We start from the raw sequence: 113,332 nt of genomic DNA, 5'->3' as shown, positions 1-113,332 counted from the left end.
CCGCAGGCGGGGGAGGACCTCGACGCTCCGCAGGGGCGTTTCGGCCTCGACGCGGTGCTTGAGGAGCACGGCCTCCACGGCCTCGTCGCGGGCGAGGAGGAGCGCGTGCAGGTTCGACTGCGTCCCACCGGAGGTGAACACGCCGTCGGCGTCCGGGCCGAGGCCGACGCGCTGCGCGGTCCAGTCGATGAGCCGCTGCTCGATGAGGGTTCCGCCCGCGCTCTGGTCCCAGGTGTCCACGGAGGTGTTCACGGCCGCGAGGACGGTCTCGGCGGCGACGGCCGGGAGTGCCACGGGGCAGTTGAGGTGGGCGAGGTAGCGCGGGTGGTGGAACCAGACCGCGTCGTCGAGGTAGAGCCCGCCGATCTCGTCGAACGCGGCCTCGAAGGACTCCAGGGGCCGGTCGAGGTCGACGGCCGCGACGGCGGGCGCGAGGGCCGCCGGTGCGGCGCCGGTCCACGGCTGATCGACCGCGGCGAACCGCTCGGCCAGGCGGGCGGCGACGTCGGCGACGAGGCCGCGGTAGGCGGCCGCCGAGTCGCGGCCGAGGAGGGCCGGGGGTGCGGTGCGGTCGAGCGGCGCGGGGGCCGGACGGAGGTCGGCGCTTGTCAGCACGGAGTGTCACCTTTCTCGGAGGGACTGCGCGGATGGGGAACCCGGGGAGCGTGTAGGTTAGGCTAACCTAAGCCCGTGTCGGGCGAAAGACCTCATCCCGAATGGTGATGTTCTCCACGGTTCTCTGCGCGAACGACCGCTAATCGGCTTTTGCGTGAAATGACGGCAAACCCCATCTTGCTCCATTGTGGAGCGACGGGGTATGCTGCGGCCCAGCCGGTCCGCCGCTCCTGGGGCGGCTGGAAAAGAATGTCGCGGCGGCGCCCGGGGGGAGTCGCCGCCGCGTTCACATCATCTCGGACCGCTCGGTCGCTGTCTGTCGGCGATCCGACACCGGTCGGGGGACTACTTCGACTCGGTGATCCAGGCGTCCACGACGCCGGTCATCGTCTCCAGCGGGATCGAGCCGCTGCTGAGGATGCGGTCGTGGAAGTGCCGCAGGTCGAACGCGGCCCCCAGCTCCCGCTCGGCTTTGGAGCGCAGGCCCTGGATGTGCCTGCGGCCGATCATGTACGCGAGGGCCTGGCCGGGCCAGGCGATGTACCGGTCGACCTCGTTGGCGATGTTCACTTCGGACAGGGCGGTGTTGTCGCGCATGAACTGCACGGCCCGCTCCCGCGACCACCCGAACGCGTGCATCCCGGTGTCGACCACGAGCCGGCAGGCCCGCCACGCGTCGAACGAGACCATCCCGAGCCGCGCCAGATCGCCGCTGTAGAGCCCGATCTCGTCGCACAGCCGCTCGGTGTACAGGCCCCAGCCCTCGCCGAACGCCGTCACGTACCCGAACTGCCGGAACTGCGGCAGGTCCTTCAGGGTCTGGCCCAGCGCGAACTGGAGGTGGTGCCCGGGGACGCTCTCGTGGAACGCGAGCGCCTCGTACTCGTAGCGCGAGCGCGTCTGCGGCGCATAGGTGTTCACCCAGTGCGTGCCGGGTCGCGAGCCGTCGGAGGCCGGGACGGTGTAGTACGCGAGGGTCGAGCCCTTGGCTGCGTGCTCGGGGATCACCTCGACTGAGCACGGGGCGAAGTCGTACTCCAGGAACGCCGCGGGGAGCGCGTCCTCGGCCCGCCGCAGCGCCGCGGTCACGTCTGCCACGATCTGCTCGGCGGTCTCGTACCGCAGCGAGGTGTCGCTGCGCAGCCGCTCCACGACCTCGGCGACGTCCCCGGTGCCCAGCTCCCTGGCCCCGATCTCGGCGAACTCGGCCCGGTTCCGCTCGACCTCTTCGAGCCCGATCCGGTGCACCGCTTCGGGATCGAGGTCGGTGGTGGTGAACTGCCGCGACGCGGCCGCGTACCCCTCCAGGCCGCCCGGCACGTGGCACACGCCGACCTCGCCGTCGCCGCGGGCGACCGGCAGGAACTCCGCCTCAAGGGCGTCGCGCCACCGCGCGAGCGCGGGCCGGACCCGCTCGGCGACGAGCGCGCGGGCCTCGGCCTTCCACTCGTCGACGTCCACACCGGACGGCTCCGGCGCCGCGAGGACGTCCCGTTCTATATCGGTCGCAAGGTAATCGGCCACCTGCTCCATGACCCCGAGCACGCCGCCCCGGGTCTGGTGCCGCCCTTCGGCCCCGGCCTGCCGGTACCGGTCCAGCACCGCGTCGAAGTAGTCGCCGAGCTTCCTGAGCCTGACGAGGTAGTCGCGGCTGCGCTGCTCGGAGTCGAGGCTCTGGCGCGGCAGCGAGGACAGCATCGAGGTGACCGGCCCGCTGATGGTGTTGCTCAGCGCGACCTCGCCGAGCCGGGACTCGACGACCGCGGACTGGTCGCGCACGAGCCGCCCGAGCATCGAGTGCGTGATCCGGTCCTGCCCTTCGAGCCCGCCCGCGTCGATCGCGGCGAGGCCCTCGCGGACCTCCGCGTGGTGGGCGAGGCGCGCGGCGTCGCCGTCCCGGCCCGGGTCCGGCAGGAGGTGGTCGTAACCGGGAATCCCGTAGAAGCTCGCCGACATGGGGTTGTCGGCCAGGTGAAAGTCGAAGTACCGCTGCGCCAGCGCAGCGAGCTGCGGATCGCCCATGTGCACCCTTCCGAATCTGAGGTGCCCCGACCCTACTGCTCCCGCTAGCCGCCCGGCAAGCAAGCTTCCGCCGCGCGCTAACTTGGCGGCGGCCTCAAGTTGCGATACCGTTGTTGACTATGGCGTCAACTTACGAGAACGCGACAGCGACCGAGGAGCCCGAGGCTCCCGAGACCGAAGCGCCCGAGCCGCAGCGGCCCGTCGCGCTCAAGGCACCGCTCCTCCTGGTGACCTCCGACGAGGCCTACGGCGTGTGCGGCGCGGACGGGGTGTGCGAGTGATGGCCGGCGAGGTCTTCGGCCGCAGCGCCGACCCCGTGTCGATCGACGTCTGGTCCGACGTCATGTGCCCCTTCTGCTACATGGGCGACGCGCTCCTGGGCCAGGCCCTCGAACGCTTCCCGCACGAGACCGTCACCCGCTACCACGCGTTCCAGCTCATGCCGGAGCTGCCGAGCGACAAGCCGCAGAACGTGCTCGACATCCTGGAGCGGGAGAAGGGCTTCCCGCGCGCCCAGGCCGAGGCCATGAACGCCCAGGTCGCCGAGCGCGGCAAGAGCCTCGGCCTCGACTACCGGTTCGACACGGCCCTCGCGGTCAACACCCGCGACGCCCACCGGCTCTCCCACTTCGCCGCCGCGCACGGCAGCCAGACCGCCCTGGTCCACCGGCTGTTCAAGGCCTTCTTCACCGACGGCCTCAACGTCGCCGACCACGACGTGCTCGCCGACCTCGCCGCCGAGACCGGCCTCGACCGGGCTGCCGCGCTCTCCGCGCTCAAGAACGGCGACTACGACGACGCCGTCGACGCCGACATCCGCCAGGCCCGCGAACTGCGCGTCACCGGCGTCCCGTTCTTCGTCATCGACGGCAAGTACGGCGTCTCTGGCGCCCAGCCCGTCGAGGCGTTCCTCCAGGCCCTCGACACCGCCTGGTCCGACCGCTAAGGCCCGCCGGCTACGCGCCGCCGCGGCTCTGCATGACCCGCTCGACCTGCTCGGGCGTCAGGGCCGCGGTCGGCAGCGGCCGCGCCCCCTCCGACCTGAGCCCGTCGAGCGTGAACGCCAGGCTCCGCCGCCACGCGTCCGGCGCGTCCTTCGCCGTGAACCGCACCAGCATCGCGGTGGACCAGAACACGAACAGCAGATCCTCCGCCGCGAAGTCCGCCCGCAGCGACCCGTCGGCCTGCGCCCGCTCCGCGATCCGCCGCGCCTGCTCCTGCGAGCGGTGGCAGACCTCCGCCAGCCGCGCCGTCCCCGGGTGGTTCCGCGAGATCACGTCGTTCAACGCCAGGTTCTGCACCTGGAGCTCGCACACCCGCTCCACGTACTGCGCGAACCCTTCCCACGGGTCCGCGCACGCCAGCGCCCGCCCCGCGGCGGCGTCGAGCCGCTCCTCCGCGTACTGCGGGACCACAGCGTCGATGAGGCCCTCGCGGCTGCCGAACCGGTGGTAGATCGTCCCGGTGCTCACCCCGGCGCGCTGCGCGATGGCGTCGAGCGGCGCGTGCAGGCCGCGCTCCCCGAAGACCTCGGCGGCGGCGCACAGCAGCTTCTCGATGTTGCGGCGGGCGTCCGCCCGCACCGTCCGCGCCTCGCCCACGGCCGCCCCCTTCATCCCGACGATCCCATCTTGACAATGTCCTCAACTTTACCGCGTTGCGCGCGGCCCGCGCCCGTGCGAAGCTGGCCCGATGCCGACCCCCGACTACGTGTTCTTCTGGAACGAGAAGCCCGAGCCCGACGGCCCCGGCCGCGGCTGCCTGAGCCAGTGGTGGCCTTCGGCGTTCACCGACGACGGCCGCCGCTACGACACCGCCGAGCACTACATGATGGCGCACAAGGCATGGCTGTTCGGCGACACTGAGGCCGCCGACAGGATCCTCGCCTCCGGCCACCCGCGGAACGCACAGAAGCTCGGCCGCCAGGTCCGCGGCTACACCCAGGACGTGTGGGAGGCCGAGCGGTTCGCCATCGTCGTGCGCGGCAACGTGCTCAAGTTCGGCCAGAACCCCGAGCTCCTCGCCTATCTCCGCTCGACCGGCGACCGGGTCCTGGTGGAGGCGAGCCCGAAGGACCGCATCTGGGGCATCGGCCTCGCCGGGGACGACCCGCGCGCCGCCGACCCGGCGACGTGGCGCGGCCTCAACCTCCTCGGGCGGGCCCTCATGGAGGCCCGCGCGCAGCTCACCGCGTAGCGAAAAGGCCGGTCGCACCGCGACCGGCCTTTCCCGTTGCGTCCTAGCTCAATCCGTTGTCTTCGAGCCACTGCTTCGCGATGTCGGGCGTCGACATCTGGTCGACCGTGCTCTGCACGTTCAGCGCGATGAGGCCCTCCGGGGTGAGCGCGGCGCTCACCGCGTTGATCACCTCGGACACCTCGTCGGCGATGTCCTCGCTGACCAGCGGGACCACGTTCGACGCCAGGAACAGCGACTCCGGGTCCTCCAGGACCACGAGGTCGTCGGTCTGGATGCGCGGGTCCGCGGTGAACACGTTCGCGACGTTCACGGTCCCGGCCACGAGGTCCTCGACGGTGGTGTCGCCGGTCGCGGAGAACTCGACCTGCACGCCGTAGACGTCTTCGAGGCCGGTCGGCCCGTACGGGCGCTCGGCGAGCTCGGGCGGGCCGCCGAGGGTGAGCGTCTCGGAGACGTTCGCGAGGTCGGCGATCGAGGTGAGCGAGTTCGCGTCGGCGAACGCCTTCGTGACGGTGTAGGAGTCCTGGTCGCTCGCGGTCGACTGCTCCAGGACCGTGAGGCCGTCGGGGAGGGCCTCGCCGAGCGCGGCGTAGACGTCCTCGGGGGAGCGGGCCTCGGTCTCGGCGTCGAAGAACTGGAGGAGGTTCCCGGTGTACTCGGGGAACAGCGTGATGGCGCCGCTCTCCAGCTCGGGGATGTAGGCGTCGCGCTGGCCGATGCTGAAGCGGCGCTCGACCTCCTGGCCAGCGCCTTCGAGGGCCTGGGCGTAGATCTCGGCGATGATCTCGTTGGAGTAGTAGGCCTGCGATCCGATGACGATGGCGCCGTTCGCGGCCTCGCCGGTCGACTCGTTCTCGCCGAGCGGGTCGTCGGAGGAGCAGCCGGTCATCGCGATCGCGGTGCCGAGGACGGCCGCGGCGGCGAGTCCTCTGCGTGTGCCCCGCATTGTGAACATGGGTCTTCCTCTCACTGATGGGTCATTGCTCGGGTGGTGGTGTCGGGTCAGGATTCGGTGCGGCGCCGCGGCGCGTGGCCTTGCGCGGCGAGCACGCCGTGGGGGACCGCGGCCCGCTGTGCGAGGGCCAGGAGCGCGTCGAGGACGAGCGCGAGGACCGCGACCAGGACGGCGCCGCCGAGGACGACCTCGTACCGGCGCAGGCTCAGGCCCGTGATGATCGGCAGGCCCAGGCCGCCGAGGTTCACGTACGCCGCGATCGTCACGGTCGCGACCACTTGCAGCACCGCGGAGCGGAGCCCGCCGACGAGCAGCGGCAGCCCGAGCGGGACCTCCACGCGCCACAGGACCTGCGCCTCGGTCATGCCGACGGCGCGCGCGGCGTCGACGGTGCGCCGGTCGATGGCCTCGAACCCCGAGTACGCCCCGGCCAGGAGCGGCGGGATCGCGAGGATCACGAACGTCACGACGGCCGCTTCGGGCTTGTGGAGCACCCCGAAGAGGAGCACCAGCAGGACCAGCAGGCCGAACGACGGCACGGCGCGCGCGGCGCCCGCGAACGCGACGGCGACTTCGCGGCCCTTGCCGGTGTGGCCGATGGCCCAGCCGAGCGGGACGGCGATGACCGCGGCGATGCCGACGGCGATCGCGGTGAAGTACAGCTGCTGGAACAGCAGGTGCTGCAGCGCGTTCGGCCCGGTCCACTGCTCGGGGTCGGTGAGCCAGGCGAAGGCCTCGGAGAGCAGGTTCACGCGGCGGCCCCTGCGGAGGCGCGGCGCCGCGCGGGCGTCTTGCTTCGGGCCCAAGGCATCAGGGACCGCCCGGCGAGCATGAGCAGCAGGTCCACCAGGAGCGCGATGAGCGCGACGGCGACGATCCCGGCGAGCACTTCGGGGATGATGCGCCGCTGGAGGCCGTTGGTGAACAGGTAGCCGAGGTTCGTGACGCCCACGAGGATCCCGACCGTGGCGAGCGAAATGGTGCTGACCGCGGTGACCCGCAGGCCCGCGAGGATCACCGGCCCGGCGAGCGGCAGGTCCACGGCCCAAAACCGGCGCGCGTCGCCGTACCCGACGGCGGTGGCCGCGCGGCGCACCGCGGGGTCGACCGAGTCGAGGCCGTCGGTGACGGCCCGGACCATGATCGCGACGGCGTAGATCGTCAGGGCGATCACGAGGTTCGTCTCGCTCGTCGCCGGATAGCCCGCGACGACCGGCAGGATCATCAGCAGCGCGAGCGAGGGGATCGTGTACAGCAGGCCGGTCACGGTGATGACCCAGCCGCGCAGGAGCCGGTACCGCCACGCCACCCACCCCAGGGGCAGGGACAGGAGGAACCCGGCGACGATGGCGATGACGCTCTGCCGCAGGTGGTCGAGCGTCAGGGATCCGATCAGGTCGAGGTTGTCGGACACCCAGTCCATTCAGGCCCCGCCTTCGACGAGGACGCCTTGCGTGCGGCCCTCGGCGTCCACGAGCACCGGCCCGTGCGGGGTCTGCTTCACGCGCAGCGCCCGCTTGCCGCGCTCGGCGCCGATGAACGCCGCCACGAACTCGTCGGCGGGGTTCTCGGTGATCTCGCTGGGGCTGCCGACCTGGAGGCGCTCGGCGCCCTTCGCGAGGATCGCGACCTGGTCGCCCAGGAGGAACGCCTCGTCGATGTCGTGCGTCACGAACACCACGGTCTTGTCCAGCTCCCGCTGCAACCGGATCAGTTCGGTCTGGAGCTCGGCCCGCACGATCGGGTCGACCGCGCCGAACGGCTCGTCCATGAGCAGGATGTTCGGGTCGGCGGCGAGCCCGCGGGCGACACCCACGCGCTGCTGCTGCCCGCCCGAGAGCTGGCTGGGGTACCGGTCGGCCATCGACGCGTCGAGGCCCACGGTCGCCATCAGCTCCAGCGCCCTGGCCTTCGCGGCCCGCCTGGTGCTCCCGGTCAGCCGCGGCACGGTGGCGATGTTCTCGGCGACGGTGAAGTGCGGCATGAGGCCGCTGTTCTGCATCACGTACCCGATGGAGCGGCGCAGGTGCACGGCCTGCTTGGCGGCGACGTCCTCACCGTCGATCTCCACTGTGCCCGAGGTCGGCTCGACCATGCGGTTGATCATCCGCAGCAGCGTGGTCTTCCCGCAGCCCGAGGACCCCACGAACACGGTCGTCTTATGCGACGGGATCACCAGGTCGAACGAGTCGACGGCCACCGTCCCGTCCGGGAATCGCTTGGTGACGTTGCGGAACTCGATCATCGGGCTGCTCCTCGGGTCCGGGCGCTCACGCGACCCTACCCGATTTGCACCAGCCTTACTCCTCCTCGCTCTTACGTTTTCCGAAACAGAGTGTTCGACTCGGATACGGTGCGCCCACGCGCCGGTATGGTGGGGCGCAAAGCAGAGGAGAGGAGCCGGACATGGCGGAGCAAGTGGACGTGGTCGTCGTCGGCATGGGCCCCGGAGGCGAGTCCGCCGCGGCCGAACTCGCGCGCGCCGGACTCACCGTGGTCGGCGTGGAGCGCCGCCTCGTCGGCGGCGAATGCCCCTACTACGGCTGCATCCCCACCAAGATGATGGTCCGCGGCTCCGACGCGCTCGCCGAGGCCCGCCGCGTCTCCGGCCTCTCCGGCTCGGCCGACGTCACCCCCGACTTCGCGACCGTCGCCGCCCGCATCCGCGGCGAGGCCACCGACGACTGGAACGACCAGGTCGCCGCCGACCGCTTCACCGACGCCGGCGGCCGCCTCGTCCGCGGCTCCGCCGCCATCACCGGCCCCGGCGCCGTCCGCGTCGGCGACCAGGACTTCACCGTCGCCAAGGCCATCATCCTCAACACCGGCACCGAACCGGCCGTCCCGCCCATCCCCGGCCTCGCCGACACTCCCTACTGGACCAACCGCGACGCCGTCGCCACCACCGAGGCCCCCGACTCGCTGATCGTCCTCGGCGGCGGCGCCATCGGCCTCGAAATGGCCCAGGCGTTCTCCCGCTTCGGCACTCAGGTCACCGTCTTCGAAGCCGCCGACCGCCTCCTCGCCCTCGAAGAACCCGAGTCCGGCGACCTCGTCGCCAACGTCTTCCGCACCGAGGGCATCGCCCTCCACATGGGCGCCGCGGTCGAGCACGTCTCCCACGACGACGGCCGCTTCGCCGTCAAGGCGGGCACGGTGACCGTGGAAGCCGACCGGCTCCTGGTGGCGACGGGCAGGAAGCCGAACATCAAGGACCTGGGCCTGGAAACGGTGGGCGTCAACACGGATGGCCGCTCGCTGTCCCCGGACGACCACATGAAGGTCGCCGATGGCGTCTACGCGATCGGCGACATCGCGGGCAAGGGCGCCTTCACCCACATGTCGATGTACCAGGCCAAGATCGCCGTCGACCACATCCTCGGCAACGACAACCCGGGCGCCGAGTACCACGCCGTCCCGCGGGTGACCTTCACCGACCCGGAGGTGGGCGCGGTCGGCCTCACCGAACAACAGGCGCGGGACCAGGGCCTGACCATCGCAACGTCCGTTTCGGAGATCCCCTCCTCCTCAAGAGGCTGGATCCACAAGTCGGGCAACGAGGGCTTCATCAAACTCGTCGCCGACACCGACCGCGGCATCCTCGTCGGCGCCACCTCCGCCGGCCCCACCGGCGGCGAAGTCCTCTCGATGCTCACCCTCGCCGTCCACGAACACACCCCCATCCCCCGCCTCCGCCACATGATCTACGCCTACCCGACCTTCCACCGAGCAGTAGAAGACGCACTGAGCCGCCTGCCGTAGCGTCGCAAAAGGCCGGTCGATTTCCCGACCGGCCTTCTCAACCTCCGGAAACCTCCCGGTCCCGCCGCCCTTGCCGCCAGATCTCCATGAGCTGCATGCCCTGCAAGTTGATGATCACTCCCAGCGCGAACATCAACCCCGCCCCGGGGAGTGCCACCAGGAACCCGAACCCATAGGTCCCGAAGCTCGCAAAGAGCCCCAGCAGCAGCGTCAGCACCCCGATGGCGAACAACCACCCGGAAGCCTTCCCCGCCCGCTTGACCGCCTTCTCGACCTCATCATCAAAACCCTTCATCACCCCACCCTAAGGATTCCCCCGCCCCACCGGGGTCCCCGGAATTCGTGAGCTGGGAACGACGAAAGGCCGGTCATGAATGACCGGCCTTTCTCTATCTGCTCCCCTTCTCAGGGCCTATGCGGGTCTAAGATCCCAGGTTGACGTGATGCGGCTTCGTTGGGCGGACGCGGTGGCTGGCTAATCAAACTCGAACCCATGACAGTCCCATCTGGCTGATCTGTGATGACTCCCTGCCTCGGCGTATGGCTAGAAAAAACGAACCAGTGTCTACACTTGCACGGTTCTTTCAATCGAGTTTGTCCGAAGGTTGCTGAGCGGGCCTGCTGCTTCTAACATGTTGGTTCTCACTTCTGTACTGGAACCGGAGCCAGTACCGCACTCGTCTGCACTTCGCCTATTCCTCGCGGAGCGATCACACTTGCGCTTTCTTCGTGTGTTTGAAGAAGTTGAGGCTGCGACAAGGAGCCTAGTGCCTCGATCACATCGAGCACGGGGTAATCTCGTCGGTCCTGCATGTATCGAGCGACGGTTCTTGCTGCGGGTCGCGGCAATGCAACCTCTTTTGGAACCCTCGCATCAGCATCAAGGAACGCCTGGACAACTTCCCAAGCTAGATAGAACATTTCGACGAAATTTCCATCGTATGGGAGAGGGCAAATCACAAGATTCTTGCCAGAGTCCAGGCGAACAAGATCGCTCTTCCCCTGTGAGGCAGGGACGATTCCAACTCTGAGGCCGCGATCGGATTGCAGTCCGTTAGGGTTGATCTTTACGGTAGTTCCAACCCAGTAATCAGAGTCGTGAAACCCAAGAAACAGGTCGGCGCGCCACAGGCCGCTAATGCTATGAGGAAGTCTTTTCGCAACATCGGCGCGACGAAATGCGGTCGCGATCGAAGAGAGGTGTCGTTTGAGTTTCACGGGCCGTCCGCGTGCGCCTGAAAGCAATGAAGAATCGTCCGTGAGAAGACCTGCTGCGGTATCGATCAATTGCTGAGATCCCGCCTTCTCTGCACCGAATAGAATTGATCCAATCTGATCGCCAACCGGAACCTTACATATTTTAATTGCATCAAATACTCGTTCTGAAACTCCTGCATCTCCACGTCTTACGGCATCGTGAACGGCATATTCGAAGCAAATGCCAGTATCGCCATCGCCGGGTCGCCGCAGCCTGGGAAGCATCATGAGCTTTACTTGATCGCGGCCTCCGACTTCGGCTACCACCTCAGATTTGAGAGAGTAGAGGATTCCTGTCAGAATTGGGCGGACAATTGCCGTAATTGCCGAAACTTCGTCGGCCACAGGATTGAGTTGAACTTCGGTCCTGATTTTCATGTCGATAACCATAGTCTGATCGTATGAGATCTTCAACCGTCAAGTGGCAGGTTTCGGGTCTGCCTTGATTCGTGGCAAGTATTCGATATGGATCATTTGAGGATGAATTCGTCAGCCATCATGTGCTCGTAGGGAATGCAGAGATCGCTGGAAGCTACAGGTAGGGGCTTGGTCTGGCAGATGGCGCGAGCGTGGTGCTGCGAGGCTAAGGCTCCAGGTTCATTGAGCATGAGCCTGTATCTAGTGCCATGCACGGGCCGTGGGCACAACATCTAGTTGACAACCTTTCGAAGAGGTGCTTGACTGGGTGAGAACGAACCTAGGGGGGCCAGTGGTTCAAAATCCTTCGGCGTCGCAGGGCGAACCAGAGATGTTCCGTCTCCGCGTACATGAGCTCGCGCGAGAGCTCAACGTCAGTCCAGGGGAACTTCTACTCTTCTTCAAGGATGCAGGAGTGTTCATGAAGTCGACTTCGGCTGTCGTTGAAGATAACCTTGCGGACCTTGCTCGAGCGGGTATCAAACGCAGCGATGGCTCGAGACCTCGGCGCCCGCCATTGTCTTCCCGATCGGGGGTCAGGGCGCCGAGGTTGCTTCCGCCTGGTAGCAGATCTCGCCGGTCCCCGCTAGATGGCCTGGCGCTGGTACTTCGTAACCGATTTCCGGGTCGCATTATTTCGGATCGAGAGGCTCAGACCCTTGCAGTCCAGTGGGCCGACACCTGGATGGTTCAGGAGGAGCTGGAACGCTGGTGGCAGGTCGGGGTGGAACCCCATGAAGCCCACTTGGTGAAATCAGCGTCAGAAGCATCGTTTCGTCCAAGCGATCTAGCTCGGATCGTCAGAGGGCGTCAAGTTCTCTACTGGCTTCGGAAGGGGCACTCGCCAGCCGAGCTCGCGAGGGAACTGCCCAGCGACTAAAGAATCAGTATCCCTGCGCGTTTCCGCCAGTAACCAGTGCTTCTTGTCATATCTGGGACAAGGGCTGGTTACTCAATGTTCTTAATCTTTGGGGTGGTTTTGTCTTGGCCGCCAGAGGTTTGAGAGCTGAGGAGGCGGTGGCTGGATGTGCGCGAGACGGATCGTAGGGACGAACACCGGGGACTTCAATGAGTTGGTTGGGCGGCTTACGGAGCGGGACTTCGCGGTGGTTGATGCGTTGGCTCGACACCGGGTGATGACGGCGGCGATGGTTGAGGTGCTGTTCTTTCCGTCGCCGCATGCTGCGGCGATACGGTTGTTGACGCTTCATGAGATGGGGATCGTGGAGCGGTACCGGAGCCCTGGTAGCCGGGCTTATCGGTACATGCTGGGGTGGCGAGGGCAGTGTGTTCATGCTGGTCGGCATGGGGAGAAGCAGCCCTCGAAGCAGGCCGCGACATGGAAGGCGCAGCAGTACTTTCTCTCGGCTCAGCGGCCGCATGTTGAGGGGATCAACTCGTTCTTCTGCCGGATCCAGTACTCAGCTCGGCGGCATGGAGACGTCCGGTTGGTTGACTGGCGCTCGGAGTCGGATCGTTCGGACTTCCTCTACCGGCGCCCTGACGGTACCGGGCAGCTCGACTGGGATGACGGTTCGAGCTTGTACTTCTACCTGGAGCACGACCGAAGCACGGAGACGCTTGAACGTCTGGCGAGTACCGTCACGGGCTACCGCAAGCATTTCGCTCCGCACAGGCGGCCGACGGAGGTTCTTCTCGTCGAGGTCGTCAGTGAACGCCGCCTCGCGAATCTCCTGGTTCGGCTGGACTCGATGTGGGCGGAAGAGATGAAGGGAAATGCCGCTCCGTCGTCGTTCACGGTCGCGGTTTCGTTCGCTTCGGAGCCTGAGCGGACATTCACGCGTCACGTCGATCATCCCGACGCGATTACTGACCAACGCTGGCATGTGCCCGGGCAGCCGGGCCCGATGGCTTTGGTTGACCTACCGGGAGCCGTAACCAGGAACTGGGATATCGCTGAATCGGCACTTTGGCCCCCAGAGGTCGCCCCCTGAAGGTCGACCAAGCATCAGCCCCTCCGGATGCCCCAGCTGTAACCCTGGCCTGATTACTAGATGTTTTCGCAGGTGAAGGCTTCAGTAATCAGGCTCTTGAAAACCCGACATATATACATCCGCGTAGGCCGGTGGTGGTCTTCTGAGGGGACTCGTGGCCGAGGAGTGCGGGGCCGCCCCCACCTGGGCGGCCCCGCTTCTTGGGGTTGGGTTAAAGACGGTTCTCGGTGGCTGCGCGGGTAAGGATGGTTTGGGATTCGGTGCGCCAACGGCGCTTGCGGTCGTCGGGGGTGCCTTTCCAGCCGGGCCTGGTTACCAGGCCGCAGAGGCGGCCGTCGTCGTGGAGGAGGTCGGCTACCGGGGTGAGGCCGTTCTCGTTGTTGATGACGCTGAGGACGGCGTGCTCACGGGTGGCGGTGGGCTCGACGGCGAACCGGAAGCCGTCGAGGTCGAAGACGCCGAAGATGTTGGAGGGGAGAGGGGAGGGCTTAGGCGGGCGGTGATTGTCGGCGTGCCAGGCGGCTATGAGTGCCGCGATGTGATTGCGCTGCTGGGTCTTCCATGCCTGGGTTTGCTCACGCCACGGTGCTTCCCAGCGGAGGTCGCGGAGGACTCCGCCGGCGTGGAGTGTGTAGCCGATCTTGACTGGGTGGCCGTTGTGGTCCAGCCAGATTGAGGCGTAGCCGGTCTTGCTGCGCGCCTTGAGCATGAGCCGATTGCCGTTGGTGGTCTGCCATTCACCGAGAATTTCGAAGTCGGACTTGCGGTTCTGACCGTTGGCCGACAGCGCTCCGCTATTCATCGGGATACCCTCCTGAGGTGCAATTCCATCACCGGTAGGTCGTTGACAATGGCCGGTTGGGCTATGACACTGAACGCTACGGATCAAGGGGTATTTGAAACACTTACCGTCGGTACGGGTTCTTATTGCTTCTGGATTTGGCTGGGGGAGGGGAGTTGGGGCGGGAATCTGAAGGCTCCGGGCGCATCGCTGGAATGGTCTTGAAGCTGGCTCGTGAATCGGCGGGTTTGAGCCAGGAGCGGTTTGCCGAGGTGATGGATTGTGGGGTGGCGACTGTTCAGGGTTGGGAGTCCGGTCGTCGGCAGTTGTCCGCGGTGAGCCTCGTCCAGTTGAACCGCATCGGTCGGACGCTGCTTCGGCTCCGTGCGAGCGCTGAAGTGGTGGCCTTGCTGCCAGTCTCGATAGAGGCGGACCTGATCTTGGCTGGCGCGACGGACCCGTGGACGGCTGGCTTGGAGCAGCATCCGCTCAATGGCGGTGTCATCGATCTTCGCATCACTGAGCTTGTCACCTGGGCCTTGAGCGGGGCCGCTCCTCGGTTCATTGATCGGCTTCGGCCGAAAACGCGGCGCGGGCCGAGCCCAAGTCGGCCGGAAATCGGGGCGTCGGACCGGCAGCGGATACAAGCGAACTTGCTCGAACTGAGCGAGTACGAAACTGGAGCCGAGGCCGGAGTGCTGCTTCGTAGGCAAGCTTGCTTCCTTGCCGGCCTTTCCGGGCTCGATGCTCCAGCGAGGTTGTCGACCAGAGCGTCTCGGTATCTCGTTAGCAGTGACTCCTGGAGCCCGTCATGGGCTGACGCCAGGTCTTACGTGGTCTCCCGTGCGTATCGAGGCGACCCTGAGCCGCTGCGTGCCTTCATCGCCAGCGCACACCCGAGCGATGACTGCGAGAGTGCCGCTCTCAACTACACCGCTTACTGGGTCGGTGACCTGTCGGATCGGGAAGGCGATGACAGCTTCATGGTCCGGCGCGGTCAACGTTGGCGGGGAGCCCGCATGTACCCCCACCTGGTAGAGCGGTTGGTGGACGAGCACCCGCTCATCGATCTGAACATCCACAACCTCTGGCTGCTGCTTCGCTCTCAACGCGGACTTGTCATAGATGACCAGGCGACTACTGACTTGCTGCTAGGGCGTATTGAGGCGCTGGTAGACAGTGGCCGAGTTTCCCGGCAATCTCGGGTGGAACTACGCTCGATTGCCGAAGGGCTTTCCGATCTTCGGATTCGCTAGCGAAGGGGCAGGACATGACTGGACTCGCGGGTGCCGCTGGATATCTGTTCGAAGCGGGAATGCTGAAGCGTGCTCGGCGGTCAGGGTGGTGGATTGCCGGGGTTCGCGACCCTGAGAGCATCGCTGAGCATAGTTGGCGGGCTGCGGTCACCGGGATGGTCATCGCGAGTCTGGAGGGGGCCGATCCGGCTCGCACCGCGATGTTGTGCGTCCTCCATGACACCCCGGAGACACGGGTTGGCGACATTCCGAAGATCGGCCGCGACTACCTCACCGCGGCTGATGCGCAGGATGTTGTGGCTGATCAGACGGGAGAGTGCCCCGATCGCATGGCGGAGACGGTTCGCGATGCCATCGCAGAGTTTGAAGCGGGGGAGACGCCAGAAGCGATCTGTGCAAAGGATGCCGACAAGCTTGAGTGCCTGATTCAGGCTGTCGAGTACCGCCACCAGGGAGTTTCAACGGTGGGGCGCTGGATCGACAGCAGTCTTGCAGCCCTGAAGACCGACACGGCTCAGGGACTTGCACGCGAGATCCTTGAGCGGGAGCCCTTGGCCTGGGAGCTGACTCGACACCAGGCCGAGGACTGAGATAACCCAACAGCCTGAGCCCGTTTTGCGGGTGATCTAGCAGGTAGAATGATCTTAGAGCTGGATCGCATGATGCCGATGGGACATCCGTCATGCCCCAGTTCTTCTTGCTCTTCACCTTCCGAAATCTCGCCGACGGCGTTCCGCGCCGTCGGCTGGTGCGTGCTGCCCGAGGCTTGATCGGCAACCGGAGTCCCTCTACGTTGTCCCTGACCCGCCGTAGCCACCGGATTTGGTGGTGACTCGATTGCGTGCCAGAGACATTCGAGTTCGGATCGATGGACGGCTGCGTGCTGACATCGACGTGCGCCTGCTCGCGGAACTCCTGCTTGACTCGTGGGTTGAGCCCGAAGACCCACAGCCTGGTGGCTCGGCGGGTCCGATCGACAGCGAACTGCGAGAGGGCGACGAGCGATGACAGCGAACATGAACGGCAAGCGGGCCGTGCTCTACCTGCGGGTTTCTGACCGCGGGCAGGTTGAGAACGACTACGACCCCGAGGGGAACTCGATCCCGGCCCAGCGAGCCGCGTGCACACGGAAAGCTGCTGACCTGGGGTTGGAGATCGTTGATGAGTACGTCGAGCCGGGGAAGTCGGCTACCAACGTCGACAGGCGGCCGAAGTTCCAGGAGATGATGGCGCGGGTCCGCAACCGGCATGATGTCAGCGCGATCATCGTGTACTCGCGCTCGCGGATGCACCGGGACTCGACCGATGCGGCGATCACCCGGAAGGAGCTGCGGCGGCTGGGAGTCCAGCTCGTCTCGATCATGGATTACACCGAGGACACCTACGTGGGCGATCTGGTGGCCGCGATCCTCGACGGTGTCAACGAGTACCAGTCGCGGGCGTCAGGGGCCGACGTGGCTTACAAGATGGCTGCGAAGGCCGCCAACGGCGGCACGGTCGGACAGGCGCCGCTGGGATACCTGAACGTGGGGGAGAAGGTCGACGGTCGCGAGGTGCGGACCGTAGTTCTTGACGAGGAGCGCGCCCCGCTCATCAAGATGATGTTCGAGCTGTACGCGACTGGGACGCACTCGTACAGGGATTTGCAGCGGATCGTCACGGAGGCCGGGCTTCGGACCCGACCGACGAAGTCGCTTCCGGCGGGGCGAGAGATCACCATCTACTCGATCGGGAGGCTCCTCCGTGATCGCTACTACCTCGGCCGGATCGTCTTCAAGGGCAAGGAATACCAAGGGCGACATGAACCGATCATCGGCCAAGAGCTCTTCGACCGGGTGCAGGATGTGCTGGACAACCAGCGGGGCGCTGGCACTCGGGAGCGAATCTACGACCACCCGTTGAAGGGCCTGCTCTACTGCGGGCACTGCAAGACGCGGTTCTACCTCGATCGTGGGAAGAGCCGCCGCGGAGTCGTGTACTTCTACTTCCTGTGCAGCGGGAGAAGCCGGAAGATATGCCCGGTTCCTCGGATACCCGTCGCGAAGGCCGAGGCGGCTGTCAGAGCGCATTATGCGACTCTTGCGATACCGGACGCGGTGCGAACGGAGCTGCGAGCCGCACTCAGCGCGGCCTTGAAGGACCGGACACAGCACGGAGCGACTCTTCGGCGGCAGTTGCAGGGCGAGCGGACGCGGCTCGTGGAGCAGCAGGATCAACTCATCGAACTAGTGGGGAATCCTGACTGGCCGCAGGACCGGCTTGAAGTGAAGATGCGGGATCTGCGGGACCGGATCAGTGCGCTTGACGAGCAGTTGACCCGGGCTGAAGACGACGACGTCACCCATGCGGTCGAGGCTCTCGAATCGCTGATGACGCTGCTTGAGAACCCCCGTGCGCTCTTGGACCGGACCAGCGAGGACCGACAGCGGCTCCTGCACTCGTCACTGTTCAAGCGGCTGTACCTGGTTGCCGAGGAGGGCGATCGGGATCCGGTGATCGTCGGGGATGAGGTCCGCTCGCCGGTGAGTCCGCTGTTTCCCACGCGGCGGGTCTTCAGCACGAGATGGGAGTGCGACGGGGCCGGGAAAGAAAAGAACCCCGGGCCGGTTTTCCCGGCCGGGGGTTCGGATTCCTCTAGTGTGGCTCCCCAACTTGGACTCGAACCAAGAACCTGCCGATTAACAGTCGGCTGCTCTGCCAATTGAGCTATTGGGGAAGGGGTTCTGCCGTGGTGGCGAACCGGATACGAGAGTACAGGAGGGAAGGGGGCGGGTGCCACGGGGGTGGGTGTGGTGTGGGTCCTCGGGTGGGTGGAATCGGGGGTGCGTTTCGTGCTTGGGCGGGCGGGGCACCCCGGGATGCGGCAGAATGGCCGCTGTGTGCGGGGGACGCACGGATGACGAGGAGCGTCCGGCCCGAGGGCCGGCCGGGGAGGCAATTATGCGGAAGTGGTATCTCGTGGCCGGGTTCGCGGTCGGGTACATCCTGGGGGCGAAGGCGGGCCGCGAGCGGTACGACCAGATCGTCGACTACACGCGCCGGGTGACCGGCAATGACAAGGTCCAGCAGGTCGCCTCGTCGGTGCGCAACCAGGCGGGGAAGGCCGTGAACGCGGCGCAGGACAAGATCAAGGACACGAAGTTCGGCGAGATCATCGAGAACTTCACCACCAGCGCCGACGAGCCCCCGAAGGCCGAGCCCTGGGACTCCGCCGGGGTTACCACCCCTGCGCGGAGTGAACGGGCCCTTCGCGAGGACTCTCCGGGTTTTTGAGTGAGGGCAAGCAGAGAATGAAGGGCGGGATCCTGAGATCCCGCCCTTCTCTCTTATCCCTCAATCAGCAAGGCTTCGAGGGGGAGGTCCGCCACGTTCCTTCCGGCCTTCACCTTCCAGGTGCCCGGGACGGTCTCCCATGCGTGGGTCTGCTCGTTCCAGAACTGCCGCGAGCGTGCTTCCAGGGGAATCGTCACTTCGATTTCTTCGCCGGGACCCGCTTCTACCGCCTGGAAGCCTGCCAGGCGGGTTCGCTCGATGCCGCCTTCCACCTCGGCGGATTCGTCCGGGGACAGGTAGACCTGGACCACCTCTCGGCCCGTCACCGCCCCCTTGTTCCTCACCTTGACCTTGACGGTGCTGCCCGCCGCTTCGATCGACTCGTACGCCCAGTCGGTGTAGGACAGGCCGTGGCCGAACCAGAACGCCGGCTCGACCGTCCCCCTGCGCTGCCAGGCCCGGTAGCCGATGAAGACGCCCTCTTCGTAGTGGAGCTTGCCCTCGTCGTCCGGGACGACCTGCGTCACGGGGGCGTCGGCGAGGGTCTTCGGCCAAGTGGTCGTGAGGCGGCCGCCCGGTTCGGCGCCGAGGAGGACCTCGGCGAGGGCGTTGCCGCCCTCCTGGCCGGGGAACCAGGTGAGGAGGATGCCGGCGACGTCGGCGGCCCAGGGCATCTCGACGGGGGAGCCGGTGTTGACGACGACGACCGTGTTCGGGTTGGCGGCGGCGACGGCGGCGACGAGTTCGTCCTGGCGGCCGGGGAGGCGCAAGTCGGCGCGGTCGAAGCCCTCGGATTCGGTGAGGGCGGTGGTGGAGACGACGACCACGGCGATCTCGGCGCCGCGGGCGGCGGCGACGGCCTCGTCGATGAGGGTCTGCTCGTCGGGCCGCGGCTCGGTGTGCATGAGCCCGAACAGGACCGAGGGCGGGAACCCGGGCGGGAAGTCGAACGGCGTGAACTCGTGGCGCAGCTCGACCTCCTGGCCTTCGTCGAGGTGGATGCGGAGGCGCTCGACGCCGGGGCCGAAGAACGCCTCGAACGGGTCGTCGCTGACGAACTCCTGGTCCTGGTCGAACACGGTCTCGCCGTCGATGACGAGCTTGTGGTGCCCGAAGCCGCGGGTGCCGAAGACGTGCTCGCCGGTCTTGGTGGCGACGTAGCGGCCCTCGACGAGCGCGTGGTCGAACTCGTCGGCGGTGAGGCCGCCGGGGACGTACCCCATCCACTTGACGTCGCCGTTGGCGAGCGGCTCGGCGGGCAGCTGCGTCCCGTCCTTCGCGACGGGCCGCGCGGTGAGCGTGAAGCCGCGGTTCGCGGCCTCGATCTGCTCGAACAGGTCGACGCCCTGAGCGTAGACGACCCGGTCGCCGAGCTTGGCGCGCAGGCCGTCGAGCGGGGAGACCACGTGCGGCGGGAACACCGTCGCGGAGCCGCCGCCGAGGACGCGGGCCTCGGCCGCGGCGGGGCCGATGAGCGCGAGGCTGTGGACGACGTCGGCGTGGAGCGGCAGGATGCGCGTCTCGTCGCCCGCGGGGACGTCGTTCTTGGCGAGGACGAAGGAGCGCCGGGCGATCTCGCGGAGCAGCGCGTCCGGGTCCTCGATCGCCTCCAGACGCCCGGTGACCGCGGCCTCGACGCCGTCGAGTGCGCCGACGCGGGCGGCGAGCTTGAGGATGCGGCGGACGTTCGCGTCCACGGCCGCCTCGGTGGTCCGGCCCTCGCGGACCGCATCGACCAGCGCCTTCCCGAACACGGTGAGCGGCCCGGGCATCGCGAGGTCGAGCCCTGCTTCGACGCCCTCGACGGTGTGCCGCGCGGCGCCCCAGTCGGAGACGTTGAAGCCGTCGAACCCGAACTCCTCGCGGAGGACGTCCATGAGCTCCTTGTGCGCGGTCATGGTGGTGCCGTTGACGGTGTTGTACGCGGTCATGACGCCCCACGGGTTGACCGCGGCGGCGACCATCTCGAACGGCCGCAGGTACAGCTCGCGCAGGGCCCGCTCGCCGATGACGTTGTCGACGGTGAACCGGTCGGTCTCGGCGTCGTTGGCGACGTAGTGCTTCATGGTGGTGCCGACACCGCGCTCCTGCACACCGGCGACGTACGCCTCGGCGATGCGCCCGGTCAGGTACGGGTCCTCGCTGAACGCCTCGAAGTGGCGCCCGCCCAGCGGCGAGCGGTGCAGGTTGATCGTCGGCGCCAGGAGCACGTCGACGTCCTTGCGGCGGGCCTCGGCGGCGAGGAGGTTTCCGGTGCGGCGCACCAGCTCCGGGTCCCAGGACGCGGCCTGCGCGGTGGGGCTGGGCAGCGCCAGGGACGGGTCGGCGGCGGTCCAGAAGCGGCCGCGCACGCCGATGGGGCCGTCGGAGACGGTCATCGACCGCAGGCCCGCGTCGGGGGCGGCGAGGGTCCGCCACATGTCGATGCCGGCCAGCAGGTCGGCCTTGGTCTCCAGGTCCAGTTTCGCGAGCGCCGCCTCGACGGCCTCCTCGTAGTCGGGCCGGTCGGCGGGGACGGTCCAGTCGCTCATGGCGTGCCTTTCTTCGGTCTGCGCTGCGGTGCGCCGCCCCGAGTCTGCCACCGCTACCGAGCGACCGGTAGTGCCTGTGGCCGAATCGTGATTATCTATGCTGGAGTGCCATCGAGACCGAGCCCAGATCGAGGCCAGCCATGCCGAACCCGCCGCGACCGCACGGCGTCCGCCACGGTGCCCGCGGGCAGGCCCGCCGCGAGGAGATCGTGCGCGCCGCCATGGAGGTCATCGCCGAGCGCGGCTACCGCGGGGCCAGCCTCGCCGCCGTCGCCGAGAAGGTGGGCCTGACCCAGCAGGGCCTCCTCCACTACTTCCCATCCAAAGAGGACTTGCTGATCGCGGTGCTCACCATGCGCGACGAATGGGACCGCGGCGACCGCGTCTCCTCCGACGGCAACCCGATGACCGTGGCCCAGACCGTCGGCGTGGTCGAGGCCAACGCGCACCGGTCGGCGATCATCCGCACGTTCTCCGCCCTGCTCGGCGAGTCCGTCACCGAGGACCACCCGGCCGAGCCCTACTTCCGCGAGCGCTACCGCCGCGTGCGCGGCGAGATGGCCGCCACGCTGCGCGCCCAGTGGGGTGACCGGCTCCCCTCCGGGCTCACCCCAGAGGAGGTGGCGCCGCTGGTCGTGGCGATCATGGACGGTCTCCAGTTCCAGTGGCTCCACGATCCCGAAGGCGTCGACATGCCCGCATCCTTCCGCGCGTTCCTGCGCCTCATCGACCCCGAGGCCCTCGCGTGACGCTGCCCGCGCTCGACGCGCTCGCCTGCCCCAACTGCGGCCAGGCCCTCGACCAGGCCGACCGGCGCCTGTCCTGCCCCTCCGGCCACTCCTTCGACCTCGCCAAGCAGGGCTACGCGCCGCTGCTCGCCCCCGGCTCCAACGCCACCACCGGCGACACCGCCGACCAGGTCGCCGCCCGCGAGGAGTTCCTCTCCGCGGGCTTCTACGACCCGCTCCTGACAGCCGTCGCCGAAGCCTCGCTCACCGACGCCCCCGGCGTGGTCATCGAGCCGGGCTGCGGCACCGGCCACTACCTCGCCGCCGCGCTCGCGGCCGCCCCCGGACGCGAAGGCATCGGCCTCGACACCTCCAAGTACGCGCTGCGGCGCTGCGCCAAACGGCAACTGCCCCAAGCGGAAACGGACGAACCGCGGCGAGCCGCCGGAACTCAGGCGCGACTCGCCGCGGTGCTCGCCGACGCGTGGAATCGACTTCCGGTACGCGACGGCGCCGCCGCCGCGGTGCTGAACGTCTTCGCCCCCCGCAACGCCGACGAGCTCGCACGCGTCCTCCACCCAAGAGGCGCTCTAGTGGTCCTGACCCCCCGGCTGGACCACCTCCGCGAACTCGTCGACGCCTTGGACTTGCTGAGCGTCGACCCCGCCAAACCGCAGCGGACCGCCGACCAGCTCGGCTCGGTGTTCGAGGCCGAGCGGACCGACGAGATCTCCTATTCGATTGGCCTCGGACACGAGGACGTGCGCCGGCTCGTCGGGATGGGCCCCAGCGCCCGCCACCACGGCCCCGCCGAGCTCGACGCGGCCGTCGCCGCGCTCCCCGAGCGGATCGACGTCACCGTCGCGGCGACCGTCGCCCGCTGGCGCCGCAAGGGCTGAGAGCGGCCTGCGAGCCGACCCCTCCCGGTGCCGCGGACGAGGTCGGCCCCCGATGCCCTCCCCGTTGCACGGCAAACGCTTCGCACGGAAGTCTTGTCCTCGTTTGCCATGACCGATACGGTACGAGGCATCACCCCTGAAGCACCTGGAGATGAGTTCAGTGTTCGATGAGAAGCGGGCGGCCCGGCACGGCCTCGCCTTCACGGCGGCGAGCGTCCTCGCGCTCGCCGGATGCTCGGCCGGCAACGCTGCGGCCGACGAGAGCGACCGCGAGATTCCCGACCAGGACGCGCAAATGAACGCCGGGATCGAAGTCCTTGAGACCTACGACCACGACCCCGGTTCCTTCACCCAGGGCCTCGAACTCGCCGAGCACCCCGAATACGGGACCGTGCTCTACGAGTCCGCGGGCCTATACGGCGAGTCCGACATCCGCATCACCGACCCCGCCACCGGCGAAGTGCTCGTCTCCCAGGACCTCCCCGCCGAGGACTTCGCCGAGGGCCTCACCCTCACCGACGACGCGATCTGGCAGATCACCTGGCAGGAGCACCACGCCTACAAACGCGACCCCGTCACCCTCGACGTCATCGAAACGGTCGAGTACGAAGGCGAAGGCTGGGGCATCTGCTACGACGGCGAGCGGCTCGTCATGAGCGACGGCTCCGACACCCTCACCTTCCGCGACCCAGTCACCTTCGAGGAGACCGGCACCCTCGCGGTCGCGGATGATGGCGGGACCCCCGTCTTCTCCATCAACGAGCTCGAATGCAGCAACGGCACCGTGTGGGCGAACATCTGGCAGACCGACCAGATCATCGGGATCGACCCCGAGTCGGGAAACCTCCAGGCCGAGGTCGACGCGTCAGGTCTGCTGTCCCCAGAGGAGTCCGCCGGAGCCGATGTCCTCAACGGCATCGCGAAAGCCGAGGGCGACGGCGAGTTCTACCTGACCGGGAAGCACTGGCCGAAGATGTTCCTCGTCCGATTCGTCTCGTAGCCACTGTGCGCAGTCGGTGACCGTGCGGCGATTGCGCCGCTGGTCGCGGTGGGCCATGATGGCCTCATGGCCATCACCCCCCTTGACCGATTGCTGGAGTACAAGATGCACCTCTTGGCCGACTCCCGGCAGCCCCGCGTCTTCGCCGCCTGGTGGCAGGACCTCACCACCGCCGCGTTCTCCGCGTGGTTCATCGGCGGGCTGATCCTCGACGTCAACGCCCACGCCCGCGGCTGGGCCGAGTCCTTCTTCACCTGGTGGCACCTGGCGTTCTACACCGGCTTCTTCGCCACCGCCGCATGGATCGCCTGGATGTTCGTGCGCGCCCACCGCGCCGACGGGCGCACCGGCATGGCCGCCGTCCCCCACGGCTACGGCCCCGCGATCATCGGCGTCCCGCTGTTCCTGGTCTCCGGAATCGCCGACATGATCTGGCACCAGCTGCTCGGCGTCGAAGCCGACCTCGACATCTTCTTCAGCCCCTCCCACCTCGGCCTCGCCGCCGCCGGGTGCCTCATCGCCCTGGCGCCGTGGCTGTCCGCGTGGCGGCGAGAGGTCCTCTCGGTCGAGCCCGAGCCGATCCCGATCGAAGCGCGCCTCGCCGCGCCCGCGCTGTCCCTCGGCTTCGCCATCGCGACGCTCGTGCTGTTCCTCAACTACCTGGTCCCGTTCACCGACACGCCGTTCGCCACGGGCGTCGCCCTCGAAGGCCGCTTCGGTTACGACTCGGGCCCCGTGGCGGGCATGGTGTTCACGACGGTGCTCGTACTCGCGCTGGCGGTCTTCACGACCGGCCGGTTCCGGCTGCCGCTCGGGTTCTTCACCGTGGCGTTCGCGTACCCGTGCATCATGGCCGGGGCCTTCACCGGCTTCGACAACGGCGCCTACGTGTGGGTGCTGCTCCTGTCGGGCGCGTGGCTCGACTTCCTCATCTGGCTCATCCGGCCCGAGCTGCGGCGCCGCCGCGACCTCATGGTCCTCGCGGGCGGCTGGGCGGTCCCGGTGTGGGCGGCGTTCATGATCGCGACCGGCGCGCACGCCGGGAACTGGCCGGTCGCCGAGATCGGCATCGGCGCGCCCGTGGTCGCCGCCGCAGTCGGGTGCCTGTTCATGCTGGTGGTCCAGCCCGAGCATCGCGACGCGGTCCGCCCGAGCCCGGCTGAGCCGTCGCCGTTCGACGACGTGATCGCCCGCGCGAAGGCCATGACCGCCAACCGCGGCACCGAGCAGCAGTAGGGGGTCGGCCGCCGCCCGCGGGCGGCGGCCGACCTCGACTACTTCAGGGCCGCAAGGCTTTCGGCCATGAGCGCGTCGGAGATGAGGGCCGTGCTCGTGCCTTTCGTGCGGCACGCGTACGCGCCCGAGATCCGGCCCGCGTCGAGGGCCTCGGCGAGCCCGTAGCCCTTGCCGCGCGCCCACAGCAGGCCCGACACGAACGCGTCGCCCGCGCCGTTGGAGTCCACCGGCGCCCACTCGGCCCACTCCGGCGAGACCGCGCCGAGCTCGGCCACGGGGTCGATGGCCCGGTACCGCTCCAGGGACCCGCCGCGTTCGAGGACGTAGCCGCCGTGCTCGCCGTCGGTCGCGATGACGACCGTCGCACGGCCGTTGTCGATGATCCAGCGCATGGCCTTCTCCGGGTCGCCGCCGAGGCGGGCCGCGGAGAGGGTCACCAGGTCGGCGCGGCGCGCGAAGTCCTTCTGGTGCTCGGCCTCGCCGTCCCAGCCGTGCAGGTCGGTGGAGACGGTGACGCCCTCGGGGATGGCCGCCAGCACGTCGCGGGTGTGGTTGGGGATCGACACGTGGACGTGCTTCGCCTCGGCCACATGGGGTCCGAAGAAGGACTCGGGCATCCGCAGGTCGGGGTCGTGGCGGTAGTCGTAGAAGGAGTAGCGGCGGCCCCCGGCGTCGACGAGGTTCACCGAGCGGGAGGTCCCGTTGGGGGAGATGAGGTAGCGGAAGTCCAGCCCGTGCGCGTCGTAGTGGCGGCGGATGAGCGCGCCCTGCTCGTCGTCGCCGATGTAGTCGATGAACCGGGTCGCGAGCCCGAGGTGGAGGCACCCGAGCGCGACGCCGTTCCCGGTGTGCGCCACGTAGTCGAGGATCGGCTCCACGTGCGTGGAGTCGCCGTCGCCGATCGCGATCTCCGGGACGCGCACGATGGTGTCGACGCCGACGCCGCCGACGACCAGGATGTCCAGCATGTGATTGCTTCCTTTGAAAGAATTTGCAGGATTGTGTGGAATCTGTTGCGAGGGCAACCCTATGGGAACGACTGTGCCAGGGTCAACACCGATTCTCACGCAAGGGGGACGCATCATGGTCAAGCTGGCCGTCATCTACTACTCGCAGACCGGGAACGTCTACGAGATGGCGAAGACCGCCGCGAGAGAGGGCCGGGACGCCGGCGCCGAGGTGCGCCTGCGGAAGGTGCGCGAGCTGGCCCCGCCCGAGGCGGTCGCGTCGAACGAGGCGTGGGCCGAGCACGCCGAGGCCACCGCCGACGTCGAGGAGGCGACGCTCGACGACCTCGACTGGGCCGACGCGGTTCTGTGGGGCACGCCGACGCGGTACGGGCTGCCGACGGCGCAGATCAAGCAGTTCATCGACATCACGGGCCCGCTGTGGCAGGAGGGGAAGCTCGCCGACAAGGTGATGTCGACGTTCACGTCGACGCAGACGAGCCACGGCGGCCAGGAGTCGACGATCCTCGCGATGAACAACACGTTCTACCACTGGGGCGCGATCATCGTCTCGCCCGGCTACACCGACCCGCTCCAGTTCGACGTGGAGATCGGGAACCCATACGGCGCCAGCCACATCGGGCTCAAGGGCCCGGTGTCGGAGAAGGACCGCGCCGCGGTGGCGATCCAGACCAAGCGCGTGGTGTCGATCGCGCGGCGCCTGCACGGCTGAAGGCGCGGCGAAGGGCCCCGAGGCGATCCCTCGGGGCCCTTCGCCGTCGCTCAGCGGGGCCGGACGACGCCGCGGCGGATCGCGTAGGCGAGGGTCGCCGCGCCCAGGGCCGGGCCCCAGACGTAGAACGGGAACGACCAGATCAGCTCCAGCGCGTCCTGGCGGATCGCCAAGGCCGCGAAGGGGAGCGCCATGAACGTGAACATCGCGGCCATGACCGAGGCGGGCACGATCGCGACCATCGGCGGCACGGGCCGGCCTTTGAGGCCGGGCATCCAGAACGGCCAGCGGACGCCCCACCGGTAGGTCATGCCGAGGCACAGCACGCCGCCGCCGAGGGCCGCGAGGCCCAGGCACAGGCCCCAGACGCGGGTGGCCGGGTCGATCATGGAGCTGTCGAGCGGGCCGCCGATCCAGGCCCACGGCGTCAGCCACGACATGCGCACGAGCCCGTAGGGGAGCGAGCAGGCGAACGCGATCCACGCCGCGGTGCGGCCCCAGCGGGCGGCGCGCTCGGGGGCGAGCCACTCGGGCGCGGGCTGCCCGTCGCGTCTGCTGAGGAGCAGCGTGAGCGCCAGGGCGGCCCAGATGCCGCCGCCGACGGTCATCCACACCTGGACGAGCATGTAGGCGGCGATGTCGGCGAAGCGGCCGCCGAGCATCGACAGGAAGTCGCCGACGGCGGGGAAGTCGATCACCCCGGTGAGGCCCAGGGCCGTGAAGAGACCGACGACGGCGAGGCCTGCGATCGTCTTCGCGACGGGCCCGCGCGCGATGAGCACCGGGCTCGCGGCGATCAGCAGCGGGATGAACAGCGCGCACAGGTACCCGGCGAGGGACATCGGCGCGGTGGTGCTCATGACGACGCCGAAGACGACGGCGAACAGGGCCGGGAGGGCCCAGCGCGTCGAGCGGGCGGCGAGGAGGCCGAGGACCCCGGCGGCGATGAGCGCGGCGGGTCCGGCCCAGTCGGGGACGGCCTCGGGGAGGCGGACGGTGGGGTCGTACAGCTCGTGCGAGAACGGCCCGGTCGCGGGGTCGAGGAGCTGCCAGAGCCCGATGGGGATCACGGTGAGGGACCACAGGAACGCAGCGAGGGCGGCGCGTCCGGTGCGGTGCTTTTCCAAGCGCTGGGTGGCGGGTTGCGTTGTCATGCCTCCAGCCTCGCGGCGGGCGCGCCCCGGCCCCTCCCGCGCGCGGGCGAACCGCCTCCCCCTCGCGGGGGAACCGTCCCGAGGCCGCCCCGAAACGCGGGCTTTCCTTCCCCGCAAAGCGATTGCAATACCGGATCGGCAAGGTCACGGAGCCATCACGAACTGGAACGGGTTCGGGCACGGCGTGTGGCATCCACTCCCCGCCTGCCATAGGGTGTAACTCGGATCACGTCAACCTCCATGTCCACCTGCGGATCCATCTCGAACACTCAATAGGAGAAACCATGGCTCGCTTTCCCCGAGCACTGCTCGCTGTAGCCACCGCCGGCATCACAGCGTTCTCGCTGGCCGCCTGCGGCGAGGACGAGGACCCGTCGGCGTCCGGAGGTGAATGCACCGAGAGCGACGACGCACTGAAGATCGGCACGATCCTGCCGCAGACCGGTTCCCTCGCCTTCCTCGGCCCGCCCGAATTCGCGGGCGTCCACCTGGCCCAGCAGGAGATCAACGAGTACGGCGGCGTCCTCGGCAGCTGCGTCGACGTGCTCGACCAGGACTCGGGCGACACCTCGACCGACATCGCCAGCCAGTCCGCCGACGCCCTCATCGCGCAGGGCGTGCACGCGGTCATCGGCGCGGCCTCCTCGGGCGTCTCCTTCCAGTTCATCGACAAGCTGTACGAAGAGGGCATCGTCCAGGTGTCCCCGGCGAACACGTCCCCGGACTTCACCACGTACCCGCGCGGCGACTACTACTTCCGCACCGCGCCCTCGGACGTCCTCCAGGGCCGCGTCCTCGCCGACACGATCATCCAGGACGGCCACGAGAAGATCGCGATCCTCGCCCTCCAGGACGCCTACGGCACCGGCCTGGCCGACTCCGTCGAGCAGAACTTCACCGAGTTCGGCGGCGAGGTCGTCCTCAAGACGATCTACGACCCGACCGCGACCGAGTTCTCCGCCGAGGTCAGCGCCGTCGCCGACTCCGGCGCCGACGCGATCGTCCTGGTCACCTTCAACGAGATCGTCAACCTCGGCCCGGCCCTCGCCGAAGGCGGCCTGAGCGCCCAGGACATCCCCTGGTACCTCGTCGACGGCAACCTCGCCGACTACAGCGAGACCTTCCCGGCCGGCTTCATGGAGGGCGCCAAGGGCACCTTCCCGGGCGCCGACCCGGCCGAGATCCGCGACCGCCTCCTCGAAGTGGACCCGGAGCTGACCGACTTCACGTACGGCCCCGAGTCCTACGACGCCACCTCGCTGGTCGCCCTCGCGGCCATCGCCGGCGACAGCATCGACTCCGAGACCATCAAGGACAACCTGATCGACGTCTCCAGCGGCGGCACCAAGTGCACCGGCTTCACCGAGTGCGCCGAGCTGCTCGCCGAGGACAACACCGCCGACATCGACTACGAGGGCTACTCCGGCCCGATCGAGTTCTCGCCCGAGGGCGACGTCAACGCGGCGACGATCGGCGTCTACCAGTACCTGCCCGACAACACCTACGAGAACCTCACCTACACCTTCGGCGAGCTGAGCTAACCGAAGCGGCGCAAGCCAAAAGAAGCCCCCCGGGACCACAGGACCCGGGGGGCTTCGCCTTGCTCTCCGCTAGCTGGCCCGGCCGAGCGTGCCGAGGTACAGCTCCACGACCTTCGGGTCGTCGATCAGGCCGTCACCGGGACCGGTGTAGGCGCTGCGGCCCTGGTCCAGCACGTAGCCGCGGTCGCAGATCTGGAGGCACCGCCGCGCGTTCTGCTCGACCATGACCACCGTGACGCCGGTCTGGTTGATCTGCTTCGTGTTGAAGAAGACCTCGTCCTGCATCGCGGGGGACAGGCCCGCCGACGGCTCGTCGAGCAGCAGCACCGACGGCTCCATCATGAGCGCCCGGCCCATCGCCACCATCTGCCGCTCGCCGCCCGAGAGCGACCCGGCCCGCTGCGTGCGCCGGTCCCCGAGCACCGGGAACAGGTCCGTCACGAACTCGAACCGCTCCTTGAACGCCTTGGGCCGCAGGAACACCCCCATTTCGAGGTTCTCCTCGACCGTGAGCGCCGCGAACACGTTGTTCGTCTGCGGCACGAACCCCACCCCCAGCGGCACCAGCTGGTGCGCCTTGCGGTTGGTGATGTCCTGCCCGCGCAGCACGACCTTCCCTGACGTGATGCCCACCAGGCCGAACATGGCCTTCAGCAGCGTCGACTTCCCGGCCCCGTTCGGGCCGATGATGCCGACCAGCTCGCCCTCGTTCGCGTACAGGTCGGTCCCGTTCAGGATCGACACGCCCGGGAGGTACCCCGCGACGACCTCGTCGGCGCGCAGCAGCGCGTCCTGCGAGGCCGCCAGGTGCCCTTCGCGGCTGCACACCTCGGTGGACGACTCGGCGGCCTCGTCGATGGGGGCGCCCGTCGGGCCGATCCCCTCGGTCTCGTTGTCGCTCATCACGCCTCCTAATGCTGTGCCGCGTCGTGGTGGGCGCCCAGGTACGCGTCGATCACCCGCTGGTCGGCCGAGATCTGGTCCGGCGTCCCCTCGGTGATGAGCTGCCCGGCCGCCATGACGGCCACCCAGTCCGCGATCTCGTGGACCATGTCCATGTCGTGCTCGACGAACAGCACGGTCATGCCCTCTTCGCGCAGGTCCTTGATGTGCTCCAGCAGCGACTGCTTCAGCGCCGGGTTCACCCCGGCCATCGGCTCGTCGAGCATGATCATCTTCGGCTTGAGCATGAGCGCCCGGGCCATCTCAAGGAGCTTGCGCTGCCCGCCGGAGAGCTCCCCGGCGTAGTGGTCGCGCTTGTCCGCCAGCTTGAACCGCTCCAGCAGGTCCAGGGCCCGGGCGGCGTTCTGCGCCTCCTCCTTGAGCCACAGCCACCTGAACGGCGCCGCCCACAGGCGTTCCCCGCGCTGGCGGTCGGCGCCGATGAGCATGTTCTCCAGGACCGTCATGCGCGACAGGGCCTTCGTCAACTGGAACGTGCGGACCATGCCCGACCGGGCCACCTGGTACGACCGCATCCGGTCGGCCCGGCGCCCGTCGAACTCCCACGAGCCGCGGCTCGGCCGGTCGAACCCGGTGAGCAGGTTGAAGAACGTGGTCTTCCCCGCCCCGTTCGGGCCGATGAGCGCGGTGATCGCGCCCCGCTGGACCTCGATGTGCGCGACGTCCACGGCCACGAGGCCGCCGAACGCGCGCCGCACCCCGGTCGCGGTGAGGATCGCGTCCTGCTTCGGCGCGCCCGGCTCGGCGGGCACGCCCGCGAGGGCCGCCTTCGCCGCCGCGACGCCCGCCTTCACGTCATCGGACATCGAACATCAGCTCCTTCCGGTTGCCGATGAGCCCCTGCGGCCGGAAGATCAGCAGCAGGACCATTCCCAGACCCAGCAGGAAGAACACCAGCGGGCCCACCTGCGTCGAGTCGATCACGCTCGGCGGGATCACGTCGGCGGAGATCGCCTGGATGAGCCCCTGCGCGAGGATGTTGTACAGGAACCAGAACAGCGCCGCGCCGAGCACCGGCCCGAAGATCCGGGCCGCGCCGCCGAGGATGAGCACCACGTAGAAGTAGAACGTGAAGTCCGTGGTGAACGCGTCCGGCTGCACGTTCGCGCGGCTGAGCGCGAACACGAAGCCCGCGATCGCGCCGATGATGCCGCCGAGGACCAGCGCCTGCATTTTGTACGCGAATACGTTCTTGCCGAGGCTGCGCACGGCCTCCTCGTCCTCGCGGATGCCCTTGAGGACCCGGCCCCACGGGCTGTGGATGAGGAACGCCATGATCGCCAGGATGACCAGGACGAGCGTCCACCCCACGATCATGACCCAGGTGTCGCGGTAGGAGTACTGGAGCTCGAAGATCCCGAAGTCCACGGCCAGGCGGCCGTTGTCCATCGACACGAACAGGAACGACCAGGTCGTGTCGCGGTCCCACGGGATCATCTCGAAGAACGGCTCCGAGAAGCCGCGCATGCCGTCCGAGCCGCCGGTGGTGTCCGACCAGACCGTCGCGCGCGCGATGCGCCGCACGATCTCGGCCGCCGCGATCGTCACGATCGCCAGGTAGTCGGCTCTCAATCGGAGCGTCGGGATGCCGAGCAGCAGCGCCATCACGCACGCCGCGAGCAGCCCGATCACGATGCCCCACCAGAACGGCAGGCCCATCGCGACCACGCTGAGCGCCAGGCCGTACGCGCCCATCGCCGCGAACGCCGCCTGCCCGAAGTTGAGCAGACCGGTGTATCCGAACTGGAGGTTCAGGCCGATCGCGCCGAGCGCGTACACGAGCATCGTCGGACCGATGGCCTGCGTGAGCGCCTGGCTGAATACGAATTGCCAATCCATCGCGGGGCCCCCTAACCGATTCGCTCGCGGCGGCCCAGGATGCCCTGGGGACGGGTGAGCATGATGATGATGAGGACGGCCAGCGCGCCGACGTACTTGAGCTCGGGCGCCACCACGAGGGTCGACATCTGCACGAACACGCCGATGAGCATCGCGCCGACGAACGCGCCGAACGCGGTGCCGAGCCCGCCGAGGACCACGGCCGCGAACACGAGCAGCAGCAGGTGCTGGCCCATGTCGAACTTGACGCCGTCGCTGATCGACAGGAACACGCCCGACATGGCGGCGAGCGCGCCGCCGATCGTCCACACCAGGCGCACGACCTTGTTCACGTCGATGCCGGTGGACGCGGCGAGCGACGGGTTGTCCGCGACCGCGCGGGTCGCCTTGCCGAGCCTGGTGAACACCAGCGCCAGCCCGACGGCGACGCAGACCGCGAGCGCGATCAGGCCGGTGACGACCTCCTTGGGGGAGATGACGAGCCAGCCGAAGTCCCACGGAGGCTGGCCCACGTACTCGGTGTAGCGCTGGCGCTCGCCGCCGACGAAGAACAGCGTCGCGAAGCGGATGAGCAGGGCCACGCCGATCGAGATGATCATCATCGAGACCAGGCCGGTCCCCCTGCGCCGCAGCGGGGACCACAATCCCCAGTCCTGCGCCCAGCCGAACGCGGCGCCCAGGACGACCGCGGCGATTGCGGCGATCCACACGGGCAGGCCGAACGTGACGTTGAACAGCAGCGCCATGACGCCGCCGAAGGTGACCAGGTCGCCGTGGGCGAAGTTGGTGAGGCCCGTCGTGCCGAAGACCATCGAGAGGCCGACGGCCGCGAGGGCGATCATGAGGCCGAAGTGGAGGCCGGAGACCAGGAGGCTGATGGCGCGGGTCGCCCCGCCCTCGCCCTCGATCTCGCCGACCTCGTCGGCGGCGGCGTCGTCCGCGGCGGCGTCCTCGCTCTCGGAGGACTCCTCGCCGGGCTCGCCGCTCTCGTCGTCGGAGGAGGAGGGCGTCTCGCCGCCGCCGGGGCTCTCGCCCGGGGTGCAGCCGTCCACCTGGGTGTCGAGCGGGAACAGGGCGGTGCGGTCGCCGGTCACGTTGACTTCGAGCTGCGGTTTGCAGTTGCGTACGACGAGCCCTTCGGGCAGGGTGGACTCGTCCAGGGTGACGACGTAGTCGCCTTCCGCGTCGAGCGGTACGGCCCAGGTGCCGTCCGCCGCGGTGGTGACGGTGGCGATCTCCGCCCCCGACGCGTCGGACACGGTGATCGACACGCCCTCTACGGGCTGGTCCTGCTGGTCGTCGAGTGTGCCGTGGATGCCGTACGCGTCCTGTGCGGCGGCACTGCTGCTCACCCCCAGACACAGCGACAGGCCGGCCAGCGCAGCCGACAGCAGCAACAATGCTCGTCTCAATGGGCCCCCTCGGGAGGTTTCGGGCGTCGGAACCCGCCGGGTGCAATGTTCGAGAAACACCGAACGGCGGGAGTGAGTCGGATCTTAAAGAGACCTGTCTAACATCAGCACGTGTCGTTATAGAACCGTTGCAAATGTGGCGCGAATGTTACCGCCGCGTCGCCCGCGCCCCAGGGGCCGTGCCACACGGTCGTTTCGGTCTCGTTCGACACCAGTGAACACTTATTGCTCCCGTCGCCCGCACCCGCACCCCGCCCTCCGCAACCCTGGGGCCACCGCGCCGACACGGGGTGTGAGAGGATATTGCCCGCTCGGGGCAGTAGCTCAGCTGGTTAGAGCAGGGGACTCATAATCCCTGGGTCGCGGGTTCAAGTCCTGCCTGCCCTACGCAGAAGGCCCCGCTTCTGCGGGGCCTTTCGTCTTTCACTTTCCTTTGCGCACCCATGGAACTCGATTACCAGGGGACCGTTGTGTCCTTGTGGTATTCCAATCCTTCCTGGAAGAAGCCTCCGTTGGGGCCGTCGTCGTCGATGAGGGCGAGGTCGATGGCGACCTTTGCCGAGATGGCGGGGTCGCGCCAGCCCTGGTTGTCGTTGAGGTCCGTTTTGGTGTAGCCGGGGGTCATGGCGTTGACCTTGACGGGGCCGTCCTTGAACTCCTTGGCGTAGGAGATGGTGAGCATGTTGAGGGCGGACTTGGAGGCGGCGTAGGCGCCGCCCTGCATCGCGGAGAACTCGTTGTCGCCGGTCATGAAGTCGAAGGAGCCGACCTCGCTGGAGACGTTCACGATCCGCGGGGAGGCGGACTCGCGCAGCAGCGGGAGGAACGCGTTGGTCACCGCGACCACGCCGATCACGTTGGTCTCGAAGACCTTCCGGGTGGTCGCGACGGTCAGCTCGCTGGTGTCCCAGCCGCCGTCGGCGAGGGCGACCGCCGCGTTGTTCACGAGGATGTCGAGCCGCTCCACCTGCTTGACCGCGGCCGCGATCGAGTCCTCGTCCGTGACGTCGAGCTGGAGGAAGTCCGCCTCCACCCCTGCTTCGCGGAGCTTCGCGACGGCCTCCGCGCCCCGCTCCTCCGAGCGGGCACCCACCAGGACCTTGACGCCTTTCGCGCCAAGGCCCTTGGCGATCTCGTATCCGATTCCCTTGTTCGCGCCCGTGACGAGCGCCGTCTTCTGTTCCATGCCTTGAGCCTGCGCCGGTTTCCGGGACCTGCAAAGAGCACTGCTTATGGTGGTACATCCGGTACCTGGCTGCGGAGTGCGAACCGGGGGAGGATGGACGCATGGACCGCCAGCAGCTCGCCGACTTCCTCCGCACCCGCCGCGCCGCCATCAAGCCCGAAGGCGTGGGCCTGCCCGCGGGCACGCGGAGGCGCACCCCGGGCCTGCGGCGGCAGGAGGTGGCGCAGCTCGCGGGGATCTCCGTCGAGTACTACATCCGCCTGGAGCAGGCCCGCGGCCCGAAGCCCTCGCGGCAGGTCATCGGGGCGCTGGCCCGCGCGCTGGTGCTCGACCAGGACGAGCGGGCGCACCAGTTCCACCTCGTTGACGAGCTGCCCGAGTCGGAGTGCCGCACCGCCGTCAAGGAGGTCCCGACGGCGATCGCGAACCTCCTCGCCGGGCTGAACGACTATCCCGCGTACGTCATGGACGCCTGCTACGACATGCTCGCCTGGAACACCATGGCCGACCGGCTCATGGGCTACCTCTCGGCCCTCGCGCCCGAGCAGCGGAACGTGCTGCGCACCAACTTCTCCAGCGGCGACGTGGCCGCCCGGCTCGCCGACCCGTCGGTGCGCCGGTTCCTCGCCGACTCCGTCTCGGACCTGCGCGCCTCGCTCGCGCGCAACCCTGGGGACCGCAAGCTCAAGGGCCTCGTCGACGAGCTGCTGCGCGCCAGCCCCGAGTTCGGCGAGATGTGGGCCGACCACCGCGTGACCCCGCGCCGGGCCCAGACCAAGCGGGTCGTCCACCCCGTGGTCGGGCCGCTGGAGTTCGACTGCCAGGTCCTCGACGTGCCCGGCACCGGGATGCGGCTGGTCATGTATGTGCCGCAACCGGATTCGCCCACGGCCGCGGCGTTCCTGCGATTGGCGCAGCTCACTCCCGCAACCCCTGCTTCATCCGCGTAACCCGCCCGCGACGGACATCACGCCGGGTTTTCACCTCGGGGACTTTTACTCGTGCGGCGAGTGTTATTACGCTTGGACTCGGAGGCGCACCGCCTCCCCGTCTTGACAGCGACCGGTACGGCAAGGAAGCAGCCGGTGACAGCCTCAGCGTTCTCACCCTCCTTCTCATCCCACCGGAGCTGCACACCATGCGCATGCCTCTCTTCGCCATGTCGATCGGCGCGTTCGGCATCGGCACCGCCGAGTTCGCGATCATGGGCATCCTGCCCCAGGTCGCCGCCTCCCAGGACGTCTCGCTCGCCCAGGCCGGCCTCGCCGTCTCCGCGTACGCGGTCGGCGTCGTCCTCGGCGCGCCCCTGCTCACCGTCGCCACCACCCGCGTGCCCCGCAAGCCGCTGCTCATCGCCCTGATGCTGGCGTTCGCGGGCGCGAACGTCGCGACGGCGCTGGCCCCCGACTTCGCCTTCCTGCTCGGGTCCCGCTTCGTCGCGGGCCTGCCGCACGGCGCGTTCTTCGGGGCCGCCGCCGTGGTCGGCGCGAGCCTCGTGTCCTACGACCGCCGCGCCCGCGCGATCTCCGGCATCATGTCGGGCCTCACCGTCGCCACGATCGTCGGCGTCCCGGTGAGCGCCCTGGTCATCGGCCAGATCTCGTGGCGCTGGATCTTCGCGGCCGTCGCCGCGCTCGGCGTCGTCGCGGCCGCCGCGATCTGGGCGACGGTCCCGGACACCCGCGGGGTCATCGTGGCCACCAAGGCCTCCGACGAGATCCGCGCGATCCGCTCCAAGCGCGTCCTGCTCCCGCTCGTGACCGGCGCGGTCGGCTTCGGCGGCATGTTCGCCGCCTACACCTACCTGACGCCGATCCTCGAAGACGTCACCGGCATGAACGCCCTCGCCATCGCGATCACGCTCGCGGTCTTCGGCGTCGGCCTCACGCTCGGCAACGTCCTCGGCGGCCGGATCGCCGACGCCGCCCCGATCCAGGGCCTGTTCGGCGCGTTCGCGTCGATCGCGACCGTGCTCCTGGCGATGTACTTCTCCATGAGCAACCCGGTCCTCGCGATCGCGGGGGTCCTCCTCATGGCGACGTCCTCGTCGCTGGTCGGCCCGATCATGCAGCGGCTGCTCCTCGACGGCGCCCACTCGGCCCCGTCGCTGGCGTCCTCGCTGCACCACGCGGCCTTCAACCTCGCGAACGCGAACGGCGCCTGGCTCGGCGGCCTCGCGCTGTCGCTCGGCCTGAGCCTGACCGCCCCGATCCTCGTCGGCGTCGGCCTGGCCCTGGCGGGCCTGGTGCTGTCCTTCCCGCTGGCCCGCGCGCACGCCGAGGCGCAGGTCCCGGACATCGCGCCCGCGGAGCTGGTCACCGCCTCCTAACCGGCACGACGAAGGCCCCCGGCGCAGCGCCGGGGGCCTTTCGCGTCGCTCAAGGAATGAGCACGACCTTGCCCGTGGTGCCCCGGTTCTCAAGGGCCCGATGGGCTTCCGCGGCCTCGGCGAGCTTGAACGTGTGCACGGCCGGGCGCAGCCGCCCGGCCGCGAGCTCGGCGAGCGAGCGCTCTTCGAGGGCCCGGATGCCGCCCATGCGCTGGACGATCTTCGGCCCGAGTGCGCCGCTGACGGTGAGCCCGCGGCCCACGATGTCCTCCACGGTCGCCTCGGTGGCCTTGCCCGCGGACCAGCCGAACACGATCATGCGGGCGCCGAACCCGAGCCGCTCGAACACGGCCCGCCCGACCTCGCCGCCGACGGAGTCGAAGAACAGCGTCGCCTCGCGGCCCTCCAGGGCCCGGTCCAGCACGTCGGTCCAGTCCGCGGCCCGGTAGTCGATCGCCGCGTCGGCGCCGTTGGCGGCGACCTGCCGGACCTTGTCGGCCCCGCCCGCCAGGCCGATCACGTACGCCCCGGCGTTCTTGGCGGCCTGCACCAGGAGCGTGCCGAGCCCGCCTGCGGCGGCGGGGACGATGACGACGTCGTTCGCGTGGACGGGCCCGACCGCGAGGACGAGCAGCGCGGTCCGGCCGGTCCCGATCATCGCGACGGCCTCGCCGAAGTCCACGCCGTCGGGCAGCTCGTGCACCGACTCGACCTCGCGCACGGCCTTCTCCGCGTACCCCTGCGACGCGGGGCCGAGGTGCGCCACGACCCGCTTCCCGAGCCACGCTTCGTCCACGCCCTCGCCGACGACGTCGACGATCCCGGCGGCCTCGCGCCCGGGGATGAACGGCAGCTCCGGCAGCGGGAACGGCGTGCCCGACGCGCCGCTGCGGAAGCTCGTGTCGAGGACGTGGACGCCCGCGGCCCGGTTGTCGATGCGGACCTGGCCGGGGCCCGGCTCGGGGTCGGCGACCTCCTCGTACCGGAGCACCTCCGGGCCGCCGAACTCGTGGTGTCGGATCGCGTGCATGTCGTCGTTCCCTCCATGTCGATGGGTGTGCCGCAACAGTAGAGACGAGCCGACTGGCACCGCATCCGTCGACCGACTGGAGCCTCCTCACGCCTGGCGCGCGGGGTCGACGCCGAGCGCCTCGAACAGCTCCCGGGCCTCGACCGCGCACCGCGCGGCCTCGTACGACGCACCGGCGGCCTCGTAGGCGCGGGCGAGCGCCAGCAGGCTCCGGGCCTGGCGCAGCGGGTCGGGCATCGCCGCGAACACGTCGCACGCCTGCCGGCCCATCTTCACGGCCATGCGCAGGTTCCCGTCCGCGGTGTGCAGCTTGCACAGGACGCGGGCCTTGACCGCGAGCGTCTCGGAGGTCTGGAACCGGTCGAGCCGCGCGACCCGGTCGAGCGCGTCGCGGGCCTGGTCGAGGCGGCCGGAGTCGACGTGCATCTCCGCGAGCCAGTACGTGTACACCAGGACGTGCCGCCAGCCGTTGGACTGCTCGACCAGTTCGAGCCCGTGGAGCACGGCGGCCTCGGCGCGCGGGAAGTCGCCGTCGGCGCGGTGGACCGCCGACTGCCGGAAGTACAGCCGCGCCCGGTAGTACTTCGACGGGTGGTCCCGCAGCAGTTCGGCGATCTCGCGGCACAGGTCCTCCGCGGCCGAGACGCGGCCCTGGTCGATGTACAGCTCCGACAGCGACAGCAGCGGGTACACCGAGGTCGGGCCCTCGGGGGAGGCCGCGTCGAGGTCCCGGGCCCTGAGCAGGAGCGTCTCGGCTTCGGCGAAGATCCCCATGCGCCGCAGCACGGTCCCCAGCGACGCGAGGACCTCCACGTGGACGTACCGCTTCCCCGACCGCTCGGCCGCGCCGACGGCCTCGCGCAGGAGCGACACGGCCTCCCGGTACCGGCCCAGGTGGGTCAGGGTGGTCCCGAGGTCGTTGCGGGCCTTGCCGGTGCGGTCCCCGTGCGGGGTGCGGCTGAGGTATTCGAGGGTCTTCTGCGCGAACGCGAGCGACTGGTGCAGCTCCCCGGACGCGTACGCGACGGCGTCGGCGAGCGCGTACGCGCGCACCGCGTCCATCGGGTCGTCGGACTTGACGCCGCTCTCGACGCCCCGCTCGGCGACGTGCGCGAGCTCGGGCAGCTCGTACCGCGACTCGGTGAGCGTGCGCCGGTCGGGGCCCTCCTCGCTGTACCCGGCGTCGGCGAACGCGATGAGCCGCGCGAGCAGGCGCGAGACCTTCGCGTGCCCGTTCCATTCGAGGAACGTCGCCACGATGTTGCGGTACTCCTCGACCGGCAGCCGCGCCGACCCGCGGCAGTACCACTCCACGACCTGCTCCCGGAGCCCTTGCAGCGCAGCCGGGTCGAAGACGGTCTCGGCCTTGCGGCGGGCGTATTCGCGCACGAGGTCGTGGAAGCGGTAGCGGCCGGGCCGGTACTCGTCGATGCGGTGGGCGGTGACCAGGCGCGCGAGGAGCCGCTCGGCCGCGGGCGGGTCCCACGACACGAGCGACATCGCCAGGCCCTTCGAGAAGTCAGCGCCGGGCAGGAACGCGAGGTTGAGGTACAGCAGCTCCTCCTCGGGGTCCAGGGCCTGGAACGACAGGTCGAACGCGGCCGCCACGGTGGTCGTGGGGTCGCCTTCGACGGCGAGGTGCGCGAGCCGGTCCCTCCCGGCGAGGGCCGTCGCGGTCTCGGCGAGCGTCAGGTGCTGGGCCGCGAGGTTGGTGCCGACGATCCGCAGCGCCAGCGGCAGCCCGTCGCACAGCTCCGCGATCCGGTCGGCCGCTTCGGGTTCGGCCGCGACGCGCTCGGCCCCGATGAGGCCCTCCATGAGCCGCACCGCGTCGGCGGTGCCGAGGGTCCCGACGGTCACCTGCCGCACGTCCCGCAGCGCCGCGAGGTCGGGCAGCCGGGACCGGCTGGTGACGACCGCGACGCACCCGTCGGTGGCCGGGAGCAGCGGCAGCACCTGCTGCGAGTTCCGGGCGTTGTCGAGGATCACGAGGGTCCTCGTGTCGGCCAGCCGCGAGCGCAGCAGCGCCGACGCCTCGTCCACATCGGACGGAATGGATTCGGTGGGCACGCCGAGAGCCCGCAGGAACCCCGCGAGGACGTCCAGCGGCGTCAGCGGCGCCGTCCGGTCCCACCCGCGCAGGTTCACGTACAGCTGCCCGTCGGGGAACCGCTCGCGCACCCGGTGCGCCCAGTGCAGCGCGAGCGTCGTCTTGCCGGAGCCGCCGATCCCGGACAGGACCGCGACGCGCGGGCCGGGCCCGGTGAGCGCGTCGAGGGCCGCGAGCTGGCCCGACCGCCCGGTGAAGTGGACGGCGTCGGCGGGCAGCTGCGCGGGCGCCGGGAGCGACCGCGACGACGCGGTCTTCGGTGCGGCCCTGAGCGACGCGTCGTCGCGGAGGATCGCCGTGTACAGGTCCTTGAGCCGCTGGCCGGGGTCGATGCCGAGCTCGTCGGCGAGCTGGCGGCGGATCGAGTCGTATGTATCCAGCGCCTCGGCGGACCGGTCCTCCCGGTACAGCGCCGTCATGAGCAGCTCGGCCGCGTGCTGGCGGTACGGATGCCGCTCCAGGACCCGCCGCAGGTCCGCGACCACGGGCGCGCCGGTCGCGAGCCGCAGCTCCAGTTCCGCGCGGGCCTCCTCGGCGGCGGCGCGCTCCTCGTCCCACCGCAGCGCCCCCGCCTCGATGAGCCGCCCGGTCAGGCCCGCCAGGGCCGGGCCCCGCCACAGGTCCAGGGCCTCGCGCAGGGACTCAAGGGCCGCTTCGGGTTCGGACGCGGCGACCTGCTCGCGCGCGATCCGCGCGGCCCGCTGGAAGCGGAGCGAGTCGAGCTTCTCGGGGCCCACGCGCAGCCGGTAGCCGTCGCCGACGGTCTCCAGCTCGCTGGTCCCGGCCCGCAGCAGCAGGCCGCGCGCGGTGGCGACGGTGTTCTGGATCTGCCGCTTCGCCGTCGCGGGCGGGTCGTCGTCCCAGACCGCGTCCACCAGGCGGTGCAAGGGGATCACGCTGCCGGGCTCCAGCAGGAGCACGGCGAAGAGCCTGGGCAGGGTCCGGCCGGGCAGCGGCACGGGCAGGCCGTCCCATGCCAGTTGCAGCGGGCCGAGGATGCCGAAGTCCAAGGGCGCCACCTCCAGGGGGAGTCGAGGTGCGGGCCGGGCCGGAATTGGCGGTTCGCTCCAGTCTATGGGCATATCTTGATCATTTGGGAACGCTCGCAAGCCTTTCCGCTCAGTGAACGCGCGGTCGCGCACCGGCCCCGGCCTGCATCCGCATCCTGCTCGTGAAGCACTCGTGAACGTGTTGACCCCCTTGTATCGGATTCTCGACACATCGAGCAGCAGATCGAGGAGGAGCGATGTTCACAAGACAGCGTCCCGAAGCGCAGACCAGCCCCCGCGAGGCCCGCGCCAGGTTCCGGGACGGGCTGGTGGCCCACACCAGCGGCTGGTCCCAAGGGTACGTCCAGGCGAACCTGGTCAGCGTGCCGCGCAGGTACGCGATCAGTCTGCGCCGTTTCGCGGTGCGCAACCCGCGGGCCTGCCCCCTACTGGACGTGGTGGGCGCCGGGCGCTTCACCACGGACCTCGCCGAGGGCGCCGACCTGCGTCGGGACCTGCCCGCCTACCAGGTGTGGAGCCGCGGCCAGATGGTCGCCCGCCGCACCGACGTCGCGGACCTGTGGGACCGCGACCTGGTCACGTTCCTGCTGGGGTGCAGCTTCACGTTCGAGCCGCTCCTGGAGCGCGCCGGCATCCCGCTGCGCCACCTGGAGCAGGGAGTCAACGTCCCCATGTACCGCACCAACCGGAAGGCCCTGGGCGCCAGGCGCTTCCGCGGCCCCGTCGTGGTGTCGATGCGCCCGGTCCCGACCGACCTGGTCGCCCGCGCCGCCCAGATCACCATGGAGCTGCCGTTCGCCCACGGCGCGCCCGTCCACGTCGGCAGCCCCGCGATGCTCGGCGTCCGGGACCTCGACCGCCCCGACTTCGGCGACCCGGTGCGCCTCCACGACGGCGACGTCCCCGTGTTCTGGGCCTGCGGCGTGACGCTCCAGGAGGCCGTGGTGAAAGCCAAGCTGCCCTTCGCGATCACCCACGCGCCCGGGCACATGCTCATCACGGACCGCCGTGCCCGCACGGCGGACTCCGGCGAGATCAGGACCGTCCGATGAGCGGCGGCACGGTCACACCGCGCCCGCCGACGCCGAGGCCGCGGCCGGTTCCGGGAGGCGGAACATTCCCAGGAAGCGCTCTGCCATCGCCTGGTCGCCCTGGACGGTGACGCGCCCGGCGTGCAGCGACACGTCGAGGCTGCGCCCGCCCAGGGTCAGCCGCTTGAGCGTCTCCGCGTCGGTCCTGATGACCGCGTGCGGATGCTCGGGCCGGCCCGGCGCCAGGATCAGCTGCGCGTCGATGATCTCCGCGATGAACGGCCGGTCCCCGACCCACAGCTCGAACGCCGCGTCGAAGCCCTGCGCGGCCTGCGGCATGAACAGCGACCGCATCGACAGGATCAGCGCGTCGGCGCCCATCGGCGCGTCGAGCGGGATCGCCGCCGACCGGGCGCCCCACCGCAGCAGCAGCACGATCGGGCCCTCCAGCTCCCGGCCCCACTCGGTCAGCTCGTACACCTTCGACGCCGCGGGCGGCGGCAGCCGCCGCTTCCCGACGACCCCGGCGGCTTCGAGCTCCCGCAGCCGCTGCGACAGCACGTTCGCGCTGGCGCCGTGGAGCCCCGAGCGGAGGTCGGTGAAGCGCTTGGGGCCGAGCAGCAGCTCGCGGACGATGAGGAGCGACCAGCGCTCGCCGACGAGGTCGAGTGCGTGGGCCGCGGGGCAGCCTTCGCCGTAAGTGCGCACGGTGGCCTCCAGGAAAGGGACAGAAACCGCAGGTGAACGGCAACGCGGTAGTTCCCGTTCATCCTATGGTCCCGTTCCGCGAGCGACAAGTCCTGGGAAATGACCGGAACATCTCGGAACGGTAACGTGAGGTCGGTAAAAGGTACGTGACGTACCGCCCGTCGCGCTTGCGCGCCCTCGGATCATGCGGCACCATTCAGATCGTGCCTGAACTGACCGCCTCCTCGCTCATGGAGCACCACGAAGCCGCCAAGACGCTCGTCGCGCTCCTTGAGGGCAACGGCCGATTCATCGCCGGAGAGCCCCGCTACAAGCGCGACATCACCTCCGCGCGCCAGCACGCGCCGGGGCAGAAGCCCAGCGCCGTCGTCTTCACGTGCATCGACTCCCGCGTCACCGCCGAGTCCGTGTTCGACTGCGACTTCGGGCAGCTCCTGGTCGTGCGCACCGCCGGGCACGTCCCCGACCGGGCCGCCGTCGGCTCCCTGGAGTTCGCCGCCGCCGAGCTCGGCGTCTCCCTCGTCGTGGTCCTCGGCCACGAGCGGTGCGGCGCCATCAACGCGGCCCTCCACGCCGTCGCCGACGACACCCACGACCCGCGCACCGACTACCTCGTCGAGCAGCTGTGGCAGCCCGCGTCCCAGGCCCTCTCGGAGACCTCCGACGGCGAGGACGCGGCCCCGAAGGCCCTGCGCCTCCAGGTCCGCCGCACCGTCGCCGACCTCGGCCGCCGCGCCAACCTCGAAGGAGTCCTCGTCGTCGGCGCCGTCTACGACCTGGACACCGGCGAAGTGACGCTCATCGAGGAGAACTGACGGCCCCGGGCTGTCACAATCGGGGTATGAGCGACCAACCCTTGACCGGGGCCGAGATCGAACTCGCCCTCTCCGACCTGCCCGGCTGGAGCCACGAGCACGACCGGCTCCAGAGCACGTGGACCTTCGACGGCCACCTCCAGGCGCTCGCCGCCGCCACCGGCGTCGGCCTGCTCTCGGAGCGCCGCAACCACCACGCGGACCTGACGATCAACTACAACAAGCTCACCGTCTCGGTCACCACCCACTCGGCGGGCAGCAAGGTCTCCGCGAAGGACACCGAACTCGCGCAGGCCGTCAGCGCGCTCCTCGACTGAGTCAATCGCGCTCGATCGGCCTCCGGCCTTCTCGACTGACTTTCCCAGCCGATCGGCTGGCGTGCAAGGAGATCCGCAAGCGTCCCAATGTGTACGAACCGGCCCGGCGGGGAACCCCGCCGGACACCGGCCTCCTCGGTTGCACTCGGGAGCACGTCATGGACGCTTTCGCCACCCGCCCCACCAGGGCCCACCGGCGCATGGCCCTCTACCGCCTCGCGCAGGCCCGCCGCCGCGGCGCGATCGACGCCGACGAGTTCCGCCTCCGCCGCCAGCTCGCCCGCCGCGCCGAGACCCTCGCCGACCTCCAAGCGCTCCTGGAGGACTTCGCCACCGACTACGAGCAGGGCCGCGACCACTGGCGCTACGGGCGCTGGCGCCGGCCTGTGCGCGAAGGCCACGAACTGGAGATCCAGCGGTTCGTCGGCATCGCGCTCCTGGTGGCCGTGCTCATCGCCGCCGCCGTCCTCGTCTGGGGCGTCGTGGCGGTCGCCGGGCGCGTGAACTGAACCGGGCAGCGCTGCCGCATCGGCCTCGGCAGCGCCGCCCGGCGATCACTCGGGCGCGGTGAGCGCCCGGAGCTTCTGGGCGAGCCCTTCCAGGGCGTCGCCGATCCACGGCATCGACGCGGGCTCGTCGGAGACGAGGGCCGCGAGCCGCTCGGAGTCGTTCTCGCCGTACAGGCCAGGCACCGCCACGCGGATCGTCAGGCGCTCCGGGTCGTCGCCGAACGCGCTTCCCGGCAGGACCACGATCCCGAACCGCTCCAGCAGGACCTCCGCGAGGTCCGCACTCGTGGCGATACCCCAGTCGGCGGCCAGCGACGCGCGCAGCGGCTCGAAGTCCGGCCACACGTAGAACCCGCCCTGCGGCGGCATGACCTCGCACCCGGCGCCCGCGAAGACCTCCGCGACGGCGTTCGCGACCGACCCGTGGAGGCGCCGCGCCAGCGCGACCCGGTCGACCAGCTCCTGCGGGTCCGACCACGCGTACGCCGCGGCGTGCTGCATCGGCATCGGCGTCGAGGACCACAGCTCGGAGGCCGTGCCGCGCACCGACTCCCGCAGCCGCTCGCCGAGCGGCGAGTCCGGGAAGCGGGCGGCGCCGATCCTCCAGCCGCCGAGCGCGTAGTTCTTCGACAGCGACGTGGTCGTCACCGTGCGCTCGGGCGCCCACGCGGAGGGGGAGGGGAACGCGCCGGGCTCGAACACGAGGTCCCGGTAGATCTCGTCGGCGGCGATGATGAGGTCCAGCTCCCGCGCGGCCTCGCACAGGGCCTTGACCGACTGCTCGGAGGCGAGGCGCCCGGTCGGGTTGTCGGGCAGGGTGACCACGACGATGCGCGGGTCCCGCCCGGCGGCGCGGGCCGCGCGCACGGCCGCGTCCATGGCGTCGGCGTCCGGCACGCCCCCTTCGCCTTCGGGGACGGGCACGCGGATGGGGTCGCGGCCGAGCATCTCCGCCTGGGCCCCGTAGGAGACCCACGCGGGCTTGGGGAGGACCACGTCGCCCCCGGCGGCGTGGAGGAGCGCGAACAGGAGCGGCTTCGACCCGGGGCCGAGGAGCACCTGCTCCTTGGCGGTGGGGATCGCGCGGCGGGTCCAGTACCCGGCGGCGGCCTCGCGGGCCGCGTCGGTCCCGGCGACGGGGCCGTAGGCGGTCTGCCCGGCGGCCTGCGCAAGGCGCTGCCTCAGCAAGGGGTGCACGGGGATCCCCGCTTCCCCGAACCCGAGCGCGAGCACCTCCTGCCCGGCGGCGCGGCGGGCGGCGATCGCTTCGTTGGCGGCGAGGGTGGCGGAGACGGTCACGGGTGACTCCTCGTTGGAGACTGTCTGAACGGGACCCAGAGTCCTCCACAAGGAGCATCATCGCAAGTATTTCTACCTGTTGCCGAGGATAAGATTGCCTTATGCTCGATGTTCGCCGCCTGCGCCTCCTCTACGAGTTCGCCGCCCAGGGATCGATATCCGCCACTGCCGTCGCGACCGGCCAGACGGCCTCCGCGGTCTCGCAGCAGTTGGCCGCCTTGGAGAAGGAGGCCGGTGTCGCGCTCCTCGAACGCACCGCCCGCTCCGCCCAGCTGACCGACGCCGGGCGCCGCCTCGTCGAGCACACCGCCCTCATCCTGGAGGCGATCGACGCCGCCGAGACCGACCTCGCCGCCGAGTCCGCCGAGCCCCGCGGCCGGGTCACCGTCACCGCGTTCCCCACGGTCGCGGTCGCGCTGGCGGGCCCGATCGTGCGCCGCCTGCGCCGCCACCCCGAGCTCCAGATGGTCCTGCGCCAGCAGCACACGGTCAGCGAGTCGCTGGCGCGCGTGCGCTCGGGGGAGATCGACCTGGCCCTCATCGACGACTGGTCGGGCCAGCGCCGCCCGGCCACCGTGGGGCCCTTGACGTTCCACCACCTCGTGAAGGACCCCCTCGTCGCGGTCCTCCCCGCCCGCCACCGGCTCGCCTCGAAGGAGGTCCTGTCCGCGCACGAGCTCGCGGGCGAACCGTGGATCGCCTCCCCGGGCGGCGAGCCGTCCCGCACGGCCCTCGACCGCCTCTGGCGCGCGGAGGGCATCTCGGTCCCGGTCTCGGAGTTCGAGGGCCTCGACACGATCCTCACCCTCGTCGCCAAGGGCCTCGGCGTGACCGTGGCCCCGTGGATGGCCGCCGCCGAACGCCGCGACGTCGCCGTCCGCGCCGTCGCCGAGGAACTCCCCGGCCGCGACGTCTACGTCGTCCACCGCACGGCCTCCACCGGCCGCCCCGCGGTGATGACGGTCCTCCAGGCCCTCCACCAGGCGGCCCGGAAACTCATGACGGCCGCCGAGCGGTTCTGAACTGTCGTACCTCCGCGTCACCCTCGTATCGGGGGCCCGCACAGCGACACACCCGACCTCGTGACCCGCTCGCCCCCGGATGTCGTACCCGCCGGGCACCGTTGAAACCGGGGGCGGCCGAATCGCGACACGCCCGGGCGCGGGGCGCGTCAGCGCAGATGCGAAGGCGGATAAGGCGAGTCCTCGCCCTCCCACCCGTCGGCCTCCGCAGCCTCGGGCTTCGGCCGGGGCCGCTTCGGTTCTTTCACCTTGGGCTGCTTCGGCTTCGGGCGCCAGTGCACCAGGTACGCCGCGAGCCACGTGGTGATCGGCACGGCCGCGATGAGGCCGAGCGTGCCCGCCACCGACCGCACGATCTCCGTGGCGATCGTCTGGCTCGTGAGCACCTGCTCCAGCGGCCGGTTCGCCGCGGCGATGAGCACCAGCAGCGGGAGCGAGGCGCCCGCGTACGCGAGCACCAGCGTGTTCACCACCGACGTCAGGTGGTCGCGCCCGACCCGCATCCCCGACTTGTACAGCCGCGCGGGCCCCCACTTCGGGTTCGCCTTCGACACCTCGTCCACCGTGGCCGCCTGCGAGACCGTCACGTCGTCGATGACGCCGAGCGCGCCGATGAGGATGCCCGCCAGCAGCAGGCCCGACATGTCGATTGGATACTGGAGCGCGAGGTTCGTGGTGCTCTCGTCGAGCACCCCGTTCAGCTCCGCGAGCCGCACCGCCGCCTCCGCGAGCAGCACCGTGAGCACCAGCGACGCGAGCGTCCCGACCACGGCCACCGTCGTCGTCCGGTTCCACCCGTGCGCCAGGTACAGCGACACGAGCATGATCGCGGCCGCCCCCACGATCGCCACGAGCACGGGGGAGGACCCGTCGAGCACCGCGGGCACCATGAACAGCAGCACCACCGCGAACGTGACGCCCAGGCTCACCAGCGACCGCACGCCTTTCCACCGCCCGAACGCCACCACCGCGAGCGCGAACGCGATGACCAGCGCCCACAGCGCCCCGGCCCGGTCGTGGTCGATGATGTGGAACTGCTGGCCCGACACCGAGTCGGGCGTGTAGATGAGGATGACGTCGTCGCCCGCCTCGACCACCGGCGCGCCAGGGCCGCTCGGGATGTCGACCACGGCCTCCTCGCCGGAGAACTCGCCGCTGGTGATCGTCACGACGACCTCGCCGCACACGTCGACGACCTCGGCCTCCTCGGCGCTGCACTCGGTCTCGGTGACGGCGATGACCCGCCCGTCGACCTCGGTCCCGTACTCGTCGATCGCGGCGTCCTCGACGCCCTGCGGCCACAGCAGGATCATGCCGATGACCGTGGCGATCGCGGCCGGGACCAGGATCCACAGCGCGGCCCGGGGAACGGCGTCGTTGGGGATGAGGTGGCCGTGGCTGTGCTTCACCGGTTCGTCGTGCTTCACAGGATCGTCGTTCACGTCCGAGAGCCTACGGCCCCGCGCCCGCCCGGGCGCGCAGCAGCGCGCCCGGGGCCGCCCACAGCGGACATACGCCGTGAACCGTCCGCAGCCATCTGGGGACTCGTCCTGCAGCGCTCCAGTCGCCGAGGGTCAGGGCCTTCAAACGTCCACGGGGTCGACCCACCGGACCGCGGAGTAATTGCGCCACAAGTGGAGCAGTGCCGGGTCTCCGTGTACGGCGAGGTCGTCGAAGGGAAGCCGGTTCCACAGCGCCAGGTACAGCAGCTCCACCGGGCCCTCGATGACGCAGTGCGGGGACTCGACCTCGCTGAACGTCACGAGCGGTCCCGTGTCGGTGGGGTGCACGTACCAGTCGCCGCGGCCCGGCGGGAGGTCGGTGGCGTGGATGTGGAGCACTGAAGGCCGCAGTGCCCGCACCCTGCTCGACGGGCGGCCGTGGAACCCCAGCAGCAGCTCGTCGATGCCGTCGGCCGCGAATTCGGGGCCGACCGGTGATATCTCGTCGCCGCGCGCCTGTTCGGCGTCGACGCGGTGGATGGTCGTCTCGTGGGCCTGTCTGCGGACCCAGAAGCGCCGTGAGGACTGAGCGGGGAACACCTGCCAGCACTGGAGGTCGTCGGGGGCGGCTTCCAGCACCGCCGCGAGCCGCATGAGGCCCTCCCTGACCCAGTCGACCAGCAGGTCGTCGTGGGGCGTGGGCCCCACGATGCGCTGGAAGTCCTGCTTGCGGGGATCGTAGGGCAGGGCTCCGCCCACGATCGCCGCCGCCCAGCGATGGACGGTCCCGATATGGGTCAAGAGGTCCTTGACGATCCACCCCGGGCAGGTGGGCACGAGCGCGTTCAATGCGAGTTCCCCACCAGCGACAGCGATCCGCTCCCCTTCGGTGCGCAGCACGTTGATTTGGTCGCCGATGTTCATCCTCTGAAGTTTCGCACCTGTGTCGTGAATTACGCAAGTTCGGCGGTGGACCGATACACAAGTGTTAAACCGGTGTAGCACTGGCGAGTCGGACATCAATGGGACCGTTCACCACGGGAGTCGCCCGGGCACTCCCGTGCGGGGCGTAGGTTCGACGGATGCAGCACCGGCTCATCGTCGTCACCGACCGGCACGGGTGCCCGCGCCCGCTCGCCGACCAGGTCGCGCTCGCCCTCCGCGGCGGGCCGTTCGCCCTCGTCCTGCGCGACAAGGACCTCTCGTGGGAGGAGCGCCACCACCTGGCCGCCGAACTGGGCATCCTCGTCGCCGAGTACGGCGGCGTCCTCATCGTCGCCGACCCCGAGGCTCCGGTGGCCGCCGCGCACCTCTCGGCCGCCCGGGCCGTCCCCGACCCGCGGCCGGTCCTGGTCGGCCGGTCCGTCCACGCGGGCGAGCCGATCGACCCGGGCCTGGACTACTGCACGTACTCGCCGGTGTGGCCCAGCGACTCGAAGCCGGGCTACGGCCCGGCGATCGGGCCCGCCGCGCTGGCCGAGGTCTGCGCGGCGAGCCCGGTCCCGGTGTACGCGCTCGGCGGCGTGGACGGCCCGGACCGGGCCCTCGCCGCGAGGGAGGCGGGTGCGGCGGGGGTCGCGGTCATGGGCCAGGTCATGCGCGCCGACGACCCGGAGCACGAGATCCGCGCGCTCCGGGGCGCGCTGGTCTGAACCGCGCTAGCGGTCGAGGCCGTTGGCGGCGATGACCTTCGAGTAGAACTTCGCGCTCGACTTCGGGGTGCGCTTCTGGGTCGCGTAGTCGACGTGGACGATGCCGAAGCGCTTGTCGTACCCGAAGGCCCACTCGAAGTTGTCCATGAGCGACCAGGCGGTGTAGCCGCGCACGTCGGCCCCGGCCTCGATCGCGTCGTGGACAGCGGCGATGTGGGAGCGCAGGTAGGCGACGCGCTCGACGTCGTCGACCTCGCCGTCCTCCCCGGGCCCGGTCGGGTAGGCCGCGCCGTTCTCGGTGACCATCGTGGCGACGCCGTAGTCCTTGTGGAGGCGCACCAGCAGGTCGGTCAGGCCGGTCGCGTCGATCGCCCAGCCCATGTCGGTGTACTCCAGGCCCTCGGGGGTGTAGTTCTCCACGTTGAACGTGCCGGGGCCGACCGGGCTCTCGGGCACGCCGGCCTTGGCGCGCACCCAGGTCGGGCTGTAGTAGTTGACGCCGAGCAGGTCGATCGGCTGGTTGATCGCCTCCAGGTCGCCGTCCTGCACGAACGACCAGTCGGTGTGGTGCTGCGTGCGCGCCAGGACCTCCGCGGGGTACTCGCCGCGCAGGATCGGGTCGAAGAACACGCGGTTGGCGATGCCGTCGACGGTGTGCACCGCCTCCTCCTCGCCGCGGACCTGCGTCGGGTTGAGCACGATCGACACCTGCTCCGCCCCGGCGGCGCGCAGCGCCTGCACGGCGAGGCCGTGGCCGAGGTTGAGGTGGTGGACGGCGGCGAGCGCGGCGGCGGGCTCGGTGCGGCCCGGCGCGTGGTGGCCGTTGCCGTAGCCGAGGTACGCGGAGCACCACGGCTCGTTCAGGGTCCACCAGGTGTGGACGCGGTCGGAGAGGCGGGCGCCGACGATCGCGGCGTACTCGCCGAAGCGCTCGGCGGTCGCGCGCTCGGGCCAGCCGCCGCGGTCCTCCAGGTTCTGGGGGAGGTCCCAGTGGTAGAGCGTCGGCATGGGCTTGATGCCGGCGGCGACGAGCTTGTCGACGAGGCGGTCGTAGAAGTCGAGCCCGGCGGGGTTCGCGGGCCCGGAGCCGTCGGGCTGGATGCGCGGCCACGCGATCGAGAACCGGTAGGTGTCGACGCCGAGCGAGGCCATGAGCGCCACGTCCTCGTCGACCCGGTGGTAGTGGTCGCAGGCCACGGCCCCGGACTGGCCGCGCCAGGTCTTCCCCGGCGTCGCCGAGAACACGTCCCAGATGGACGGGCCCCGGCCGTCCTCGTTCGCCGCCCCCTCGATCTGGTAGGAGGCCGTCGCGGTCCCCCACAGGAATCCCTCGGGGAAGGTCAGCTGCGTCATCGGATGGCACCTTTCTCCGCCGCGCGACCGGGTTCCTCCGCGGCGCGGCGCTGGATGGAAACGAGTTGCCGGGCTCCGGAATGATACGCCACTGGAATCGCTCCCATCGAACAGGGAGGGACAGATATCGATCCAATCGCGCCCGGTAACGATTCAGCAATGCACACTTGACATTCACTGTTACCCAGAGCACCATTGCCAGCGTCGCCACGACGGCGGGTCAGGCAGCCCCTACCTGGTGTGGGACCGATGAGAGCGGTTTCACCGAGGGCCGGGGGCAGGGAGGCAGCCGCCCAGCCGGGCGCACGAAACCTGCGAAGAGAGGGAAACCCCGATGAGCAAGACCCGACGAATTACCTGCCTAGCGGCTGCCGCCAGCGTCATCGCGCTCGCCGCGGCGGCGTGCGGCGCACCCGAGGAGGACGGCGACGACCGCGGAGCCCTCCCGGACGACGCCACCGACTGCGCCAACTACGAGCAGTACGGCGACCTCGAAGGCGAGACCGTGTCCATCATGGGCTCGATCCTCGACGCCGAGGCCGACGAGATGCAGGAGGCCTGGTCCTACTTCGAGTCCTGCACCGGCGCCACCATCGAGTACGAGGGCACCGCCCAGTTCGAGGCCGACATGAAGGTCCGCGTCGACGGCGGCAACGCCCCCGACATCGCGCTCTTCCCGCAGCCCGGCCTCATGTCCCAGTTCAAGGACGACCTCGTTCCCGCGTCCGACGAGCTCAGCGCGCTCGCGACCGAGGGCTGGACCGAGGACTGGCTCAACTACGGCACCATCGACGGCACGCTCTACGCGGCCCCGAACTCCTCGAACGCCAAGTCGTTCATCTGGTACTCGCCGTCCTTCTTCGCCGACAACGGCTACGAGGTCCCGCAGACCTGGGACGAGCTGATCGCCCTGTCGGACACCATCGCCGAATCCGGCGTCACGCCGTGGTGCGCGGGCTTCGAGTCCGGCGGCGCCACCGGCTGGCCCGGCACCGACTGGATCGAGGACATCGTGCTCCGCGAGGGCACCGACGTGTACGACCAGTGGGTGAGCCACGAGATCCCGTTCAACGACCCGCAGATCGTCACCGCGATCGACAAGGCCGGCTCGATCCTCCAGAACGAGGACTACATCTTCAACGGGACCGACACGATCTCCACGACCGCGTTCCAGACCGCGGGCCACCCGATCCTCGACGGCTCCTGCGCCTTCTACCGGATGGCGTCCTTCTACGGCGCCATGTGGCCCGAGGGCACCACGGTCGCCGAGGACGGCGACGTGTTCGCGTTCCGCTTCCCCGAGTCCAACGAGGGCGACAACACCATGCTCGTCGGCGGCGAGTTCGTGGCCGCGTTCAGCGACTCCGAGGCCACCGAGGCGACCCGCCAGTTCCTCGCCTCCGAGCTGTACCACAACTCGCGCCTCCAGACCGGCCCGTGGAGCACCGCCCGCCAGGGCGTCGACCCGGCCAACGCCACCACGCCGATCAACCAGTTCGCGACCGAGATCCTGACCGACCCTGCCGTCACCGTCCGCTTCGACGGCTCGGACCTCATGCCCGGCGAGGTCGGCGCCTCGTCCTTCTGGACCGGCATGGTCGAGTGGGCCGACGGGGCCAAGGACTCCCAGCAGATGGCCGACGACATCGAGAACTCCTGGCCGTAGCCCCGGCCTGAGCCTTCGATGCCGGACCGGACGGGACCCTCGGGCCCCGTCCGGTCCGGCACCCGGACACCTGGAGTCACAACGTGCAACTCTCAGATCTCACCGAGCGGTTCGGACTGCTGGCCGTCGGCCTCGTGGTCTTCGCCGCCGTCCTCCTGGCCCTCTACGGGCTCGCCGAACTCGCCTCGCGCCGCAACCGCAGCCGCGTCGTCGCCGCGGTGTTCCTGGCCCCGGCCGTCATCTTCCTGCTCGTAGGGCTCGTCTACCCGGCGGTGCGCACCGTCGCCATGTCGTTCTACAACGGCGACGGCACCGAGTTCATCGGCCTGGACAACTACGCCTGGGCGGTCTCGGACCCCGACGCCCTCCAGACGCTCATCAACACCGCGCTGTGGATCGTCATCGTCCCGCTGCTGTCGACCGCGCTCGGCCTGCTGTACGCGGTGCTCATCGACGGCAGGCGCGGCGAGCGCACCTACAAGGCGCTCGTCTTCCTGCCCATGGGCATCTCCTTCGTGGGCGCCTCGATCATCTGGAAGTTCATCTACCAGTACGAAGCGTCCGGCGACCAGACCGGCCTGCTCAACCAGATCGTCGTCTGGTTCGGGAACGACCCGATCAACTGGCTCAACGAGGCGCCCTGGAACAACCTCCTGCTCATGGTCGTCCTGGTGTGGATCGAGGTCGGCTTCGCGACCGTGGTCCTCTCCGCCGCGCTCAAGGGCGTCCCGACCGAGATCGTGGAGGCCGCCCGCATCGACGGCGCCAGCCCGGCCGAGATCTTCTGGAACGTCACCGTGCCCTCGATCCGCTCGGCCATCGTCGTCGTCGCCGTCACCGTCTTCATCGCCACGCTCAAGCTGTTCGACATCGTGCGGGCCATGACCGGCGGCCACCACGGCACCGACGTCCTCGCCCACAACATGTGGGACCAGGCGTTCCGACTCGGCAACGACGGGCGCGGCGCGACCATGGCCGTCCTGCTGTTCCTGCTCGTCATCCCCGTCGTCATCTACCAGGTGCGCAACATGCGCCGCCAGGAACTGGAGGCCCGATGAGCACCGGCACGACCAGCCCCGACACCGAGGCCGCCCCGAAGCCCCCGGCCATCGGCGAGAGCCGCGGGGACCGCCTGCGCCGGGTCCTCGGCAGCCGCCTCGGCTCCGTCCTGGCGATCGTCATCGCCGCGGTCTGGACGGTCCCGACGCTCGGGCTCTTCATCTCGTCGCTGCGTCCCGAGGACGACATCCGCGAGACCGGCTGGTGGACGATCTTCAGCAACCCGTCGTTCACGCTGGACACCTACAACTACGTCCTCTACTCGACGTCGCAGGGCGGCGGGCTCATCCGCAACCTGATCAACACCGTCGTCATCACCATCCCCGGCGTGCTCGTCCCGGTGGCCTTCGCGGCCATGGCCGCCTACGCCCTGGCATGGATCGACTTCCGCGGCCGGAACCTCCTGTACCTCGCGATCTTCGCGCTCCAGGTGGTCCCGCTGCAGCTGGCGCTCATCCCGCTGCTGTCCTTCTTCAGCCAGGGCCTGCACATCGGGTCGGTCACCATCATGCCGGCGTGGGAGCTGAGCGGGGTGGAGACGATCGTCCAGGTGTGGATCGCCCACTCGATCTTCGGCCTGCCGCTGGCGATCTTCCTGCTGCACAACTTCATGCGGGAACTGCCGGCCGACGTCATGGAAGCCGCCCGGATCGACGGCGCGAGCCACTCGCAGATTTTCCGACAGGTGGTCCTGCCGCTGGTGACGCCCGCGCTGGCCTCGATCGGGATCTTCCAGTTCCTGTGGGTGTGGAACGACTTCCTGGTCGGGCGCACCTTCGGCGGCGGCGAGTCGACGCGGCCGCTCACGGCCGTCCTCGGCGACATGGCCGGGACGTGGGGCTTCAGCTGGACGCGGCTCCCGGCCGCGGCCTTCATCGCGATCATCGTGCCCCTGGTGGTGTTCCTGCTGCTCCAGCGCTACTTCGTGCGCGGGCTGCTCGCGGGCTCCGTCAAGGGCTAGCGGCGAACTCAGGGCGGGGAGGGGCCGGTGCCCCTCCCCGCTCTCGCGCTATCTGGCGCCGCGCCACAGCTCCTGGAAGAACTCCGCGTACAGGTCCGCGACGGCCTGGTTGGAGACGCGCAGCAGGTTGTCGTCGGCGTGCTTCATCGCGTTGCCCTGGAGGTTGTGCGTCCCGGTCCACACCACCGCACGGCGGGTGCCCCCGAAGTACGCCTCCGCGACGATGAACTTGCTCCGCATCGAGTCGTGCACGCGCACATTGGAAGCGCCGAGCTTGTCCTCCAGCCATCCGGGGCTGCTCGTGGCCGCGTCGAGGACCACGACCCGCACCTGGCACCCGAGGCCCTGGATCCGGTCGAGCTCCGCGCGCACCGCGGGCCGGTTGGACTGGAAGTTGGCGTGCCCCACCAGGACCCGGTCGCCGTCGCCGCACTTGGTGATCTCGCCGAGCTGCTCCGCCACCGGGTCGGGCCCGCGCGGGAACACCCACGCCCGCGCGAGGTCGGTGGTGGTCGCCTTGTTCTTGTCGGTCCACCCGTCCCAGTTCCCGGCGTACAGGCGGCTCCAGAACCCGCTGTAGAAGTCGTACAGCGCCCGGTCGCCGTGGACGCCGAGCATGTTGTTCGCCTGCGTCGTGTGCGAGCGCACGAAGCTGAGGCTCGTCACGAGCACCGTCGGCTCGCCGCCCTTGTCGATGAGGAAGAACCGGTTGTGGTCGGGGCCCTTGCGGGTGCCGTCGGCGTTCGGCAGGCACCCGCCCTTGCACTGCTTGACCTGGACGCCCGCGTTCTTCAGCTTCCTGATGACCGGGTCGTTCGCGGTGGGCTTGGAGCTGAGCTGCCCGACGACGGCCCGCACGTCGACCCCGCGGCCCTCGGCGGCGACCATGGCCTCGGCCAGCGGCGTCACCGGCTGGTCCAGCGACCACTGGTAGACCGCGGCCCTGACGGTGTCGCCCTTGCCGGTGGCGTTGATCTGCCTGACGATCTCGTTGATGATCGTGCTGTCCTTGCGCTCGCCGCCTGGGTTGGCGCGGCACACCGTGTAGGCGCCGGTGCGGACGCACCCGGTGACCCCGGCCTGCGCCGGGGCGGGCACCACGGCGGCCATGAGGAAGGCGCCGGCGGCGGCCAGCGCGAGGAGCTTGCGGTTCATGCCAGGTCTCCCGTCGGTCGTACTGGACATGAAGATGTCACGTCTTACGTGACGCGGGGAGACTTCTGTCGGCTACAGGACGTTCGGCGAGGTAGGGCGGTCACGGCCGTGTAATTTCCACCAGGGCGAAATCGCGTTGTTGTCAGGCGGATTCCTGGAAACGTCGGTCGGATAGCCGACGGTCTCTCGACAATTGAAGGAGCAACCCGGAATTCGTCGTCAGGAGAGACCCATGAGCTCGTACGCGGCAAGTGAACTGCCAGAGGAGTTCCGGCAGACGCTCACCGATCCGGTGAAGCAGGACTCCGAACACGATGAGCCCCAGGTCCTCGCGGAGGACCAGCCCCGCCAGCCCGAACTGGCCGGCAACGCCTGGCTGCTGCTGGGCATCCTCCTCCTGGTCGCGGTGGGCGTCCTGATGCTCCTCATCTTCGCGTCGGGCGGCAACGCCGACTCGTCGATGATGCTCTGACGGGCGCCGAGCGAGAACCCTCACTGCGGTCGCGTCCGGATGGCCGCCGCCATCCGGCAGTGAGAAGATCGTCCACGTGGAAACCTGGCGTGGAATAGACGCGACTCCAGAGGGCTGGCCCGCATCCGTCGTCGCGATCGGCGTGTTCGACGGCGTGCACCGCGGCCACGCCGCGCTCGTCCGCACGGCCGCGAAGGCCGCCGCGGAGCGCGAGGCGCGCTGCGTCGTCGTCACCTTCGACCCGCACCCGACGGCCGTGGTCGCGCCGCACGCGGTCCCGGCCCAGCTCGCGTCCGTCGACCGCCGCATCGAGCTCCTCGAATCGCTCGGCGTCGACGCGGTGTGCGTGCTGCCGTTCACGAAGGAGCTGTCGCAGCTCAGTCCCGAGTACTTCGTGCGGCACGTCCTCGTCGGCGGCCTCCACGCGAAGGCCGTCGTCGTCGGCGAGAACTGGCGCTTCGGCCACAAGGCCGCCGGGAACGTCGAGACCCTCGCCGAACTCGGCGTCGAGTACGGCTTCGAGGTCCTGCCGCAGACGCTCACCGCCGATACTGTGCCAATGGACGGCTCGCAAGCTTCGCCGACGGAGGTCTACTCGTCCACCCGCGTGCGCAAGCTCGTCGCCGAGGGCGACGTGGCCGCGGCCGCCGAAGTCCTCGGCCGCGACTTCGGCGTCGAGGGCACCGTGGTCCACGGCGAGGGCCGCGGCGGCACGGCCCTCGGCTTCCCGACCGCGAACCTCGACGTCCCCGCCGGGATGGCGATCCCCGCCGACGGCGTCTACGCGGGCTGGTTCTGCCGCGGCTCCCAGCGGCTGCCCGCCGCGATCAGCGTCGGCACGAACCCGACCTTCCAGGGCTCGGCCCGCACGGTCGAGGCCTACATCCTCGACTTCGACGGCGACCTCTACGGTGAGCACGTTCGCCTCGACTTCACCGCCCGCCTGCGCGGCCAGGTCGCCTTCACCGGCATGGAGCCGCTGATCAAGCAGATCGAGACGGACGTCGCAGACACCCGCCGGGCCTTGGAGCTGGAGTAACGCCCCTGCTAATGTGGCAAAGTTACAACTGACCAGCCTGCACGACACCGCGGACTGGCCTTGAATCGAAATGGAAGGGTGTTCGAACATGGCGCTCGACGCTGTCAAGAAGGCCGAGATCATCAAGGAGTACGCCACCTCTGAGGGCGACTCCGGCTCGACCGACGTGCAGGTGGCGATCCTGACCCACCGCATCAAGGAGCTCACGGCTCACGTCCAGACGCACAAGCACGACCACCACTCGCGTCGTGGCCTGCTGCTGCTGGTCGGCAAGCGCCGCCGCCTCCTCAAGTACCTGAAGAAGGAAGACATCGCGCGCTACCGCGGCCTCATCGAGCGCCTCGGCATCCGCGACAACGCCTGATCGCAGACTTGACGACAGGGAGCGCCCCGCACCGGGACGCTCCCTTCGCCGTGCCCGGCGCCGCCGTTATCCCGCCTCACTTTCGCTTCGCGGCTGCCGCCGCGTCGGCCGGGTAACGTAAGGTGGCAGTTGAGCAACACGCTCCACCGCAGCGCCTCGTGCGAGGCGCGGCGCGGCCCGCCTGAGACCGCACCGGTCCTCGGTAGTGGCATCCGGATCGCCCCGCGAGGGGGCAGGACATCCGAGTGCTTCGATCGAAGACCGGAAAGCGTGGCGGGAGACGCGCTTCCCGAACTACACAGTGCTACGGCACGACAAGGAGATCGACACTCTATGTCCGATAACGACCGGACACCCGAGGCGTACAACCTCGGGGATCACCACGCCACCGCCGTCATCGACAACGGCGAGTACGGCATCCGCAAGATCCACTTCAGCACCGGCCGCCTGGCGAAGCTCGCCCAGGGCTCCGCGATCGTCCAGATGGACGACACCGTGGTCCTCTCGACCACGTCGGCGTCGAAGAACCCGAAGGACCACTTCGACTTCTTCCCGCTCACCGTCGACATCGAGGAGCGGATGTACGCCGCGGGCCGCATCCCCGGCTCGTTCTTCCGCCGCGAGGGCCGCCCCTCCGAGAACGCGATCCTCATCTGCCGCCTCATCGACCGCGGCCTGCGCCCGTCCTTCGTGTCGGGCCTGCGCAACGAGGTCCAGGTCATCGGCACGATCCTCGCCGTCGACGCGAAGGACGAGTACGACGTGGTCGCCATGAACGGCGCCTCCATGTCGACGCAGCTCGCCGGGCTGCCGTTCTCGGGCCCGCTGGGCTCGACCCGCGTCGTCCTCATCGACGGCACCTGGGTCGCGTTCCCGACCCTGGAGCAGATCGAGAAGGCCACGTTCGACATGGTCGTCACCGGCCGGGTCCTCGACTCGGGCGACGTCGCGATCATGATGGTCGAGGCCGAGGCCACCGACAACACCCTCAGCCTCATCGCCTCGGGCGGCACCAAGCCGACCGAGGAGGTCGTCGCCGAGGGCCTCGAAGCCGTCAAGCCGGTCATCGCCGAGCTGGTCCGCGCCCAGGCCGAACTGGCCGCGGTCGCCGCCAAGCCCGTCGCCGACTACCCGCGCTTCCCCGACTACCTCGACGACGCCTACGCGGCCGTCGAGGCGGCCGTGACCGCCGAGCTGGACCAGGCGCTCCAGATCGCCGACAAGACCGAGCGCCAGGACGAGCTCGACCGCGTCAAGTCCGTCATGCTGGAGAAGGTCGGCGCCGACTTCGAGGGCCGCGAAGGCGAGCTGTCCGCCGCCCTCCGCTCGCTCACCAAGAAGCTGGTCCGCAAGCGCGTCATCAACGAGGGCGTCCGCATCGACGGCCGCCTCCCCGCGTACATCCGCCCGCTGGGCGCGGAGGCCGGCATCCTGCCGCGCGTCCACGGCTCGGCCCTGTTCGAGCGCGGCGAGACCCAGATCATGGGCGTCACCACGCTGAACATGCTGCGCATGGAGCAGGCCATCGACACGCTGTCGCCGGTCTCGAAGAAGCGCTACATGCACAACTACAACTTCCCGCCGTACTCGACCGGCGAGACCGGCCGCGTGGGCTCGCCGAAGCGCCGCGAGATCGGCCACGGCGCGCTCGCCGAGCGCGCCCTCGTGCCGGTGCTCCCGAGCCGCGAGGAGTTCCCGTACGCGATCCGCCAGGTCTCCGAGGCGCTCGCGTCGAACGGCTCGACCTCGATGGGCTCGGTCTGCGCGTCCACGATGTCGCTGATGAACGCGGGCGTGCCGATCAAGGCGCCGGTCGCGGGCATCGCGATGGGCCTCATCTCCGAGGAGACCGACGAGGGCACCAAGTACGTGACCCTCACCGACATCCTCGGCGCCGAGGACGCCTACGGCGACATGGACTTCAAGGTCGCCGGCACGCCTGAGTTCGTGACGGCCCTCCAGCTGGACACGAAGCTCGACGGCCTGCCGTCCGAGGTGCTGGCGCAGGCGCTCCAGCAGGCCAACGACGCCCGCCACGCGATCCTCGACGTCATGCTCGACGCGATCAGCGAGCCGGGCGAGCTGGCCGCGTCCGCGCCGCGGATCACGACCCTGAAGATCCCGGTCGACAAGATCGGCGCGATCATCGGCCCGAAGGGCCAGACGATCAACCAGATCCAGGACGACACGGGAGCGGACATCACCGTCGAGGACGACGGCACGATCTACGTGTCGGCGGAGAACGGCGAGGCCGCGGCCGCCGCGGTAGAGACGATCAACGCCATCGCGAACCCGACGCTCCCGAACGTGGGCGATCGGTTCCTGGGCACGGTCGTCAAGACCACCGACTTCGGCGCGTTCATCTCGCTGGTGCCGGGCCGCGACGGCCTCCTGCACATCTCGAAGGTCGGCGACGGCAAGCGCGTCGAGCGGGTCGAGGACGTCCTCGGCGTCGGCGACAAGATCGAGGTCGAGATCGGCGACATCGACAACCGCGGGAAGATCTACCTCGACAAGGTCTACCCGGAGGGCCAGGAGCCCGAGGGCTACAAGAAGGGCCGCCCGGCCGAGCGCAAGGAGTCCCGCGGCGAGCGGGGCGACCGCGGTGACCGCGGCCCGCGCCGCGACCGCGAGCGCGGCGGGGACCGGGGCGAGCGCCGCGACCGCGGCGAGCGCTCCGAGCGCTCCGAGGGCGGGGACCGCGACGGCGAGCGCCGCCGCCGCCGCACCCGCCGCACCGAGGACGCCGGAGGCTCGGAAGAGTAGATGAGTCGCCCCCAGACTCGCACGCTCATCGACGACCCGCTGGGCGGCACGGTCCGAGTGACCGTGCTGCCCGGCGGTTTGCGTGTGCTCACCGAAACCGTCCCGACCATGCGCTCGGCCTCTGTCGGCGTGTGGGTCGGGGTGGGGGCCCGCGACGAGGCCCCCGAGCTCGCCGGCGTCTCGCACTTCCTGGAGCACCTGCTGTTCAAGGGGACCGCGAAGCGCACGGCCACGGAGATCGCCGAGGCGATCGAGGCCGTCGGCGGCGAATCGAACGCGTACACCGCGCGGGAGCTGACCTGCTTCTACGCGCGGGTCCTCGACGACGACCTGCCGATCGCCGTCGACGTGCTCGGCGACGCCATGTGCGCGTCGCTCGTGACCCCCGCCGACGTCGAGGTCGAGCGCGACGTGATCCTGGAGGAGATCGCCGCGTCCCAGGACGAGCCCTCCGACGTCGTCCACGAGCTGTTCTCCCAGGCCCTGTTCGGGAACGGCGCGCTCGGGCGCGACATCGCCGGCGACCCGAAGACCGTGCGGGCGCTGACGCGCGCGCAGATCAACGACTTCTACCGGCACCACTACCAGGCCCCGAACCTGACGGTGTGCGCCGCGGGCGGCGTCGACCACGGCGAGACCGTCAAGCTCGTGCAGGAGGCGTTCGCGCCGCTGCTGGGCGGCACCGACGTGCCCCGCCAGCGCCGCCACGACGAGTCGGTCCTGCCCGGGCCGCGGCGGCTCCTGGTGGAGCGCCACGACACCGAGCAGGCGCACCTGGTGGTCGGCTGCCGCCTGTTCTCGCGGCACGACCCCCGCAAGGACGCCTTCGAGGTCATGAACAACATCCTCGGCGGCGGCATGTCCTCGCGCCTGTTCCAGTCGGTGCGCGAGCAGCGCGGCCTGGCGTACACGGTGTACTCGTTCACCTCGTACTTCGCGGACACGGGCTCGTTCGGCGTCTACGCCGGGTCGAACCCCGACAAGGTCCACCAGGTGCGCAAGCTCGTGCTCGCGGAGCTGGAGCGGATGGCGTCCGAGGGCGTCACCGACGAGGAGCTGCTGCGCGGCAAGGGCATGAGCCGCGGCGGCATGGTCCTGTCGATGGAGGACTCCGGTTCGCGCATGAACGCGCTGGGCCGCGCGGAGCTGCTGTACGGCGAGCACCTGAGCCTGGAGCGGGAGCTGGCGGACATCGAGGCGGTCACGTCGGAGCAGATCCGGTCGGTGTCCGCGGAGATCCTGTCGCAGCCGATGACGATCGCGGCCGTGGGGCCGTTCGACGAGAAGGACTTCCGATGATCAAGGTGGGGGTGCTCGGCGCCCGCGGCCGGATGGGCCGGGCGACGTGCGAGGCCGTGGACGCCGCGGACGACATGGAGCTGACGGCGACGGTGGTGCGGGACGAGCCGCTCGACAAGGTCGCCGGATGCGACGTGGTCGTGGACTTCACGCTCCCGGGCACGGTCATGGACAACCTCGCGTGGTGCACCGACCGCGGCATCCACACCGTGGTCGGCGTGTCCGGGTTCGACGCGCAGCGCCTGGACGCGGCCCGCGGCATCCTCGCCGCGGACCCCGAGGTCGGGTCGGTGATCGCCCCGAACTTCGGGATCGGCGCGGTCCTGATGATGCAGTTCGCGGCGAAGGCCGCGAAGCACTTCGACTCCGCAGAGATCATCGAGGCGCACCACCCGCGCAAGGTCGACGCGCCTTCGGGCACGGCCGTGCACACGGCGCGGCTCATCGCCGCGGCGCGCGCCGAGGCCGGGCTCGACGGGATGCCCGACGCGACGGAGACCGACCCGATGGGGGCGCGCGGCGCCGACGTCGACGGCGTCCACGTCCACGCGATCCGCTCGGCCGGGTACGTGGCGAGCCAGGAGGTCCGCTTCGGTGGGCCCGGCGAGCGGTTCGTCATCTCCCACGACTCGCTCGACCGCGAGTCGTTCATGCCGGGCGTGCTGCTGGCGATCCGCGAGGTCGTCAAGCGCCCGGGCCTGACGGTCGGCCTGGACGACCTGCTCGACTGAAGTATTCGCGAAAAGGCGCCCGCCAGAACGGCGGGCGCCTTTTCGCGTGTCGTCTACTCCGAGGCCGTGGGGCTCTCGGTGCCCGCCTGCTCCTCGGGGCTGGTGCTGGGGGTCGGCTCGGAGCCGCCCTGCCCGGAGTCGGTGGTGGTCTCCTCGCTCGGCGTCGACGCGTCGTCGCTGGGGGAGGTCGACTCCGAGGGCGTCGCGTCGCCGGTCGGCTCGTCGGTGGTGGCCTGGTCGGTGGGGTCCTCGGAGGCGCTCTCGGTCGGGTCGACCGTGTCGGTCTCGGTGGTGTCGGCGGTCTCGTCGGGGGTGTCGGAGACGGTGGCCTGGTTGTCGTCGTGGATGAACCGGCCGGGGTCGCCGGTGAAGATCCCGAGGAGGAACAGGGTGCCGACGGTCAGGCCGAAGACGAGGACGCTGGAGATCGCGATCGCGAGGACGGTCTTCTTGCGGGAGTTCACGTCGGTGACGCGGCCCTCGGGTTCGAGGTCGGGGACCTCCATCTCGACGGTCTCGTCCCGCGTGGAGTGGAGCTGCGCGGTCTCGGGGATCTTCGCGGTCGCGCTGGCGCTCCCGGTCTCGGGGGCCTGCTCGGCGGCGTGCTCGACGGTGGCCGCGGTGACCTTGCCGCGGGCGGTGGGGGCCATGGCCGCGATCTGCGACTTGATGCGCTCGCCGGTGGAGCGCATGGCCCGGAGGATGAGGACCGCGCCGATCGAGGAGCAGACGCTGAGGACGGCGGTGCCCGCGACGGTGCCCCAGATGTTGAGGACCTTCGCGAGGAGCGCGCCGATGACGGTGGCGCCGGCCGCGGCCAGGACCTGTCCGATGCTCAGTTCCAGGCCGGGCTCTTTGTCCTTGTGGCCCTTGCTCTTCGAGCGGTACTGAGTCAACGGCCCTCCCCGTGGTCGTGATCGTTCCGCGACGCGGACGGACTCACCAGGATACGGGCCGTGCACGGAGCGACTACGGTTTGTGCGCGAACTAACGGGTCCGCAGAGGGGCCCGCGGACGGGTCAGCGGGTGAGGCCCGTGGAGTGTCGCCGCAGCGCGAACCACTGCCACAGCCACAGGAGCGCCCCGATGACGACGACCGACCCGATCCCGGCGATCACGAACGCCCAGCCGTTCTTCTCCACGGCCGTCGCGTTCAGGTCGTAGTCCTGGCCGGGGACCATCCGCCACGTGACGGTGCGGCCGTCGAGCTCCCCGTTGTGCTCGGTGACGGTGGCCGGGAAGTTCACGCTGATGAGGATCTCGGCGTCCTCGAACGCCTCCGGGTCGATGAACCCGGCCGCGCGCAGGTCCCAGTAGCCTTCGAGCCCGTACTCGCGCCCGTCGTGGTCGATGCGCAGGTAGCCCCACTCGTCGCCGCCGAACTCCGCGAAGTCCGACAGCGGCCGGTCGGTGAACGACGCGGTCTGCCCGGTGAACCCGCCCTCCCGGTACGGCACCCGCTCGGTCCCCGGCACGCCGTCGAGCAGCGCGTCCAGGAACGCGTCGAGTTCGGAGCGGCTCAGCCCCTCGTCCTGCGCCTGCTCCAGGAAGTCGTCGCTCCACGCCGCGGTGAACTCCCCGCCCACCGTGTCGTCGGGCCGCACCTCCAGCCCCAGGTCGAGCCTGACGCACCCGGAGGCGGCGGCCAGCACTCCCACCGCGGCGGCACCGGTCAGCACCCGGCGAGCAATACCCAGCATGCCCCCGAGCCTAAGCCCGCGAAACGGACGAAGCCGTGCTTTCGCCCACACCGCACCCGCAGATTCCCGCGGAATGTCGCACCTCGATGTCACGGTCCTTGAGTGGGGCGCTCCGAACGGGACTCCAAGACTCTCGCCGTGCCCGCTAGTCTGTGGGGGAGGAGGACCCCGTGTGCGCAGTCGATGAGGCGACCCTGGAGTCGCGGCCCGAGCCCGGGCGGCCGGAACCCAAGCGCGGCAACCCGATCAAACGCTGGGTGACCGACATGGTCGTGCGGCCGTGGTTCGCGCCGCTGCTCATCCTCACCTGCTTCGCGGGCGCGGCCGCGGGAGTGGTCGCCACGAACCCCACCGACGACACCGGCCCCACCACGTGCCTGTTCAAACTCGCCACCGGCTTCGACTGCCCCGGCTGCGGCGGCACCCGCGCGTTCTACTACGTGCTCACCCTGAACCTGCCCGAAGCCGCCCGCCACCACATGATGGCCGTCTTCGCCGCCCCGTTCCTCGCCTGGATGTACCTCGCCTGGGCCGTCCCGCGCCTGTTCCCCCGCCTCACCTGGCGCCTCCCCACGGTCCATCTCACCCCCGGCGTCGTCACCGCGTTCCTCTCCGCCTGGGCCGCGTTCTTCATCCTCCGCAACCTCCCCTGGGACCCCTTCACGTTCTTCTACGTCTGAACGCGAAGCGGCCCGGCCACCGAGGTGACCGGGCCCGCTAATGGGTGTTGATTGAAGCTCTTAAGCGAACGCGCTCGCGCGGTGCAGGTAGATGTCGCCCGACACCGAGCGCGCCCGCACCTCCAGGCTCGTCCCGTCGCTCGACGGCGCCGGGGACGTGTCGCCCGTCGCCAGCTCCGAGGTCACCGAGCCGGCCTTCGCGTCCAGGTCCACCCAGATGTCGGTGCCCGGGACCACGCCGAGGCTGATGCGCCCCGAGACCGTGTTCGCCCGGACCGAACCGGAGCGCAGCGCGCTCAGCTCGATCCCGCCAGAGAGGGTGTTCACGTTCGCGTTCGAGTCCAGCCGCTCGGCCGAGATCGAGCCCGCCACCGTCTTCGCCGAGAAGTCCCCGCCTACGTGGTCGGCCTTGACCTGCCCCGAGGCGGTGTTCGCGCGGAAGTCCTCGATCGCGTCGATGACGCTGATCGAACCCGACACGGTGTTCGCCTTGACGCTCGTCGCGCTCTCCACGGTCGCCGACCCGGCCACCGTGTTGATCGAGACCGCGCCCAGCTTGCCGTGCAGGCTGATCGGCGCCGACGTCGTCTTGACCGACACCTCCGAGCGGACCGGGACCTTCACCGAGAGGTGCACGCCGATCTCCTTGCGGAAGAACCAGTTCTGGGCCTTCTCGGGGGCCACCACGCGCAGGTGCCCGTTCTCGAACGACACGCTCGCGAGGTCGGCCGCGTCGCCGTCGCCGTCCGAGCGGCGCTGCGCGGGCTTCACCTCCACGAGGACCGTGTCCAGCTCGTGGGCGGTGACGGTGACCGAGCCGTCGGCGAGGGTGATCGCCGCCGTGACCGGCCCGTCGTGGGTGAATTCGGTGTACTCGTTCATCCTTACTGCTCCTAAGCCCGGGCGTAGCCGGTGATGCGCTGGCTGTACTTCGCGCCCGCGGGCTGCCCCGACGTGCGCGAGGCGTGGACCGCGTTGTTGATCGCGCGCACCAGCCAGGCGTTGACCGAAGCGCCGTCCTTGGAGGCGACGCGCTCGACGTCCTCCTTGAGCGACTCTGGCAGGCGCAGCGTGATGCGGGCGACGTCGTCGTCCACCGGCGGGGCCGGCGGCGGCGCGGCCTCGGCGGTCTCGCCGCCGCTGACGCGCAGGTCGACCTCCTTGCCGCGCACCCGCAGATCGACCGACGCCGAAGATCCGGCCTGGTCCAACCCGGCGGTGATCTCCGCGGCGGCCTCCGAGAGCGCCTCCATGAGCGCCAGGCGCGCACCCGCGTCGAGCGCTTCCGACAGCAGTTCCGCAGTCCGCGCGGCGTCCTCCCCGCCCGGCGCGGCGGCGGCGGTGAGGCTCCGGCGGAGCGATTCGATATACGGCGTCAAGTCCATGACACCATGATGACATCATTTCTGACGTCTGTCAAGCGGCGCGCTGGAGCCGGGACGCGGCGCCCGCCCCGCCCGCCCCACAGGGCACACCCCGACGCACCCCGCGGCCGGGCGCGTGCAGGACCACACTCCGCCGCCGAGTACCCTCAGAGAGTCGAGAACCAGCACTAACAGCCAGCGAACACGAACGAGGGGGAGCGGGGATGCCCGAAATCGTACCGATGGACGTCCGACTCATCGCCTGGACGCACTTCGAGGCGCCCGCAGACGTCCCCTGGGACACCGACGCCGACGGCGGACAGGCCCTCGCCGAGTTCGCCGGCCGCGCCTGCTACCAGTCGTGGACCAAGCCCAACCCCAAGACCGCCACCAACGCCGGCTACCTCGACCACATCCTCCAAGTCGGACACCTCTCGGTCCTCGAACACGGCACCGTCAGCTTCTACCTCAGCGGCATCTCCCGCTCCCTCACCCACGAGCTGATCCGCCACCGCCACTTCTCGTACTCCCAGCTCTCGCAGCGCTACGTCCCCGAGCGCGACGCCCACATGGTCGAGCCCGAAGTGATCGCGAACGACCCCGAGCTCCACGAGCGCTTCCTCGCCGCGGCCGACGCCGCCCAGAGCGCCTACGACGACCTCCTCGAAGGACTCGAAAAGAAGTTCGCCGACGTCAAGAACGGCACCCTGCGCCGAAAGCAGGCGCGCCAAGCGGCGCGATCGGTCCTCCCCAACGCCACCGAGACCCGCATCGTCGTGACCGGCAACTACCGCGCCTGGCGGCACTTCATCGCCATGCGCGCCTCCGAGCACGCCGACGTCGAGATCCGGGCGCTGGCCGTCGAATGCCTCAAGCAGCTCAAGGACAAGGCCGCGAACGTCTTCGCCGACTTCCAGATCGCGAAGCTCGACGACGGCACCGAGGTCGCCTCCAGCCCCTACGTCACCGAGGGGTAGAGCCGCCAGGCGCACCGCCCGCAGCCTCCGGCCCCCGCCTCCGCGCGGGGCCCGGTTCCGAGCCGCGGGCGCCACGAACTTGAGACAGTTATACGAAACGAGCGGCCGGGCAAGCGCCCCCGCCGCCGGAACCAGCATTGGTGAAAGCAGATGCGCAACACAACGCGCCCCTTCGGGCGAACACTCGCGGCCATGATCACGCCGTTCACGCCCTCAGGGGAACTCGACGTCCCCGGCACGGCCGCCCTCGCGCGCCACCTCGTCGACGAACAGGGCTGCGAGGGCCTCGTCCTCAACGGCACCACCGGCGAGTCGCCCACCACCACCGACGCCGAGAAGACCCAGGTCATCGAGGCCGTCCTCGAAGCCGTCGGCGACCGCGCCCACGTCGTCGCGGGCGCCTCCACCTACGACACCCGCCACTCGGTGCGCCTCGCGCAGGCCGCCGAGAAGGCCGGCGCGCACGGGCTCCTCCTCGTCACCCCCTACTACAACAAGCCCACCCAGGCCGGGATCGCCGCCCACTTCGAGGCCATCGCCGACGCCGTCTCGCTGCCCGCGATGCTCTACGACATCCCGCCGCGCTCGGTCCTCGGCATCGCCGAGGACACCTTCGCGCGCCTCGCGCAGCACGAGAACATCATCGCGTTCAAGGACGCCACCGGCGACGTCGTCAAGGCCCAGCGCGTCCGCGTCCAGACCGGCCTCGCCGCCTACTGCGGCGTCGACGAGCTCAACCTCGCCGCGTACGCCACCGGCCAGGTCGGCGTCGTCTCCGTGACCGCCCACCTCGTCGGCCGCCACATCAACGCGATGTTCGACGCCTTCGACGACGGCGACACCGCCAAGGCGCAGGCGATCAACGACGCCCTCCTGCCGCTGACCGACGCGGTCTTCAGCGGGCCCGGCCTCGTCGCCGTCAAGTCCGGCCTCGCCACCGCGGGCCTGCCCGCGGGGGAGCCGCGCCTGCCGCTGCTCCCCGCCGACGCCGACCTCTCCGCCCTCATCGCCGCCCGACTCGCCGACCTGAAGGAGGCCCGATGGGCCTGACCCGACCCAAGAACCTCGGCGAACCCGGCGCCCTCCCCGACGGGGCCCTCCGGGTCATCCCGCTCGGCGGCCTCGGCGCCATCGGCCGCAACATGACCCTCTTCGAGTACGAGGGCCGCCTGCTCATCGTCGACTGCGGGGTGCTCTTCCCCGACGTCGACCAGCCCGGCGTCGACCTGATCCTGCCGGACTTCACGCCGATCCTCGACCGCCTCGACGACATCGAGGCCATCGTCGTCACCCACGGCCACGAGGACCACATCGGCGCGATCCCGTTCCTGCTGGAGCACAAGAACGACATCCCCGTCGTCGGCTCCCGCTTCTCCGTCGCCCTCGTCGAGGCGAAGCTGCGCGAGCGGCGCATCAAGCCCGCCGGGATCGTCGTCGCCGAGAACGAGACGCTCCAGCTCGGCCCGTTCGGGTGCGAGTTCCTCGCCGTCAACCACTCCATCCCGGACGCGCTCGCCGTCGCGGTGCGCACCCCGGCCGGCCTGGTGCTCCACACCGGCGACTTCAAGATGGACCAGCTGCCGCTCGACGGGCGCATCACCGACCTCGCCGGGTTCGCGCGCCTCGGAGACCAGGGCGTGGACCTGCTCCTGTCGGACTCCACGAACGCGGAGATCCCCGGGTTCGTGACCTCCGAGCGCCAGATCGGCGCGGTCCTCGACAAGCTCTTCGAGGACGTCAAGGGCCGCATCATCGTCGCGTCCTTCGCGAGCCACGTGCACCGCGTGCAGCAGGTCATGGACGCGTCGTACGCGCACGGGCGCAAGATCGCGTTCGTGGGCCGCTCCATGGTGCGCAACATGGCGATCGCGCGCGACCTCGGCCTCCTGCACGTCCAGGACGGCCTCATCGTGAGCATGGACGAGGCGGTGCGCCTGCCCGCCGACGAGATCGTCTACATGAGCACCGGCTCCCAGGGCGAGCCGATGAGCGCCCTGGGCCGCATGGCCTCCGGCGACCACCGGCACATCACCGTCGAGCCCGACGACACGGTCATCCTCGCGTCGTCGCTGGTGCCCGGCAACGAGACCGCCGTGTACGGCGTGATCAACCGCCTGGCGCGCACGGGCGCGACGGTGATCCACAAGGACGTCGCGAAGGTCCACGTCTCCGGGCACGCCCCCGCGGGGGAGCTGCTGTATGTGCTCAACGTCGTGAAGCCCTCCAACATGATCCCGGTGCACGGCGAGGCCCGGCACCTCCAGGCGCACGCGCGCCTCGCGATCGAGTCGGGCGTCCCGGCCGACCAGGTCATCGTCATCGAGAACGGCGACGTGGTGGACCTGATCGACGGGCGCGCGCGCCTGGTCGGGCACATCCCGAACAACCTGATCTACGTCGACGGCCTGTCGGTCGGCGACGTCGGCGAGCCGGTGCTCAACGAGCGCCGCGTCCTCGGCGACGGCGGCTTCATCGCCGCGACGGTCGTGATCGACTCCGAGAACGGCAAGGTCGTCGGCGGTCCGACGGTGTCGGCGCGCGGGTTCTCGGAGGACCCGAAGGCGTTCGACGGGGTCCTGCCGCTGATCGGCGACGCCATGGAGCGCGCCGCGCAGGACGGGATCACCGATCCTCACCAGCTCCAGCAGATCCTGCGGCGCACTGTGGGGAAGTGGGTCAACGACACGTACCGGCGACGGCCTATGATCGTTCCCCACGTCCTTGAAGTCTGAAGGGCGCACGGACTTGAGGCCGACCGGCCTCGGCATATGAGAGAACGACCGGGGCGGCTCCGCCCCGATGTCTGAGTGAGTCTCATGTAAGCGGCGGGGCCGCTCCCGGGAGGGAGCGGCCCCGCCTCGCTGTCGTACCCCCGCGCTACTGTTGCGCCAGGGGTCCCTTAAGGGGGATTTATCGGCTTATAGCGGGATTTGCTAGCTTTTGGGGCTGATGGGGAGCGGGTTCGGGGGTTCCGAGCGGAGGTCGTTCACGACCATGTCGGCCGGGGCGTCGAGGACCGCGGTGATCTGGGCGGCCACCGACTCCGGGCTCATCGCCCGCGCCGGGTCGTAGTCCGAGTCGTACTGGTCCCGCAGGCCCCGCTGCATATCCGTGTCGAAATGCGACGGATAGAGGCTCGTCACCCGCAGCCCGTTCCCGCGCTCCTCCGCGCGCAGCGCGTCCGCGATCGCCTTGAGCGCGTGCTTGCTCGCCGCGTACGACGCCAGCTTCGGCGCCGCGTTCAGACCCGCCCCCGAGTTCAGGAACACCACGTGCCCCCGCGCCGCCCGCAGCGCGGGCAGCAGCAGCCGCGTCAGCTCCGCCACCGCCACCACGTTCACCGCGAGCGTCCGCTGCCACCACTCCAGGGTCTCGTCCTCCACGGAGTTGACATTGAGGACACCCGCATTGTGGACGAGCGCGTCCAGGCGCTCGATGCCCGCCGCCGCCACCGCGTCAGCCAGGCTCCCCGGCTCCGCGAGATCCGCCACCAGCGACTTCGCATGCGGCACGCCCGCGAGCGCCGACTCGCTGCGGGCGTGCGCGATCACGGTGTCGCCGCGCGCGCTCAGCCGCTCCGCCAGGGTCCGGCCGAGGCCGCGCCCCGCGCCGGTGACCAGGATAGTTTTTGACATGCCGTCACATTAGCCCCTCCCGTGTAGCCCTTCACGTCAACGCCGACCGGCGTGCGGGCGGTAACGTAAGGGCCATGATGGCCAGGACGAGCGGCAAGGGCGGCACCGCCCGCAAGTCGAGCGCGCCCGCGGCGCGCCGCAAGCCCACCGCCTCCTCAAGCGGCGCCAAGAAGACCGCCGCGAAGAAGACCGCGGCCCGAAGGCCCGCCAAGAAGACGACCGCGAACGCCGCCAAGCGCACCGCGAAGAAGGCCGCCAAGCGCCGCACCCGCGCCGACGCGATCCCCGGCCCCCTCGAAGCCCTCGGCATGGGCCTGCGCGGCCTGTGGATCGGCACCGCCCGCACCACCGGCTGGATGGCCCGCTCCGTCGGCAAGGAGGCCGCCACCGCCCGCGAGATCGACCCCGCGCACCGCCGCGACGGCCTCGGGCTCCTCCTCGTCGCCACCGCGATCGTCCTGGCGTGCGCCGTCTGGTTCGACGTCGCCGGGCCCGTCGGCGAGCGCTTCGCGTTCATCCTCGACTGGCTCCTCGGCCTCGCCACCCGCGCCCTCCCGGTCCTGTTGGTGCTGTGGGGCATCCGCGTCATGCGCCAGACGCCCCCCGAAGGCGCCCACGGCCGCTCGCTCGTCGGCTGGACCGCGATCTGGCTCTCCAGCCTCGGCCTGCTCCACCTCATGTCCGGGCTCCCCGCCGACATGGGCGAGCGCATGGTCGCGGGCGGGCAGCTCGGCTGGCTCGTCGGCGGCGGGCTCGCGCTGGCCGTCTCCGCATATGTCGCGTTCCCGCTCCTGGTGCTGCTCCTGCTGTTCGGGGTCCTCGTGGTCACCGCGACGCCGCTGAACCAGGTGCCGACGAAGCTCGCGCACCTGTGGGGCCTCGCCACGGGCAAAGTGGAGTCGTATGAGGATGACGACGAGGAGGGCGGCGCCGAGCCGCGGATGACGCGTGCCGAGAGCCGGGAGGCCAAGCGCCTCAAGGAGGAAGAGGCCCGCCGCGTCCACCGGCCCACCACGGTCCTGCCGCGGCTGGCGCCCGAGGAGGTCCCGGAGCTGGGGCAGGAGGACGAGGAGCCCCCGCCGCAGCGCCGGTCCGCGCCGATCGCGGCGCCCGAGCCGGTCCGCGAGCCCCCGAAGCACACGCCCGCGCCGAAGAGGGTCGAGCAGCCGACCCTCTCCGACGGCGCGATGGACGGCGACTACCGCCTGCCGCCGCTCGACATGCTCCCGACCGGCCCGGCCGCGAAGAAGCGCTCGAAAGCGAACGAGGTCGTCATCGCGGCCCTCCAGGAGGTCTTCGCGCAGTTCAACGTGGACGCCGCCGTCACCGGCTTCACGCGCGGCCCCACGGTCACCAGGTACGAAGTGGAGCTGGGCCCGGCGGTGAAGGTGGAGCGGATCATCCAGCTCTCGAAGAACATCGCGTACGCCGTCAAGAGCGCCGAGATCCGCATCATCAACCCGATCCCCGGCAAGAGCGCGGTCGGCGTCGAGATCCCCAACACCGACCGCGACGACGTGGCCCTCGGCGACGTGCTCCGCTCGCCGACCGCCCAGGCCGACGCGCACCCGATGATCGTGGGCCTCGGCAAGGACGTCGAGGGCGGCTACGTCCTCACGAACCTGACGAAGACCCCGCACATGCTCATCGCGGGCGCCACCGGCTCGGGCAAGTCCTCGTGCATCAACACGCTCCTGACGTCGATCCTGGTGCGGTCCACGCCCGAGCAGGTGCGCCTGCTCCTCATCGACCCCAAGCGGGTCGAGCTGTCGAACTACGAGGGCATCCCGCACCTGGTCCACCCGATCGTGACGAACCCGAAGAAGGCGTCCGACGCGCTGCAATGGGTGGTCAAGGAGATGGACATGCGGTACGAGGACCTCGCCTCGGCGGGCGTCCGGCACGTCGACGACTTCAACCGGAAGGTCCGCTCCGGGGAGCTCAAGGAGCACCCGGCGTCGGGCCGCGAGTTCCGCCCGCACCCGTACCTGCTGGTCATCGTCGACGAGCTGGCCGACCTGATGATGGTCGCGGCCCGCGACGTGGAGGACTCGGTCGTGCGCATCACGCAGCTCGCGCGGGCCGCCGGGATCCACCTGGTGCTCGCCACCCAGCGGCCCTCCGTGGACGTCGTCACCGGCCTCATCAAGGCCAACGTGCCGTCCCGCCTGGCGTTCTCGACCTCGTCGCTCGCCGACTCGCGGGTCATCCTCGACCAGCCCGGCGCCGAGAAGCTCGTGGGCCGCGGCGACGGCCTGTTCCTGCCGATGGGCGCCTCGAAGCCCGAGCGCATCCAGGGCGCGTGGGTCTCCGACGACGAGATCGAGGCGGTCGTGGCGCACGCGAAGGCCCAGATGGACGCCCAGTACATCGAGGAGGTCACCGCCGCGCCCGGCTCGACGCGCGAGATCGACCCGGACATCGGCGACGACCTGGAAGTGCTCATCCAGGCGATCGAGCAGGTCGTCACCACCCAGTTCGGGTCGACCTCGATGCTCCAGAGGAAGCTCCGCGTCGGCTTCGCGAAGGCCGGGCGGCTCATGGACCTCATGGAGACCCGCGGCGTGGTCGGCCCCTCGGAGGGCACGAAGGCCCGCGACGTGCTCGTCAAGCCCGACGAGCTCGACTCGGTCATCGCCTCCATCCAGGGCGAGCAGGCGTAGGAAGCGAGGAGGGGCCGGTCCGACCGGACCGGGCCCCTACTCGAAGCTGGCGGTCAATTCGTGCGTCTTGTCGCCGGTGATCGGCATCGAGATGCCCTCCTCGGGCCATTCGACCGGCCCTTCGGGGTGGAACGTCAGCGTGAACACGAGGCTGTCGGCCGGGACCGCGTACTCCAGGAAGTACGTGCGCCAGATCCCGTCGCCCCACTCCTCGTCCGTGTGCTCCACCGAGGCCGCCGTCAGCGCCCCGTTCGCGTCCGCGACCGCGAGCGCTTCTTCGGGATCGATGTTCCACTCCAGGCCCGACCCGGACTGGAGCCACCCGAACTGGAGCGCGAGGACCGCGCCGTCGTTCTCGGCCACCCAGCCCTCGCCGGGCTGGTACACCTCACGCGTGAGGGTGAATTCGGTGGAGTAGACCCAGTCGTCGAACCAGTACTCGTACGAGCCGGTCGACGTGTAGCCGTCGACGGAGTTCTCCACGACGTCGGTGGTCACCGTGTCCGTGGACCCGTTGTACAGGGCCTGGACGAGCCCCTCGCGGGTGCGCGCGCGCAGGTCCATCGTCTGGGTCCGCTCGGAGTCGGTCATCTCCAGCGTCACCGGCGCGTCCTTCTCGACGACCGCCAGGTACGCGGCCCCGGCCACGGGCGCGGTGCCCGCGAACTCCCACTCCTCGGAGCCGATGACGAGCTTCCCGGAGAGCTCGGTGAGGTCGTCCACCGCGTACGGGGCCTCCACGCCCGGCTCGGGCGCGAACTGCACGAGCGTGAACTCGTACCCGGGCGGCGGCGGCACGGTGATCGGGTGGTCCTCGCCGATGAGGTACTCCAACTGGAAGTCCGCGGGGACCTCGTCGAACGAGGCCACGCACTCGACGCGGAGCGCGAAGTGCGCGCCGCGCAGCAGCCCCTCGTCGCCCTCGAAGCGGTGCCCGCCCTCGCTCGGGCAGATCGAGACGGGCACTTCGTCGCTGGCGACCGAGTAGCCCGCGCGGGTGTTCAGCGTGCCCGTGGGCACCTCGCCGCACGCGGCGGCGCCGAGCGCGGCGGCCGCGGCGAGCGCCGCGAACGCGGCCCTGCGGGCGGGGCTGTTCCGGGGGATCCTGTCGGCTGGGGCGATGCCTTTGGGGGACATGGGACCAGCCTAAAGTATGGGTGCGACGCCCGGTGATCCGATGTTGCCCCAGCGCAGGAGGGCCGGGAACGGCCCGATTCGTCCGCCGGGCATTCGGCGCATACCGTCCGTGACCGGCCCGGAGCGGCCCCCGAGTGGGGTCGGCCACTCTACGCCCCGGACCACCGTGACGCTGCCCGCCGCCCCGGGCGTTCACCGGCCGCCCCTGGGTACGCTTTCTGGGTGTCATCAGCTCATTCGACCGCCGATTCGAACTCCCGCGCCGCAGGCAAGAGCGTCGCGCTCCTGACGCTCGGCTGCGCCCGCAACGAGACCGACTCCGAGGAGCTCGCCGCGCGCCTGGCCGCCGGCGGCTGGCGCATCAGCGACGACGGCGAGAACGCCGACGTGGTCATGGTCAACACCTGCGGGTTCATCGAGCAGGCCAAGACCGAGTCCATCGACGTGCTGCTGGAGGCCTCGAACACCGGCGCCAAGGTCGTGGCGACCGGCTGCATGGCGGAGCGGTACGGCCGCGAGCTCGCCGAGAGCCTCCCGGAAGCGGACGCCGTCCTCGGCTTCGACCACTACCCGGACATGGCCGCGCGCCTCGACGACATCCTCGCGGGCCGCACCATCGAGTCGCACCAGCCCGGCGACCGCCGCAAGCTCCTGCCGCTCGCCCCGGCCGCCCGCCAGGCCGCGGCAGCGGTCGTGCCCGGCCACTCGCGCGCCGCGCAGGCCGACGGCGCCGCGCTCGCCGCGGGCGCCCCGCAGCACCTCGCGGTGGTCCGCAAGCGCCTCACCGACGGCCCCGTCGCGAACCTGAAGCTCGCGTCCGGGTGCGACCGGCGCTGCACGTTCTGCGCGATCCCCACGTTCCGCGGCTCGTTCGTGTCCCGCACGCCCGAGGAGATCCTCGCCGAGGCCGCATGGCTCGCCTCCGAAGGCGTCAAGGAGCTCAACCTCGTCTCGGAGAACACCACCTCGTACGGCAAGGACCTGCCCGACACGCAGGCCCTGGAGCACCTCCTCGAAGGCATGGCCGCGATCGACGGCATCGAGTGGATCCGCCTGTCGTACCTCCAGCCCGCGGAGCTGCGCCCGAGCCTCATCGAGGCGATGCACCGCACGGAGAAAGTGGTCCCCTACTTCGACCTGTCGTTCCAGCACTCCTCGGCGAAGGTCCTGCGGCGCATGCGCCGCTTCGGCTCGACCGAGAACTTCCTGGCGCTGCTCGACCAGATCCGCGCGGTGTCCCCGCTCGCGGGCGCCCGCACGAACGTGATCGTCGGCTTCCCCGGCGAGACCGAGGAGGACGTGGAGGAGCTCATGGGCTTCCTCGAAGCGGCCCGCCTCGACTCCACGGGCGTGTTCGCGTACTCCGACGAGGACGGCACCGAGGCGGTCGACCTCGACGGCCACGTCCCCGAGGACGAGGTCCAGGACCGCCACACCCGCGTCGCGATGCTCGTCGACGAGCTGGTGAGCCAGCGCGCCGCCGAGCGCGTCGGGGAGACGATGACGGTGCTCGTCGAGTCCGTGGAGGACGACGGCGTGGACGGCCGCGGCGCCCACCAGGCGCCGGAGGTCGACGGCACGGTCGCCCTGGTCGGCGAGGTCGAGGGCCTGGAGCCCGGCGACTTCGTGACCGCGAAGGTCGTGGACTCGCACGGCGTGGACCTGGTGGCGGAACTCGTCGAGGAGGCCTGGTGACCGCCGACCCCCCGGTGTCGCCGTGGAACATCGCGAACGTGGTGACCGTGGCCCGGATCTTCCTGGTGCCGGTGTTCGCGGTGTTCGTGGTCCTGTCGGGGATGGAGCACACGGGGTGGCGGGTCGCGGCCTGCCTGCTGTTCGTGTTCATCTCGGCGACGGACTTCGTGGACGGGTGGCTGGCGCGCTCGCGCGGCCTGGTGACCGATTTCGGCAAGCTGGCGGACCCGATCGCGGACAAGGCGCTGATCGGGACGGCCCTGGTGCTGCTGAGCTACTACGACGCCCTGCCGTGGTGGGTGACGGTGGTGATCCTGGTGCGCGAGCTGGGGATCACGGTGTGGCGCATGACGATCCGCAACCGCACGGTGGTGGCGGCGGACCGCGGCGGGAAGCTGAAGACGGTCCTCCAGATCACGGCGGTGTCGTGGATGCTGTTCCCGTGGCCGGCGCCGCTGGACGCGGCGGGGCTGTGGCTGATGTACGCGGCGGCGATCCTCACGGTCCTGACGGGAATGGATTACCTCTGGAAAGCATTCAAATCTAGGGAGAGCGAGCCGAACCGGTCGAGCTAGGCTTGCAGGACCCGTTTAGGCTCATATGAGCGACCGCGGCGTGGAGGAGAACCCTATGGTGTTGTTGAGGGAACTGCTGGGAGAGACCCTGCGTCGTCGTCGCCGCGCCCAGAAGCGGACGCTGCGTGACGTGTCGAAGCAGGCGAATGTGAGCTTGGGCTACCTCTCGGAGATCGAACGGGGCCACAAGGAGCCGTCGAGCGAGCTGCTGGCGTCCGTGTGCGGGGCGCTCCAGGTGCGCCTGTCGGAGGTGCTCGCGGAGGTGTCGCGGGAGGTCGCGGCGCACGAGCGCGGCGACGAGGCCCCGCAGCACCCGCAGGCCAGGCAGGTGCCGGTGCTGCTGCCGTCGCGGGAGCAGGCCGCCGCCGCGGAGGAGTCGCGGCGCCGCCGTCCGGCCGCCGCCATCGCGCAGGTCCGGTCCCGCCACCGCCGTGGCGAGGTGTCCGATTCGGTGGTCCGCGCGGCCGCCTGACTGCGTACCTGAACGCCGTACCCGATGATGTAGTTTTGCGATGGAGGCGTCACCCCTGTCCCGCAAGAGTGGCGCCGATGTCCGACACTAGAGGCAAGTCGGCGTTGCAGTTGCAAAATGTATGGCTCGCAAGCTTCGCCAAGTGAGCACCGGAAGGACCCCGATAATGGCCAATCCGTTCGTCAAGGGCTGGAAATACATGATGGCGCTCTTCGGTGCGAAGATCGACGAGTACGCCGACCCCAAGATCCAGATCCAGCAGGCGATCGAGGAGGCGCAGAAGCAGCACCAGGCGCTGGTGGGGCAGGCCGCCTCGGTGATCGGGAACCAGCGGCAGCTGGAGATGAAGCTGAACCGCTCGATGTCCGAGGTGGAGCGGCTCCAGGCGCAGGCGCGCCAGGCGCTGGTGCTGGCGGACAAGGCCCGCGCCGACGGCGACGAGGCGAAGGCGCAGCAGTTCGAGTCGACCGCCGAGATCCTCGCCGGGCAGCTGGTCTCCACCGAGCAGTCCCTTGAGGACATGAAGGTGATGCACGACCAGGCGCTGACGGCCGCCGATCAGGCGAAGAAGGCCGTCGAGAACAACCAGATGATCCTCCAGCAGAAGCTCCAGGAGCGCACGAAGCTGCTCGGCCAGCTGGAGCAGGCGAAGATGCAGGAGACGATCGCCTCGTCCCTGGAGCAGATGTCGCAGACCGCCGCGCCCGGGAACGTGCCGAACTTCGACGAGATCCGCGACAAGATCGAGGGCCGGTACTCGAACGCGATGGGCCGCGCCGAGCTCGCCTCGAACTCGGTCGAGGGCCGCCTCCTCGAAGTGAACCGCGCCACCCGCGACATGGCGGGGGCCTCGCGCCTGGAGCAGATCCGCGCCTCCCTTGAGGGCGACCAGCTCTCGGGCGGCAAGGAGAAGGCGCAGATCGAGTCGAAGGAGTCGGTCACGAACGCCCGCCTCGCCGACATCCGCGCGTCCCTCGACGAGGGGACCGCGGAGGCGGACAAGACCAACAGCTAAGGACGCCCGGTGGACGCCAAGGAACGCAAGCGCGCGTTCAAGCGCCTGCGCTCCCGCCTGGCCTCCGCCAAGTCCTGGACCACCACTGCCGGCGGCGCCGCCGCCGGCAGTGCGTTCTTCATCCCGTACGCGGGTCTCGGTGCGCCCGACGGGATCTGGGTGACGATCGCGGGGTTCTCCACGGCGATGGCCGTGGTCCGCTGGTTCGACTACCGGCGCCTGGCGCGGGCGCTGCCCGAGTCGGAGCGGGCGTCGCTGGAGCTGCACGGCCCGGCGAAGCTCGCGAGCGAGGCGAAGGGTCTGTTCGGGGAAGCGGCCGACGCGATCCGCCGGGGCCGCATCAGGGACCAGTTCAAGCGCAGCCGGGCGCTGCGGCCCTACGAGCGCCTGGAGCAGGCGTCCATTGCGGCCGAGCGGATGGCGAACCGCTTGCAGGGCAACGAGGAGGCCGTGGCGATCCTCGCCGGGGCGGGGCAGGCCGGGCGCGAGCTGTACCAGCTCGCGTTGAGCGTCAAGGACGTCGAGCAGGCGCTCGCGGTGTCGCCGTCGATGAAGCGCACGGGCCTCCAGGACGGCCTGGACCGGATGGTCGAGCGGCTCGAATCGGGCGTGACCGCCTACGAGGACATGGTGACCGCGGCAGGGGAGTGCCTGGCCGGGTCGATCGGCCTCCAGCACGAGCTGACCGCGCACCGCGCGGACGAGACCCTCGACATGCTCACCGACGCGGCCGACCGGCTGCGCGCCGCGGGCGACGCGGCGAGCGAGATCCGCGGCCGGATCGGCGAGCAGCGCGCCTGAGCCCGCGTACATGAATATGTCTAATTTGGTGTAATCTCCGGGTGAAAGCCCGTATTCTTCCCACCGCGCTCGCCGCTGCCGCCGCCCTGCTTCCTGCCGCGCCCGCCCAAGCCGCGGACCCGGTCCCCGACGAACCGGTCCGCATGTACCTCAAGGACCACCCGGACCTGACGCTCGCCCAGCAGAACGGCGCGGTCCGCCTCACTGCCGACGGCGACCTGTGGACGCTCCGCGCCGTCGAGGCCCTCCAGGACCTCGGCGAGTACCAGGTCGTCCGCGAGAGCGACGGGAAGTGCCTGTCCGCGGACGTCTCCGGCGGCGGCGAGACCGCGCCCGTGTTCCTCGCCGACTGCGCGAGCGCCGACGCCTGGAACGTCGTCTTCGACGACGCGCCGTCCAATGCGGACTTCCGGTTCATCGGCACCGACGGCTACTACCTCGGCCTCGCCCACGACGCCGACGCCGTCGAAGGCGCCGAGGTCGTCGCCGTCGCGCTCGGCGACGGCGCCAGCCCCTCCCGCCACTTCCAGGAGTGGCTGTTCGCCGCCGTCCCGCCCGAGACGCCCTCGCCCACGCCCTCAGAGACGCCTTCGTCGGAGGCCCCGTCGACCACGCCGCCCGCGGCCCAGCCGCAGCTGCCTACCACCGGCGCCGGGCTCGGCGCCGTCCTCGGCGCGGGCGCCGTCGCCCTCGCCGGAGGCGCCGCGCTCCTCTTCTGGTGGCAGCGCCGCCGCGCCTTCCGCTCGGACTGGTAGCGCATCGTCCACAACGACACAGTGATTCCCACAATGCGGGAAATGCTGGGCGGCCCCGTCCGCCGGTGGCATACTTCCTCTCGTGACTTTTCAGCTCATGATTAGCTGCGGGCGTTCCGCGAGGCCGTGATGCCATCGCCGAACGCCAGACCTCCTGCGCCCGCAGGGGGTCTTTTTCGTTCAGGGCAAACGAACGTTCAGGTCCGACGCGCAGCACAGGACCCATCGGCAGACAGGACTTGGAGCACCAAGTGACGCAAGCAGACTCCGCTACACAACCCGGCGAGGCGGAAACCGGCGCCGGGGACTTCCACGTCTTCGACACCACGCTCCGCGACGGCGCCCAGATGGAGGGCCTGCGCTACTCCGTCGCCGACAAGCTCGCGGTGGCCGAACTCCTCGACGAGCTCGGCGTCGACTACATCGAGGGCGGCTGGCCCGGCGCGATCCCCTCGGACACCGAATTCTTCGCCCGCGCCGCGGACGAGCTGAACTTCAAGCACGCCAGGCTGGTCGCCTTCGGCATGACCCGGCGCGCCGCCTCCACCGCCGCCGAGGACCCCGGCTTCCAGGCCCTCCTCGACTCCCGCGCGCCCGTCCTGTGCCTCGTCGCCAAGTCCGACATGCGCCACGTCGAGCAGGCCCTGAAGACCACGCCCGAAGAGAACCTCGCGATGATCGCCGACTCCGTCCGCACCGGACGCGAGCACGACCGCCAGGTCTTCATCGACTGCGAGCACTTCTTCGACGGCTACCGCCACGACCCCGTCTACGCCGCCCTCGTCGTCAAGACCGCCCTCGACGCCGGGGCCGAAGCGGTCGTCCTGTGCGACACCAACGGCGGCTCCATCCCCTCCGACATCACCGCGGCCTTCACCGACCTGCGCGCCCGCCTCGCCGCCGACCTCCCGCCCGAGCGCATCCGCCTCGGCATGCACGCCCAGAACGACACCGGCTGCGCCGTCGCCAACACCGTCGCCGCCGTCGAGGCCGGGGCCATGCACGTCCAGGGCACCGCCAACGGCTACGGCGAGCGCCCCGGCAACGCGAACCTCTTCACCGTCATCGCGAACCTGGAGACCAAGCTCGGCCGCAAGGTCCTCCCCGACGGCGGCCTGGAGAAGCTCACCCGCGTCTCCCACGCCATCGCCGAGATCGCCAACATGACCCCCGACGAGCACGCCCCCTACACCGGCCACGCCGCGTTCGCCCACAAGGCGGGCATCCACGCCTCCGCGATCAAAGCCGACCCGGCCCTGTACAACCACATCGAGCCCGAGCTCGTCGGCAACGACATGCGCATCCTGGTCACCGAGATGGCCGGCCGCGCCTCCGTCGAGCTCAAGGGCCGCGAACTCGGCATCGACCTCGCCGGAGACAAGGACGCCCTCGACCGCATCACCAAGCGCGTCAAGGAACTCGAATCCAAAGGCTGGTCCTTCGAGGCCGCCGACGCCTCCTTCGAGCTGCTCGTCCGCGACGAAGTGGAGGGCGGCCTGCCGCGGCCCTTCACGCTCGACACGTACCGCGTCATCGTCGACCACGACCCGAACGGCGCCACCGTCGCCGAGGCCACCGTCCGCGTCGACGTCGAAGGCGAGCGCGTCATCTCCACGGCGCAGGGGAACGGCCCTGTCAACGCCCTCGACGCCGCGCTGCGCTCCGCGCTGGCCGCCCGCCACCCGCGCCTGGCCGAGCTGACGCTCTCGGACTTCAAGGTCCGCATCCTCGCCGGGTCCACCGGCACCGACGCGGTCACCCGCGTCCTCATCTCCATGAGCGACGGCGAAGCCGAGTGGACCACGGTCGGCGTCGCCCCCAACCTCATCGAGGCGTCCTGGAACGCCCTCGCGGACGGCCTCGCCTACGGGCTGAACCGCCGCTGACTTCAGGCCACGAGCCGCCCGGACCGGGGACGGTCCACGAGACCGTCCCCCTTGCCCGGCCCGCGCCGACCGTGCGGGAGGGCGAACGAAGGAAGGGGCCCGATCGATGATCGGGCCCCTATCGCTTGCGTTGCGTCAGTTGAAGACCGCGATCCGCTTCTGCTCCATGGTGCCGCCGCCGAAGGTCGTGAACGACCCGCCGACGGTCATGTTCGCGCCCGACGGGTGGACCGTGGCGTCCCAGGCGCCCACGACGCCGTTCGCGCCCGGGTTCCACGGCAGCAGGTTCCCGTTCATGTCGACCGCGAGGAGCTTCCCGCGGTGCGCCTTGATGCCGTCCACGCACTGGCCCAAGGGACCTGCGTGGTTGGTGTTGCACGCCTCGTCGAAGTGGCCGCCGCCGATGACGGTGTTCCCCCACACGGCGACGGTCTGCATCCCGCCGTCCACGGCCTGGTACCAGAGCGTCTCGCCGGTGGTCGTGAACGCCCGGATCTCGCCGCCGCGCCCGTCGAGCGCCGCGTACACGCGGTCCCCGGCGACGACGACCTCGCGGGTGAGGACGTACACCTTCGCGGAGAAGCCGGTGTCGACCGCGCCCGTGACCGGGTTGACCGCGCCGAGCTTCCCGTACTTCTTGTCGCCGCCGATCATCGAGAACACGCCCGCGACGTAGAGGCGGCCGTGCCCGGACTGGACGTCGCGCACGCCGCCCTCGGACACCTCGGGCTTGAACGCGGCGATGGGAGCGCCCGTGGACGCGTCGACGGCCGCGAGGCGCGGCTGCGCGAGCGAGCCCACCTTCGTGAACGTGCCGCCGAGGTACACGGTGGACCCGACGGGCTCGATCGAGTAGACCGTGGCGCTCGGGTTCGGCCGCCACGCCGTGTCGAGCTTCCCGGTGGACAGGCTGAACCTGGCGATCCGGGACATCGCGGTGCCGTCGACCTCGGTGAACTTCCCGGCGACGTACAGGTACCCGCCGCCGGTCTTCACCTCGTGGACGGTGCCGTTGAGGACCGGCGCGAACGGCAGCAGCGCACCGGTCCGCGAGTTCACCGCGGCCAGGTACGTGCGGTCCGCGTAGGTCCCGTCGGTCTGCTTGGCCCGGGTGAACAGGCCGCCGGAGTAGACGGTGTCGCCGTTGTAGGCGACCTTGACGACCTGGTCGTTGAAGGAGGCGGTCGCCTGCGGCAGGTTCGAGTCGATCGCCCCGGCCGGGGCCTGCACGAACAGCAGGGCCGCAAAAAGTGCTGAGATGGTGATCAGACGGCGCATTGCGGCAGTCTTCCACGCGGACGGCGCCCCGCGGCGGATTCGTGACGGCGCGTCAGGGGACAGCGGAGGAATGCGGTGACCCGCCCGATTGCCCCGTCGTACTACAGTTGAGGTGTGACTTCCTACAAGACCGATCGCGCCCGCGCGGCTGCACTCGCCGCGGACTCGGCCGTGTACGGACGCCGCCGTTTCGGCGCCGGGTTCTTCCTGGGCCTGGTGATCGTCGTGGTCCTCGCCGTCGTCCTGGGCTTCGTGCTCGTCGGCGGCCTGAGCGAGACCCTCCGGGTGCGCCTCGGCGCGACCTCGCTGTCGCTGCTGGTCGCGGCGCCGCTCACGTGCGTCCTGGGCTTCTTCGTCGGCATGTTCGGCCGCGTGCGCCGCATGGGCATGGGCATCGTCGTCGGCGCGCTCGTCGGCACCGTCGTCATCGCGGGCCTCTTCCTGCTCCTGCGCTAGTGCGGCGCCAGCGTGACCGGCGAGTCCGGCGCGCGGGAGCGCCGCGCCCGCAGCCGCCGCGCGAACTAAGCTGGGCCCGCAAGGTTTCGAACCAGTCTTAGAGAGGGGCCGACTGTGCGGATCGCGCGGATCGCTCACCCCACCGGCATGTCGTTCGCAGTCCTCGAAGGGGAGGGGCCCGGGGCCACCGCCGCGGAGATCGAGGGGCACCCGTTCGCGCAGATCAAGCTCACCGGCCAACGCTGGGCGCTCGACGACGTGCGGCTGCTCGCCCCGATCCTCCCGTCGAAGGTCGTGTGCGTCGGCCGCAACTACGCCGAGCACGCCGCCGAACTCGGCAACGAGGTCCCCAAGGAGCCGCTGATCTTCCTCAAGCCCTCGACCTCGGTCATTGGCCCGAGCGAGATGATCCGACTCCCGGCCGTGTCCGACCAGGTCGAGCACGAGGCCGAACTCGCGGTCGTCATCGGCCTGCACGGCGCCCGCGGCCTCGACCGCGAGGCCGCGAAGTCCTCGATCTACGGCTACACGTGCGCGAACGACGTGACCGCGCGCGACCTCCAGAAGCAGGACGTGCAGTTCACGCGCGCCAAGGGCTTCGACTCGTTCTGCCCGCTGGGCCCGTGGATCGAGACCGACGCCGACGTCGCCGACGCGGAGGTCCGCTGCGAGGTCAACGGCGAGGTGCGCCAGCTCGGCTCGACGAAGGACATGATCTTCGACGTGCCCGCGCTCATCGCGTACGTCTCGCAGATCATGACCCTCCTCCCCGGGGACGTGGTGCTCACCGGGACGCCCGCGGGCGTCGGGCCGATCCAGGCCGGCGAGACCGTCTCCGTTTCCGTCGCCGGCATCGGCACGCTGACCAACAAGGTGATCGCCAGTGAGTAACACCCGCACCCGCTTCTGCCCCAGCCCGACCGGCACCCCGCACGTCGGCCTGGTGCGCACCTGCCTGTTCTCGTGGGGCTACGCCCGCGCGAAGGGCGGCTCGTTCGTGTTCCGCATCGAGGACACCGACGCGGCGCGCGACACCGAGGAGTCCTACGAGCAGCTCCTCGAAGCGCTCTCGTGGCTGGGCATGACCTGGGACGAGGGGCCCGACATCGGCGGCCCTTACGCGCCGTACCGGCAGTCGCAGCGCCTCGACATCTACGCCGACGTCCTCAAGCGCCTCCTCGACGGCGGCTACGCCTACGAGGCGTTCTCCACCAACGAGGAAGTGGAGGCCCGGCACAAGGCCGCCGGCCGCGACCCGAAGCTCGGCTACGACAACTTCGACCGCGACCTCACCGAGGAGCAGAAGGCCGCCTTCCGCGCCGAGGGCCGCAAGCCGGTGCTGCGCATGCGGATGCCCGACGAGGACATCGTGTTCCAGGACGCGGTGCGCGGCGAGGTCCGCACCCCCGCGGGCGCCGTCCCCGACTACGTGGTCGCGCGCGCCGACGGCTCGCCGCTGTACACGCTCACCAACCCGGTGGACGACGCGCTCATGAAGGTCGACATGGTCACCCGCGGCGAGGACCTCATGCCCTCGACGCCCCGCCAGATCGTCATGTGGCGCGCGCTCATCGAACTGGGCCTGGCCGACGCCGAGCCCGAGTACGCGCACCTGCCGCTCATCGTCGACGAGCGCGGCAAGAAGATGTCCAAGCGCGACCCGCGCTCGAACCTGTTGCAGTACAAGGAGGCCGGGTACCTGCCCGAGGGCGTCCTCAACTACGTGGCGACGCTCGGCTGGTCCATCTCCGGCGACCGCGACACGTTCACCGTCGCGGAGTTCCTGTCGGCGTTCGACCTCCACGACGTCAAGTCCAACCCGGCGCGGTTCGACGAGAAGAAGTTCGACGCGATCTGCGCCGAGCACTTCCGCATGACCGACCCCGCGGAGCTGACCCGCCTGCTGCTGCCGCGGCTGCGCGACGCCGGGCTCATCGGGGACGCCCCGACCGCGGCTGAGGCGCACGTCCTCGACGTGGCCGTGCCGCTCGTCCAGGAGCGCTGCTCGACGCTCGCGCAGGCCGTGGAGATGCTCCGCTTCCTGTTCTGCGGCACTGAGGTCGCGATCGACGAGGACTCCGCGAAGAAGACCTTCAAGGACGACGCCGCGCAGGTCCTCGACGCCTCCATCGCCGCGCTCGACGGCATCGAGTGGACCACCGCGGGCATCGAGGAGGCCCTGCGGGCCGCGCTCGTCGACGGCATGGGCCTCAAGCCCCGCAAGGCCTTCGGACCGGTCCGCGTGGCGATCAGCGGCAAGACGGTCTCGCCGCCGCTGTACGAGTCCATGGAGCTGCTCGGCAAGGACGTGAGCATGGCGCGCCTGCGCGCCGCCCGCGCCACTCTGTAAGCGCCGCAAGGAGGACCGGCCCCGCACGCCAGTGCGGGGCCGGTTCCGTCTCCAGGGACTCCGCTTAGCGCACTACTGTGCAATGCATGGTACTGTCGTATGCGTGGACCGATCGCAACTGCTCAAAGGACTGCTCGACATCATCGTGCTGCGCGTCCTCGCCGACGAGGACGCGTACGGCTACGAGATCCTCCACCGCCTGCGCAAGGCCGGGTTCGAGGAGCTCGGGGACGCCACGGTGTACGGGACGCTCCGGCGGCTGTTCAAGGCCGGACACCTGTCCACCTACGTGATGCCCAGCGACGCCGGACCGCACCGGAAGTACTACGCGCTCACCGCGACCGGCCGCACCCGCCTGCGCGCCATGCGCGAAGCATGGGAGGACGTCAGCGGCAAGATGCGCGCCCTCCTCGACTCCCCCGAGAAAGGCTGACGATGACCGACTCACCCCGCGGCACCGAGGCGGCGACCTACCTCGCGGAGGTCCGCCGCCACCTCGCCGACCTGCCGCCCGCGGTCCGCGAGGACCTGCTCGCCGACCTCGAAGCCCACTTGAACGAGGTCGCCGCCGACCTCGAACCGGGCGCCACGCTCGCCGGACGCCTCGGCGCCCCGGCGGCGTACGCCGCGGAGCTCCGGGAGACCGTCGTCGTCGAAGGCGACGCCGAGCCCGCCGCCCCGCGCCGCGACAGGATCGCGGAGGCCCGCGCCGCCGTCGCCAGGACCGCCGACGCGGCCACCCGTTCGGCGGGCATGGGGGACTTCGCCGAGTTCCGCGAGAAGGTCAGGCCCGGCTGGTGGGCCGTGCGCGGCGCGGTGGGCGCGCTGCTCCTGCTCTACTGGTTCTCCTCGGTCCAGTACGGCTTCACCGACTTCTGGATCTTCGGCTCGTTCCCGGGCCTGGTCTTCGGGCTCGCGGCGGTCCTCCTCGGCGTCTGGATCTCCCTGCGGGTCGGCACCGCCTCGACCCGCTGGGGCCGCACCTCGCAGCTGTGGACCGCCTGGCTCGGCGCGGGCCTGATGATGCTGGCCGCCTACCAGTTCGCGTGGATCTACACCGGCGGGCTGCCGGACCGGTACGTGCCGACCGCGTCCTACTCCTACGACGACGGCTCCCTGGAGATCGAGGACCTCCGCGCCTACGACGAGAACGGCGAGCCGATCGACGGGTTCTACCTCTTCGACCAGAACGGCGACCCGGTGCTCCTCGGCGACCCGTACCGGTGCGATTCGGGGGACCAGTACACGGACCCGTACGGCGAACACGGCTACCTGTACCCGCTGTGCCCGACCCCGGAAGAGGCCCTGGGTGAGGCCACGCCGTCCGACGAATGGGAGCCCACCGACGGGCCGAGCGGGTCCCCGACCGACGACGACACCGCGGAGGAGACCCCGCAGGAGTCCCCGAGCGACGAGCCCGACCCGACGGCGTCCGATGAGCCGACCACGGCCGAGGCCACCCCGAGCGAGGCCGACCCGACCACCGAATAGCCACCACCCGCCACACCGGCCCCGCCCGCACCAGGGCGGGGCCGGTCCGTTGCCTCCTGTGACATTGCTCTCCGTGGACCTAAGTGGAAGAAAGAGGGAGCGTCCCGGGCACTGTCAATGGCCCGTTCGGCCGAGTCGCCGGCCCGCGGTTCCCGGCCAATGGGGCGGCGTTCGCGATACTCCCGCTATCGGGCGAGACGGGCACGGAAGCCCTTGCGGTACAGGCGGCAATGTGCCGTAATGTCGCCGTTACCGAGCGGTACGGAACCGGCTGCGGGTCCTTTTAGGGTTACCCCCGATGTTTACCCGCATGAAGACGACCCGAGCCAAGCACCGCTCCGACGAGCGCCGCCCCGGCGGCCTCCGGCACGTGGTGCGCACCCGGGTGTTCGTGTCCTCGGCGGCCGTACTGCTCGCAGTCGGCTCGGCGAGCAGCGCGAGCGCCGCGATCATCGCCACCGACGACCCGACCGCCGAGGAGCAGCTCGCCGAGCAGATCGTCGCCGACGCCGGCACCGCCGACCGCCAGTGGGACGACGTGGAGTCCATGGACAGCATCCTGCCCGAGAAGGCGGAAGCGGCCCCCGGGACCGCGCAGTCCGACCCCGCGGAGGTCCCCGAGGAAGAGGAGCCGGCCGCCGAAGAGGAGACCTCGGACGACTCGTCGTCCGGGCCGAGCGTCGACATCTCGGCCGAGTGCTCCGACTACTCCGGCAACCAGGCCGTCGGCTGCACCATGACGCTCGACGCCGGGTGGGACATGGGCGAGTTCCAGTGCCTCGTGGACCTGTGGAACCGCGAGTCCGGTTGGGACGAGTCCGCCTACAACTCCGGCTCCGGCGCCTACGGCATCCCGCAGGCGCTCCCGGGCGACAAGATGGCCGCCAACGGCGACGACTGGGAGACCAACCCGGCCACCCAGATCGCCTGGGGCCTCGACTACATCGAGGGCCGCTACGGCAGCCCGTGCGGCGCATGGTCGCACAGCGAGTCCAACGGCTGGTACTAGCCGTCCCTTAGTCTCGATCCGACGCGAACCCGGAGTTCGCTGACCCAGGGAGGTCCCGGCGCAGCCGCGCCGGGGCCTCCTGCCTCTCCCGCAGCGCCCCTTCGAGCCGGTTGAGCAGGAACTGGAGCGACCCGCGCAGATGCGCCTCGTCCTGGCCCGGCTCCCCGGTCAGGGCCGTGAGCACGTACTGCTCGGTGTAGTCCAGGCGCGTGCCGCTGCCCTCGGGCGCGAGCGCCACCGTCACCAGGGACACGTTGCGGCGCAAGCCTTCCACGCTCAGCTCGTACCCGAAGACGATCCGCCGGGGCTCCTCCAGGTCGAAGATCCGCGACCGCCACTCCACCAGCTCCGGCGCCCCCGAGGCCGCGAACACGCCCGTCGCGGTCTCGCCGCCGCCCACGCGGAAGTCCAGCTCATGGGTGCCGTCCTTGCCCGGGATGCGGAACCAGCGGTCGCGGAGCGCGAAGTCGGCGAACGCGGCCCACACCCGCTCGGGAGGGGCGTCCAGGTCGCGCGAGAGGGTCGCCGTGCCGTGCACGGGTGCGTCGGTCATGCCAGACCGAACACCGCTAGGACCCGAACGCTTCCCTCAGCCGCCGGTCTCCATCGACGCCGCCCGCACCGAGCGCAGCAGCAGCCGCGGGTCGCCGAGCATCCGCTTCAGGCGCCGCTCCAGGCCCGCGATGGGCGTCAGGTTCTGCGGCGCGCGGGCGTCCTTGTGGGCCGCGGACCCCAGCGGCGGGAGCGCCGCGGCGGTCGCGTCGGCGAGGGCGATCGCGGCCTCGTCGGTGAGGTCGTCCGAGGCTTCCAGGCGCGCCACGCCCGACCAGCCGCGGGAGCTCGTCCCGGGCAGCCGCAGGTACCACGTGTAGCGGGGCCAGCCCGACACCAGGTGGAACACGGGGGTGCGCTGGCCGGGGGCGAGCTGCTCGACCACGGCGTTCTGCTCGCCCTTGAGGTAGGACCTGGAGTGGCTCTTGATGTAGCCCACCGAGTTCGAGAGCTGGTCGCGCCCGCGCAGCGGCCCGTCGAGGACCGCGAGCTCGGCGTCCATCGCCACCATCGAGGCGACCTTCGCTTCCAGCCCCGCCATCGCGTGCTGCGCCGCGGAGATCAGCTCGCCGGGGTCCGCGGACTCGACCTTGCGATAGGGGTACCGCCCGAAGTCCGCGCCGGGGTCGACGGCCGCGAACAGGCCGCGCTCCACGTCGGCCTCGGCGACGGCGGAGACGTGCCCGTCGAGGTCGCAGGCCACCGCCCCGGCGGCCCAGGAGACGCACAGGCCCGGCCAGCGCTCCCCGCCTTCGAGGAGTTCGACCCGGGCGTCGATGCGGCGCACGCCGTCGACCACGACGATGCGGCGCGGGCCCTTCGCGGGCGCGTCGATGGGGCGCCAGTCCTCGGGGTCGAGCTCGATCTCGGTGCGCACGGTGCCCCCGGTGCGCGAGGGCGACTCGGGGTTGTCGGCGAAGGACGGGTCCCACGCGTCGACGGTGATCTGCAAGGCGCACCTGCTTTCAGGTCGATTGCGGCCCAGCCTACTTCCCATTGTCGACGCGCGCGGCGCGCAGGGAGGGCCGGGGCCCTCCCCGCGGGCTCAGACCTCGATCTCGGTGACGACGCCGGTCTCCAGCGAGTACACCGCGCCGACCACGGTCAGCTCCCCGTCGGCGACGAGCTCGGCGAGGTTCGGGTGCTCCTTGAGCGCCTGCACGGTGAGGGCGACGTTCGCAGCGATCATCGCGTCCACGGGGTCCCCGGACTCCTCCTTCGCGGCCTCGTAGGCGGGCGTGAGGGCCTCCACGATCTCGGGGAGGTGGTAGCCGTGGTCCTCGGCCTCCTCGCCCGCGTCGGCGGCGGCGAGGGCGTCGTGGGCGGCGGTGACGGCCCCGCACTTCTGGTGGCCCAGGACGACGAGCAGCGGGGCCTCCAGGGCCGCGGGCCCGTAGGACACGGACTCGGACACGAGCGGGTCGAAGGTGTTCGCGGCGGTGCGGGTGACCATGATGTCGCCGACGCCGGTGTCGAAGACCAGCTCGGGGGCGACGCGGGAGTCGACGCACGTGAAGACCGCGGCGCGCGGCGCCTGGCCTTCGACGAGCTCCTGGCGGGTCTCGGCGTCGGCGTCGGGGTGGGCGGACTCCCCGGCGGCCCACCGCTGGTTCCCTTCGAGGAGGGCGTCCCAGATCTCCTCGGCCGTCTCCAGGTCCTTGAGGTCCGGGACTTCGGCTGCGGCGGAGGCGGTCTCGGAGGCGGCGGCGCCGCCGGTGTCGGTGGAGCAGGCGTCGAGGGCGAGCACGAGGGCGGAACCGGTGCCGATCGCCGCGGCGCCGGTGAGCAGCTTGCGGCGATTGCCGGAAACGTTGAGAGATTTCACGATTCAGGGATACTCCTGCCGCGCGGGCGAACAGGAGGTGAACGATTCCGATGTGCTCCCCGGCATACGCCGGGGCGGCCCCGCGTCTAAGTCCAGCTCTTCTCGACGTGGGACCCCTTGGCGTCCTTGGTGATCCGGAAGCGCACGGGCACGCGTTCGGCGAGTTCGGGCACGTGTGTCACCAGGCCCACGGTGCGCCCGGCGGACAGCGTCAGGGCCTCCAGCGTGGTCGCGACGGCGTCGAGGGTCTCGGGGTCGAGCGTGCCGAAGCCCTCGTCGAGGATGATCGACTCCAGGCACGCGCCGTGGCGCGCGAGGCTCGCGAGCTGGTCGCTCAGCGCGAGCGCCAGCGACAGCGAGGCCGCGAAGGTCTCGCCGCCCGAGAGGCTCCGCGCCGGGCGGGCCATGTCGGCGTCGTGGTGGTCCACGACCCAGAAGTCCTGCTCGCGGTAGATGAGGTCGTACTGGCCCGAGGTGATCTGGTTGAGCATCACCGTCGCGCCCGCCACGAGCTCGTCGAGGGCCTCCGACAGGAGCCACTCCATGAACCGCCGCGCCTCCAGGTGCCTAGCGAGTTCACCAGCAACCAGTGATTCGCCCCTGAACCTGCTTACCTCGGAGTCCAGTTCAATCCGTTGGTTGCGGGCGTCCCGCAGCCGCGCGGACGCGGCCTTCGCGGACTCGACGGCGGCGGCGTGCCTGCCGACGTAGTCGCCGCCGGTGCCGGTGCGCGGCACTTCGATGTCGAACTCGCCCAACGAGAGCCGCAGCTCCCCGCGGAGGGTCGCGGCGCGGCCGTCGAGCCCGGTCAGCTCGGTGCGGGCCGCCTCTCGCTCGGCCCCCGCCCGTTCCAGCGAGGCCGCGGCCCAGCCGACGAGTGCGTCCCAGCTCGCGGCCAGGTCGTCTCCGGCGGCGGGCGGGGCCAGCGCGGCGACCTGGTCGCGGGCGTGCTGGAACTCCTTCCAGGCGCGCTGCTGCCGCTCGTCGGCGGCCTGCTTGCGCTTCTCGGCCTCGCGCAGGGCCCGCCGGGCGGCCTTGAGGGCCGCGCCGGTGCCCGCGAGCTGCTGGCGGGCCTCCTCGGAGGACGCGCGCTTCGCTTGCAGCGCAGTCGGTTCGTCGACGCCTTCGAGGCGCTTCTTCAGGCGCCCTTCGGCGAGGCGCAGCTCGGTGAGGCGCTCCTCGTAGTTCTCCAGCTTCGTCTGGAGCGCGACAACGGCGGCCTGAGCGTCGCGGTGCTCGATCGTGGCGGTGCGGGAGGCCTCCTCGGCCTGCTGCATGGACTCGGAGAGGTCGTGCTCGGGCACCGTGTCGACGGGCCGGTCGCAGACGGGGCACTCGTCGCCGACGCTGAGCCCGGCGCGGAGGGTCCCGGCGAGCTCGGCCATCCGGACCTTGTGGAGGGACGCGTGCTGGATCTCGACCTCTTCCCCGGCGGCCTCCTCCAGCTCCTTCGCCTCGGCGAACTGGTCGCGCAGCTCCTCGGTCAGCTCCAGGCCGGTCTTCAGCTTCGACTGGGTCTCGGCGAGTTCGGCCCAGGCCTTGAGCTGGCGTTCGATGAGGGCGAGGTCGAGGCCGTCGAGTTCGCCGCGGAGGCGCTCGTCCTCGGCCTCGGTGGTCTCCACTTCGGACGCCTTGTCCGCGGCGGCGGCAGCGGCGTCGGCGACCTGCGCGGCGATGTCGGCGACGCCCTCGGGCCGCTTGATGTAGGTGAGCGACGCGAGGTTCGACTCCGCTTCGGCGAGGCGCCTGCGGGCGGCGTCCACGGCCGCGGCGAGCCCGTCGAGGGCGTTCGCCTTGTCGCGCACGGGCTCGGTGAGCTTCTCCAGCCGCTCGACGCGTTCGGCGGCGGCGGCCAGTTCGGCGTCGGTGACGGCGGGGACGCGCGCGAGCTGCGCTTCGAGGGTCTTCATCGCGGTCGTGGCGGCGTCGCGCTTGGCGCCCGCGAGCTGCTGGACCCGCCGGTACACGCTGTGCCCGAGGAGATTCTCCAGGATCTTGCGGCGGTCGGCGGGGGAGGCGTGGAGGAACTCCGCGAACTCGCCCTGGGGGAGGAGCACGCACTTGGTGAACTGCTCGAACGGCAGGCCGATGACGCGCTCGGCGGCGCTGCTGACCTCGCTGGGGCTGCCCGCGAGCGCGCGGCCCAGGCCCTCCACGAGCGACTCGTCGTCGGCGGGGTTCACGCCGTCGGGGAGCTGCTCCAAAGCGGCCGTGGTGGTCTTGACCTTGCCGTTGCGGTCGCGGCGCAGGATGCGGGTCGCCACGTAGTGCGTCCCGGCGGCGGCGAACACGAGCCGCACCCGTCCCTCCACTGCGGACGGCGCGAGGGCGTTCTGCGTGGTGTTGACCCGCCACCGCGGCGTGCGCCCGTACAGCGCGAAGCAGATCGCGTCGAGCACCGTGGACTTCCCGGCGCCGGTGGGCCCGGTGAGCGCGAAGAAGTCGACGTCGGTGAAGTCGAAGGTCTCGGTGCCGGTGTAGGACGCGAAACCGTTGAGGTCCAGCCGGATCGGGCGCATCAGGCCTCCTCGGAGACGGTCTGGGTGTCCTCGTACAGGACCGAGAACAGCTTGGCGACCGCCGGGTCGTCGTGCCCGTTCTCGGTCAGGTACGTGCCGAACAGCTCGCCGGGGCTCCTCCCGGACCGCCGCTCGCGCGGCGTCTTCTGCTCCAGGCGCATGACCGGGTCGATGTGGATCTGGACCGCGCTGGGGAACAGGTCGGCGACCTCGGCGCGGAGCCCGGCCCGGGCGGGCTCGGTGACGAACACGCGCAGCCACGCCCGTTCGTCCACTTCGGTCTTCGCGAGGGTCTCCAGGTTCCCGCGCACGGTCTGGAGCGGCACGGCCTCAGTGAGCGGCACGGTGCGGACCTTCGCGGGGATGCCGGCGCTGACCTCGACGATCGCGACGCCCGGCGTGTGGTCCTCCTCGCCGAAGTCCACCGCGATCGGCGCCCCGGAGTACCGGATCGGGCACGGCCCGACAATCGCCTGCGCCCGGTGCAGGTGCCCCAGGGCCGCATAGGAAGTGGTGGGCGGGAAGATCGCGGCGGGCACGGCGTAGTCGGCCACGGTGTGGACCTCGCGCTCGCCGCCGCCCACTTTCCCTCCGACCACCGTGAGGTGCCCGGTGAACAGGTTGACGGTGTCGGCGCCGAAGTCCTGCGTGAGCGCGGCGACGAGGCGCCGCAGGTGGTCGGCGTAGTTCGCCTCGGCCCCGGCCGCGCCGAGCTCGAACAGCTCGGCGGCGCGCACGGCGTGGCGCTGCGCGATGAACGGCAGGGCCGCGCACTTCCACCGCTCGCCGTCCTTCGTCTCCCCGGTGATGAGGTGGTCGGCGGCCTTGCCGAGGCTGCCGCGCAGGTGGATTCCCGCGGCGTGGGCCCATTCGCGCAGCGCGTCGAGGGCCTTGCCGTTGTCGTGGTTCCCGGCGACGACGACCACTTCGGCGCCGGTGCGGCGCAGGGCCGACAGGGCTGCCGTCAGGAGCTTCTGCGCCTCGCTGGAGGGCGAGGCGGTGTCGAACAGGTCCCCGGCGACGATCACGAGGTCCACGTCCTCGGCTTTGGCGACGTCGACGAGCTGTTTGAAGACCGCGCGCTGCTCGTCGAGCCGCGGGCGGCCCTTCAAGGTGACGCCGACATGCCAGTCGGACGTGTGGAGAATCCGCATTGCTACCCCTTCTCGGCGACGCTTGCGAGCCGTAAATTTGGCTAGAACGGAATGTCGTCTTCGTCGTCTCCGGCGAGGTCGAAGGGGTCGACCTTGGCGGTAACCGACCGTGCGGTGGCGGCCGGGGCGGACCCGGCCTCGGCGGGGCGGGTGGCCCACGCGGGGAACGGGAAGTTCACCACGAGGGGGACCGGGAGTTCGGGCTGGGCCACGAACATGGTGCCGGGCTTGGCCATGAGCACGCGCATGCGCTGCGCCTGGGTGAGGAACCCGTACTCGGGCCGCGTGGCCTCGGCCGCGTCGAGGCGGCCGACGACGCGGATCGCCGAGTTCGACGCGATGCGCCGCTCCACTTCGGACGCGGTCTGCTGGGCGCCGATGAGGATCACCCCGAGGGACCGGCCGCGCTCGGCGATGTCGAGCAGGATGTCCTTGATCGGGCTGGTGCCTTCGCGCGGCGCGTACTTGTTCAGCTCGTCGAGGACCACGAACTGGAGCGGCCGGGCCGTGCCCGCCTTCTCCTTGCGCTCGAACTCGCTGCGCAGCACCACGCCGACGACGAACCGCTGCGCCCGGTCGGGCAGGTTGTGCAGGTCGACCACCGTCACCTGCGCGTCGGACGACAACGCCGCGCCGCGGGGCGGCAGGTCGCCGCGGATGAGCCGGCCGATGTCGCGCCCGGAGGCGATGAGCCGCCGGATGAACGCGTTCACCGTGCCCAGGCCGATCGCCGAACCCGCCCACTCGGTGCGGGTCTCGTCGTCGGCGAGCCGCTCGCACACCAGGTCCACGAGGTCCCGGTACGAGGTGAGGAGCCGCCCGTCGACGCTGATCGCGCCGTTGTCCTTGGGGCGGGCCTCCTTCCGCAGCCGCGCGGCGACCTGGTGGACCACCATCGTGTACTGCTGGCGGTCGTCGTCGCCGTCGGCGAACACGAACGGCAGCAGGTTGAGCTGGCAGAACTCGGCGAGCGTCCAGTAGAACGCGTCGACGCCCGTCGACCGGCACGCCACGTCGGGCACCCCGTTCGAGTCCCCTTCGCGCGGCGGCGCGAGCACCTCCACGGACTTGAACGCGCCCGGCTCCATGCCCAGGCGCCGGTACGAGTCGCGCACCGTCTCGTCGATCTTCGTGTTGTCGTGGTCGAGGAGCAGCAGGTCCTCGCCCTTGACGTTGAAGATGAGCGCCTTCGTGTTCGCGGCCTCCGCGCCCAGCGCGCCGGAGTGCAGCAGCGAGTACAGCATCCACGTCGCGAACGAGGTCTTCGTGGCGACGCCGGAGATGCCCGAGATCGACACGTGCGCGCCGCGGGTGCCGTCGAGGAAGTCCGGGTTCAGGTACACCGGCTGGCCGTCGCGCGAGAACCCAAGGGGCACTTGGCGGGCCATGCCGTCGAAGTACAGGGCCCGGTCGCGGTCCTCGCCGGAGGCCCGCTGCACCTCGGCGCCCGGGCGCGGCGGCACGAACACCTCCGGCTCGACGCGGGTCACCGTGACCTCCGCGGCCTCCTGCACCTGCGCCGGGAGCAGCCCCCCGGCGATGTCGAACACGTCGGAGTCGAACTGGGCGCCCTCGTGGCGGCTGCGCACCGACGTGACCACCCCGGAGATGCGGACCGTGCCGACCCCCGGGACCTGCCGCTCGGTGGTGAGCACGTCGTCGAGCTGCGCGTACGCCTCCGGCCCGACGCCGACCCAGAACGACAGGGGCGTCGCGTCCTCCGTGCCCAGCACGCGGCCCACCGATTCACTCATCGCTCGATCCTCGCAGATAGCGCAGGATGAGGTTGCCCCCGGCTTCGAGGACGTGTCGCAGCCGCAGCGGCACCGCCTCCGGAGCCGCCTCGCCCTCGGCGACGCGCATCGGGCCCGCCCCGACGAGCAGCGGCGACACCGTCAGGTCCAGCTCGTCCGCGAGCCCCGCGGCGATCAAGGACCCGAACACGTGCGGCCCGCCCTCGCACAGCACCTGCCGCAGCCCCCGCTCGCGCAGCGCCGCCACCGCCGCCGTGAAGTCGACTTCGCCCGTGCCCGCGGCGATCACGTCCGCGACGTCCCGGAACGGCTCGACCGCGGCCTCCGGCAGGTCCGCGGGCACGATCAGGATCGGCCGCCGCGGCGCCTGCGTGAAGATCCCCGCCCCCGGGTCCAGGCTCGCCGTGCGCGAGGCGATCGCCATCACCGGCACCTCCGGCAGGCCCTGCGCCCGCCGCCACGCCATCCGGTCCTCCGAGAGCACCAGCGGCCCGTACCCCTCGGCCCGCACGGTCCCCGACCCCGCCAGGAGCACGTCGCACCGCGCCCGCAGGACCTTGAACACCCGCTTGTCCTCTTCACCCGAAAGGGGACCCGACAGGCCCTCCAGGGTCGCCGCCCCGTCGGCGCTGGACACGAAGTTCACCCGCAGCCAGTCCGGTCCGGGCGGCGCGTACGCCTCGTAGACCTCGTCGTCGGTCAGTTCATCGAGTTTTCGGTACAGCACGTCTGCCACCGCTGAAACCTAGCCCACCCCTCCGACAGCGGCGTCCCGAACCCGCGTCAGGCCCCCAGGACCTGCTCCAGGTACGCGTTCGCGAAGCGCCGCTCCGGGTCCACCTCGTCGCGCACCCGCCGGAAGTCCTCGAAGTGCTTGTACCGCCGCGAGAGCTGCTCCGCGCCCAGCGTGTGCATCTTCCCCCAGTGCGGGCGCCCCTCCGCCGCGTCGAACACCGCCTCGCAGTCCCGGAAGTACGGCACGTGGTCGTGCCGGAAGAACTGGTGCACCGCCACGTACGCCGTCCGCCGCCCCTGCGCCGTCGACAGCCAGATGTCGTCCGCCGCCGCGAACCGCACCTCCACCGGGAACGACACCGTGTGCCCCTCCCGCTCCACCATGGCCTGCAGCTCCCGCAGCACCGTCGGCAGCGCCTCCCGCGGCAGCGCGTACTCCATCTCGCGGAACCGCACCGTCCGCGGCGACGTGAAGATCCGGTGCGACCGGTCCGTGTACTCCCGGGCGCTCCACACCCGCCCCGCCACCCGGTTCAGCCGCGGCACCATCGACGGGAACCGCACCCCGACCCGGTTGCTCGCCGAGAACAGCGCGTTCTCCGTGAACGTCTCGTTCCACCAGTACGACAGGCGGCTCGGCGCCCGCGACGGCTCCGACATCGCGTGCCGGTTGTTCCGCTTCGTCAGCGTCCGGTCCGTGTGCGGGAACCAGTAGAACTCGAAGTGGTCGTTCTCCGCGACCAGCTCGTCCAGGCCCTCCAGGACCGCCCCGAGCCGCTCGGGCCGCTCCACCGCGTGCAGCCGGAACGCCGGCACGCACTGGAGCGTCACCTCCGCGATCACCCCCACCGCGCCCAGGCCCAGCCGCGCCGCCGCGAACAGCTCCGGCCGCTCGAACTCCGTGCACTGCACCGTCTCGCCGCTCGCCAGCACCAGCTTCAGGCCCTTGACCTGCCATGCGAAGCCCCGGTACCGGTCGCCCGTGCCGTGCGTCCCCGTCGAGATCGCCCCCGAGACGGTCTGCGCGTCGATGTCGCCCATGTTCTCCAGGGCCAGCCCGTGCGCGTCCAGGACCGTGTTCAGCGCCGCCAGCGTCATCCCCGCCTCGACCGTGACCAGCCCCGACTTCGCGTCCGCCGCCACGACATGGTCGAGCCCGCCCATGTCCACCCGCACGCCCTCGGGCACCGCGATCGCGCTGAACGAGTGCCCCGAGCCGACCGCCTTCACCCGCAGCCCGTCCTCCGCGGCGGCGGCCACCGCGGCCGCCAGCTCCTCGGACGTCGACGGGCGCACCGTCCGCACCGGCTCGGCGCCCTCGGTGCGCGACCAGTTCTGCCAGTGTGCGTTCTCGGCGACGGGGGTCCCCATGGCGGCGGTCCTTCCAACGGCTCTGTTGAATACGAGGTGTACTTCACGGTAGCTTTCATCTAACCCCACTTGACCTGCGGAAGGGAAGTCGGATGGGCTATCAGGAAGCAACGGGCTCGCCAGGGGCCGCCGTCGAAGGCGCCGCCGACCAGCGGTTCGACGTCCTCAACCGGGCGACGCGGGGGATACAGCCCCCGTTCGCCGCGGTCGATCTGGACGCGTTCGACACCAACGCGGCCATCCTGCGCCGCAACGCGATCGGCAAACCGCTGCGCCTCGCCAGCAAGTCGCTGCGCTGCCGCCCGCTCATGCGGCGCGCGCTCGCCCAGCCCGGCTTCAAAGGCATCCTCGGGTTCACGCTCCCCGAGGCCCTGTGGCTGGCCGAGGAGTTCGACGACGTCGTCGTCGCCTACCCCACCGCCGACACCGACGCGCTCCGCGCGCTCGCCGCCGACGAGCGCCTCGCCCGCCGCATCACCCTCATGGTGGATTCCGTCGAGCACCTCGACTTCCTCGCCCGGCACGTCGAGCCGAGCCCGTCGCGGCCGCTGCGCCTGTGCCTCGAACTCGACGTCTCGCTCGAACTCCTCGGCGGCCGCATCCACATCGGCGCCTACCGGTCCCCGGTCCGCACCCCCGACCAGGCCCTCGACCTGGCCCACGAGATCGACAAGCGCCCAGGTGTGCGCCTGGTCGGCATCATGGGCTACGAGGGCCAGATCGCGGGCGTCCAGGACGCCTTCAGTGCCGCTGCGCTGCGCTCGCCCCTGGTGCGGCTCATGCAGACCGTCTCCAAAGCCGAGCTCGCCGAGCGCCGCGCCGAGGCCGTCGCCGCCGTCCGCCGCGTCACCGACCTCGAATTCGTCAACGGCGGCGGCACCGGCTCGGTCGCCTCCACCGCCGCCGACCCGTCGGTCACCGAGATCGCGGCCGGGTCCGGCCTCTACTCGCCCGCTCTGTTCGACGGCTACCGCTCGATCCGGCCGCTCCCGGCCGCGTTCTTCGCGCTCCCCGTCGTGCGCAGGCCCAAGCGCGGCATCGTGACCGCCCTCGGCGGCGGCTGGATCGCCTCCGGCGTCCCGGGCCCCGACCGCCTCCCCAAGCCCGCGTTCCCCGCCGGGCTCCGCTACTCCAAGACCGAGGGCGCCGGGGAGGTCCAGACGCCCCTGCGCGGCCGCGCCGCCGACGCGCTCGCCATCGGCGACCGCATCTGGATGCGCCACGCCAAGGCCGGGGAGCTCGCCGAGCGCGTCAACACGATCCACCTGATCCGGCGCGGCGAGGTCGTCGACGAGGTCCCGACCTACCGCGGCGAGGGCCGCGCGTTCGTCTGAGCCGCAACGCGAACGAACGGGCCCGGCGGGGTCACTCCCGCCGGGCCCGTTCACGTCGCGCTAGTCGTCGCGGCCGCCGTTGCCGTTCCCGCCGCCGCCGGTGGTGCACTGGCCCAGCCATTCCATGATCGGCGTGCACTCCTCGTTCCCGCCGCCTCCCGGCGGCGTCGGGACGCCGCAGCGGGAGTCGGCCTGGCCGGTGGCCGTCGCGCAGTACGGGCTGTCCGCGTCGATCGTGCCGTCCTCGTTGACGATGCCGTCGACGATCGCGCTGCCCATGTGCTCGGCCTCGGTCCAGGGGACCTTCTCGTACTGCTTCGCCTCGATGGCGCCGTCCATGAACTGCTTCCAGACCGGGTAGCTCAGGGTGCCACCGAAGATGTTGTCGGTGCCGCCGTTCTTGTTCAGCAGCGGCGCCGACTCGGCGGTCGCGTTGCCGACCCAGGTGGCGATGCTCAGCTGCTTGATCGCGCCGACGTACCAGGTGTGGGCGTTGGCGCTGTCGTACCCTTCCCAGTTGGCCTCCCAGGTACCGGTCTTGCCGGTGTAGGGATTGTCGACGGCGCCGCCGTCGCCCTCGATCTCGGAGCCGACCCACTGGAGGTTGCGGGCGATGCTCGCGTCCATCGCCTCGGTCTGCTCCAGCGGCCGGATCTCGGGGACCTCGTTGCCGTTGCGGTCGAGGACCCGCTCGACGAAGTGGGTCTCGTTGTAGACGCCGTCGTTCGCGATGGTCGCGTACACGGTCGCCATGTCCTTCACCGACGTCGGGTACTGGCCGAACGAGATGTGGTAGTAGAACGGCGAGTTCGGCGACTCCAGGTCGAGCGGGGTGTGCACGGGCGAGCCGTCCTCGTTGACCTCGTCGAGCGGCGCGAGCGGGTCGACGTTGCCGTTCGAGTCGGTCGCGAAGCTGCCGTCCTCGTTCTCGCGGGTGCCGTGCCGCGAGTAGGTGATGGTGCCGTCGTCCTCGATGTAGAACTTGTAGGTGACGGCGACGCCGTCCTCGTTCTGGCTCAAGGTCCGCAGACCCATCTGGATGGCGTTCTCCAGGATCGCGGTGGCGCCGTACTTCTCGGCGATCTGGTACATCGGCGTGTTGCGCGAGTCGCGGAGCGCCTGGGTCAGGGTCCGGTCCGTGCTCTCGTTGCGGCCCGCGTTCGAGATGGTGCCGTCGCCGATGCCCTCCAGGGTGTCGAACTCGCGCGGCGAGTCCGAGGTCCACCACGAGTCGATCGACGCGCCGTGCTCGATGGCGGTGGCCGCGGTGATCATCTTGAAGGTCGACGAGGGCGGGTGCGGGTTCTCGATCCCGGCCTTGTCGACGCCGAGGCCGTTCTCGCCGCCGTAGTAGCCGAGGACCCGGCCGGTGCCGGGCTCGACGGCGACGACGGCGTCGGCCATCGACTTGTTCTGGTCGGCGAGCGCGGCGTTGTCGTTGGTGTTCATGAACTCGGAGAAGCCGTCGTCATTGAGGTAGACCTCGGCCTCGTTGACGTCGTCGACGATCTCGCCGTCGGCGTTGAGCATGTTCCCTTCGTCGTCCTCGACGCGTTTGAGGTCGCCGCGGCTGGCGGTCGAGTACGCGAGCTCCTGGATCTGCGGGTCGAGGGTCAGCTCGACGGTGTAGCCGCCGGTGCCCGCGTCCTTGCCGTAGAAGTCGTTCTGGGTGAGGCCGTAGCGGCTCTCCAGCTCGTCCCAGATGTAGCCGTCGTTCGGGTTGGTGATGAAGCCGGTCGCCGCCTCGTGGCCCCAGGTGCCCGGGTTCTCCAGGGCCGCGAGGGTCTCGGGCATCCCGGCGTCCAGTTCGGCCTGGACCTGCGCGAGCTGGTCCTCGCTGAGGTCGTCGGTCATGGTCAGCAGCGACTCCATGCCGTGCGTCCACCGGTCGAGGGGCGCGGTGCTGTCCTCGCCGGCCAGCAGCGGGTCGAAGGAGCCGTCGCCGGCCTTGACCTGCATGACGAGCGTCATCGCCTGGCCCCAGGTGAGGTCCTCGACGGGGACGCCGAACCAGATCTGGGAGGCGGCGGCGATGCCGTAGGTGCCGCGGCCGTAGAAGTTCAGGTTCAGGTAGTGCAGGAGGATGTCCTCTTTGGAGTACTGCTGCTCCAGCTTCATCGCCATGACGGCTTCGCGGGCCTTGCGGCCGTACGAGAGGTCGTCGCGGATCTCCATGACCATGCCCGCGTACTGCTGGCTGATCGTGGAGGCGCCCTGGGTGTCGCCGCCGGTGACGTTGTTGACCAGGGCGCGCATGGTGCCCTTGTAGTCGACGCCGTCGTGCTCGAAGAAGTCCTTGTCCTCCAGGGCGAGCAGCGACCAGACGACCTGGTCGGGCAGCTCCTCGTAGGTGTCGACGAGCTTGCGGGTGTACTCGCCGTATCCGGCGATGACCGTGCCGTCGGAGAGGGCGATCGAGGTGGACTCGCCGAACTTGAGGTCCTGCGGGGCGGGCACGTTCTGGAAGAACCAGGAGCCGGCCACCGTGACCGCGCCGAGCATCATGAGGCACACCATGATGAGCGCCGCGTAGACGCGGCGGCGGCGCACCGAGATCTTCTTCTTCCGCTTCTTGCCGCCCGGCGGTGGGGTTCCGGGGCCCGACTTCGGCCTGGCGGCGCCGACGACGGAGGCGCGCCCGACCCCGGCGCGGCCCGCTGCCGCGGGGCCCGGCGGGGGACCGGCGGGGGCCCCTGCGGGCGGTCCGGGCGGCGGCCCGGCGGGCGGGCCCATCGGCGGCGGCGGTGCGCCGTGGCCCGGCGGGAGCCCGTGCGGCGGGCTCGCCTGGAAGCCGGGTCGCGGCCCTGCCGGAGGCCCTGCGGGTGGTCCGGGAGGTCCGGCCGAGGGGCCTTGGGCGGGGCGGTAAACGTCGCTCATGCTCAACCATCCACGAGTTGTGAGGTGCCGGTCCTCGACGCGCGGTCCGAGTCGGCTTCGGCGAGCGCTGCCGAAGGGTGGTGGGTCCGGCCGGCACCCGCAGAACCTTGGATGCTAGCGGACCACGCCCAGTAGGCGAGGAGTGCTCGGATTCGCGGGTGAGGAAGGCCGCTTATCGCCCACCTTAGACCGCCGGTGCGACTCTGCTGCCGTCCCACCGCGCCTGGTACCGCCCCTTGCGGCGACATTCCGGACACCACCGCCGATCACGGCGTTCCGTCCCCGTGACCCATTTCACCCGCTACTTCGCGGCACCCCTGGCGGCCTGCCGTCCCGAGAACAGGCACCCGCCCAGGAACGTCCCCTCCAGGGACCGGTACCCGTGCATCCCGCCCCCGCCGAACCCGGCGGCCTCCCCGGCCGCGAACAGCCCCGGCAGCGGCTCCCCGTCGGCCTTCAGGACCCTGCCGTCGAGGTCGGTGTGCAGCCCGCCCAGCGTCTTCCTCGTCAGCAGGTTCAGCCGCACCCCGATCAGCGGCCCCGCCTTCGGATCGAGCAGCCGGTGCGGCGACGCGACCCGGATCAGCTTGTCGCCCCGGTAATTCCTGGCGCCCCTCAACGCCGTCACCTGCAAGTCCTTCGTGAACTTGTTCCCCATCTCGGCGTCCCTCGCCTCGACCGCCGCCCGCACGGTCTCGTACTCCAGCAGGCCCTCCCCGGTGATCGCGTTCATCTTCGCCACCAGCTCCGGCAGCGTCTGAGCCACCGCGAAGTCGGCCCCGTGCTTCTTGAACGCCTCCACCGGCCCTGGCGCCCCCGGCAGCACCCGCTTCAGCAGCAGCTTGACGTCCTTCCCCGTCAGATCGGGGTTCTGCTCCGACCCCGACAGGGCGAACTCCTTCTCCAGGATCTTCTGCGTGAGCACGAACCAGGTGTACTCGTGCCCGGTCGTCATGATGTGCTCCAAGGTCCCGAGCGTGTCGAACCCCGGGAAGTAAGGAGCGGGCAACCGGCGCCCCGTCGCGTCCAGCCACAGCGACGACGGCCCCGGCAGAATCCTGATCCCGTGCTTGGGCCAGATCGGATCCCAGTTCTCGATCCCCTCCGTGTAATGCCACATCCGATCCCGATTGATCACCTCCGCCCCGGCGTCCTCGGCGATCCCCAGCATCCGCCCGTCCACATGCGCTGGCACTCCGGAAATAAGCCGCTTTGGAGGCGTCCCCAACCGCTCCGGCCAGTTCTGCCGCACCAGATCGAAATTCCCGCCGATCCCCCCGGAGGCAACGATGACCGCCCCGGCACTGATGGAGAACTCCCCGAGCGCTTCCCGGCTCGTCGACACCCCGCGAGCGGACTCGTCAGGAGAAAGCAGCGTCCCGGAGACCCCGATGACCCGCCCGCCCTCGACCTCCAGCCGATCGACGCGATGCCGGAACTTCAGCTGCAACCGCCCATTGCTGACGGCCTGCCTCACCAACCTGACGAACGGCTCGATGATCCCCGGCCCGGTCCCCCAGGTGATATGGAACCTCGGCACGGAATTCCCATGCCCCTGCGCCGTATACCCCCCGCGCTCGGCCCACCCCACCACCGGGAAGAACCGCACCCCCAACGAGTGCAGCCACGCCCGCTTCTCGCCCGATGCGAAATCCACGTAGGCCTCGGCCCACTTCCGCGGCCACGCGTCCTCATCCCGATCGAACCCCGCGGTCCCGACCCAGTCCTGCCACGCCAGCTCCCGCGAGTCCCTGATCCCCATGAACCGCTGCTCCGGCGAATCGACCAGGAACAACCCCCCGAACGACCAGAACGCCTGCCCCCCAAGCGACTGCTCGCCCTCCTGATCGACAACCGTGACCGTCTTCCCCAACCGCACCAACTCAGAGCCGGCAACCAACCCCGCCAACCCACCCCCGACGACAACGACGTCACTGTCCATCGCCCAACCACCTTCCAGCCTGTTACCGACGCGTAGCGCAGATATACCAGGCGGAATGATGACCGTCAATAAGATCGCGAATCGAGGCGGGACGGTTATGCCGCAGATCAGCTGATTCTGGTCCGGTGCTGCGAGAACAGCTCGTGCCGCTGGTGGTCGTCCTGCCCGAGGAACGCCTTGAACTCCCCGAGCCGGTAAGCGATGGCTCCACTCTTCCGCTCGGTGCTCTCAAGCTCGAAGTCATGGCCCAGGTGCACCAGCCGCTGCTCGACTTCGGCCAGGCTCAAACGGGTGCCCTCCCGTTCCAGGAGACCGGCAATCTTCTCCGCGTCGAGGTAGCGGCGGACCTTCTTCTCGCTCTCCTTCTTGAGGATCTTGTAGACGGGGTCGAAGACCTGGTTCTCGTGCTCGAACAGCGTCTGCTTGTGCTCCTTGCGAAGCGCGCTGGCGATTGCTTCCCCGACTGCCTTGGCGACAGGCGGCGGGAAGGCGTTGCCGATCTGGCGGTACTGGCTGGTCTTCTTGCCGGAGAACTCCCACTTGTAGTCCTTGCCGTACCAGCCCTGGATGCGGGCGACCATTTCAATCGTCAGCTTGGGGCCCTTCACCTCCTCGCCCTTTGTCCTCGGGGAGGGCTTGAATCCTGGGCCGGGCGGCTCGTCGGCGATTCCCCAGGCATCGACGTGGAGGTCCGACCACGCCTTCTTGGCGCGGGAAGGCCCCAGGTCCGCACCGCCGTGCTTCTTCGACCCGCCGACGATGGTCGGGGCGATGTCGTTGGCTTTGCGGACCCACTCCTCGGCGCCTTCCCAATTCCTGTCGCTCATGAGGTCTGCGAGCAGTTCCCCGACGGTAGGAGGCTTGGTGGTGTGCTTCTCCGGCCATTTGAAGTACTCGGCATACTCTTCCTGCAGCGCTACAAGTACGAATCTGGGGCGGAGCTGCGAGACGCCGTAGTCTGCCGCGTGCAGCAGCTCCCAGCGGCCGATGTACTTGTGCTCGTAGAGGCGGTCGAGGACATGCTGGCGGTAGCCGGTGAAGCGGTTGGCGCTGAGCCCTCGTACGTTCTCGAGAAGCAGGGCCTTGGGCTGGACTGTTCCGCACAGCTCGACCGCCCATGCGAAGAGGTCGCGCTCGTCGTTCGCGCCGAGCTGCTTGCCCGCGACGCTGAAAGGCGGGCAGGGAACGCCTCCGGCCAGCAGGTCGACGCCCTTGTAGTCCTCGGGGTTCCAGACGGACGGGTCGGCGACATCCCCTACTCGGACGGTGTCGTCATCCCAGTCCTCTTCCCGCTCGCTCAGGTTATTCCGCAGGGTATCTGCTGCAGTCTGGTCGAGTTCGACTGCGAGCTTGTGCTTGAACCCCGCCAAGTGGAGTCCGAGCGACTGCCCGCCCGCGCCGGCGCAGATCTCGACGACTTCGAGCCTGCGTTTCTGCTCTTCTTCCGACATGCAAATCCCCTCCCGAGCCATGTACATGGCGCTCTGCGTCGAATGTCCGGACATGCTCACGAAGGGTAATCGGCACCTACGACAATTCAGCCTCTGTCGCCTCGGCGGCCGGCTTCGGTTTCACGGAGCTTTGCCTGCGAGAGACTACCTCCCGGCAGACCGCAGACGCGCATTGATCCGCCGCTTCGTGCTCCCAGAAGCGGAGGACCAGCCACCCCGCGGCGATGAGCTGCGCATCGGTCTCGCGGTCCCGCTCCATGTTGCGGCCGATCTTGGCCTTCCAGTAATCGGGATTCGTCTTGGGGAGCACGAAGTGGTCCGGGCATCCGTGCCAGTAGCAGCCGTCGACGAACACGGCCACCTTCGTCGGCCTGAACACGAGGTCCGCGGTGCGCCGCATCTTCGGAAGCGGCTTCGCCGCGACGCGGTACCGCAATCCGGCCGCATGCACGAGCTTCCGCAGCGCCAGCTCCGGAGACGTGTCCCGGTTCCGGTTCCCGAGCATGCTCTTGCGGTTGCCTGCTGAAGAGGCCCAGGAGCCTTCAGGGGCCTTCCACTCCTCAGTCTGTATGCTGCCTTCATCCCTTGGGAATCGTTGGAGCCGTTACGACTGGGTCTTCTGCAGATGCCAGCATCCAGTCGCTTCCATCGAGAGAGACTCTGCCGAGGCCGACGTGTTCGCGATATGGAGTGAGTCTGGCACTGACGAACTCGCCTTTCCCCGGGACAGGGAGACCGAGGTCGCGAGCCATGGCTTGATGGAGTTTGTACTCGCCGAAGATCACGATTCCCTCGCCTTGCAGGTCGGTTCGGGCCCCGCCGTTGTATCGCACTCGTCTCAGAGGATCATCCTGCATTCCGGCAGTCTCGATCGCAGTACGGCTGACAAGACGGCCTTGCGCCCGCCTGAACAGCTCATTGACCCGCTTTTGGCCGCGTCGTTTTCCGGCCAGCTTGACGAAGATCGCGTCAATATCGTCGTCAGACAGCTTGAGCAAGACATTCTCGGGAAGGGGCGCATCCCTGCGAATCCAGGAGATCGCTTCTCGGGCGTCGCTTCGAATGGTCCGCTTGAGATCCCGGTTCTTGCCGTAGGAAAGGATCCGCTCATCGATCCTCACTACTCCGAGCTCCCATCGACTCGACTGGTCATTGAACCAGACCAGCAGGCACAGGTGCCCGACAGCCTCGGGCGGGATCATCCAGCTGCCCGACTTCTGCGAGTACTTGCAGTCGATGTCGATGCCGGCGATCTTGAAGTCCATGCTGTCGCCGTCTTCGAACTCGAACTCGCGCTGAAGGTTGATCTCCAGGAGCGTCCCCGCATGCGTCTTCTCTGTCTTGAAGAGCTGATCCCAGCGGAAGCGCCCCGTGTACCTGCCGTTGTAAAGCATGTCGATCGATGTTCTGATGACACTTGCAGTCCGGGCGCCGTCCGGGTCAATCTTGAGCAGCTCGGCTCTGACCCGCTCGACTTGGGGGTCAAACTGAAGGGAGCGCGGTTCGAAGGCCGGGAGGTTCTCAGGTGCGTGCAGGCTCACCTTCGAGAGCGTATGCCATGAAGGCGAGCGGGCATCGCGGTGCTCTGCGCGAATGTGCGGAGCCCGGAACCGCACGCCGGAGGTGTCAGCGGACGCTGCTGCTGCGCAGACGAGCCACCAGATCTGCCTGATCCCCTGGAGTAAGGTGCCTGTACCGGTCGAACACGGCGTCCACCCGGGTCCTCTCGCGGCGGCCGCTTGCGGCCCATTCCAGAAACTGCTTCCGCTCGGTCTGGGTGAGGCGGCGGACATCGATTTCAACGCTTTCGAGGCTCTCCGGCGGGAGTGTGCTTGAGCGGGAGCTCTCGTTGCACCTGGAGCACTCTGCGCGGAGGTTCGAGTCTGTGCCGCTGCCGCCAAGCTCGGCGGGAACAATGTGGCCGACCGTCATCACTGCGGACCGCAGCGGATCGTCAGGATAGGGTTCCTTCGCTGCAATCCCGCAGAAGAAGCACCGCCCGTGGTCGCGTTCGAGGACTCGGCGGCGCGTTGCTGCGGAGACCGCCGTCTCTGCCGACGGCTTCGGCCCGAGCGCAGGATGCCATCCGACCAGGTCCACTCGGTAGGAGCCCTGGGGGAGACCGTGCTCGTACTTGGCTGAGGGGAGCTCCCAGCCGTACCGCTTGCTGCGCAGCTCCCGGATCCGCCGCTGAAAGTGCTCCTTGGTGTTCCGCTCGCCGCCGCTGCCGAGCGCTTCGCGCAGCTCGTCGGTCGTGAAAAGGTCGCCGATGCCCTTGTTCGACGCCAGCCAGGCCGCGATCCGGACCTCGTCACCGATCCGTTTCCGCGTCCCGGGCCAGTGAAGGAGGTCCCACCAGAGCACGCCGCGGCTCGCGTACGCATGAGGCGGGTGCTGGTGGCTTCCTGGTCCTGTCATGCCGAAGAACCTACCGCGCTGGAGACCGCAATCCTCAACGCGGGCATCCGAACGCCTGTCTCAAATCTGCGCAGGTCAGCGCAGGGTTTTGAGTGTGGCCAGGACTTCTGCTGTGGTGCCGGTTTCGGCTATTAGGGGGAAGATCTTGGTTGTTGCGTGGGTGTGGGATTCGGTGGTGAGGTCGGTTGTTGCGTCTGTGGGGATGGTGAGGTTGTAGCCGTGTTCGTGGGCGGAGCGGGCGGTGGATTCGACCCCGAGGGTGGTGGCTATGCCGGTGATGACCAGGTGGGTGATGGCATGGCGGCGGAGGTGGAGGTTGAGGTCGGTGGCGTGGAAGGAGCCCCAGGTTCGTTTGGTGATGATGGTGTCGGAAGGGTGGGCGAGGCCGTCGATGAGGGTGTCCCAGCCTTCGGGTAGGGGTTGGAAGGCGCGGGGGCCGAGGTCGGTACGGCCTGGGGTCGGGGAGGGGCCGTCGGGGTCGATGGTGAAGCGGGTCAGGAAGACCGGGAGGTTGCGGGCTCGGAAGGCTGCGGCGAGTTTCTTTGAGTTGGCGACGACGTCGGTGAGGTTGTGGGGGGCGGTAGGGCGTGACTCGCTGCCTTTTTGCAGGTCGATGATGAGGAGCGCGGTTCTCTCGTCGAGCTCGGTGATCGGCATTTCGCTGGGTGCTTTCTAGTCGGTGGTCAGGCGTTCGAGGAGCTTGAGGGCTTCGACGAGGGTGGTTCGCTCTGCCGGGGTGAGGCGGTCTTGGATGGCTTGGGTCAGCCATTCGTCGCCCTCTTGCTGGGCGCCTTGGAACATGGTTCGGCCGGCGGGGCTGAGGGAGATGAGTAGTCGGCGGCCGTCTGAGGGGTCGGGGCGGCGTTCGATGAAGCCGCGTTCCTGGAGGGCGGCGAGGGTGGGGACGACCGCTTGGGGGCGGATGCGTTCGGCGGCGGCGAGGGCGCTGGCCGAGGCGTCGCCTTCCTTGCCGAGGCGGCTGAGGAGCGAGGCCTGGGACGGTGTGAGTCCTTGGTTGTCGGAGAGCTCCTTGAAGCGCCGGTAGAGGCGGCCGAACACCGCCCGCAGGTCGCGGGCGATGTTCGACGATGAGTCTTCTGGGCTTGGCATGGGAAGAGCTTAGTTGTTCAAGTCTTCTTTATCAAGCTAGCTTGAAGAGTTTGGGCTACTGCGGCGGGCCGGGGAGTTGGATCGGGGGTGGGGGGAGCTCCCATGCGGCGTGGCGGAGTTGGGTGACCAGGTGGTCGGCCGCGGCCTCGACGTCGTCCTTGCGGAGCTTGTCGGGGAGGCGGTTGGTGGCGATGCGGGAGAGGATCAGCACGTTGAGGGCCGTCTCCCGTAGAAGCTGCGTCAGCGGGATGCGGTGGCGCGCCCCGGCGAGGGCGGTGATGGCGTCGGCGAGTTGATCGAGTTCGGGGTATTCGGCCTTGGGTGTCTCCATCGGGTTGCTCCTCTGGGTGTGCAGTTGTACTTGCGACAACTTAGAGGGTATGGATGACTACCGACAGTTTTGAGTGAGAAATTGGGACGCTGTGGTCAGGGTCTCCCCGTGAACCGGGCTCTTGTCTGCCCGGTTCACAGGAACCTATGCGCGGCAGAGGATCTCGCCGTGGGGGATCATCAGCCAGGACTCCTCGGCGGCGCCCCAGGCCTTCCAGGCGTCGGAGATCGCCTGGAGCTCATCGGCAGTGGCGTGACCGCCGTTGAGGGCCTGCTTCGCGAAGTCGGAGTGGAGGCTGCGGTCGGCCCAGAGGCCGCCCCACCAGGTGCGGTCAGGCTCGTCGGAGAAGGTCCAAGTGGACGAGGTCGCCTCGATCGCCGTCTCAGGGAACCCGGCCTTCAGCGCCCAGGACTTGAGGCGGCGGCCGGCGTCGGGCTCGCCGCCGCCCGCGCGGGCGACGGTCTCGTAGAGGTCGAGCCAGGCGGTCAGCCCCTCCGACTCCGGGAACCAGGTGAAGGCCGCGTAGTCGCTGTCGCGCACCGCGATCAGGCCGCCGGGCTTCGCGACGCGGCGCATCTCGCGCAGGGCCTGGACGGGATCGCTCACGTGCTGGAGCACCTGGTGCGCATGGACGATGTCGAACGTGTCATCCGGAAACCGGAGACTGTGGACGTCGGCCTGCTCAAACCTCGTGTTCGTGAGCCCGCGCTCGGCCACCGCGGCCTCGGCCTTCGGCAGGATGTCCGCGACGTAGTCCACCCCGGTCACCTGCCCGTCGTGCGCGATCTCCGCGAAGTCCGCAGTGATCGTGCCCGGCCCGCACCCGATGTCGAGGATCGTGTGGTCCGTCTTGAGATACGGGAGCAGGTACCCCGCCGAGTTCTCAGCCGTGCGCCAAGCGTGCGAGCGCAGCACCGATTCGTGGTGGCCGTGGATGTACTTCGCAGTCTCGTGTGCCATGCCGCAGAGACTACCTCTGCTGTATCAGCTAATGGGAGACCGATTTCATTATGTGGTCACCACCCGCGGCGCCGGGCGAGCCAGTCGGCGGCCGCCAGGCCGCTCCAGCGCATGTGGTCGTCGATCGCAGGGGAGAGGAGACCTGCGGGGCGGTCGCGCCAGCCTCGGAGCAGCGCGCCCGACATGGCCGCGAGCACGGTGTCGAGCTCCTCGTCCGAGACCTCGGCGGCGGTCGGATGGCCCCTGAAGAGGGCGTTGGCATCATGGCCGTCGGCGTGGGCGGTGAGCAGGAGCAGCACCGTGTCGACCCACGGCGCCATGTGCCTCGGCGAGGTCCAGTCGCAGATCCAGGCCCGGCCCTCGCCGACGATCATGTTGTCGGGACGGAGGTCGGTGTGGGCGATCTCGGCCGATGAGAGGACTTCGTCGATCCGGGATTCGAGCGCCGCGAGTTCGTCGCGCCTGCCGGACAGCGATGCAGGGAGCGGGAACGGCCGCGCACCCGCGGCGACGTCGCGGAACGCCGTCAGACTCCTGCCGGTTTTGACGGCGAGGCCCCGGAGCGCCTCTGGGGGCGGGTTGAGGGCTTCGACGGCATCGGCCCATGTGGAGAGCAGCAGTCGCACGGTCTCCGGACTCATCGGGAGCGCCACAGGGACGCCTTGGAGCGCTTCGTATCCGGTCACGGCCCAGCCGTCGACGTCGGCGGCGAACTCGACCCTCGGCGCCGGCACCTTCGCAGGGAGCGCGGCCGTGTGCCGCGCTTCCGCCTCGTAGGCCGGGCGGTGGAGCGAGTCCGGGCCTGCCGCCTTCACGAACAGCGCCGCGCCCGAGTCGGACCGGAGGAGGGCCGCGAAGCCGTTCGTGAAGCCGCCACCCGCGATGCCGACGTGGGCCGGAGCGCCGCCGAGTTCGCGCTGCACGCGTTCCTGCACCGGGACCGGCAGGTCCGTGTACGCAGGCCTGACCGCGGTGGCGTCGATCCTCGGTGCGGGTCCGAAGCGGCTCATGACCATCCGCGCCGTCGGGCGAGCCAGTCGGCGGCCGCGAGGCCGCTCCAGCGTTGGTGGGCGCGGAGGTGGGAGGAGGTGTTGGGGAGCGGGGGTTCGGCGGAGCGGCTGAGGTAGTAGCCGGTGATCGAGGCGAGGGCGGTGTCGAGGTCGTCGTCGGTGACGCCGACGGCGGTGGAGTGGTCGCGGAAGAGGGCGTCGGCGTCGTGGCCGTCGCCGTGGGCCGCAATGAGGAAGCACGCGGTGTCGAACCAGGTCGAGTGGACGCCGACCCAGTTCCAGTCGCAGATCCAAGCCTGATCGGCGCCGACGATCATGTTGTCCGGGCGCAGGTCGAAGTGCATGACGGAGTCGGCGGTCAGGGCGGCGTCGATGTCCTGCTCGATCGCCGCGAGTTCGGGGATGCGGCCCTCGAACGCCGGCGGGAGCGGGAACGGGGGGATCTCGCCCGCGTCGATGGACGCGAACTGGCGCAGCTCGGGGCCGACCGGCCGGGCGGTGACGCCGATGTCGAGCAGTGACCGCGGCGCCGGGGTCAGGGCTTCGGCGGCGTCGGCCCAGGCTTGCAGCATCAGGTCGAGGTCGTGCGGGGTCATCGGGAGCGTCGGGGCTTTGCCCTGCACCGCTTCGAAACCGAGGACGCTCCAGTCGTCGATGTCGGCCGCGAACTCCAGGCGGGGGGCCGGGACGGCGGCGGGGAGGGCGGTGTTGATGCGGGCTTCCTGGCGGGAGGCCGCGAGGGCCCAGGGGCGGTCGGGGCCCGCGGCCTTGATGAAGAGTTCGGCGCCAGTCTCGGAGCGGACGCGGGCGGCGAAGGCGCTGCCGAAGCCGCCTCCGGCCGTGCGGATGTCGGCGGGCGGGGTCCCGAGTTCCCCGGTGATGATGGCGCGCACGGGTTCCGGGAGGGTCTCCCAGCCCGCGCGGTCGGCGGTGGCGTCGTAGGGGACCGGGGGTCCGAATCGGGGCATGTGGAGAGTGTGGCCGCAGTTCAGCGGGGCCGCAATCGGTTTAGGGGGAAGGAAGGGGCCCTCGCGGCCGTGGTGGGGGCGGCTGCGAGGGCCGGGGTCTATTCTAGGCGCTCGCGAGCAAGGATGGAATGACCACGGGCAGTACATAGCAGCCGATGTCGCCGACTTCGCTGCGGGTGAGGGCCCAGCGGGCGGTGCTGGCGTCGCGGCACAGGACCACGAACGCCACCATGCAGCTGAGCGCCCGCTGCGCGTCGGTCATGAACTGGAGCCACGAGTCCG

At 70.0% G+C, this 113,332-nt stretch carries 105 protein-coding genes, 2 tRNA genes and 1 pseudogene (2 of these 108 only partly in view); 53 read left to right on the top strand and 55 right to left on the bottom strand.

Going from position 1 to position 113,332, the window contains the following annotated elements; all coding sequences use genetic code 11:
- Window positions 1–612, bottom strand: partial view of a pyridoxal phosphate-dependent decarboxylase family protein gene (locus tag WA640_RS02435; protein WP_442904678.1) — the 5' end (the start) only. The gene continues 879 nt to the left of window position 1, outside the view; only the first 612 of its 1,491 coding nucleotides appear in the window; its start codon is at window positions 610–612; its stop codon lies beyond the left edge, outside the window.
- A 348-nt stretch (window positions 613–960) separates the two neighbouring features.
- Complete coding sequence (locus WA640_RS02430) at window positions 961–2,637, bottom strand: DUF885 domain-containing protein (protein ID WP_335985912.1); 1,677 nt, start codon at window positions 2,635–2,637, stop codon at window positions 961–963.
- Between the two features lie 119 nt (window positions 2,638–2,756).
- Here WA640_RS02430 and WA640_RS02425 point away from each other — a divergent pair, with 119 nt between their 5' ends.
- Together WA640_RS02425 and WA640_RS02420 are read left to right on the top strand one after the other, a co-directional pair.
- Window positions 2,757–2,918 (top strand): hypothetical protein, encoded by a 162-nt coding sequence (locus WA640_RS02425; protein WP_181245591.1) that lies wholly within the window; start codon window positions 2,757–2,759, stop codon window positions 2,916–2,918.
- A complete protein-coding gene (locus WA640_RS02420) occupies window positions 2,918–3,583 on the top strand; it encodes a DsbA family oxidoreductase (RefSeq protein WP_106362011.1) in 666 nt (221 codons plus the stop codon). Before WA640_RS02425 ends, WA640_RS02420 begins: the two co-directional genes overlap by 1 nt.
- A 10-nt stretch (window positions 3,584–3,593) precedes the next feature.
- Here the strand turns inward: WA640_RS02420 and WA640_RS02415 are convergent, their stop codons facing one another.
- Window positions 3,594–4,238 carry a TetR/AcrR family transcriptional regulator gene (locus WA640_RS02415; RefSeq protein WP_335985911.1) on the bottom strand — a complete coding sequence of 215 codons (645 nt, stop codon included), beginning with the start codon at window positions 4,236–4,238 and terminating at the stop codon, window positions 3,594–3,596.
- A gap of 91 nt (window positions 4,239–4,329) precedes the next feature.
- Between WA640_RS02415 and WA640_RS02410 the strand changes: the two genes are divergently transcribed.
- Window positions 4,330–4,833, top strand: a complete 504-nt coding sequence (locus tag WA640_RS02410; protein WP_335985910.1) for an NADAR family protein — start codon at window positions 4,330–4,332, stop codon at window positions 4,831–4,833.
- Between the two features lie 43 nt (window positions 4,834–4,876).
- Here WA640_RS02410 and WA640_RS02405 read toward each other — a convergent pair whose 3' ends face one another.
- The 4 genes from WA640_RS02405 to WA640_RS02390 are packed head-to-tail and all read right to left on the bottom strand — an operon-like array spanning window position 4,877 to window position 8,036.
- Window positions 4,877–5,791 carry an ABC transporter substrate-binding protein gene (locus tag WA640_RS02405; RefSeq protein WP_335985909.1) on the bottom strand — a complete coding sequence of 305 codons (915 nt, stop codon included), beginning with the start codon at window positions 5,789–5,791 and terminating at the stop codon, window positions 4,877–4,879.
- A 47-nt stretch (window positions 5,792–5,838) separates the two neighbouring features.
- Window positions 5,839–6,543: an ABC transporter permease gene (locus WA640_RS02400; RefSeq protein ID WP_106362594.1), complete on the bottom strand. Its 705-nt coding sequence runs from the start codon at window positions 6,541–6,543 to the stop codon at window positions 5,839–5,841.
- Window positions 6,540–7,214 (bottom strand): ABC transporter permease, encoded by a 675-nt coding sequence (locus tag WA640_RS02395; RefSeq protein WP_106362014.1) that lies wholly within the window; start codon window positions 7,212–7,214, stop codon window positions 6,540–6,542. Before WA640_RS02395 ends, WA640_RS02400 begins: the two co-directional genes overlap by 4 nt.
- Window positions 7,215–8,036 carry an ABC transporter ATP-binding protein gene (locus WA640_RS02390; protein WP_335985908.1) on the bottom strand — a complete coding sequence of 274 codons (822 nt, stop codon included), beginning with the start codon at window positions 8,034–8,036 and terminating at the stop codon, window positions 7,215–7,217. It abuts the gene before it with no gap.
- 161 nt (window positions 8,037–8,197) lie between these two features.
- Here WA640_RS02390 and WA640_RS02385 point away from each other — a divergent pair, with 161 nt between their 5' ends.
- Window positions 8,198–9,553 carry a dihydrolipoyl dehydrogenase family protein gene (locus WA640_RS02385; protein WP_335985907.1) on the top strand — a complete coding sequence of 452 codons (1,356 nt, stop codon included), beginning with the start codon at window positions 8,198–8,200 and terminating at the stop codon, window positions 9,551–9,553.
- 37 nt (window positions 9,554–9,590) lie between these two features.
- On the opposite strand, the gene WA640_RS02380 is transcribed toward WA640_RS02385, so the two are convergent.
- The gene (locus tag WA640_RS02380) at window positions 9,591–9,848 is read right to left on the bottom strand and encodes a hypothetical protein (protein ID WP_335985906.1); all 258 of its coding nucleotides are present in this window, start codon (window positions 9,846–9,848) and stop codon (window positions 9,591–9,593) included.
- Window positions 9,849–10,195: 347 nt separating this feature from the next.
- Window positions 10,196–11,200 carry a hypothetical protein gene (locus tag WA640_RS02375; protein ID WP_335985905.1) on the bottom strand — a complete coding sequence of 335 codons (1,005 nt, stop codon included), beginning with the start codon at window positions 11,198–11,200 and terminating at the stop codon, window positions 10,196–10,198.
- A 358-nt stretch (window positions 11,201–11,558) separates the two neighbouring features.
- On the opposite strand from WA640_RS02375, the gene WA640_RS28755 reads away from it, so the two are divergent.
- Together WA640_RS28755 and WA640_RS02370 are read left to right on the top strand one after the other, a co-directional pair.
- Window positions 11,559–12,107: a translation initiation factor IF-2 N-terminal domain-containing protein gene (locus tag WA640_RS28755; RefSeq protein WP_442904651.1), complete on the top strand. Its 549-nt coding sequence runs from the start codon at window positions 11,559–11,561 to the stop codon at window positions 12,105–12,107.
- Window positions 12,108–12,333: 226 nt separating this feature from the next.
- Window positions 12,334–13,182: a replication-relaxation family protein gene (locus WA640_RS02370; protein ID WP_335985904.1), complete on the top strand. Its 849-nt coding sequence runs from the start codon at window positions 12,334–12,336 to the stop codon at window positions 13,180–13,182.
- Window positions 13,183–13,393: 211 nt separating this feature from the next.
- Here WA640_RS02370 and WA640_RS02365 read toward each other — a convergent pair whose 3' ends face one another.
- Window positions 13,394–13,984, bottom strand: a complete 591-nt coding sequence (locus tag WA640_RS02365) for a hypothetical protein (protein WP_335985903.1) — start codon at window positions 13,982–13,984, stop codon at window positions 13,394–13,396.
- A gap of 194 nt (window positions 13,985–14,178) precedes the next feature.
- Between WA640_RS02365 and WA640_RS02360 the strand changes: the two genes are divergently transcribed.
- From WA640_RS02360 to WA640_RS28750, 3 genes and pseudogenes are all read left to right on the top strand, one after another.
- Entirely contained in the window at window positions 14,179–15,219 is a 1,041-nt protein-coding gene (locus WA640_RS02360) for a helix-turn-helix domain-containing protein (protein WP_335985902.1), read from the top strand.
- Between the two features lie 14 nt (window positions 15,220–15,233).
- Window positions 15,234–15,809, top strand: coding sequence for an HD domain-containing protein (locus WA640_RS02355; protein ID WP_335985901.1), 576 nt, complete (start codon window positions 15,234–15,236; stop codon window positions 15,807–15,809).
- Window positions 15,810–16,223: 414 nt separating this feature from the next.
- Window positions 16,224–17,276, top strand: a pseudogene (locus tag WA640_RS28750) (recombinase family protein); the annotation flags it as partial.
- A gap of 583 nt (window positions 17,277–17,859) precedes the next feature.
- Here WA640_RS28750 and WA640_RS02345 read toward each other — a convergent pair.
- Window positions 17,860–17,935: transfer RNA gene (locus tag WA640_RS02345), tRNA-Asn, on the bottom strand.
- Between the two features lie 224 nt (window positions 17,936–18,159).
- On the opposite strand from WA640_RS02345, the gene WA640_RS02340 reads away from it, so the two are divergent.
- Window positions 18,160–18,492 carry a YtxH domain-containing protein gene (locus WA640_RS02340; protein ID WP_335985899.1) on the top strand — a complete coding sequence of 111 codons (333 nt, stop codon included), beginning with the start codon at window positions 18,160–18,162 and terminating at the stop codon, window positions 18,490–18,492.
- Between the two features lie 53 nt (window positions 18,493–18,545).
- Here the strand turns inward: WA640_RS02340 and WA640_RS02335 are convergent, their stop codons facing one another.
- Window positions 18,546–21,023: a glycoside hydrolase family 3 protein gene (locus WA640_RS02335; protein WP_335985898.1), complete on the bottom strand. Its 2,478-nt coding sequence runs from the start codon at window positions 21,021–21,023 to the stop codon at window positions 18,546–18,548.
- Window positions 21,024–21,163: 140 nt separating this feature from the next.
- On the opposite strand from WA640_RS02335, the gene WA640_RS02330 reads away from it, so the two are divergent.
- From WA640_RS02330 to WA640_RS02315, 4 genes are all read left to right on the top strand, one after another.
- On the top strand, window positions 21,164–21,772 hold the full coding sequence (locus WA640_RS02330) for a TetR/AcrR family transcriptional regulator (RefSeq protein ID WP_106362022.1): 609 nt from the start codon (window positions 21,164–21,166) through the stop codon (window positions 21,770–21,772).
- Entirely contained in the window at window positions 21,769–22,650 is an 882-nt protein-coding gene (locus WA640_RS02325; RefSeq protein WP_335985896.1) for a putative RNA methyltransferase, read from the top strand. The genes WA640_RS02330 and WA640_RS02325 overlap by 4 nt, the downstream gene beginning before the upstream one ends.
- Before the next feature lie 151 nt (window positions 22,651–22,801).
- On the top strand, window positions 22,802–23,650 hold the full coding sequence (locus WA640_RS02320) for a glutaminyl-peptide cyclotransferase (RefSeq protein ID WP_335985895.1): 849 nt from the start codon (window positions 22,802–22,804) through the stop codon (window positions 23,648–23,650).
- Between the two features lie 66 nt (window positions 23,651–23,716).
- Window positions 23,717–24,886, top strand: a complete 1,170-nt coding sequence (locus WA640_RS02315; RefSeq protein ID WP_335985894.1) for a hypothetical protein — start codon at window positions 23,717–23,719, stop codon at window positions 24,884–24,886.
- Window positions 24,887–24,924: 38 nt separating this feature from the next.
- On the opposite strand, the gene WA640_RS02310 is transcribed toward WA640_RS02315, so the two are convergent.
- Entirely contained in the window at window positions 24,925–25,854 is a 930-nt protein-coding gene (locus WA640_RS02310; protein WP_335985893.1) for a carbohydrate kinase family protein, read from the bottom strand.
- A gap of 115 nt (window positions 25,855–25,969) precedes the next feature.
- Here WA640_RS02310 and wrbA point away from each other — a divergent pair, with 115 nt between their 5' ends.
- Window positions 25,970–26,566 carry an NAD(P)H:quinone oxidoreductase gene (gene wrbA, locus WA640_RS02305; RefSeq protein ID WP_335985891.1) on the top strand — a complete coding sequence of 199 codons (597 nt, stop codon included), beginning with the start codon at window positions 25,970–25,972 and terminating at the stop codon, window positions 26,564–26,566.
- Window positions 26,567–26,616: 50 nt separating this feature from the next.
- On the opposite strand, the gene WA640_RS02300 is transcribed toward wrbA, so the two are convergent.
- Entirely contained in the window at window positions 26,617–27,720 is a 1,104-nt protein-coding gene (locus WA640_RS02300) for a hypothetical protein (RefSeq protein ID WP_335985889.1), read from the bottom strand.
- Between the two features lie 284 nt (window positions 27,721–28,004).
- On the opposite strand from WA640_RS02300, the gene WA640_RS02295 reads away from it, so the two are divergent.
- The gene (locus WA640_RS02295) at window positions 28,005–29,261 is read left to right on the top strand and encodes an ABC transporter substrate-binding protein (protein ID WP_335985887.1); all 1,257 of its coding nucleotides are present in this window, start codon (window positions 28,005–28,007) and stop codon (window positions 29,259–29,261) included.
- Window positions 29,262–29,330: 69 nt separating this feature from the next.
- Here the strand turns inward: WA640_RS02295 and WA640_RS02290 are convergent, their stop codons facing one another.
- Genes WA640_RS02290 through WA640_RS02275 form a run of 4 tightly spaced genes read right to left on the bottom strand, consistent with a single transcriptional unit; the run spans window position 29,331 to window position 33,475 of the window.
- A complete protein-coding gene (locus WA640_RS02290) occupies window positions 29,331–30,164 on the bottom strand; it encodes an ABC transporter ATP-binding protein (protein WP_335985885.1) in 834 nt (277 codons plus the stop codon).
- An 8-nt stretch (window positions 30,165–30,172) separates the two neighbouring features.
- Window positions 30,173–31,030 carry an ABC transporter ATP-binding protein gene (locus WA640_RS02285; RefSeq protein WP_106362031.1) on the bottom strand — a complete coding sequence of 286 codons (858 nt, stop codon included), beginning with the start codon at window positions 31,028–31,030 and terminating at the stop codon, window positions 30,173–30,175.
- Window positions 31,020–32,063, bottom strand: coding sequence for a branched-chain amino acid ABC transporter permease (locus tag WA640_RS02280; RefSeq protein ID WP_335985884.1), 1,044 nt, complete (start codon window positions 32,061–32,063; stop codon window positions 31,020–31,022). The genes WA640_RS02285 and WA640_RS02280 overlap by 11 nt, the downstream gene beginning before the upstream one ends.
- An 11-nt stretch (window positions 32,064–32,074) precedes the next feature.
- Complete coding sequence (locus tag WA640_RS02275; protein WP_335985882.1) at window positions 32,075–33,475, bottom strand: branched-chain amino acid ABC transporter permease; 1,401 nt, start codon at window positions 33,473–33,475, stop codon at window positions 32,075–32,077.
- A 313-nt stretch (window positions 33,476–33,788) separates the two neighbouring features.
- Between WA640_RS02275 and WA640_RS02270 the strand changes: the two genes are divergently transcribed.
- A tRNA-Ile gene (locus WA640_RS02270) sits at window positions 33,789–33,862 on the top strand.
- 67 nt (window positions 33,863–33,929) lie between these two features.
- Here WA640_RS02270 and WA640_RS02265 read toward each other — a convergent pair.
- Entirely contained in the window at window positions 33,930–34,661 is a 732-nt protein-coding gene (locus WA640_RS02265; protein WP_335985881.1) for an SDR family oxidoreductase, read from the bottom strand.
- Window positions 34,662–34,762: 101 nt separating this feature from the next.
- On the opposite strand from WA640_RS02265, the gene WA640_RS02260 reads away from it, so the two are divergent.
- Together WA640_RS02260 and WA640_RS02255 are read left to right on the top strand one after the other, a co-directional pair.
- Window positions 34,763–35,611 (top strand): helix-turn-helix transcriptional regulator, encoded by an 849-nt coding sequence (locus WA640_RS02260; protein ID WP_335985880.1) that lies wholly within the window; start codon window positions 34,763–34,765, stop codon window positions 35,609–35,611.
- Window positions 35,612–35,799: 188 nt separating this feature from the next.
- Entirely contained in the window at window positions 35,800–36,990 is a 1,191-nt protein-coding gene (locus WA640_RS02255) for an MFS transporter (RefSeq protein WP_335985877.1), read from the top strand.
- A gap of 49 nt (window positions 36,991–37,039) precedes the next feature.
- On the opposite strand, the gene WA640_RS02250 is transcribed toward WA640_RS02255, so the two are convergent.
- Entirely contained in the window at window positions 37,040–38,020 is a 981-nt protein-coding gene (locus WA640_RS02250) for a zinc-binding dehydrogenase (RefSeq protein WP_335985876.1), read from the bottom strand.
- A gap of 87 nt (window positions 38,021–38,107) precedes the next feature.
- Window positions 38,108–41,140 carry an AfsR/SARP family transcriptional regulator gene (locus WA640_RS02245; RefSeq protein WP_335985875.1) on the bottom strand — a complete coding sequence of 1,011 codons (3,033 nt, stop codon included), beginning with the start codon at window positions 41,138–41,140 and terminating at the stop codon, window positions 38,108–38,110.
- Between the two features lie 236 nt (window positions 41,141–41,376).
- On the opposite strand from WA640_RS02245, the gene WA640_RS02240 reads away from it, so the two are divergent.
- Window positions 41,377–42,192 carry a putative hydro-lyase gene (locus WA640_RS02240; RefSeq protein ID WP_335985874.1) on the top strand — a complete coding sequence of 272 codons (816 nt, stop codon included), beginning with the start codon at window positions 41,377–41,379 and terminating at the stop codon, window positions 42,190–42,192.
- A gap of 12 nt (window positions 42,193–42,204) precedes the next feature.
- On the opposite strand, the gene WA640_RS02235 is transcribed toward WA640_RS02240, so the two are convergent.
- The gene (locus WA640_RS02235; RefSeq protein ID WP_181245595.1) at window positions 42,205–42,879 is read right to left on the bottom strand and encodes a winged helix-turn-helix transcriptional regulator; all 675 of its coding nucleotides are present in this window, start codon (window positions 42,877–42,879) and stop codon (window positions 42,205–42,207) included.
- Window positions 42,880–43,082: 203 nt separating this feature from the next.
- Here WA640_RS02235 and WA640_RS02230 point away from each other — a divergent pair, with 203 nt between their 5' ends.
- From WA640_RS02230 to WA640_RS02220, 3 genes are all read left to right on the top strand, one after another.
- Window positions 43,083–43,694 (top strand): carbonic anhydrase, encoded by a 612-nt coding sequence (locus WA640_RS02230; protein WP_219926495.1) that lies wholly within the window; start codon window positions 43,083–43,085, stop codon window positions 43,692–43,694.
- Window positions 43,695–43,720: 26 nt separating this feature from the next.
- Complete coding sequence (locus WA640_RS02225; protein WP_335985873.1) at window positions 43,721–44,011, top strand: 4a-hydroxytetrahydrobiopterin dehydratase; 291 nt, start codon at window positions 43,721–43,723, stop codon at window positions 44,009–44,011.
- A 158-nt stretch (window positions 44,012–44,169) separates the two neighbouring features.
- Window positions 44,170–44,520 carry a hypothetical protein gene (locus WA640_RS02220; RefSeq protein WP_335985872.1) on the top strand — a complete coding sequence of 117 codons (351 nt, stop codon included), beginning with the start codon at window positions 44,170–44,172 and terminating at the stop codon, window positions 44,518–44,520.
- A gap of 45 nt (window positions 44,521–44,565) precedes the next feature.
- On the opposite strand, the gene WA640_RS02215 is transcribed toward WA640_RS02220, so the two are convergent.
- Window positions 44,566–45,819, bottom strand: coding sequence for a pyridoxal phosphate-dependent aminotransferase (locus WA640_RS02215; protein ID WP_335985871.1), 1,254 nt, complete (start codon window positions 45,817–45,819; stop codon window positions 44,566–44,568).
- Between the two features lie 101 nt (window positions 45,820–45,920).
- Between WA640_RS02215 and WA640_RS02210 the strand changes: the two genes are divergently transcribed.
- Window positions 45,921–46,841, top strand: a complete 921-nt coding sequence (locus tag WA640_RS02210; protein ID WP_106362044.1) for a LysR family transcriptional regulator — start codon at window positions 45,921–45,923, stop codon at window positions 46,839–46,841.
- 149 nt (window positions 46,842–46,990) lie between these two features.
- Here the strand turns inward: WA640_RS02210 and WA640_RS02205 are convergent, their stop codons facing one another.
- Window positions 46,991–48,283: a YibE/F family protein gene (locus tag WA640_RS02205; protein ID WP_335985870.1), complete on the bottom strand. Its 1,293-nt coding sequence runs from the start codon at window positions 48,281–48,283 to the stop codon at window positions 46,991–46,993.
- 141 nt (window positions 48,284–48,424) lie between these two features.
- The gene (locus WA640_RS02200) at window positions 48,425–49,207 is read right to left on the bottom strand and encodes a maleylpyruvate isomerase family mycothiol-dependent enzyme (RefSeq protein WP_335985869.1); all 783 of its coding nucleotides are present in this window, start codon (window positions 49,205–49,207) and stop codon (window positions 48,425–48,427) included.
- Between the two features lie 158 nt (window positions 49,208–49,365).
- Here WA640_RS02200 and WA640_RS02195 point away from each other — a divergent pair, with 158 nt between their 5' ends.
- A complete protein-coding gene (locus tag WA640_RS02195; RefSeq protein ID WP_335985868.1) occupies window positions 49,366–49,935 on the top strand; it encodes a thiamine phosphate synthase in 570 nt (189 codons plus the stop codon).
- A gap of 6 nt (window positions 49,936–49,941) precedes the next feature.
- Here WA640_RS02195 and WA640_RS02190 read toward each other — a convergent pair whose 3' ends face one another.
- Window positions 49,942–51,288, bottom strand: a complete 1,347-nt coding sequence (locus WA640_RS02190; RefSeq protein WP_335985867.1) for a GH1 family beta-glucosidase — start codon at window positions 51,286–51,288, stop codon at window positions 49,942–49,944.
- A gap of 334 nt (window positions 51,289–51,622) precedes the next feature.
- On the opposite strand from WA640_RS02190, the gene WA640_RS02185 reads away from it, so the two are divergent.
- The 3 genes from WA640_RS02185 (at window position 51,623) to WA640_RS02175 (ending at window position 54,974) form a co-directional block, all read left to right on the top strand.
- Complete coding sequence (locus tag WA640_RS02185; RefSeq protein ID WP_106362048.1) at window positions 51,623–52,954, top strand: ABC transporter substrate-binding protein; 1,332 nt, start codon at window positions 51,623–51,625, stop codon at window positions 52,952–52,954.
- Window positions 52,955–53,037: 83 nt separating this feature from the next.
- Window positions 53,038–54,012 carry a carbohydrate ABC transporter permease gene (locus WA640_RS02180; protein WP_335985866.1) on the top strand — a complete coding sequence of 325 codons (975 nt, stop codon included), beginning with the start codon at window positions 53,038–53,040 and terminating at the stop codon, window positions 54,010–54,012.
- The gene (locus WA640_RS02175; RefSeq protein WP_335985865.1) at window positions 54,009–54,974 is read left to right on the top strand and encodes a carbohydrate ABC transporter permease; all 966 of its coding nucleotides are present in this window, start codon (window positions 54,009–54,011) and stop codon (window positions 54,972–54,974) included. Before WA640_RS02180 ends, WA640_RS02175 begins: the two co-directional genes overlap by 4 nt.
- Before the next feature lie 48 nt (window positions 54,975–55,022).
- Here WA640_RS02175 and WA640_RS02170 read toward each other — a convergent pair whose 3' ends face one another.
- Entirely contained in the window at window positions 55,023–56,129 is a 1,107-nt protein-coding gene (locus tag WA640_RS02170; protein ID WP_181245597.1) for a phospholipase D-like domain-containing protein, read from the bottom strand.
- Window positions 56,130–56,361: 232 nt separating this feature from the next.
- On the opposite strand from WA640_RS02170, the gene WA640_RS02165 reads away from it, so the two are divergent.
- The 6 genes from WA640_RS02165 (at window position 56,362) to dapB (ending at window position 62,800) form a co-directional block, all read left to right on the top strand.
- Window positions 56,362–56,601, top strand: coding sequence for a hypothetical protein (locus tag WA640_RS02165; RefSeq protein ID WP_106362052.1), 240 nt, complete (start codon window positions 56,362–56,364; stop codon window positions 56,599–56,601).
- 76 nt (window positions 56,602–56,677) lie between these two features.
- Window positions 56,678–57,640, top strand: coding sequence for a bifunctional riboflavin kinase/FAD synthetase (locus tag WA640_RS02160; RefSeq protein WP_335985864.1), 963 nt, complete (start codon window positions 56,678–56,680; stop codon window positions 57,638–57,640).
- An 88-nt stretch (window positions 57,641–57,728) separates the two neighbouring features.
- Window positions 57,729–58,004, top strand: a complete 276-nt coding sequence (rpsO, locus tag WA640_RS02155) for a 30S ribosomal protein S15 (RefSeq protein WP_106362054.1) — start codon at window positions 57,729–57,731, stop codon at window positions 58,002–58,004.
- A gap of 333 nt (window positions 58,005–58,337) precedes the next feature.
- A complete protein-coding gene (locus tag WA640_RS02150) occupies window positions 58,338–60,770 on the top strand; it encodes a polyribonucleotide nucleotidyltransferase (protein ID WP_335985863.1) in 2,433 nt (810 codons plus the stop codon).
- On the top strand, window positions 60,771–62,069 hold the full coding sequence (locus tag WA640_RS02145; RefSeq protein ID WP_335985862.1) for a M16 family metallopeptidase: 1,299 nt from the start codon (window positions 60,771–60,773) through the stop codon (window positions 62,067–62,069).
- The gene (gene dapB, locus WA640_RS02140; protein ID WP_335985861.1) at window positions 62,066–62,800 is read left to right on the top strand and encodes a 4-hydroxy-tetrahydrodipicolinate reductase; all 735 of its coding nucleotides are present in this window, start codon (window positions 62,066–62,068) and stop codon (window positions 62,798–62,800) included. Before WA640_RS02145 ends, dapB begins: the two co-directional genes overlap by 4 nt.
- A gap of 53 nt (window positions 62,801–62,853) precedes the next feature.
- Here dapB and WA640_RS02135 read toward each other — a convergent pair whose 3' ends face one another.
- Both WA640_RS02135 and WA640_RS02130 read right to left on the bottom strand, forming a co-directional pair.
- Entirely contained in the window at window positions 62,854–63,696 is an 843-nt protein-coding gene (locus WA640_RS02135; RefSeq protein ID WP_335985860.1) for a hypothetical protein, read from the bottom strand.
- A 123-nt stretch (window positions 63,697–63,819) separates the two neighbouring features.
- Entirely contained in the window at window positions 63,820–64,500 is a 681-nt protein-coding gene (locus tag WA640_RS02130; protein WP_146147938.1) for an LppM family (lipo)protein, read from the bottom strand.
- 170 nt (window positions 64,501–64,670) lie between these two features.
- On the opposite strand from WA640_RS02130, the gene WA640_RS02125 reads away from it, so the two are divergent.
- Complete coding sequence (locus WA640_RS02125) at window positions 64,671–65,180, top strand: DUF2752 domain-containing protein (protein WP_335985859.1); 510 nt, start codon at window positions 64,671–64,673, stop codon at window positions 65,178–65,180.
- A gap of 60 nt (window positions 65,181–65,240) precedes the next feature.
- Here WA640_RS02125 and WA640_RS02120 read toward each other — a convergent pair whose 3' ends face one another.
- Window positions 65,241–66,062 (bottom strand): DUF4097 family beta strand repeat-containing protein, encoded by an 822-nt coding sequence (locus tag WA640_RS02120; protein WP_335985857.1) that lies wholly within the window; start codon window positions 66,060–66,062, stop codon window positions 65,241–65,243.
- An 11-nt stretch (window positions 66,063–66,073) separates the two neighbouring features.
- Window positions 66,074–66,565, bottom strand: a complete 492-nt coding sequence (locus WA640_RS02115; RefSeq protein WP_106362061.1) for a hypothetical protein — start codon at window positions 66,563–66,565, stop codon at window positions 66,074–66,076.
- A gap of 203 nt (window positions 66,566–66,768) precedes the next feature.
- Here WA640_RS02115 and thyX point away from each other — a divergent pair, with 203 nt between their 5' ends.
- The 3 genes from thyX to WA640_RS02100 all read left to right on the top strand — a co-directional run bounded on the left by thyX (window position 66,769) and on the right by WA640_RS02100 (window position 70,253).
- A complete protein-coding gene (gene thyX, locus WA640_RS02110; RefSeq protein WP_106362062.1) occupies window positions 66,769–67,521 on the top strand; it encodes an FAD-dependent thymidylate synthase in 753 nt (250 codons plus the stop codon).
- Window positions 67,522–67,671: 150 nt separating this feature from the next.
- A complete protein-coding gene (gene dapA / locus WA640_RS02105; protein ID WP_335985853.1) occupies window positions 67,672–68,571 on the top strand; it encodes a 4-hydroxy-tetrahydrodipicolinate synthase in 900 nt (299 codons plus the stop codon).
- The gene (locus WA640_RS02100; protein ID WP_106362064.1) at window positions 68,562–70,253 is read left to right on the top strand and encodes a ribonuclease J; all 1,692 of its coding nucleotides are present in this window, start codon (window positions 68,562–68,564) and stop codon (window positions 70,251–70,253) included. Before dapA ends, WA640_RS02100 begins: the two co-directional genes overlap by 10 nt.
- A gap of 201 nt (window positions 70,254–70,454) precedes the next feature.
- Here WA640_RS02100 and WA640_RS02095 read toward each other — a convergent pair whose 3' ends face one another.
- Window positions 70,455–71,156 (bottom strand): SDR family oxidoreductase, encoded by a 702-nt coding sequence (locus WA640_RS02095; RefSeq protein ID WP_335985852.1) that lies wholly within the window; start codon window positions 71,154–71,156, stop codon window positions 70,455–70,457.
- 74 nt (window positions 71,157–71,230) lie between these two features.
- On the opposite strand from WA640_RS02095, the gene WA640_RS02090 reads away from it, so the two are divergent.
- Window positions 71,231–73,819, top strand: a complete 2,589-nt coding sequence (locus tag WA640_RS02090) for an FtsK/SpoIIIE family DNA translocase (RefSeq protein WP_335985851.1) — start codon at window positions 71,231–71,233, stop codon at window positions 73,817–73,819.
- Between the two features lie 36 nt (window positions 73,820–73,855).
- Here the strand turns inward: WA640_RS02090 and WA640_RS02085 are convergent, their stop codons facing one another.
- Window positions 73,856–74,956: a hypothetical protein gene (locus WA640_RS02085; protein WP_335985850.1), complete on the bottom strand. Its 1,101-nt coding sequence runs from the start codon at window positions 74,954–74,956 to the stop codon at window positions 73,856–73,858.
- 222 nt (window positions 74,957–75,178) lie between these two features.
- On the opposite strand from WA640_RS02085, the gene rimO reads away from it, so the two are divergent.
- The 7 genes from rimO (at window position 75,179) to cimA (ending at window position 82,155) form a co-directional block, all read left to right on the top strand.
- Window positions 75,179–76,651 (top strand): 30S ribosomal protein S12 methylthiotransferase RimO, encoded by a 1,473-nt coding sequence (rimO, locus tag WA640_RS02080; RefSeq protein WP_335985849.1) that lies wholly within the window; start codon window positions 75,179–75,181, stop codon window positions 76,649–76,651.
- Window positions 76,648–77,226, top strand: a complete 579-nt coding sequence (gene pgsA, locus WA640_RS02075) for a CDP-diacylglycerol--glycerol-3-phosphate 3-phosphatidyltransferase (protein WP_335985848.1) — start codon at window positions 76,648–76,650, stop codon at window positions 77,224–77,226. Before rimO ends, pgsA begins: the two co-directional genes overlap by 4 nt.
- A gap of 55 nt (window positions 77,227–77,281) precedes the next feature.
- Window positions 77,282–77,698 (top strand): helix-turn-helix domain-containing protein, encoded by a 417-nt coding sequence (locus WA640_RS02070; RefSeq protein ID WP_106362599.1) that lies wholly within the window; start codon window positions 77,282–77,284, stop codon window positions 77,696–77,698.
- 166 nt (window positions 77,699–77,864) lie between these two features.
- Window positions 77,865–78,713 carry a PspA/IM30 family protein gene (locus WA640_RS02065; protein WP_106362069.1) on the top strand — a complete coding sequence of 283 codons (849 nt, stop codon included), beginning with the start codon at window positions 77,865–77,867 and terminating at the stop codon, window positions 78,711–78,713.
- Between the two features lie 9 nt (window positions 78,714–78,722).
- A complete protein-coding gene (gene pspM / locus WA640_RS02060) occupies window positions 78,723–79,514 on the top strand; it encodes a phage shock envelope stress response protein PspM (RefSeq protein WP_335985845.1) in 792 nt (263 codons plus the stop codon).
- A gap of 41 nt (window positions 79,515–79,555) precedes the next feature.
- Entirely contained in the window at window positions 79,556–80,269 is a 714-nt protein-coding gene (locus tag WA640_RS02055; RefSeq protein ID WP_335985844.1) for an LPXTG cell wall anchor domain-containing protein, read from the top strand.
- Between the two features lie 347 nt (window positions 80,270–80,616).
- Window positions 80,617–82,155, top strand: a complete 1,539-nt coding sequence (gene cimA / locus WA640_RS02050) for a citramalate synthase (RefSeq protein ID WP_442904677.1) — start codon at window positions 80,617–80,619, stop codon at window positions 82,153–82,155.
- Window positions 82,156–82,290: 135 nt separating this feature from the next.
- On the opposite strand, the gene WA640_RS02045 is transcribed toward cimA, so the two are convergent.
- A complete protein-coding gene (locus WA640_RS02045) occupies window positions 82,291–83,433 on the bottom strand; it encodes a hypothetical protein (protein ID WP_335985842.1) in 1,143 nt (380 codons plus the stop codon).
- 114 nt (window positions 83,434–83,547) lie between these two features.
- Here WA640_RS02045 and WA640_RS02040 point away from each other — a divergent pair, with 114 nt between their 5' ends.
- The 6 genes from WA640_RS02040 to WA640_RS02015 all read left to right on the top strand — a co-directional run bounded on the left by WA640_RS02040 (window position 83,548) and on the right by WA640_RS02015 (window position 88,739).
- Entirely contained in the window at window positions 83,548–83,889 is a 342-nt protein-coding gene (locus tag WA640_RS02040; protein WP_106362073.1) for a hypothetical protein, read from the top strand.
- Between the two features lie 114 nt (window positions 83,890–84,003).
- Window positions 84,004–84,780 carry a fumarylacetoacetate hydrolase family protein gene (locus WA640_RS02035; RefSeq protein WP_106362074.1) on the top strand — a complete coding sequence of 259 codons (777 nt, stop codon included), beginning with the start codon at window positions 84,004–84,006 and terminating at the stop codon, window positions 84,778–84,780.
- Window positions 84,773–86,239: a glutamate--tRNA ligase gene (gene gltX / locus WA640_RS02030; RefSeq protein ID WP_335985841.1), complete on the top strand. Its 1,467-nt coding sequence runs from the start codon at window positions 84,773–84,775 to the stop codon at window positions 86,237–86,239. The genes WA640_RS02035 and gltX overlap by 8 nt, the downstream gene beginning before the upstream one ends.
- Before the next feature lie 103 nt (window positions 86,240–86,342).
- Window positions 86,343–86,672, top strand: a complete 330-nt coding sequence (locus WA640_RS02025) for a PadR family transcriptional regulator (RefSeq protein WP_106362076.1) — start codon at window positions 86,343–86,345, stop codon at window positions 86,670–86,672.
- Window positions 86,673–86,674: 2 nt separating this feature from the next.
- Entirely contained in the window at window positions 86,675–87,730 is a 1,056-nt protein-coding gene (locus WA640_RS02020; protein WP_335985840.1) for an HAAS signaling domain-containing protein, read from the top strand.
- A 310-nt stretch (window positions 87,731–88,040) separates the two neighbouring features.
- On the top strand, window positions 88,041–88,739 hold the full coding sequence (locus WA640_RS02015; protein ID WP_335985839.1) for a hypothetical protein: 699 nt from the start codon (window positions 88,041–88,043) through the stop codon (window positions 88,737–88,739).
- 7 nt (window positions 88,740–88,746) lie between these two features.
- On the opposite strand, the gene WA640_RS02010 is transcribed toward WA640_RS02015, so the two are convergent.
- The 8 genes from WA640_RS02010 to WA640_RS01975 all read right to left on the bottom strand — a co-directional run bounded on the left by WA640_RS02010 (window position 88,747) and on the right by WA640_RS01975 (window position 98,649).
- On the bottom strand, window positions 88,747–89,292 hold the full coding sequence (locus WA640_RS02010; RefSeq protein ID WP_335985838.1) for an SRPBCC domain-containing protein: 546 nt from the start codon (window positions 89,290–89,292) through the stop codon (window positions 88,747–88,749).
- Between the two features lie 36 nt (window positions 89,293–89,328).
- Entirely contained in the window at window positions 89,329–90,243 is a 915-nt protein-coding gene (locus WA640_RS02005) for a hypothetical protein (protein WP_335985837.1), read from the bottom strand.
- A gap of 93 nt (window positions 90,244–90,336) precedes the next feature.
- A complete protein-coding gene (locus WA640_RS02000) occupies window positions 90,337–91,116 on the bottom strand; it encodes a carbonic anhydrase (RefSeq protein WP_335985836.1) in 780 nt (259 codons plus the stop codon).
- Window positions 91,117–91,202: 86 nt separating this feature from the next.
- Entirely contained in the window at window positions 91,203–93,635 is a 2,433-nt protein-coding gene (locus WA640_RS01995; protein ID WP_335985835.1) for an SMC family ATPase, read from the bottom strand.
- The gene (locus tag WA640_RS01990) at window positions 93,635–94,789 is read right to left on the bottom strand and encodes a metallophosphoesterase family protein (protein ID WP_335985834.1); all 1,155 of its coding nucleotides are present in this window, start codon (window positions 94,787–94,789) and stop codon (window positions 93,635–93,637) included. The genes WA640_RS01995 and WA640_RS01990 overlap by 1 nt, the downstream gene beginning before the upstream one ends.
- A gap of 41 nt (window positions 94,790–94,830) precedes the next feature.
- Complete coding sequence (locus tag WA640_RS01985; protein ID WP_335985833.1) at window positions 94,831–96,543, bottom strand: ATP-binding protein; 1,713 nt, start codon at window positions 96,541–96,543, stop codon at window positions 94,831–94,833.
- On the bottom strand, window positions 96,536–97,279 hold the full coding sequence (locus WA640_RS01980; RefSeq protein ID WP_335985832.1) for a pyrimidine reductase family protein: 744 nt from the start codon (window positions 97,277–97,279) through the stop codon (window positions 96,536–96,538). Before WA640_RS01980 ends, WA640_RS01985 begins: the two co-directional genes overlap by 8 nt.
- A 47-nt stretch (window positions 97,280–97,326) precedes the next feature.
- Complete coding sequence (locus WA640_RS01975; protein WP_335985831.1) at window positions 97,327–98,649, bottom strand: D-arabinono-1,4-lactone oxidase; 1,323 nt, start codon at window positions 98,647–98,649, stop codon at window positions 97,327–97,329.
- A 92-nt stretch (window positions 98,650–98,741) separates the two neighbouring features.
- Between WA640_RS01975 and WA640_RS01970 the strand changes: the two genes are divergently transcribed.
- Window positions 98,742–99,983, top strand: a complete 1,242-nt coding sequence (locus WA640_RS01970) for an amino acid deaminase/aldolase (RefSeq protein ID WP_106362085.1) — start codon at window positions 98,742–98,744, stop codon at window positions 99,981–99,983.
- Window positions 99,984–100,043: 60 nt separating this feature from the next.
- Here WA640_RS01970 and WA640_RS01965 read toward each other — a convergent pair whose 3' ends face one another.
- The 13 genes from WA640_RS01965 to WA640_RS01905 all read right to left on the bottom strand — a co-directional run.
- The gene (locus tag WA640_RS01965) at window positions 100,044–102,860 is read right to left on the bottom strand and encodes a transglycosylase domain-containing protein (RefSeq protein ID WP_335985829.1); all 2,817 of its coding nucleotides are present in this window, start codon (window positions 102,858–102,860) and stop codon (window positions 100,044–100,046) included.
- 301 nt (window positions 102,861–103,161) lie between these two features.
- The gene (locus WA640_RS01960) at window positions 103,162–104,802 is read right to left on the bottom strand and encodes an FAD-binding dehydrogenase (protein ID WP_335985827.1); all 1,641 of its coding nucleotides are present in this window, start codon (window positions 104,800–104,802) and stop codon (window positions 103,162–103,164) included.
- A gap of 107 nt (window positions 104,803–104,909) precedes the next feature.
- Window positions 104,910–106,253 carry a DNA cytosine methyltransferase gene (locus tag WA640_RS01955; protein WP_335985826.1) on the bottom strand — a complete coding sequence of 448 codons (1,344 nt, stop codon included), beginning with the start codon at window positions 106,251–106,253 and terminating at the stop codon, window positions 104,910–104,912.
- 76 nt (window positions 106,254–106,329) lie between these two features.
- Entirely contained in the window at window positions 106,330–106,758 is a 429-nt protein-coding gene (locus WA640_RS01950) for a very short patch repair endonuclease (protein WP_442904650.1), read from the bottom strand.
- A 73-nt stretch (window positions 106,759–106,831) separates the two neighbouring features.
- Entirely contained in the window at window positions 106,832–107,794 is a 963-nt protein-coding gene (locus WA640_RS01945) for a NaeI family type II restriction endonuclease (protein WP_335985825.1), read from the bottom strand.
- An 85-nt stretch (window positions 107,795–107,879) separates the two neighbouring features.
- A complete protein-coding gene (locus tag WA640_RS01940) occupies window positions 107,880–108,671 on the bottom strand; it encodes an HNH endonuclease (protein ID WP_335985824.1) in 792 nt (263 codons plus the stop codon).
- A 75-nt stretch (window positions 108,672–108,746) separates the two neighbouring features.
- On the bottom strand, window positions 108,747–109,328 hold the full coding sequence (locus WA640_RS01935) for an isochorismatase family protein (protein WP_335985823.1): 582 nt from the start codon (window positions 109,326–109,328) through the stop codon (window positions 108,747–108,749).
- 15 nt (window positions 109,329–109,343) lie between these two features.
- Window positions 109,344–109,781 (bottom strand): MarR family winged helix-turn-helix transcriptional regulator, encoded by a 438-nt coding sequence (locus WA640_RS01930; RefSeq protein ID WP_335985822.1) that lies wholly within the window; start codon window positions 109,779–109,781, stop codon window positions 109,344–109,346.
- A 55-nt stretch (window positions 109,782–109,836) separates the two neighbouring features.
- Complete coding sequence (locus tag WA640_RS01925) at window positions 109,837–110,112, bottom strand: hypothetical protein (RefSeq protein ID WP_335985821.1); 276 nt, start codon at window positions 110,110–110,112, stop codon at window positions 109,837–109,839.
- Window positions 110,113–110,256: 144 nt separating this feature from the next.
- On the bottom strand, window positions 110,257–111,072 hold the full coding sequence (locus WA640_RS01920; protein WP_335985820.1) for a class I SAM-dependent methyltransferase: 816 nt from the start codon (window positions 111,070–111,072) through the stop codon (window positions 110,257–110,259).
- A gap of 56 nt (window positions 111,073–111,128) precedes the next feature.
- Entirely contained in the window at window positions 111,129–112,082 is a 954-nt protein-coding gene (locus WA640_RS01915) for a phosphotransferase (protein ID WP_335985819.1), read from the bottom strand.
- Window positions 112,079–113,050, bottom strand: coding sequence for a hypothetical protein (locus tag WA640_RS01910; protein WP_335985818.1), 972 nt, complete (start codon window positions 113,048–113,050; stop codon window positions 112,079–112,081). Before WA640_RS01910 ends, WA640_RS01915 begins: the two co-directional genes overlap by 4 nt.
- A gap of 103 nt (window positions 113,051–113,153) precedes the next feature.
- Window positions 113,154–113,332, bottom strand: partial view of a hypothetical protein gene (locus tag WA640_RS01905; RefSeq protein WP_106362096.1) — the 3' portion only. 253 nt of this gene lie beyond the right edge of the window; only the last 179 of its 432 coding nucleotides appear in the window; its start codon lies beyond the right edge, outside the window; it ends in the stop codon at window positions 113,154–113,156.

This window comes from Glycomyces sp. MUSA5-2, from assembly GCF_037034145.1.
Taxonomy (GTDB): domain Bacteria; phylum Actinomycetota; class Actinomycetes; order Mycobacteriales; family Micromonosporaceae; genus Glycomyces; species Glycomyces artemisiae.
Note: the sequence above shows the minus strand (reverse complement) of the source record. Positions and strands in the feature narration are given on the sequence as shown.

Coding starts and splice junctions, on each gene's coding strand:
- WA640_RS02430 (WP_335985912.1), bottom strand. CDS start 2,637: ATGGGCGATCCGCAGCTCGCTGCGCTGGCGCAGCGGTACTTCGACTTT.
- WA640_RS02425 (WP_181245591.1), top strand. CDS start 2,757: ATGGCGTCAACTTACGAGAACGCGACAGCGACCGAGGAGCCCGAGGCT.
- WA640_RS02420 (WP_106362011.1), top strand. CDS start 2,918: ATGGCCGGCGAGGTCTTCGGCCGCAGCGCCGACCCCGTGTCGATCGAC.
- WA640_RS02410 (WP_335985910.1), top strand. CDS start 4,330: ATGCCGACCCCCGACTACGTGTTCTTCTGGAACGAGAAGCCCGAGCCC.
- WA640_RS02405 (WP_335985909.1), bottom strand. CDS start 5,791: ATGTTCACAATGCGGGGCACACGCAGAGGACTCGCCGCCGCGGCCGTC.
- WA640_RS02395 (WP_106362014.1), bottom strand. CDS start 7,214: ATGGACTGGGTGTCCGACAACCTCGACCTGATCGGATCCCTGACGCTC.
- WA640_RS02390 (WP_335985908.1), bottom strand. CDS start 8,036: ATGATCGAGTTCCGCAACGTCACCAAGCGATTCCCGGACGGGACGGTG.
- WA640_RS02385 (WP_335985907.1), top strand. CDS start 8,198: ATGGCGGAGCAAGTGGACGTGGTCGTCGTCGGCATGGGCCCCGGAGGC.
- WA640_RS02380 (WP_335985906.1), bottom strand. CDS start 9,848: ATGAAGGGTTTTGATGATGAGGTCGAGAAGGCGGTCAAGCGGGCGGGG.
- WA640_RS02375 (WP_335985905.1), bottom strand. CDS start 11,200: ATGGTTATCGACATGAAAATCAGGACCGAAGTTCAACTCAATCCTGTG.
- WA640_RS28755 (WP_442904651.1), top strand. CDS start 11,559: ATGTTCCGTCTCCGCGTACATGAGCTCGCGCGAGAGCTCAACGTCAGT.
- WA640_RS02365 (WP_335985903.1), bottom strand. CDS start 13,984: ATGAATAGCGGAGCGCTGTCGGCCAACGGTCAGAACCGCAAGTCCGAC.
- WA640_RS02360 (WP_335985902.1), top strand. CDS start 14,179: ATGGTCTTGAAGCTGGCTCGTGAATCGGCGGGTTTGAGCCAGGAGCGG.
- WA640_RS02355 (WP_335985901.1), top strand. CDS start 15,234: ATGACTGGACTCGCGGGTGCCGCTGGATATCTGTTCGAAGCGGGAATG.
- WA640_RS02340 (WP_335985899.1), top strand. CDS start 18,160: ATGCGGAAGTGGTATCTCGTGGCCGGGTTCGCGGTCGGGTACATCCTG.
- WA640_RS02335 (WP_335985898.1), bottom strand. CDS start 21,023: ATGAGCGACTGGACCGTCCCCGCCGACCGGCCCGACTACGAGGAGGCC.
- WA640_RS02330 (WP_106362022.1), top strand. CDS start 21,164: ATGCCGAACCCGCCGCGACCGCACGGCGTCCGCCACGGTGCCCGCGGG.
- WA640_RS02320 (WP_335985895.1), top strand. CDS start 22,802: ATGAGTTCAGTGTTCGATGAGAAGCGGGCGGCCCGGCACGGCCTCGCC.
- WA640_RS02315 (WP_335985894.1), top strand. CDS start 23,717: ATGGCCATCACCCCCCTTGACCGATTGCTGGAGTACAAGATGCACCTC.
- WA640_RS02310 (WP_335985893.1), bottom strand. CDS start 25,854: ATGCTGGACATCCTGGTCGTCGGCGGCGTCGGCGTCGACACCATCGTG.
- wrbA (WP_335985891.1), top strand. CDS start 25,970: ATGGTCAAGCTGGCCGTCATCTACTACTCGCAGACCGGGAACGTCTAC.
- WA640_RS02300 (WP_335985889.1), bottom strand. CDS start 27,720: ATGACAACGCAACCCGCCACCCAGCGCTTGGAAAAGCACCGCACCGGA.
- WA640_RS02295 (WP_335985887.1), top strand. CDS start 28,005: ATGGCTCGCTTTCCCCGAGCACTGCTCGCTGTAGCCACCGCCGGCATC.
- WA640_RS02290 (WP_335985885.1), bottom strand. CDS start 30,164: ATGAGCGACAACGAGACCGAGGGGATCGGCCCGACGGGCGCCCCCATC.
- WA640_RS02285 (WP_106362031.1), bottom strand. CDS start 31,030: ATGTCCGATGACGTGAAGGCGGGCGTCGCGGCGGCGAAGGCGGCCCTC.
- WA640_RS02280 (WP_335985884.1), bottom strand. CDS start 32,063: ATGGATTGGCAATTCGTATTCAGCCAGGCGCTCACGCAGGCCATCGGT.
- WA640_RS02265 (WP_335985881.1), bottom strand. CDS start 34,661: ATGGAACAGAAGACGGCGCTCGTCACGGGCGCGAACAAGGGAATCGGA.
- WA640_RS02260 (WP_335985880.1), top strand. CDS start 34,763: ATGGACCGCCAGCAGCTCGCCGACTTCCTCCGCACCCGCCGCGCCGCC.
- WA640_RS02255 (WP_335985877.1), top strand. CDS start 35,800: ATGCGCATGCCTCTCTTCGCCATGTCGATCGGCGCGTTCGGCATCGGC.
- WA640_RS02250 (WP_335985876.1), bottom strand. CDS start 38,020: ATGCACGCGATCCGACACCACGAGTTCGGCGGCCCGGAGGTGCTCCGG.
- WA640_RS02240 (WP_335985874.1), top strand. CDS start 41,377: ATGTTCACAAGACAGCGTCCCGAAGCGCAGACCAGCCCCCGCGAGGCC.
- WA640_RS02225 (WP_335985873.1), top strand. CDS start 43,721: ATGAGCGACCAACCCTTGACCGGGGCCGAGATCGAACTCGCCCTCTCC.
- WA640_RS02220 (WP_335985872.1), top strand. CDS start 44,170: ATGGACGCTTTCGCCACCCGCCCCACCAGGGCCCACCGGCGCATGGCC.
- WA640_RS02210 (WP_106362044.1), top strand. CDS start 45,921: ATGCTCGATGTTCGCCGCCTGCGCCTCCTCTACGAGTTCGCCGCCCAG.
- WA640_RS02200 (WP_335985869.1), bottom strand. CDS start 49,207: ATGAACATCGGCGACCAAATCAACGTGCTGCGCACCGAAGGGGAGCGG.
- WA640_RS02195 (WP_335985868.1), top strand. CDS start 49,366: ATGCAGCACCGGCTCATCGTCGTCACCGACCGGCACGGGTGCCCGCGC.
- WA640_RS02190 (WP_335985867.1), bottom strand. CDS start 51,288: ATGACGCAGCTGACCTTCCCCGAGGGATTCCTGTGGGGGACCGCGACG.
- WA640_RS02185 (WP_106362048.1), top strand. CDS start 51,623: ATGAGCAAGACCCGACGAATTACCTGCCTAGCGGCTGCCGCCAGCGTC.
- WA640_RS02175 (WP_335985865.1), top strand. CDS start 54,009: ATGAGCACCGGCACGACCAGCCCCGACACCGAGGCCGCCCCGAAGCCC.
- WA640_RS02170 (WP_181245597.1), bottom strand. CDS start 56,129: ATGAACCGCAAGCTCCTCGCGCTGGCCGCCGCCGGCGCCTTCCTCATG.
- WA640_RS02165 (WP_106362052.1), top strand. CDS start 56,362: ATGAGCTCGTACGCGGCAAGTGAACTGCCAGAGGAGTTCCGGCAGACG.
- rpsO (WP_106362054.1), top strand. CDS start 57,729: ATGGCGCTCGACGCTGTCAAGAAGGCCGAGATCATCAAGGAGTACGCC.
- WA640_RS02150 (WP_335985863.1), top strand. CDS start 58,338: ATGTCCGATAACGACCGGACACCCGAGGCGTACAACCTCGGGGATCAC.
- WA640_RS02145 (WP_335985862.1), top strand. CDS start 60,771: ATGAGTCGCCCCCAGACTCGCACGCTCATCGACGACCCGCTGGGCGGC.
- dapB (WP_335985861.1), top strand. CDS start 62,066: ATGATCAAGGTGGGGGTGCTCGGCGCCCGCGGCCGGATGGGCCGGGCG.
- WA640_RS02130 (WP_146147938.1), bottom strand. CDS start 64,500: ATGCTGGGTATTGCTCGCCGGGTGCTGACCGGTGCCGCCGCGGTGGGA.
- WA640_RS02120 (WP_335985857.1), bottom strand. CDS start 66,062: ATGAACGAGTACACCGAATTCACCCACGACGGGCCGGTCACGGCGGCG.
- WA640_RS02115 (WP_106362061.1), bottom strand. CDS start 66,565: ATGGACTTGACGCCGTATATCGAATCGCTCCGCCGGAGCCTCACCGCC.
- thyX (WP_106362062.1), top strand. CDS start 66,769: ATGCCCGAAATCGTACCGATGGACGTCCGACTCATCGCCTGGACGCAC.
- dapA (WP_335985853.1), top strand. CDS start 67,672: ATGCGCAACACAACGCGCCCCTTCGGGCGAACACTCGCGGCCATGATC.
- WA640_RS02100 (WP_106362064.1), top strand. CDS start 68,562: ATGGGCCTGACCCGACCCAAGAACCTCGGCGAACCCGGCGCCCTCCCC.
- WA640_RS02095 (WP_335985852.1), bottom strand. CDS start 71,156: ATGTCAAAAACTATCCTGGTCACCGGCGCGGGGCGCGGCCTCGGCCGG.
- WA640_RS02090 (WP_335985851.1), top strand. CDS start 71,231: ATGATGGCCAGGACGAGCGGCAAGGGCGGCACCGCCCGCAAGTCGAGC.
- WA640_RS02085 (WP_335985850.1), bottom strand. CDS start 74,956: ATGTCCCCCAAAGGCATCGCCCCAGCCGACAGGATCCCCCGGAACAGC.
- WA640_RS02070 (WP_106362599.1), top strand. CDS start 77,282: ATGGTGTTGTTGAGGGAACTGCTGGGAGAGACCCTGCGTCGTCGTCGC.
- WA640_RS02065 (WP_106362069.1), top strand. CDS start 77,865: ATGGCCAATCCGTTCGTCAAGGGCTGGAAATACATGATGGCGCTCTTC.
- cimA (WP_442904677.1), top strand. CDS start 80,617: ATGGAGGGCCTGCGCTACTCCGTCGCCGACAAGCTCGCGGTGGCCGAA.
- WA640_RS02045 (WP_335985842.1), bottom strand. CDS start 83,433: ATGCGCCGTCTGATCACCATCTCAGCACTTTTTGCGGCCCTGCTGTTC.
- WA640_RS02020 (WP_335985840.1), top strand. CDS start 86,675: ATGACCGACTCACCCCGCGGCACCGAGGCGGCGACCTACCTCGCGGAG.
- WA640_RS02015 (WP_335985839.1), top strand. CDS start 88,041: ATGAAGACGACCCGAGCCAAGCACCGCTCCGACGAGCGCCGCCCCGGC.
- WA640_RS02010 (WP_335985838.1), bottom strand. CDS start 89,292: ATGACCGACGCACCCGTGCACGGCACGGCGACCCTCTCGCGCGACCTG.
- WA640_RS01995 (WP_335985835.1), bottom strand. CDS start 93,635: ATGCGCCCGATCCGGCTGGACCTCAACGGTTTCGCGTCCTACACCGGC.
- WA640_RS01990 (WP_335985834.1), bottom strand. CDS start 94,789: ATGCGGATTCTCCACACGTCCGACTGGCATGTCGGCGTCACCTTGAAG.
- WA640_RS01985 (WP_335985833.1), bottom strand. CDS start 96,543: ATGAGTGAATCGGTGGGCCGCGTGCTGGGCACGGAGGACGCGACGCCC.
- WA640_RS01975 (WP_335985831.1), bottom strand. CDS start 98,649: ATGGGGACCCCCGTCGCCGAGAACGCACACTGGCAGAACTGGTCGCGC.
- WA640_RS01970 (WP_106362085.1), top strand. CDS start 98,742: ATGGGCTATCAGGAAGCAACGGGCTCGCCAGGGGCCGCCGTCGAAGGC.
- WA640_RS01965 (WP_335985829.1), bottom strand. CDS start 102,860: ATGAGCGACGTTTACCGCCCCGCCCAAGGCCCCTCGGCCGGACCTCCC.
- WA640_RS01960 (WP_335985827.1), bottom strand. CDS start 104,802: ATGGACAGTGACGTCGTTGTCGTCGGGGGTGGGTTGGCGGGGTTGGTT.
- WA640_RS01955 (WP_335985826.1), bottom strand. CDS start 106,253: ATGTCGGAAGAAGAGCAGAAACGCAGGCTCGAAGTCGTCGAGATCTGC.
- WA640_RS01950 (WP_442904650.1), bottom strand. CDS start 106,758: ATGCTCGGGAACCGGAACCGGGACACGTCTCCGGAGCTGGCGCTGCGG.
- WA640_RS01940 (WP_335985824.1), bottom strand. CDS start 108,671: ATGACAGGACCAGGAAGCCACCAGCACCCGCCTCATGCGTACGCGAGC.
- WA640_RS01935 (WP_335985823.1), bottom strand. CDS start 109,328: ATGCCGATCACCGAGCTCGACGAGAGAACCGCGCTCCTCATCATCGAC.
- WA640_RS01930 (WP_335985822.1), bottom strand. CDS start 109,781: ATGCCAAGCCCAGAAGACTCATCGTCGAACATCGCCCGCGACCTGCGG.
- WA640_RS01925 (WP_335985821.1), bottom strand. CDS start 110,112: ATGGAGACACCCAAGGCCGAATACCCCGAACTCGATCAACTCGCCGAC.
- WA640_RS01920 (WP_335985820.1), bottom strand. CDS start 111,072: ATGGCACACGAGACTGCGAAGTACATCCACGGCCACCACGAATCGGTG.
- WA640_RS01915 (WP_335985819.1), bottom strand. CDS start 112,082: ATGAGCCGCTTCGGACCCGCACCGAGGATCGACGCCACCGCGGTCAGG.
- WA640_RS01910 (WP_335985818.1), bottom strand. CDS start 113,050: ATGCCCCGATTCGGACCCCCGGTCCCCTACGACGCCACCGCCGACCGC.